This is a genomic window from Pseudomonas sp. P129 (assembly GCF_020312195.1).
In the GTDB taxonomy this organism is placed as follows: domain Bacteria; phylum Pseudomonadota; class Gammaproteobacteria; order Pseudomonadales; family Pseudomonadaceae; genus Aquipseudomonas; species Aquipseudomonas fragariae.
In genome coordinates this window covers 57,429-171,112 of the sequence record NZ_JAGPYS010000009.1, presented here as the reverse complement: position 1 = coordinate 171,112, position 113,684 = coordinate 57,429, and the positions used below count along the sequence as shown (strand labels likewise).

The following is a 113,684-nucleotide window of genomic DNA, read 5'->3' as shown; positions in this document are numbered from 1 at the left end:
AACTCAAGGCAGGCTCGACCATGGACAGCACAGAAGGCACTCAAACGGCACGCGCCCTGCGCACTGAAGACGACCCGCGCTGGGACATCCTGGTCAATCGGCGTTCACACGCCGGCGCTGACTTCGTTTATGGCGTGCTGACCACCGGCATCTATTGCAAGCCGTGCAGCCCGACCCGGCTGCCGCGTCCGGAAAACGTGGTGTTTTTTGATAGTGCGCACGACGCCGAGGCCGCCGGGTTTCGCCCATCCCTGCGCAATGCCGGCGACTCAAACGCGCTGCAACGCAAGCACGCAGAAGTCGTTGCCCAGGCCTGCAGACTGATCGATGCCGCCGATTCGATGCTCAATCTGACCGCGCTTGCGGAGCAGGTCGGGATCAGCGGTTTTCATTTCCACCGCATTTTCAAAAGACTGACCGGGCTGACGCCCAGGGCCTACAGTGTCGCCTCGTTACGTTCGCGGGTGAAAGTCCAGCTCTCACAGGACCTAAGCATTACCCGTGCGTTGTACGAGGCGGGCTACAACGCCAACAGTCGTTTCTATGAGGCTTCGCAGAACATGCTCGGCATGAAACCTTCCGAATACCGCGCGGGCGGCGCCAATGTCGATATCAGGTTCGCTCTGGGGGAAAGTTCGCTGGGTTCGATTCTGGTGGCCACCAGCAGCAAGGGCATCTGTGCGATTTCGCTCGGTGATGACCCGCATGCGCTGATCGAAGCTTTCCAGGACCAGTTTCCCAACGCCAACCTGATCGGTGCAGACGCCGCGTTCGAACAACTGGTTGCCGAGGTCGTGGGTTTTGTCGAATCACCTGCGACCGGCCTGGCGCTGCCACTGGATATCCGCGGCACGGTGTTTCAGGAGCGGGTCTGGCAGGCGCTTAGGGACATTCCTGCCGGATCGACGGCCACCTATACACAGATCGCGACGCAGATAGGACTGCCTGGTGCAGTCCGTGCGGTGGCCAACGCCTGCGGTGCGAACAAGCTCGCGGTGGCGATTCCCTGCCACCGCGTGGTGCGCAGCGATGGATCGTTGTCGGGCTACCGCTGGGGCGTCGAGCGCAAGCGCAAGCTGCTTGAAATCGAAGCGGCCGAAGGGGCAGGGCTGTTTTCAGGGCGTTGAGCAGCAGCCCATTTTCTGCAGAATCCGATAGGCCAGTTTCACCCGCTCCTCGTTCGGGTAGTTTTTGTTGGCGAGGATGGCAATCCCCAACTGCTGCTCCGGAATGAACGCCACATAGCCGCCGAAACCGTTGGTTGATCCGGTTTTGTTGACCCAGACCGAAGATTGCGCTGCCTGCGGCGGTTCGATCATTTCGGCTTTGACCGTGTTGAGCATGGCGCTGGCATTGCCCTCAAGCAGCGTCTCCAGACGAACCGGCAGCGGATACTGCTCCCAGATCAGGTCCTGAGTCATGCCGCCGACCTTGAAATAGCCGGTCCGGGTATCGCGCAGGGCTTTTTGCAGCGCGGCGTCGTTTTGACCGAGGTCGATGTTCGCTTCGACGAAGCGTAGCAAGTCGCTGCTGCTCGATTTCACCCCGTAGGCTTCAGCCGCCAGCGGACCTGGATTGACCCTGACCGGCTCGTCGAGTTTGTTGTAGCCCTGCGCATACAGCGCCTGTTTTTCATCGGGCACGTTGATATAGGTGTTACTCAGACCCAGCGCCGGAAACAGCCGCTGCTGCAGGGCCTGTTCATACGGCAGCTGCATGCTGCGCGCCGCAACCATGCCGAGCAGGCCCACACTGGGGTTGGCGTAGGTGCGATGGGTGCCGGATAGATATTCGGGCTGCCAGGCCTTGAAATATTCCATCAACTGACGGGTGTTCTGCACTTTGTCCGGCACCTGAAGCGGGAAGCCGCCAGCCGTGTGGGTGCCCAGATGGAAAACCGGCACCTTGCCCAGCCGCGTGGTCTGCAACTGCGGAATATAGCTGTCGATGCTTTGCGTCAGCGACAGCTGCCCATTGGCCTGCGCCCAGGTAGCGAGGGTGGCGGTGAAGGTCTTGCTGATCGAGCCAAGTTCAAACAGCGTATCGCGGGTCACTGGCTGGCCGGTGGCTTTTGAGGCGACGCCATAGGTGTAGAACTGCTGTTTGCCCTGGCGAGTGACGGCAATCGACAGGCCCGCGATATGATTTTCCTGCATCACTTTACTGGCTTCTGCCTGCACGAATGCGTCGACAGACGCTGTGTCGTCGCCGGCAACAGCCAGCGCACTGACCAGCAGAAGTCCTGTGCAGAGCAGCGCTCCATTCCATTGCATCGGTTTACTCCTTGTTGTTTTGGGGCATGGGCCGATCATCAGAGAGCTTTCCTGGAAGCCCCACCGTGGTGGTCGGTCGTCAAAGGTTTGCGTAATATGCCCCCTTTTTTGCGCTTCCTCCATGGAGCGCCGCTCAGGTAACCCATGAAAACGATTCGTATACGTGCCGAAGTCCTGGCAGGCCTCACCACATCTTTTGCATTGGTGCCCGAGTGCATCGCCTTTGCGCTGGTGGCCCATCTCAATCCGCTGATGGGACTCTACGGTGCGTTCATCATCTGTACGCTGACCGCGCTGTTCGGCGGGCGCCCGGGCATGGTGTCCGGTGCGGCCGGTTCCATGGCGGTGGTGATCGTCGCGCTGGTGGTTCAGCAGGGCGTGCAGTATTTGCTGGCGACCGTATTGCTGGGCGGTCTGATCATGATCCTGTTCGGCTTGCTGCGGCTCGGCAAACTGGTGCGGCTGGTGCCGTATCCGGTGATGCTGGGCTTCGTCAACGGCCTGGCGATCGTCATTGCGATGGCGCAACTTGAGCACTTCAAGGTCGGTGAATCGTGGCTCAGCGGTACGCCGCTGTACGTCATGCTCGGGCTGGTGGCGCTGACCATGGCGATTGTCTACCTGTTGCCACGCCTGACCCGCATTGCGCCGCCAGCGCTGGTGGCCATCCTCAGCGTCGGGCTGGCGGTGTACCTGCTCGGCCTGCCGACCCGCACGTTAGGCGACATGGCGCACATTGCCGGTGGCTTGCCGGTATTCGCCATGCCGGACATTCCGTGGAATCTTGAGACCCTGCGCATCATTGCCCCGTACGCCATTCTGATGGCGCTGGTCGGTCTGCTGGAAACCCTGCTGACCCTGAACCTGACCGACGAAATCACCGAAACCCGTGGTTATCCGGATCGCGAATGTGTAGCACTGGGCGCTGCCAACGTGGTGTCCGGTGCCTTCGGCGGCATGGGCGGCTGCGCGATGATCGGCCAGACCGTGATCAACCTCAGTTCTGGCGGCCGCGGTCGGCTGTCGGGCGTGGTCGCCGGCTTGATGATCCTGATGTTCGTGCTGTTTCTCTCGCCGCTGATCGAGCGCATTCCACTGGCGGCACTGGTCGGAGTGATGTTCGTGGTCGCCCAGCAGACCTTCGCCTGGGCCTCGTTGCGTGTGTTGCGCAAGGTGCCGGTCAACGATGTACTGGCGATCATTGCCGTGACCGTGGTCACGGTGCTGACCGATCTGGCCACCGCAGTGCTGTTCGGGATTATTATCGCGGCGATCAATTTCGCCTGGCAGCAGGCTCGCGAGCTGTACGCCGACAGCCATGTCGAAGCGGATGGCAGCAAGGTCTACCACCTGCATGGCACGCTGTTCTTCGCCTCGACCACACCGTTTCTCGACCAGTTCAACCCGGCCGAAGACCCGACTCAGGTGACTCTGGATTGCCGCCACCTGAGCTTTGTCGACTACTCGGCCATCGCTGCGCTCAAGACCCTGCGCGAGCGTTACGCCAAAGCGGGCAAGCATCTGCGTGTGGTCCACCTGTCCGAGCGCTGCAAGCGACTGCTCAAGCGTGCCGGCGTGCAGCATGCCTGAGTTGAGTTGATGAGTTGCGTTGCGCGACGCAGCCTCGTATAGGCTGGATGTCTTTTCTCCGATAGCGAAGGGTGTGTACCTGATGGATGCCGTCTCTCCTCTGCAGGCCTACGAACGTGCCGTCCAGCGTGGTTTTCAACCCGACCAGGCGCAATTGCAGGCCGCCCGGCAGTTGCAGGCGTGTTACGAGGGGCTTGCCGACGCTCGCGGTCGGGCACGCGGCGTTTATCTGTGGGGACCGGTCGGGCGTGGCAAGACCTGGCTGATGGACCGCTTTTTCGAGAGCCTGAGCGTACCGGCCCGGCGTCAGCATTTTCATCACTTCATGCGTTGGGTGCACAAACGCATGTTCGAGTTGATGGGCACTTCCCAACCCCTGACTGTGGTCGCCAGGGAGCTGGCGCGTGACGTGCGGGTGATGTGTTTCGACGAGCTGTTCGTCACCGATATCGGCGACGCAGTGATCCTCGGCGGGCTGCTGCAGGTGATGTTCGAAGAGGGTGTGGTGCTGGTCTGCACGTCCAACCAGCCACCGGAGCAGTTATACAGCCACGGCCATAATCGCGAGCGCTTCCTGCCAGCGGTTGCGGCCATTCTCAAGTACATGGATGTCGTGGCGGTCGACGGCGGCGAGGATCACCGGCTGCACCCCGGGCAACTGCATCAGCGTTACTGGATTGCCGAAGCCGGTCGACCCAGCGCCTTGCAGGGCATCTTCGACGCGTTGAGCGCGGATCAGCCGGTTCACGATTCGCAGGTCATGCTCGGTTATCGCAGCATCAACGTGGTTCAGCATTCCGACACGGCCGTGTGGTGCCGCTATCGCGACCTTTGCGAACAGCCGCTGGCGGCCATGGATTTCATCGCCTTGTGCGATCGCTTTTCGGTGATTCTGCTCAGCGAGGTGCCGCTGCTGGGGGCCGCACAGCGCGAAGCGAAAATTGCCCGCGGCACCGAGGATGGCGTCGAGCAGGTGACCGCAGGCGATCGCGAGCTGCCGCAGTTGTCGCCCAACGATGATGGCGTGCGCCGTTTCATCGCGCTGGTCGACGAGTGCTATGACCGGCGCATTCCGCTGTATGTCGAAGCGCCGGTGCCGATGGACGAGCTGTACACCGAGGGCTACCTGTCGTTTGCCTTCCGGCGCACCCTCAGTCGACTTCAGGAAATGCAGCTGGAGCGTTTCACCGAGTCCTGACGCTCAGCTCGCGTCCCGGCGGCGCTGGGCCAGCATATGCTTGGCGCCTTCGATCATCAGGACCACCACGGCCAGCCAGATCGGCAGGTACGTCAGCCATTCATCGCGACTGATGCTTTCGCCCAGCAGCAGGGCGACGCCGACCAGCAGGATCGGCTCGACATAACTGAGCAGCCCGAACAGGCTGAACGGCAGCAGGCGGCTGGCAAGAATGTAACTGACCAGCGCCGAGGCACTGATCACCCCGAGCAGCGGAATCAGCAGGTACAACAGCGGTGCCTGCTGAATGGCCTGCGGATGGCCGTGGGCGATGAACCACAGGCCGATGGGCAGCATCAGCAGCATGTCGAACCAGAGCCCGCCGAGGTGATCGGTCTTGAGCTTGCGACGCAGCACGAAGTACAGCGGATAGCCGCCCGCGACCAGCAGGGTCTCCCAGGAGAAACTGCCCAGCCGCCACAGCTCATGCCCCACGCCGATCATGGCAAACACCGCAGCGACTTTCTGCAGGTAGGAGAGGTGCTCGCCATACACCACGCGGCCGGTGAGAATCATGCTCAGCGGCAGCAGGAAATAGCCCAGCGATACCTCCAGACTGCGCCCGTGCAGCGGTGCCCACATGAAGATCAGCAGCTGCGCACCGAGCAGCACCGAAGACAGCAGCAGGGCGAAGATCAGCAGCGGTTGCTGCCTGAGCCGGACAGCCACTTCGCGGACTCGCCGCCAGTCACCGCTGACCAGCATGAACAGCGTCGCGCATGGCACGGTGAGCAGCATGCGCCAGCCAAAGATTTCTTCACCGTCGAGCGGGGTCATCAGTGACGTATAGAAATACATGACCCCGAACAGCGTAGACGCCAGGACCGACAGCACCACACCTTTGTACACAACGGCCTCCGCAACAGCTGATTCGACAGATTACGCACCTGTCTGGTGCGCGTGCTCGCCAGTCTACTGGCCTGAGGTGCAAAAAGCTGCAAATCAGACGTCCCCCGCACGGCGATGGAACGAGCCTCCTTTAAGTGCATCAGAGGTTTTGGCTAATCGATCAGCTTTGTTAGGCTGTCGCGCTGGTCGGTGTGACCGTACTCGGCAAATTACAAGGAGCATGCATGACCTCTTTCAGCACCGCAGCCCAGGATGCCAAGGCTCGGGCGGAACAGTCTTCGACGCGTATCGCGTTTTTCATTGCCGGTTTCAGCGTGGCCTCGTGGGCGCCGCTGGTGCCTTACGTCAAACAGCGGATGGGCCTTGATGAGGGCACACTCGGGCTCTTGTTGTTGTGCCTGGGGGTGGGCTCGATCATTTCGATGCCGCTGGCGGGCGCACTGGCGGCGCGGTTTGGCTGTCGGCGCCTGCTGGTGTGTTCGACGCTGTTGATCTGCCTGTGCCTGCCGCTGCTGGCGACGATTTCCAGTCTGCCGTTATTGATAGCCACGCTGTTTCTGTTTGGTGCGAGCATGGGCGGAGTGGATTGCACGGCCAACGTGCAGGCGGTGATTGTCGAGCGCGCCAGCGGCAAGACGATGATGTCGGGTTTTCACGGCCTGTTCAGCCTCGGCGGGATTGTCGGTGCGGCGGGTGTCGCCGGCCTGCTCAGCCTGGGTATCTCGCCTTTTGCTGCGATGCTGATTGTGGTGGTGCTGACCCTGGCCGCGCTGGCGAAAGCGGCGCCAAATCTATTGCCCTATGGCAGTCCGTCCGATGGACCGGCCTTTGCGATTCCGCGTGGCGTGGTGCTGTTTATCGGCCTGCTGTGCTTCACCGTATTCCTGGCCGAAGGCGCGATGCTCGACTGGAGCGCGGTATTCCTGACCTCGTTGCGGGGGGTCGAGCCTTCCTATGCCGGGCTGGGTTATGCGGTATTCGCCGCGACCATGACCCTGGGACGGCTGTTTGGCGATGCAGTGGTAAAACGGGTCGGCTCCACTCGAGTGATCATTCTCGGCGGACTGTGTGCCGCGGCGGGCCTGGCCGTCGCGACATTGATCCCGTTCTGGCAGGCTGCGCTGCTGGGGTATGCACTGGTGGGGGCGGGTTGCTCGAACATCGTGCCGGTCTGCTACAGCGCAGCCGGTCGGCAGAAGACCATGCCTGAAAGCGTGGCCATCCCGGCCATTACCACAGTCGGCTACGCCGGGATTCTGATCGGTCCTGCGGCAATCGGTTTCATCGCCCATGTCAGCAGCCTTGAACTGGCGTTCATGATCGTCGCCGTGATGCTGGTAGGCGTGGCGATCGGCGGCAGCAAGCTCAGGACCTGATCGGTATTACAACCTGCGCGCCATCCCCGACACCCGGATCGAGCTTCCCGGTTGCTGCGGGATTTCGGCGCGCAGGCGCGATGGGCTGCCCATGTCCTCGCCCTGAATAATGTCTATCAAACCGCCATGCGGCCAGCCGATATCGCGCAGATAGCCGCCCAGTGCTGCTGTGGCCGCACCGGTGGCCGGGTCCTCGTAGACGCCGCCGAACGCAAACGGGTTGCGGGTGTGGAACAACTGATCGGTCTCGGCCCACGCCAGCAGAATCGTTGCCCAGCCTTCACGAACCATCAGGTCGTGACCCGCCTGCTGGTCGTAGCGCATGGCCTTGAGCCTGGCCCGGCTGTTCAGCGCCAGCAGCAGATGCCCGGCACCGCCATTGATATGCGCGGGGGTAATGCGCTCATCCAGATCGGCATGGCTATAGCCGAACAGCGCCAGGGCTTCTTCCAGCACCGGCGTACTGATCGGCTTACTGAAGGTAGGCGGCGATTGCAGCGCCGCCGACGTCAGCGAGCCCTGCGCGTGGCCCTCGACGGTAATCTGCGCCTGATTGAGTGTCAGCTGAAACACGCCATCGCCTTGCTGTGCCGCCAGCGCTGCGCCCAGGGCGATGGTCGCGTGCCCGCAAAAAGGTACTTCTGCCAGCGGCGAGAAATACCGCACCCGCCAGCCGCCTTCGACAGGCGCAGCGAACGCCGTTTCGGAAAAGCCGATGTCGGCGGCAATCTGCTGCATGACAGCATCATCGGGCAACGCATCGCCAATCCACACACCTGCCGGGTTGCCACCGCGATCGCCATCGCTGAACGCCGCCAGTTTGAGTACTTCAGTTGTCATCGAAGGGTGTCCTTGCCTGGGTCAGTGGGGGACAGTGTGCAATGACGAGGATTTGATTATCCAGTGAGAACATTTGATGCACCGTATGCATGTGCGTGATGCATCACACCTCGCACCTTGCCAGACGTCGCTGCACCAGGCGCTCACGGAGTGTGTCGTAGGCCCAGTTGAACAGCAGGGTGTAAGGCAGAAACATCAGCAGCAGACCGATGTCCAGCCAGAACGCTTCCATCAGGCTGATCGTCAGCCACCAGGCGGCCAGCGGCACCACGGCCAGAATCAGTCCGGCTTCGAAACCCGTTGCGTGCAGGACGCGGACCGTCAGGCTCATGGAAAATCCGTAGCGCTTGCGCAGGCGGTCGAACAGCGTGTTGTAGGTCATGTTCCACAGCATGGCGATGGTCGAGATCATCACCGTCATGGCGCCCATCATCGCCAGTGACTGGTTCATCAGCCAGGCCAGCAGTGGTGCGACCAGAATCACGCCGCCGACCTCGAACAGCGCGGCATGCAGTGCCCGCTCACGCAGGGTTTTGCTGGCGACGCCGGGGTGCTGGTCAATGTGCGGTTGGCTGTTACTCATAACTACGCTGCCCTTGGTGCTGGTTGATGGCAGCATTATCATCGGTGTTTGCGTTAAGCTGAAAATCAATACCATCGGTTAAACCGATTTGAGAGTGCCATGAGTTATTCACCCGAAGCCCTGGAAGCCTTCGCCCAGATTGCTGCCCTGGGTTCGTTCAGCGCCGCCGCACGCCGGCTGGGCAAGAGTCAATCGACCATCAGTGAAGCGATCGCCCGCCTGGAAATCGATCTGGGCCTGGAGCTGTTCGATCGCTCTTCCAGGCAACCGGTCCTGACCGAAGCGGGGAGGGTCATGCTGGGCCGTGTCGATGATCTGCTGTGCGCCTCGGACCGGCTGCGTCGCGCGGCTGCGCGGCTTGCGGCAGGCGTCGAGCCACGGCTGACGCTGGTGCTGTCGGATGCCAACCAGTTTGCCGATTTCGAACGGCTGATGACCGAGCTCGATCAACGCTTTCCAGAGCTGGAGATGGAATGCGTGTTCGCCGAGCATGGCGACGCCATCAGCCTGGTGCAGTCGGGGAGGGCCTCACTGGGGCTGCTGTCGGCACAAGCCAGCTATCCACCGGAAATCGGTCACGCGACCATCGATGAAAGTGCCGATTTCGGGCTGTTCGTGTCGCACAAACATCCACTGGCCGCGCTGGAACGGGTCGATTACCAACAGCTGGCCCGCTATCGCGCCTTGCGCCTCAATACGCTGATCGAGCACAGCATCCCCACTGACGACCTGCCCACCAGCGGCCATCGGCATTGGTCGGCACCCAATTACCTGCTGTTGATGGACATGGCTGCGTTCGGGTTTGGCTGGTCGGCATTGCCGCGCTGGCTGGTGTCGCGATACTCGGGCGGACTGCTGAAAGAACTGCAAGTCTCAGGCTGGCCACGGCGCTCGGCGGTGGACGTCATCTGGTCGTTCCAGCGCAGTCTGGGGCCTGCGGGGGCGTGGCTGCTGGAGTCGCTGGTACCGTTTGCGGGGGAGTGAGGCGGGTTTGCGCAATTTCCTGTACGCCACAAGCCCTTCCAAACCTCGCGACTGGACCAGAATCCCGCTATAAAGAGTGCCTGCAGCCCGACAGCAGAAGGAATAAGGCATGGCTTTCGATTGGCACTCCGACCTCATCACGCGCGACACGCCGGTGGATGACACCTATCGGAATACGCAGAACGTCAGGCGCTTCATGACCTTGCAGTGCGGGCCGTCGTTCAGGTTCGATCGGCCATTCATGGCGTGGATCAACAATGGCGAGCCCAAGAACATGGGGCAAGTCGCAGACCAATGGCTGCGCCTGCATGCCGCAGCCTCAACATCGAACTGACATCGCTGCGGCGATGGGAGCGGTCCTGCAGGGTAAGTTTCTGTGCTGGTGAAGGCTGCTCACCAAATCGTCTCTCGCTCTGGTCTGGCGAGAACCGACAATTTACGAGCTCAAAACGCCATTATTTTTTGCATGCGAGTGGTTTTTCTCGTAGCGTGCTCGTGCCGCCCCGCATGACGGGAAAGCGGCGCAACCAATGCCTCAGGTGCCGCCGCTTTGACCCCGACAGATTTACAGCATCTCCAGAGCCGGCTAGCGGCTCTGGAGCAGGAAAACGCTTCGCTTAAAGAGAGCCTGAGCGTCACGGGGCGGGAGGCCGAATACGCCCTGGCGCAATCCCGGGAGCGTTATCGTTTTCTGTTCAACGCCATGGATGAAGGCTTTTGCATCATTGAATTCTTTGACGGGCCGCACGGTCCTCTGAGCGATTACATTCACGTTGAAGCCAACCCGGCCTACGAGTACCACGCCGGCATTTCCAACGTGGTGGGCAAGAAGCTGCGTGAGATGGTTCGCGAGGAGGCCGATGGCTGGGTGGAGTTTTACGGCGACGTGTTGCGGACCGGCAAGCCGATCCGTTTTGAACGCGAACTGGTGGCCACCGGGCGCTATCTGGCCTTGACCGCTTTTCGCATCGAGCCGGCCAGCCGTCGGCAGGTCGCTGTGCTGTTTCAAGACATCACTGAACGCAAGCGCGCTGAACTGGCGCTCAAGCAGCTGAACGAGACACTGGAGGCGCGCATTGTCGAAGCCGTGGCCGAGCGCAATGTGCTGGCCGATGTCGTCAACGGCACCAATGCGATCATTCATGTTGTCGACTGCAATTTTCGCTGGATGGCCATCAATGGCGCGGCACTGCGCGAGTTCGAGCGCCTGTTCGGCATCCGGCCGCAAGTGGGTGACAGTATGCTCGACCTGCTCGACGACCGGCCGCAGAGCAAGGCTGATCTTGAAAGGCGCTGGACGCGCGCATTAGCGGGCGAAGAGTTCGCCGAAAGCGTCAGCTTCAGCGACTCGAACGATCCGGCCAGCCATTTTGAAATACGTTACAGCACGCTGCGCAATGCTCAGGGGCAGGCCATTGGCGCTTACCTGTTTGCCTACGATGTCAGCGAACGGCTGCGCGAGCAGGAGCGCCTGAGCCAGGCTGAAGAAGCCTTGCGCCAGTCCCAGAAAATGGAAGCCGTAGGCCAGTTGACTGGCGGTATCGCCCACGACTTCAACAACCTGTTGACCGGCATCACGGGCTCGCTGGAACTGCTCAAGACACGGGTGAGCCAGGGCCGTTTCAATGAACTGGATCGCTACCTAGGGGCTGCGCAGGATGCCTCCAAACGTGCGGCGTCACTGACTCATCGATTGCTGGCGTTTTCGCGCCGGCAAACCCTGGACCCCAAACCGGTCGACATCAACCGCCTGGTGATCGGCATGGAAGAGCTGATTCGGCGCACGGTCGGGCCGCACATCACTCTGGAAGTCGTGACCTCGGTCGGGTTGTGGTCAACCTTCATCGACGCGCCGCAACTGGAAAATGCCTTGTTGAACCTGTGCATCAACGCCAGGGACGCCATGCCGCGAGGCGGGCGGATCACCATCGAGACGGCCAACCGATGGATTGACGAGCGCGGTTCGCAAGGCCGCGACCTGATCCCCGGGCAGTACCTGTCGCTGTGTGTCAGCGACACCGGTACAGGCATGTCGCCCGAGGTCATCAATCGGGCATTCGACCCTTTCTTCACCACCAAGCCACTGGGGCAGGGTACGGGGCTGGGCTTATCGATGGTGTACGGTTTCGTGCGCCAGTCCGGCGGGCAGGTGCGCATCTATTCCGAGCCTGGTCAGGGCACGAACATGTGCCTGTACCTGCCGCGTCATTACCTCGGGGCGCCAGAAGAGATCGAGGCTGCAGATGCCTGTGGATCGGCGCCTGCACAGACCGAGCGCACGGTAATGATTGTTGACGATGAGCCGACCATCCGCATGCTGGTGGCTGAAGTGCTGGAGGATCAGGGCTACATTCCGATCGAGGCGGGCGAAGGTGCATCCGCGCTCAAGGTGCTGGAGTCCGATGCGCGTATCGACCTGCTGGTGACTGACGTCGGGTTGCCGGGTGGCATGAATGGCCGGCAATTGGCCGATGCTGCGCGCATCATTCGACCCGACCTCAAAGTGCTGTTCATCACCGGGTACGCAGAGAACGCCATCATTGGCAACGGCCATCTGGATCCGGGCATGTGGGTGCTCACCAAACCCTTCACCATGGAAGCGTTTGCCAGCCGCATCTACGAAATGATCGAGCGCGAAGACTGATTCCAGCAGCCGTCAGCGGGTGGGCGGCGCCTGGAATTCACCTTTGGACAAGCCTTCCACGTCATTGCCCATGCTGTCACGAATGCTCAGGTCTGCGCCCTTGTCGGTCAGTTCCTTTAGCACTTCAGTGCGTTTGAACAAGGCGGCGTACATGGCGGCGGTCTGTCCGGCATTGTTGGTGAGGTTCGCACCACAATCTGCCTGCACCAGACGCTTGGCGATGCTCAGTTCACCCTTGAAAATCGCACCCATCAGCGCCGTATTGCCGCGATTGTCCTTGGCGCAGGGGTCTGCTCCGGCGTCTATCAGGCGTATCACCGAGTCTTCATGGCCGTGATAGGCCGCCAGAATCAGGCCGGTATAGCCTTGTTCGTCACGGATATTGAGGTCGTAATGAGCTTCGATAAAGGTGTCCAGCATCGGGTTGTTGCCTTCACGGGAGGCGTCGAAAAACAGCGTGCGCAGCTGGCTGGCAGTCTGTTCGGCGCTCAGCTCTGAAGGCGCTGGAGTGGGAGTGGGTGTCGGTGGTGTGGCGTTTGCGGCTGCGGAAAACAGCAGCAAGCCATAGATCAGATGCTTCATGGAGCGTTCTCCTGACGGGAACCGTCCCGGCGACAGAGCACCGGGACGGGGTATCAGATCATCAGTCCTTGAGGCTTGCAGCCAGGGACTTGACCTTGCTCAGATCGCCTTTGGCGACTTCGGCTACCCGAGTGCCGTAGTCAGGATCTGCCTTGTACAGGTACGACAGCATGATGTTCTTGCTTTCAGTGTCGGTGTCGGCCAGCGACTCGCCAAAGCTCTGCACCAGGTCAGTCTTCTCTTTCGCGCTGTAGGAGCGATACAGATCACCCGCCTGCTTGAAGTTCTGCTCACGCGTGATCTTCGCCTGCTGGGTAGTGCCGCTGAGCGGCAGCTGGCTGTAACGCGCCTTGTCATCCGCTGGACGCGGTTCCAGACGGCTCGGCTCATAGTTGACGCCGCTGGTGGTGTGGCCGGTATTCAGCGCACCGTCCTGATTGCCGTTGTTGACCGCAACCTTGGGCTGGTTGACGGGCAGGCTCAGGCCATTGGCGCCAAGGCGATACATCTGGGTGTCAGCGTAGGAGAACACACGGCCCTGCAACAGGCGGTCCTCGGAAGGTTCGATACCTGGAACCAGGTTGGCCGGGGCCATGGCGACCTGCTCGGTTTCCTGGAAGAAGTTATCGACGTTCTTGTTCAAGACCATCTGCCCGATCTTCTTCTCGGGAACGTCCGGCCAGATCTTGGTGGCGTCCAGTGGATCGAAGTCGAATTTCGCCAGCTCTTCAGGTTTGAGGACCTGAACGTACAAATCCCATTTCGGGAAGTCACCCTTTTTGATCGCGCCGACCAGATCGTTGGTCAGGTGGCTGTAATCCTTGGACTGGACCTGAGCGACTTCCTTGGGATCAAGGTTCTTGAGGCCCTGCAGGGATTTCCAGTGGAACTTCACGTAGTGCACTTCGCCCTTGGCGTTGACCAGTTTGTAGGCGTGTACACCGTTGCCGTCCATGAAGCGATAGCCCGCTGGGGTGCCCTCGTTCGAATACAACAGGGTCAGCGTACGGGTGGCTTCCGGTACGTGGGAGAAGAAGTCGAAGCGACGCGAATCGTTGTCCAGATTGGTACGCGGGTCAGGTTTGAACGCGTGGACCATGTCCGGGAACTTGATGGCGTCACGGATGAAGAAGGTCGGGAAGTTGTTGCCCACCAGGTCCCAGTTGCCGTCAGCCGTGTAGAACTTGGTGGCGAAGCCATGCGGGTCGCGCAGGGTTTCAGGCGAGTGATTGCCGTGAACCACGGAGGAGAAGCGTACGAATACCGGGGTCTTCTCACCGGATTTGAACACGGTCGCCTTGCTCAGGTCGCTGATGTCGGCCGAGGCCGTGAACTCGCCTTTGACGCCGGTGCCACGGGCATGCACGACGCGTTCAGGAATGCGTTCGCGATCAAAGCGCTGCAGCTTTTGCAGCAGTTGCACGTCTTGCAGCAGGACAGGCCCTTGGGCGCCTGCGGTCTGAGAGTTCTGATTGTCGCCGACGACGGCGCCATTGTCGCGGGTCAGGGTGTCAGCGGCATAAACGGTCGGAACAGTAATCAGACCGGCTGCAGTTAAACACACCATGTGTCTGGACCAGTTTAATAACGGCATTTTGAATCCCTCATATTTTTAGTAGGCCGGGTTATCTTAGGCGCGTGAGGGAAACACAGTGATTATAAAAATGTATCGGGGCGATTGAGATAAATACTCGGGCAAAAGGTAGACCCGGTAAAGAATGTTTGTACCCGTTGATATGGTGCACTGAGGGCACGTTCATATGCGGTGGATCAAGTTATATTTTCCTGCCTTTGCTAGTTATGCATCTCATTGAAAATATTTGATTTTTATTACATGTCGGCAGTCATTAAACACGCTGTTTTTCTCCGTGTTCAGGTCAATGTGAATCATTATCAGCTTTATTGTCTGGTAGCACTACAGATGGCCGTGATGTGCGCTGGTACGATCGTACTGATACTTGTGGCCATCTTGTCAGTAGGTGGCTATTTGATATTCTTTTTCCAGGTCATCGTATAAGTTGTAACTAGGCTCTGTACGAAAAGTCGGCGAGCGAAGGTCAGGCGAGGCAAAAACAGGCGAGGAAGCGGAGTCTACGTGTTGTAAATGAGCATTCCGAGCCTGTTTTTAACGAAGCATCACCGAGCGCAGCCACTTTTCGTACAGAGCCTAAGGTGCCGCGCTGCAGAATGCTGGCAATATGACAATATCGGCCTTGAATGCCTCGACGCGCTATCATGTGGCCACATTCTGTACAGACACACCTCTTTAATGGAGCCCCTTGTCCCATGCCAACGATCATGCTGCTACACACCCCGCCGCCGGAATTCATCCGTAGCCAGATCCAGCAGATGGTCGTCGATTACGTGACTGACATCAGCCTGGTAGCCATCGCGCCGAGCAACCCGCTGTACAACCTTTACCAGTACGGCGTGGGGTACGAGGTGCATCTGTACCTGAATGCCATGGACGGTTCGCAGCAGCTGGCCGTGGAGCTGATCGTCGCGCTGGACGACGAGGACCCTGAAACCGTATTGGGTTTTTTGCTGTACCTGCCTGTGCAGGATGATCCGCAGGCCTGCGCCGTAGCTTACATGGCGGTGCGCGACAGCCACCGCCGTCAGGGCATCGCACGCTCGATGCTGGAGAAAATGACCAGTCGCTATCCGCACGCAGAGCTGTATTGCGTGGTCGGCAAAGTCGCGTATTTCGAGGCGATGGGTTTTCAGGTGCTGGGTGCGCGTGGTCCGCAGGTCATCATGAACACGCGTGATCACGGTACTGACGGCTTGCTTGCGGTCATGGATATCGCGCCGATCTACAACTCGGTGGAAGTGCGGCAGATCCACGCTTATTTGCTCAAACAGCATGGCAACAGCGCGATGGTCGATGCGGAGAAGCAACGCGACCGCCATCTGGACCGCATGGCCCTTGAAGCGAGAACATTCGCCGAGCAACGTCTAGGCAATGATGGCCTGGCAGACGGCGTGTCGCAAACGTTGCGGCTGCACTGATTAAAGAAGAGCGTGCGAACGAGGCAGGACCGATAGAGGGCATTAGTTGCACACGTGCGACTTGTCAAAGCCCTTTTTATCAAAAAGCGAGGAGGCCGTGGAACGATCCAAATGAGGTGAAGTCATTATGACATCATCGCTGTTTGATCAACTCATTCCGGCACTGACACCACTCCTCATTCAGCAACAGGTAAGCCCCATGAACGTCCTGCGTCAGTCCAAGTTTTCCACCAAGCTGCTCTCTGCTTTCATCATTTGTGCATTGATTACGCTGGCCGTCGGCGCTCTGGGAATGGTGGGCGTGACCCGCCTGGCCAACGCCCTTGAGCTGACCTTCTCCAACAACCTTGTATCGGTCAGCAACACCAATGAAGCGCTGACCAGCTTCACCGCTCACAACCGCGGGTTGTACCGTTTGCTGGATGCGCAGGATGGCGGTGTCTCCGAAACGGACAAGGATCGAGTTCGTCAGGCGTTGAGTGATGACCTGGCCCGTGCGCAAAAAGTGTTCGCGATCTACCGCGCCACGCCTCTGGAAGATGACGAGCGCGCCGCCGGTGACCAGCTGGAACTGATGCTGCCCGCTTACATTTCCGGCTCTCAACAGGTTGTCGACCTGATGAAGGCGGGTAATTACGAGGCTGCCCGGACCCAGTTGAACAGCCTGTCCTCGGAAAGCTTTACCAAGGTGCGCAGTTACATGCGCGTCATGATCGACTCCAACAATCGTCAGATCAAGGAAGGCGCAGCCGCTGCTGCCGACCTGAAGGCCAGTTCGGTATTGATGCTGGAGATTGGTGTGGTGATCGCGTTTCTGGTGGCGATCATGCTGGGCGTGCTGATTACCCGCATGATCACCCGTCCTTTGGCTGTTGCAGTCGCCAGTGCTCAGCGCATTGCGGGCGGTGACCTGACTCAGCCTATTGTTTCTACCAGTGGCGATGAGGCCGGACAACTGTTGAACGCGCTGTCCGATATGCAGGGCGGTCTGAAAAACACCATTCAACAGATTGCCAGTGCCTCGGACCAGCTGGCTTCCGCTGCCGAAGAGCTGAGCGCCGTCACCGATGAAAGCACCCGCGGGCTGACTCGCCAGAACGACGAAATCCAGCAGGCGGCAACAGCCGTCAATCAGATGACTGCCGCAGTGGAAGAAGTGGCGCGCAACGCGGTGTCCACCTCCGAAGCGTCGAAGTCCGCTACAGACGATGCCGTCGATGGCCGTGGTCAGGTCGATCACACGGTCAAGGGCATCACCACCATGGTCCACGAGATCACCGCATCCACTGGCGCTGTCTCCGAGCTGGCCGGGCATGTGCGGGAAATCAGCAAGGTGCTTGACGTGATTCGCAGTATCGCCGAGCAGACCAATCTGCTGGCCTTGAACGCCGCCATTGAAGCTGCACGTGCTGGCGAGCAGGGCCGTGGTTTTGCGGTGGTGGCTGACGAGGTTCGGGCCCTGGCGCACCGTACCCAGGCATCGACAGTGGAAATCGAAGGCATGATCAGCACCGTGCAGTCAGGTGCCGACGGCGCGGTTGCGGCGATGGGCAAGAGCCTGTCGCTGGCCACCAACACGCAGGAACTGGCCCTGCGTGCGGGCGCGGCGCTGGAGAAAATCACCTTGGGTGTAGCCACCATCAACGAGCGCAATCTGGTCATTGCTTCCGCCTCGGAAGAGCAGGCCCAAGTGGCCCGCGAGGTAGACCGCAACCTGATCAATATTCAGGACCTGTCGACCCAGAGCGCTGCCGGTGCCAACCAGACCAGCGCGTCCAGTCAGGAACTGTCGCGACTGGCCACTTCGTTCAACTCACTGGTTGCCAACTTCAAGCTGTAAGTCGTCCTCACGAGGCATTGTCTGGCGCACGTCTGGGCCCGATCGGTTGTTAAATTCCGGTCAGGCATAAAAAAGGCGTTGCGCCCGACCGGGTCATTTCGCGCATCATAGGCGGACTCAGCCCGAGAGAGACTTTTCATGCCTGTCATTCATTACCTTCTGCGCCTGTCGCTCCCGCGAGTGTCGATATCCTTTCTGGCCTTGTTGTGCTCTGGCGTGTTTGCCAGTGCTGCGCTGGCCGGCGACGAAACGCAATTGATCGAATCCCTCAATGCCTATCGCGGCCAGGCGCAGCGCTGCGGCGAGCAGGTGTCCATGGAACTGCCGCCGCTGACCAGCGACGCGCGTCTGGTGCTGCCGGCCAGTGGCAATCTGGACCTGCAACAGGCGCTGACCCGTGCTTCCTATCCGATGGTCACTGTCCAGGCGATAAGCCTGTCCGGTCCGAACAATGCAGACGCTGCACTCAAGGCGGTGCTGGAGAGTTTCTGCCGCGTGGTGCTGGACCCGCAATTCGTCGACATCGGGGTCAGCCGCGAAGGGCGAGACTGGCGTATCGTGCTGGCGCGCTCGCTGGTCGCGTCGCGTCTTGGCGATTGGCAGGCAGAGGGGCAAAAGATTCTGGGCATGATCAACAATGCCCGCACTCAGGCACGCCAGTGCGGCACACAATCCTTCGCCGCTACCACGCCGCTGGCCTGGAACCTGGTGCTGGGGACCGCTGCGCAACGTCATTCCCAGGCGATGGCCAATCAAAACTTTTTTGACCACAAGGATCGCGACGGCCGCACGCCTGGCGACCGCGCCGAACTGGCCGGGTATGTGGGTCAGCAGGTGGGCGAGAACATTGCCGCCGGCCAGGACAGTGCGCGCAAGGTCGTGGATGGCTGGCTGCTGAGCCCGGGCCACTGCGCCAACCTGATGAATCCGGATTTCCGCGAGCTGGGCGCAGCCTACGCAATGGACCCCAAAAGTGACGCAGGAATTTACTGGACGGCAATGTTCGGCACGCAGCAGTAGCGTCTGGCGCTGCGCTGGTAACCTGGAATCAGAAGCGGAATGCCTGACGGCCGATCAGCAACCATTGGCCGTTCTGCTTTTGCCAGATTTGGAAGTTCTCGATTTCAGTCGGCACAAGCTTGCCGCTGTTCACCGCCTGAGCCGAAAAGTGATTGCGCACCAGTGCCACGTCGCCGGACAGGGTGATCTTTTGATTGAGCATCTTCAGGTCATTGAAGGCGCTCTTGCCGGTTTCGATGTCCGCAATGAATGCCTTCTTGTCCTGGATAGTACCGCTGGAGTGACCATACGTGAGGTTGTCGGCGGTCAGCGCATCGAGTTGCGCTATGTCCTTGTGCCACATGGCTTGTGTCAGTTTGTCTACGGCATTGGCGACATCGGTCTCGTCGGAAGGCGAGGCCGCGACGTAACCGGTGAACAGGCACAGAAACCCCATCAGCAGTGTCAGCTTTTTCATGTTCATCCCTTTTCTTGTGATTATTGAAGGTGAGCGAAACCGGCTCAGATGACAGAATTCATCTGTCGTCGTACAACTTAGATCAGGGAAGGCCATTCGACAAGGGGAGATGCCGGGAAGCGAGCTTCCCGGCAGAGGGGCTTAAACGCGGAATTGCTTGGTGAGACGGTTCAGGCTTGAAGCCAGGGTCGACAGTTCGGCAGTGGCGATGGCCGTCTGATTGGAGCCCTCGGATGTCTGGCTGGACAGATCACGAATGCTGACCAGGCTTCTGTCGACTTCTCGAGCGACCTGAGCCTGCTCTTCGGCGGCGGTGGCGATCATCAGGTTGCGTTCATTGATCTGGCTGATGGATTCGGTGATTTCCAGCAGCGCCTTGCCAGCGCCATTGGCCATCTCCAGTGTCTTGTGGGCCTGAACGCTGGTCTGCTCCATTGCGCTGACAGCATTGCCGGTGCCGGTCTGGATCGAGTCGACCATCTGTTCGATTTCACGGGTTGATTGCTGGGTGCGATGCGCCAGCGCCCTGACCTCGTCCGCCACCACCGCAAAACCCCGCCCGGCTTCACCTGCACGAGCCGCTTCGATGGCTGCGTTGAGTGCCAGCAGGTTGGTCTGTTCCGCGATGGCACGGATCACATCCAGCACCTTACTGATATCCGTCGCCATGACGGCCAGGCCTTGTACCTCAGTGGAGGTGATCTGCACCTTGGAGACCATCAGGTTGATCGCCGTGACGGTCTCATCGACCTGCGCGCGCCCAGCCATGGCTGCAGTGCTGGATTGCGAGGTCACCTCAGATGCCGATGCGGCGTTACTGGCCACTTCCTCTACTGCCGCGCTCATCTCGTTGACGGCGGTGGCTGCCATTTCGATCTCGTTGGTCTGGCGCAGAATGGTGCGCGAGGCGTCTTCGGTGACGGCATGCATTTCCTCGGAAGTCGCAGCCAGCTGGGTGGAGGAGTCGCCGATCAGGGTCAGGGCATTGCGCAGGTTGGACTGCATGGTGGCGAGTGCGGCAATCAGTTTCGCCGCCTCGTCAGTGCCATGTTGCGGGATGTCCTGGCTCAGATCATTGGTGGCAATGCGTTGCGCGATACTCAACGAATCGCCAATCGGGCCAGTCAGACTGCGGGTGTACATCCAGGCGAGGAGCAGCGTGGTGATGACGCCTACGGTGATGAAAATGCCCACCATCCACAGCGTCTGCTGATAGGCAGCGTTAGCGGCAGCGCCGGCTTTCTCGGCTTTGGCGTCGTTGACGCCAATGAGTTTCTTCAGCCCGGTTTCAACCTGATCGGCCGCGCTTTTCATTTCGCCATTGGAAGTTGCCACTGCAGCTTCCAGATTGCCGGCGGCTACCGAGGCGAGGTAGCGATCCTGTGCCACCTGATACCCGGCCTGTGCCTGGGACAATTCGTCGAAGGCCTGGCGCCCTTGCGGAGTCACGATCAATTTGCCGAGCGTGTCAAAATAGCCGGCGATCAGCGAGCGCGACTGCTGGATATCGCTGAGCGCCTTGGTCTTTCGATCCTGCGGCTCAATCGGATTGCGCACACGGGCGTTGTTGCCGCGGATACTGACAAACTCCCGATCGATCGATGCGAGCTGTTTCACGCTCGGAAGCACATTGGTCTCGATGAATTTTTCCGCCGCATTGAGCTCGGCTGCCTGACGCAGGGCAAGCAAGCCCAAGGCAATGATCATCAGGCAGAACACGCCGAAACAAAGCGTCGAGCGCGCGGCCAGGTTGAGTTTTCGCAGGATCATGAGTATTTCTCCGAGAGGGTAGACAGCTATCGCCCTCATTCGGATTAACTTGGCTGCAAAAGAGTAACAAGGTGTGTCAGAAGGGTTGCAATTACGGTTCTTATCAGTACCGGCTGGTTCTGTTATGCAGACTCAACGTTTCTCCATACCCAACATGAAGGTATCCACTGCGCGTTCGACCATGGCGCGAATTTCTTCGATGCTCAGCGGCATGGGCGCCTGTTGGTAAAGGCGAATGTCGGTCTCGGCAGTCAACAGCGAGGTCAGCTGCAACGAGGCGATGTGCGGATCGGTTTCACGCAACTGGCCTTTTCGCATCGCCAGAGTCATGAGCGAGGTAACTGTCTGCAGGCACTGGCTGGGGCCGGACTCGTAGAACATCATGCCGATGTCCGAGTGCCCGGACTCGGCCACTACCATGCGATACACGGCCAATGCCTTGTCATCATTGATAAGCACCATCAGCATGCGTTCCCCGAAGCGCGTGAACAGGGCCCGCAAATCGATCGGTTTGTCATCCTGGATCGCCAGCTCTGAAACCGCGTCGGCCAGATGGGCAGTTGCAAGCCTGTTGACCACAGCGATGAACAGTTCTTCCTTGGAGGGAAAGTAACTATAGATCGTTGCCTTGGAGCCACCCATTCGTTTGGTGACTTCATTCATCGAGGCACGCTCGTAGCCCATTTCGAGGAAGACACTTGCTGCGGCATCAATGATGGCTTCGCGGCGAGCTTCAGTACGGACCTTCATTCATATCCTCAATTCTCCAGTGAGCAGATCGTGTACAAAATTCCCTAGACTGGAACTGAACCGTTCGGTACGATTTCAGTCGACTCCGTGGAGCTTACTGGAAAAGCAGGCGTAGATAAATGCCGATGGACTGCACCCGGCCATTCGTTGCCCGAATCCATTCAAAGATGGAGTGAACAGTTCTATGACCATTATCGACTTCAACAAATCCGTCAAACGCGCTTTTCGTGGTAAAACGGTAGCCGCTCCTCATCTTGAAAAAGTGCTGACCGTGATTCTGAAGACCGACGCGCCTGTGCTCATGGGGATATGCAGCGACGGACTGCGTAGCAACAGCAATGTAGTGGGCGGGGAGTTTTACGGCGAAAACTTCAGCGGCTCGGTACTCTCCGGCGGCAGCAATACGCTGGTTGAGTTGTCATCCGAGCTTGCCTTTCTCGAAACCCGTTTCACGCTGGTCACCCAGTTGGGCGAAATGATCAACGTTGAAAGCAGGGGTGCTCTGCTCGTTGACGAAACGGGCCAGCACGAACTTCAGAACGGGCTATGGCCAATCAGCGAAGGCCATTACCAGTGCACTTGCACACCACGCTTTCAGGTCGCTCTGGGCCCTAACGAGTGGCTGGAGAAGAGCGCATTCATCGGCAGGTTCGAATACCTGTATGGCAATGAAGCGCTGATCAGTTTTTACCGAATGAAGTTCTGATTCATCCGTTTGATTGCCCACGGAGCAAGCCCGCGCAGGCCTGCTTCGTGGCAACCTCTTAGAACGTGACGCTGGCGCTCAGGCGTGCGGTGCGTGGTTCACCCACATTGACCTGCAACGGGCTGTCGGTACTGGACGGGTAGTACTGCTTGTCGAACAGGTTATCCACGTTCAATTGAAGGCGGGTTTTATAACCTGCCATTGGCACATCCCAGCGCAGGAACGCATCAGCCACGGTGTAGCTGCTCATGTAGAACGTGTTTGCGTTGTCACCCGCCCTATCGCCGACATAGCGCGCGCCACCACCGGCATGCCATTCGCCCAGACCGGACGGGACTTGCAGGTGATGGGTGAGATACAGGCTGGCGGTATGTTTCGGTGCCTGACTCAAACGGTTGCCCTCGTTTTTGGGGTCATCAAGCACTTCGGTATGTGTGTAGGCATAAGTGCCGATCATGTCCCAGCGCTCGGCAATTCGACCGGTCACGTCCAGCTCGATGCCTTGTGAACCTACCTTGCCTGCGGCTTCGCTGACACCGGTCACGCCGGTAGGAGTAACGACGTTTTTCTTCTCGATGTCGAACACCGCCAGGTTGAAGTCGAGTTCCGGTGCCAGAGCATATTTGGCGCCGACTTCGTAGCTGCGGCCTTCTTCCGGGTCGAAGGTGGTGCCGTCATCGTTGACGTCATCATTGGGGACGAAAGAGCGGCTGTAGTTGCCGTACAACGACAGGTCCTCATTGACCTTGAATACCAGGCCCGCCATCGGCAGGAATATATCGTCATTTTTGTTCAGATTAGTGTTGCGGCTGGCGCCGAGGCCTTGGGCGATGTGCTGGTCATAATGCTGATAGCGGCCGCCCAGGACCAGAATCCAGCGGTCATCAAGATGCCAGTTGTCCTTGAGGTAGATGGACGATGAGGTCAGTTGATTGCTCAGGTTGCTGGTGGTCGTACTGACAACACTGGGCTCCGCCAGGCTGCCGTAGCTGGGCGAAAAGATATTGAAGCCACCCTGTACGCCATTGCGGTAAGTCTTGCCGCGGTACTTGTCGGAATCCTCCTGCTCGGCACCGATCAGCAGATCATGTTGCTGGCCAAACACCTCCTGCTTGCCGATGAAGTCCCAGCTGGCATAACGCGTTTCATAATCGTAATGGCCGCCATTGGCCTGGCGTCGCAGCACGCCGCTGCTGGACAGCGTGCTCGGCTGGGCAATCGAGAGGCTGTAGCGGTCGTTGTTCCAGCCGTAGGTCAGGCGGGCTTTCCAGTCATCGCTGAGCTGGTACTCGAAGCGTGCGGTAGCGGTTTCGCTGATGCCGACCGTATTTGCCCATTTTTCGTCCAGGCGCTTGTCGTAGCTGATATCGGCCGGATGACCGCCGGTGAACACCGTGCCACGATCGAACGGGCTGACGTAATCGTTGTACTCGTAAGCCAGCGTCAGGCTGGCGCGCTCCCCGGTCCAGGACAGCGACGGCGCGACCAGCGTGTGCTGGTCAACGCCATAGTTACGCCAGTAGTCCTCGCTCTGACGCTCGGCCACCAGGCGGTAGGCCAGCCCCGAGTCACCCAGCGGGCCGGTGGTGTCGATGCCGAAGCTGCCGCCGCCTTCGCTGTACGCCGAGCCACTGAGCGTGGTGCTTTGCACGTATTGCGGCTGTTTGCTGATCACATTGATCACGCCACCCGGCTCCATCGCCCCGTACAGCAGCGAGGCCGGGCCTTTGAGCACTTCAACGCGTTCGGTAGTGGCACCGAAATTTTTCGACACCACCGAGCGCACGCCGTCACGCAGCACCGAGCCATCATCGTTGGTGCCAAAGCCGCGCTTGACCAGCGAGTCCTTGGTATTGCCAAGGGTATTGCCCTGGCTGACACCACTGACAAACTTCATGGCATCGTCCAGCGAGCGCACGTTGTAGTCGGCGATGGTTTGCGGTGTCACCACGTTGACCGACTGCGCTTCTTCCTTGAGCGGTACGTCACTCTTGCTCGCAGTGCTGGCGCTTTTGGCGCTGTAGCCTTCCTGCGCTTCGGTCGCGGTTGCCGACACCTGCGTAGCGGGCAGCGTTGCGGTTTCGGCAGCATGCACTGCGCCGCCGGAGAACATCGCCAGAGAAAGCGCGGACAGCAGAAAAGAGCCGGGACGGCGAGGGCATTGGAAGGAAGTGCTCAAGGGAGATGCTCTGCTAGGACGTTAATAGCAATAATTGTAATTTGATATTAATTCTCATGTAAATAAATGATTGAGGCGCCCGATGGTTTCGGTCGCCTCGGCAGACAGCTCAGGACTGAGCCGTTACGTTGGCATCGATCCGCTTGCCCATGCTGATAATGAGCTCAGGCGTATAGCCCAGGGTTTTATAGAAGGCCTGCACGCTTTCATTGAAGGTATGGATCTGCAGGTTGATCTTCACGCAGCCGAGATCCGCAAGCGACTTTTCTGCGTGCCTGACCAGCCGGGTGCCTAGGCCGTTGCCGCGCTGTTGCGGATCGACGGCGACCGAATACAGCCAGCCGCGATGCCCGTCATAGCCGGCAAGGAGTGTGCCGACCACCTCGTCATCCGCGAGAGCAACGAAGAACAAATGGTCGTCGACAGCCAGTTTCTTGTCGATCGACAGGTCTGGGCGATTGTGTGGCATGTCGTCATTGAAGACGGTCTTCCACAGCTGGATGACCGCCAGGCGGTGATGCGGGTCTGAATACTCGACAATACAGTTCATTGCGGGGTCCTTAGGCCATGAATCCGAAGACTACTGCCACGCACCCGGCGCTGTCTAACCGGCGTTCTTTGAGTACTTGCCCTGTTTTGTCACCTGAGGCAGTGATGCCGGTTTATCGAACAGGGCACGAATGGCCCGGCTGTAAGCGGGCTGTCCGAGCTGCATGCTGTTGTTATGCGTACCGCCAGGCACCAATAACAGTTTCTTCGGCTCCCGCGCGGCTGCAAACAACTGTTCGCTGAAGCGTGCCGGTACATAGCGATCCTCGGTGCCGTGCACGATCAGCACCGGCATATGGATGTCTGCAATCTTGTCCAGCGAGTCGAACTTCTGCGACAGCAGCCAACGCACCGGCAACGATGTGTTGGCAAGCGCGGTGGCCACATCGGCGAGGTTGGTGAACGTGGATTCGATGATCAGCCCGCGGGCCTGAATGGGTGCATTGTCCTTTTCAGCGTCTTCGCCCAGCTCGGCAGCCAGATCCACTGCCACCGCACCGCCCAGAGAGTGTCCATAAATCAGCCTGCGCTGCGGGTCGGGTTGCAATTGCTTCAGGCGTTCCCAGGCGATGCGTGCGTCTTCATATACAGACCTTTCCGAAGGCAGTTGGCCCATGCTTTGCCCGAAACCCCGGTAATCGATCGCCAGTATCGAGTAGCCCTGTGCCTTGAGTTGCTGGATACGGAACAGCTGGCCGGTGAGGTTCCATCGTGATCCATGCAGGTACAACACCGCCGGGGCGTTCTTGTCCGCAGCGGGCCACCACCATGCGTGGATATTCTGCGAGGTACCGAATGCCGGTGTACTGAGTTCGATTTCCTGCACATCTGCCGGCAGACCGCTGTACCAGCTGGCGGTACCGGGCTCGATGCGAAACACCAGTTCGCGCTCCTTGTGTTCAAGCACTGCACAGCCGACGGGCAGGCCAAGAATGATGGCTATCATGCAAACCCATCTGAGCGGACGGGCTTTGAAGCGGGCCAGTGGCGAAATCGACATAAAAGGAATAGTCCGGTCAACAAAGTGAAATAAATGCAGAATCTGCATTCGGGATGCAAGACCCGCCGACGAATACCGGGTTACAGGATATTGCGTACTTGCGCCTACTGACAGGCTGAACGGGAACGCGATGTTCGAGTAAAACCCATCGCTTCAACACCTTGCGCAAGGTGGCTCAAAGGCGGGGTCAACAGCGCTGCTCATTAGCACGTTTTGCTATTGAGGTAGCCCTTTTCGATAGCTGCGGATTATGCTGTGTCAGCGAGGGCGCTGTGTTTTTGTCACCTTCCGTCGCCCGCTGCACCAATCTGCTAGCTGTATACCCGCGCTTTCTTCAATTTCTTCAAGAGGTTACCGCCTATGTTCACTCACCGTCCCCTGGAAGAAAAAGACGTCCCTCTCATCTGCGAGCTGCCGCAGAATGCCGATGAGCTGTTCTACATGTTCCCCAGGGCAACGTACCCGTTGACTGCCTCACAACTCAGTGAAGCGCTTCAAACGCGTCATGACTCGACCGTCATCGAAATGGACGGTGAGGTGGTAGGCTTTGCCAATTTCTCTCACTGCACCTTTCGCGGCCGCTGTTCGCTGGGCAACGTCATCATCGCACCGAAGGCCCGGTCCAGAGGGGTAGGGCGCTTCATGATCACCACCATGATGGGGATCGCGTTCGACAAGCACGAAGCGAGCGAAATGATCGCGTCATGCTTCAACCACAACGTGCCAGGCTTGCTGTTTTATCCGCGGATGGGGTTTCGTCCGTTCCACATTGAAGAAAAGCGCGATAAGCGCGGCGAGCGTGTTGCGCTGATTCATCTGCGGCTGTCCGGCAAGGACCTGGAACATACACAAGAGTAAGTTTTCAAGTGGGCACGCGCGATTCTTTTCAACAGGGCGTGCGTGCCGTGTCGAGCCGCTTGCGTTCCAGGCGTTGACCGTTCGTCAGTCTTTATTCTCTTGCTTCGCGCGCCTTTTATCCGCTGTGATTCACGCCGGGTGCCATTTTGTTGAAGATCATGACGGTGAATCGTTTTTTCTGTGGATACCCTCAATAAGAAACAGCGTTAAAAGGGCGCGGGATATTCAGTTATGGAAGTTGCCTGAAGTGCAGGGCACCGTGTATAACGGGTTTAAGCATCACGTAAGTGGCGACAGATAATTGGCGGGCTGGCGCGTGCCGTTTTTAAAAAGTCATCAACAATAAAAAATTATCAAAATTTTGTCACTGCCGGGACATGCTTACACACATAAGGAGATAAAGAAATGATCGCGAGTGGACTGTCCGAGTTAGAACTCAGGAGCATTGTGGAACGTGCGTTTCTGCCGTTGCGTTGCACCTGTACGATTGCCAACGAGCAGATGAATGTGCAGATAAGCGACCCGGTATCGGGGCGCACCCAGCGTCAGAAGAGCCTGCCGCTCAGCCGTATCAATACGGTTCGGGACATCTCTGCGCTGGTGGCCGAGCTGCGTGAAGAGCCGGTGACGACTCGAGTAGCGAAAGCGTACTACAGCGCTGCCTGATACGGCTGCACCCCGCTGATGCCGCGGCATCACGTTACAGGGCCCTGATCATCGCTGATCGGGGCCTTGTCATTTTTATGGGCGCTGTGGCGGCCTCATTCAGCGCCCGGAACGGGGCACGTCTGGTCTTCATGACCGCGAAACTTCTGGTGGCGCACAACCGCTTTGAGCTCGTCAAATTAACAGCGTCGAAAGCATGCTGTTTTTAGCGCAGACGATAAAAAATAAGTTGAACGCATTGAGCGCGTTAATGTCATCGAACACTATCTTTTTGAAGTGGCCTTCAAGGATTAAAAGATGCAAGGTCATTCAAATCATCAGGTTATACAGCGACACTGAGCGATGGCGGCCTCCGGCAGCCCGTTTGACACTCCCGCGTTTCTTTGCAACTATCCAGTTGCCGACTTATTTTGTAACGCATTGTCACTCTTTGCAGGTTGATAAAAGCGCTGTCTTAAAAAGGGCGGTAGCATGACGCATCCCTTCTGGCAGGTCTGAAACTTCAAACTGTACCTGCAGTATTGTAATTTTTTGTGAAGACCACCTTTTCTAACCATGGCGTCTCCTCAGCGCCGTGAATGAGCGCGTGTGTATTCTGCTGCGTATGTTTCGCCTCGAATCGTGCATGGACGCTGGTTCGCCTTATCAGCCAGGTATTCGATCATCCAGAACTTCTGGACTGCACCAACGTATGAAAATGACGATGGAGCATCATTATGTTTGATAACTGTATGGAAACAGCCTGCGGTTGCGTGGTGGGCGGTGCCGGGCTGGCAGGCATGGGTTTTTTGTTCAACGCCCTGAAGAGCGGCGCGATGCCCGGGCTTGCTGCGAAAGGACTGATTGTCATTGATGCAAGTGACCGGCCCGGGGCGGGTGCGCTGGGAGACTACCGGATCACTGCCAACTCGGTAGGCGATGTATTCATCGATTGCCTTCGCGATCCTGCATTGCGCGAGGTGTTCGAGACCCTCGAATACTCGGCAGCCTACTGGCGCATCAAGGCGCAGGCACAGAGCGCGCCGCAACTGTCGGATGTGGGCGTGCTCATGGCCGAGGCAGCCAGGCTGGTGCTGGACCACATCGTGCAACGTTATGGCGTAGAAGTATGGTCCGGCACCCGCCTTGATGAAGTCATTTGCGAGGGCGACGAGTTCTGTCTGCGCGTTGACAGTGTGCATGGCAAAAGACGCGTGCGCTGCCAGGCGCTGGTACTCAACCTGGGCGGGCGACAGGATCCACAACACTTGATTGATGATCTTGCCCGACAAGGCCTGGCGCTGCCGGAGCACTGCACTGTCCAGAGCGCCGACCGCTTGCTACGCATGAACGCGGTGCAGTTGCGCGAAGTGTTTGCCCCGGCGCTGGCCGGTGACGGGCGCATAACCATCGTCGGGGGATCTCACAGCGCGTTCTCGACGCTGGAGAATCTGGCGGATGCACTGGAGTTTGCCGGCCTGCAGGAACTGACACTGGTTCATCGCAGCAGTATCAGGCTGTTTTACGAAAGTGCCGAGCTGGCACAGGCGGCCGGTTACGCATTCGACTCGCAGTGTGATGTCTGCCCGGTTTCAGGTCGGGTCAACCGTTCCGGAGGTTTGCGTTACCGTGCGCTGGAGATCGGACGCGAGGCGCTGCAAAGCGGCCGCGTAGGCAAAACCGGCGTGCGCGTGCAGATGTTGCAGACACTGGGCGGACGCTCCGATGAACATGAGCAGGCCCGACTGGCCCTGGCCGACTCGACTGTAATCGTGCAGTGCTCTGGCTATCAGCCCGTGTTGCCGAGACTGTGGGATGCCGATGGCAACCCCGTCAGTTTGCGCGAGGCCAAGGGTGGTCTCGACTCGGACGCTGGCGGCTGTCCAGTCGATCAGCACGGTCGTCGAATGAGGGGGCTGCATCTTTTCGGCCTGGGCGCCGGGCTGGGCGTCGACCCGCAATTAGGCAGCGAACCCGCCTTCGACGGCCGGATATACGGCGTCTGGCAGTTTCATCATGATGCCAGCCGAGCGGTACTGGAGGCGGTCACGCGCAGACTCGCTCATCAGCCTGTAGCTGCCGAGACGTTCATTTCGGACGGATTCATGCAGGCGGTGTTAGGCCTTCAAGCCGGTTAAGCGGGTGCAGCAGAGAAGCGCAGAATGGCGGCCATAAAAAACGGCGTCCCAGGGACGCCGTATGGCCGGTCTGCCAATAAACGGCAAATCAGCATTGAATAAGGGGGAGTGCGAGAATTATTGTGGGTCCTGGTTGGGAGCCAGTTCTGCCTGGATACGTTTGTAGATTTCTTCACGATGCACTGAAACATTTTTGGGTGCATTGATGCCCAGGCGGACTTGAAGCCCTTGAACGCCAAGAATCGTGACGGTGATCTCGTCACCGATGTTTATGCTTTCGCCTACTTTGCGAGTGAGTATCAACATAATCTTTTCCTTGATGGCCTCTTGAAAACGCCTCTCTCAAGAGGCTGGCGTTTGCCTTTGCGTGGTGATTGTTGCCGAGTGCATCCAAATGCATCCGTCTTATGACGTCGCACAGGTGAATTAAATTCCCTCGGTTCATTTTCTTGTCATCGAGATTTGCATCCCGGATACGACGAGTGCGCCAATTCTGCCCGTTTCGACGTGAAAATGCCCGTATTTACTGGCGTCATATAAAAAGTAACGTGAACCGCTGCACCGTTTCAGGTCGTCATCCTCTCGGTCGACGGCGCTGCTCAAGCCATTTCGATATGAGTACAAGCGTAGGCATGACTGCACCAGATTGCCCGTGCTTTCTGAAAATTCAAATGAAAGTGGTGAGCGAGTGTGTAGGAAGGGACTGCGGATCACCTTCGTGTCCACGCTGATGCGGGGTATTGCGGGGGGACTGGAGTGGGGTGATGCACAGGTGTGAGGCGGGGCCAGGCCTTCGCGGGCTTCAGCTCCCGCGAAGGCTTGGCCGGGGTTTACACCGCCATTGACAACAGCATGATGAAGATCAGGCCGACGACCGAGAGGATGGTCTCCATCACCGTCCAGGTCTTGAAGGTCTCGGCAACGGTCATGTTGAAGTACTGCTTCACCAGCCAGAACCCGGCGTCATTGACGTGCGACAGGATCAACGAGCCGGCGCCGGTTGCCAGCACCAGCAGCTCGCGATTGACCCCTGGAATCAGGCCGACCACCGGCGCTACGATGCCAGCACCGGTAATGGTTGCCACCGTCGCCGAACCTGTTGCGACGCGGATGACCGCCGCAACCAGCCAGGCCAGCATGATCGGGTTGATCTGCGCCTGCACGGCCATGTGCCCGATCACGTCACCTACGCCACTGGCGACCAGCATCTGCTTGAAGCCACCGCCTGCGCCGACAATCAGCACGATTGCCGCCACCGGGGCCAGACTCTGGTCCAGCAGCTTCATGATCTTGCTGCGGTCGAAACCACGCGCGGCACCAAAGGTGTAGAACGCCAGCAACAGCGCGGCAAGCAGGGCGGTGATCGGGTGACCGATCAGGTCCATCCAGATGCGGAACATGTTGTTTTCCGGCAACACCACGTCGGCAAAGGTCTTGAGCAGCATCAGGAAGACCGGCAGCAGGATGGTCACCAGCGTGATGCCGAAGCCTGGCAGGTTTTCAGTGCTCGACTCCTTGGCGATCTGATCCATCAGTTCCTTGGACGGTGTGCCGGGGATGCTTTTGGAAATCCAGTTACCGAAGATCGGGCCAGCGATGATGGCCGTCGGCAGCGCAACGATCAGTCCGTAGAAAATGGTTTTGCCGATGTCAGCCCCGAAGATGCCGATGGCCAGCAACGGACCTGGATGCGGAGGAACCAGACCGTGTACGGCCGACAGGCCTGCCAGCAGCGGAATGCCGATCTTGACGATGGGCACGCCGGTGCGCCGCGCGACGATGAACACCAGCGGGATCAGCAGGACAAAACCGATCTCGAAGAACAGCGGGATGCCCACCAGAAAGGCAGAGAACATCATTGCCCAGTGCACTTTCTGTTTGCCGAAGGTGCGTATCAGCGTTTGCGCAATCTGGTCCGCGCCGCCCGAGTCGGCCATCAGCTTGCCGAGCATGGTGCCCAGGCCGAGGATGATACCAACGAAGCCCAGTACGCCGCCGAAGCCGTCCTGGAAGGATTTCATGACTTTTTCCACCGGCATTCCCGAGGTCAGGCCAAGAAAGCCTGCCGCCAGGGTCAACGCGACGAAAGGGTGCACCTTGAAGGTGGTGATCAGCAGCACCAGGCCGACGATGGTCACCAACGCATCGACGAGCAGGAACGTCTCATGGGTCATACCGAACATGGGTGTCTCTCCGGTTTATTGTTTTAAGGAACTGTTAACAGCGCCGACTTCAATCGTGTGTGCGCAAGACAGCGCTGTCTTTTGCACTCATGCCTGTGTCAGGCGTGAGAGCCTTTCCACCATGCTGCGGCTTGTTTGCCGATGACATCGATAGGCTGGGAGGCGTCCACGATCAATGTCAGCGGTTCGCCATAAGGCGGTTCGAGGGTCGCGAACTGGCTGTCCACCAGGCTGGCGGGCATGAAGTGCCCAGGCCGGTGCGAGCAACGTTCGGCGGCGAGTTCCTTGCTGAGTTCCAGAAATACAAAACCCAGGCCAGGCACCGCATCACGCAGGCGCTGGCGATAGATGAGCTTGAGCGAGGAGCAGGTCAGGACCGGGTGTTCACCCTTGGCGAGGGCGGCAGCCATCTCTTCGCCCAGGCGGGTCAGCCAGCCGGCACGGTCTTCGTCGTTGAGGGGGGTTCCGGCGCTCATCTTTTCGATGTTGGCCGGTGGATGGAACGCATCGCCTTCGATCAGGCGGCCGCCGCTGTTCAGCGCGATCTCGGCACCCACGGCGCTCTTGCCGCAGCCAGACACACCCATCACCACAAGGGCGGAAATAGCAGTATTCGCAGTTGTCACAGTAGGCACCTCATCTGGAGACAGCGCTGTCTTCTTGCGGGTGGACATGAGTCTCAGCCCGGGCTGTTCCAGTTATTTGTCGTTGTTTTGGGCTCATCAATAAGCATGGGAGGCTGTTCTCCGCGGGACCCGAACCGGGCAACCCCTGTGAAACCAGCGATAAAGCATTGTCACGTTCCATGAGACAGCGCTACCTTATGGGGCATTCGACACATTTGGCAACCCCTATGTTAGTTGGCAACGCATGATACGCATTGGTTCCCGCTCGACCGGCCGGCCCACGCTCAATGAGGTGGCGAAGCTGGCTGGCGTCTCTCCGATCACCGCTTCGCGTGCGTTGCGCGGGATCAGCACCGTAGCGCCTGAACTCGTCGAAAAGGTCCGCGCTGCGGCGCAGAGCATGGGTTATGTAGCCAACCCGGCAGCCAGGGCGCTGGCTTCTTCCTGCAGTCAGACCGTCGTGGTGCTGGTGCCATCGCTTTCCAACCAGCTGTTCATCGAGACGCTGGAAGCCATTCAGGACGTGTTGCGCGTGCGTGGCCTGGACGTGCTGATCGGCAACTACCATTACTCGCCCGAAGAGGAAGAGAAGCTGCTGCGCAACCATCTGGTCAATCGCCCGCGCGGTATTCTGCTGACCGGTTTCGACCACACGGCAGCGTCCCGCCAGATGCTTGAAACCAGTGGTATACCCTGCGTGCACATGATGGAACTCGACACCCGCCTGGGCGCTTATTGCGTCGGATTCTCGCAACAACAGGCCGGCGCTGAAGCCGCGCATCACCTGCTCGGGCGTGGCCGCCGTCGGCTGGCGTACATGGCCGCCCAGCTCGACCCTCGGGTACTGCAACGTGGCGAAGGGTTCCGTCGAGTGCTGGAAAGCGCGGGGCTGTTCGACCCGGCGCTGCAGGTCTCGACCCGCCAGGCCTCCTCGATCGGTCTGGGCGGGGAGTTGTTCGCGCGTCTGCTTGACCAGCATCCGGATGTCGACGGGGTGTTCTTCTGTAACGACGACCTGGCGCAGGGCGCTGCACTTGAGGCCTTGCGCCTGGGCGTCGCGATTCCCGAACGGGTCTCTCTGGTGGGTTTCAACGACCTGCCGGGGTCCGCGCACATGGTGCCGCGCCTGACCTCGATACGCACGCCCAGGGAAGCAGTCGGGCAGCGTGCGGCTCAGGTATTGCTGGGCCTGCTTGACGGGGTCTCCCAGCATCCGCAGGTGGATCTCGGGTTTGAGCTGGTGGTGCGGGAAAGCTCTTGAGTCTTTTCCCCGGCTAACCCTGGCGAGCTTCCCCGGTTCATTGCGCTGACCAATGGTAAGGGCGCTCTGCGGGCTCGATGCCTCCGGGCTGGAGTGCCCGACCGTGCTGTCCTGCACTGTCGGGGATACCCTCATTCGAGCGGTTGCGGCCCATTTCGACTGTTATTTCTGACAGTACCCATCCCCCCGTGTTGAGTATTCAATGACCTTACGTTTTTGGCTCGGAGCGGCATAAGTGTCTTGGCCGCATCGTTGGATGACGGGGATATATCTTCTTATCTATTCCCCGTTCTGGCGGTCTTACAAGACCTATTGAAAGGTGAGAGAAATGCAAAAAAAAGCATCTCAGAACGTTAGAGCCTTGACGCATATCGTCGACCCCGTCGGTTCAGGTGTCCCCCTGGACATCGCGTGGTTGACCGGCATTATCCCGCTGGGCTTTGTACCCGCAGAGATCGCTATCAGCCCCGATGAAACCACGTTGTATGTCGCTCATGAAAGCGGCCGGGAAGTCAGTGTGGTCGACATCGCCAGCGCCAGCGTGACGGGGGCCATCAAGCGGGCAGGGGCGGGCGCGATTACCCTGAGTCCCGATGGCAAGAGGCTTTACACCATCGGCCAGAAAAGGTGCTACGTGGTCGATACGCGCATGCGCGAAGTGATCAGGATACTTCCGGCAGCCAACGTCAACAGGATCCTGTGCAGTGCCGATGGCCGTTTTATCTGCCTTTCCTTTCAGAACGCGCTCGGCGGGCTGATTCGCCTGATCGAGACCGAGAATTACACGGTCGAAAACGAGTTCGATCTGGGCGCCCTGACCAACGCGTCGCTGGCCCTCGGGATCAGCCCGTTGAACGACAGGTTTTACGCGACCATGCTGGTTGACCGGACCGCGCCTACCGATGTTCTTGCGATCAGCAAGGTCGATTACCTGCAACATGACATCCCCGGGTTTTCCGACCCGCGTTCGATGGCCTTCAGTTCCGATGGCGCCTGGTTGTATGTCGGCGGCATCGACGAGGTCTACATCATCGATGCCGCGACCAATAAAACCTTCTATCGGGAAAGGATCGGCACGCAGGGCTACCCGGTGAAAGTCATCGGGGTGACGCCGGATGACCGCTATGTGTACGCGATCTATACCTGTAATTACGATGTCTACCGGATCGACACGGTGAAGGGGATCGCCACCTGCATCGCTTACTTTCCGTCAGTAGGTGGCGCGGTCCTCAACAAGACCGGCACGTATATCTACTCCTCCCATCCGGACATGAGCTGGATTTCGATCTACCGGCTATAAAGACTCCAGCAGTGGCCTGGCTTGCGTGGTACCAGCCGGGTCGACCGGTCAGTCGGCGTCAAGCGCTGCGACACCGGCCCTGGCGATCTGCGCATCCTGTTCGGCCTTCACGCCTGAAACCCCCAGCGCACCGATGACCTGGCCGTCGACGATGACCGGCACACCGCCTTCCAGCGACGTCAGCAGCGGAGCACTCAGGAATGCAGTGCGCCCGCCATTGACCATCTCTTCGTACCCCTTGGATTCACGTTTGCCGAGTGCCGAGGTACGCGCCTTTTCAATCGCGATGTAGCTGCTGATGGCGGCGGCGTCGTCCAGTCTCTCGAATGCCAGCAAATGGCCGCCGTCATCAACGACGGCGATGGACACGGCCCAGCCATTGGCCTGCGCCTCTTCACGTGCGGCGCCGAGCATCAGGCTGACTTCGGTCTGGGTCAGGACGGCTTTGATCTTCATGGGGTTCTCCGGAGCAGTGATTATTGAATAGGGTTCAGTGTGATTCAGGCGTGCCAAGTGCCGCGTCGATCAGTTCGATCCAGTGCCGCACGGGCGTTCGGCCGGCGCTGGCCAGATGGGTCTGGCAGCCGATATTGGCGGTGGCGATGACCTGCGGCTTGCCGCTCTCCAGCGCATTCATGCGGTTGTCGCGCAACTGGCGGGCGATGGCAGGCTGGGTGATGGAGTAGGTGCCTGCAGAGCCGCAGCATAAATGACCGTTCGCCACTGTGGTCAGATTGAAGCCTAGACGAGTCAGGACGCGCTCGACTTCGCCGCCGAGTTTTTGCGCGTGTTGCAGCGTACACGGGCAGTGAAACGCCAGGCGCGTCTCGGCCTTTATGCCGAGGGTTTCCAGGGGCTCGTCGCGCAGCAGTTCGACCAGATCCTTTGTTCGCGCGCTGATCTGCTCGGCCTTGTCGGCGTAGCCTGGATCATGGCGCAGCAGGTGGCCGTAGTCCTTGACGAAGGCTCCGCAGCCACTGGCCGTCTGGATCAGGCTTTCAGCACCGCCCTGTAGCGCAGGCCACCACGCATCGATGTTGCGCCGCGCCCGGTCCAGCCCGGCCTGCTGTGCGTTGAGGTGATAATCCACGGCGCCGCAGCAACCCGCTTGGCTGACCGCCGTAATGCCGATGCCCAGACGATCCAGCACCCGCGCCGTGGCGCTGTTGGTGTTGGGCGACAGGCCCGGCTGAACGCAACCTTCCAGCAGCAGCACCTGGCGCGCATGACCGGTGTGCGGGCGAAGGCCGGCAGGGTGTACCGTCGTCGGCAGCTTGCTGGCCAGGGGCTGTGGCAGCAACGGCCTGAACTTCAGGCCCATGCCGGTCAGGGATTTGAACAGTCCGGGGTGGGGGATGACCCGACGCAAGCCTTCACGCAGCATGCGTTCGGCGATTGGCCGCGGGGCCAGATCTTCAACCGCCGCGCGGCCGATGTCTAGCAGGTTGTGGTAATCCACGCCGGACGGGCAGGTGGTTTCGCAGTTGCGACAGCTCAGGCAGCGGTCCAGATGCAGACGGGTTTTCCCGGTGACCGGCTGACCTTCGAGCACCTGCTTGATCAGGTAGATCCTGCCGCGTGGACCGTCCAGCTCATCCCCCAGCAATTGATAGGTCGGACAGGTGGCGTTGCAGAAACCGCAATGCACACAACTGCGCAGGATACGTTCGGCTTCTTCGGCGCGCGGCAGGGTTCTGGCGTGTTCACTCAATGTGGTCTGCATGTTTCAAAGCTCCGCGTACAGTCGGCCGGGGTTGAAAATCCCCTGAGGGTCGAGTCGGGTCTTGAGTGCCTGATGGTAGCGCAGCACAGGTGCGGCCAACGGTTCGAAGGGGCTGTCGACGACGCCCTGGCTGTAGCAGGTCGCATGGCCGCCAACCGCCATGGTGATCGCTCTAATGGTTTGTCCGTCCGCGTCCGACTTGAGCCAGCGTTGCGCGCCACCCCAGTCGATCAGTTGCTCGCCCGGCAGATCCGGCAGGCGGCTGTCGGCAGGTACACAGAGCCGCCACAGGGGCCGCGGGTCATCGAAGAAGGGCAGGCGATGCGCATTCAACTGCTGCCAGTAGGCGGCATCGAGCAGCTCGCCGCCGAGCCGGTCCCGGGCTGCTGCCACTGAACCTTCACCACCTTCCAGGCGCAGGCGTAGTACGTGGCCATCGTGGCTGGCTGCGCGGATCGGTATCGGTTGCTGACCCCACTCGGCAAGGCGCGCCAGGGCCAGCGTGCTGTCCATTTCCAGCGCGATACTGCTGCACAGACGTGGTTTTGGCAGCACTTTGAGCGACACCTCGGTCAGCAGCCCCAGGCAGCCGAAACTGCCTGCCATCAGGCGCGAAACGTCGTAGCCTGCGACGTTCTTCATGACTTCTCCGCCGAAACGCAGGTGCTTGCCAAGACCGGTGATGACCCGTGTGCCCAGCACGAAATCACGCACCGACCCGCTCCACGGGCGGCGCGGTCCCGAAAGCCCCGCAGCGACCATACCGCCGAGCGTCGCAGCGCCAAAGTCTGGCGGTTCGCAAGGCAGCATCTGGCCTGCGGCGTCCAGTGTCTGGATCAGCTCGCTCAATGGCGTGCCGGCGCGCGCAGTAATCACCAGCTCTGTCGGGTCATAAGTGACGATGCCCCGGTGCTCGCGGGTATCGAGTACTTCGCCAGCGGTTTCACGACCGAGAGAAGCCTTGCTGTTGCCGCCCTGAAGACGTAACGGCGTGTTGTCGCGCAGCGCCTGTTCGACCCGCTCGAGCAGTGCCTGGCTGACATCGTTGTCCATCGTGCTCATCAGAAGCGCTCCAGGTCGGGGAACGGCAATTGCCCGGCGTGGATGTGCATGGCACCAAATTCCGCGCAACGGTGCAGGGTCGGGATGTTCTTGCCAGGGTTGAGCAGACCGCTGGCGTCGAATGCCGCCTTGATGGCATGGAAGAAGGTCAGCTCGTCGCTATTGAACTGGGCGCACATCTGATTGATCTTCTCGCGACCGACACCGTGCTCGCCGGTGATGCTGCCGCCAACCTTGACGCACAGCTCAAGGATTTTGCCGCCCAGTGCCTCGGCGCGCTCCAGCTCACCCGGTTGATTGGCGTCGAACAGGATCAGCGGGTGCATGTTGCCGTCACCGGCATGAAACACGTTGGCGACACGCAAGCCGTATTGCCCGGATAACTCCCTGATGCTGCGCAATACGCCCGGCAGCTCACGGCGCGGGATGGTCCCGTCCATGCAGTAGTAATCCGGCGACAGGCGACCCACGGCCGGGAAAGCGTTTTTGCGCCCGGCCCAGAAGCGGACCCGTTCGGCCTCGTCTTTCGCCTGGCGCACGTCGGTGGCGCCCGCCAGTGTCAAGACCTCGCTGACCCGTTCGCAGTCAGCGTGCACATCGGCTTCGACGCCGTCCAGTTCGCAGAGCAGGATGGCTTCGGCATCGACCGGGTAGCCTGCGTGAATGAAATCCTCGGCGGCACGAATCGCCAGATTGTCCATCATCTCCAGCCCGCCGGGGATGATGCCCGCCGCAATGATATCGGCCACTGCACGTCCGGCCTTTTCCACGGAATCGAACGCTGCCAGCAGTACTTTGGCCACTTGCGGTCTGGGCAACAGCTTGACGGTGACTTCGGTAATGACGCCGAGCATGCCTTCGGAGCCGGTGAACAGTGCCAGCAGGTCGAAGCCCGGCGAGTCCAGCGTGTCGCTGCCCAGCGTCATGGGCTCGCCTTCCACCGTCAGGATTTCGACCTTGAGCAGGTTATGCACGGTCAGCCCGTACTTGAGGCAATGCACGCCGCCGGCATTTTCCGCCACATTGCCGCCGATGGAGCAGGCGATTTGCGAGGACGGGTCGGGCGCGTAATACAGGCCGTGGGGCGCTGCCGCCTGGGAAATGGCCAGGTTGCGCACGCCGGGCTGAACTCGCGCCAGGCGCGCCGAAGGGTCGATCTCGAGGATCTGATTGAAGCGCGCCATGACCAGCAGCACGCCTTTTTCCAGCGGCAGCGCGCCACCCGACAGCCCGGTGCCCGCCCCACGAGCGACCACCGGTACGCGCCGTGCGTGGCACAGCCTGAGCAGCGTCTGGACTTCTTCCACATGACGCGGCAACGCCACCAGCATCGGTGTGGTGCGATAGGCTGACAACCCGTCGCACTCATAAGGCCGCAGCTCTTCGGGGCGATGCAGGATGTCCAGGTCGGGCAACTGCTGTTGCAGCGCCTGCAACAGTTGCTGCTTGTCGACGGCAGGCAGCACGCCGTCGATGCGTTCGTCGTACAGAATGTTCATCAAGCCACCCTGGGTTGTTATTGTCGGGTTAATGCATCCTAGCTCATTCGCTGCGAGGCTTGAGTTGACAGCGAGGGTCCGATCACGCAATTTACGCATTACGTAATGGGTTTACGAAAATAAAAACACCGCATCCATGCGATATTTACCTGCTACCCCTGTTGTACGCAGCGCATCGTTACCGCGTCGACCTGACTGCATTCGTGCGTATTCAGCGGGTCGAGCATCTGGCCCGGCAGCCCTCGGTCTTTTACCAGGCACACCCTGATGCACAATCGGACAAGCCGGAGTAGGCTGCCCTCATGAAGATTCTTGGTCTGCAACTGATATTCGGTGATTTTCTCGCACGCAGCGTGCGAGGGATTCCGTGTGCGCCGCCCGCAGGACAGTGATTGCCAGGGTTACTCACTCTCACTTTCCTGCAAGGAGCCAGTCATGGCTGATCTTTACGAAAATCCAATGGGCCTGATGGGCTTTGAATTCATCGAATTCGCATCACCGACGCCCAATAGCCTTGAGCCCGTGTTTCAGATGATGGGCTTCACCAAAGTCGCGACCCACCGCTCCAAGGACGTGTCCCTGTATCGTCAGGGCGCGATCAACCTGATTCTCAACAACGAGCCGCACAGCCTGGCATCGTACTTTGCCGCCGAGCATGGTCCTTCGGTATGCGGCATGGCGTTCCGCGTGAAAGATGCGCAGAAGGCCTATAGCCGGGCGCTTGAACTGGGCGCCCAACCGCTGGAAATCGCTACCGGGCCCATGGAGTTGCGCCTGCCCGCCATCAAGGGCATCGGTGGCGCGCCGCTTTACCTGATCGATCGCTTCGGCGAGGGCACGTCGATCTACGACATCGATTTCAACTTCATCGAGGGCGTTGACCGCCACCCGGTCGGTGCCGGTCTGAAATTCATCGACCACCTGACCCACAACGTGTACCGCGGGCGCATGGCGTATTGGGCCGGTTTCTATGAAAAGCTGTTCAATTTCCGCGAGCTGCGTTACTTCGACATCAAGGGCGAATACACCGGCCTGACCTCCAAAGCCATGACCGCCCCGGACGGCATGATCCGCATTCCGCTCAACGAGGAATCGTCCAAGGGCGCGGGGCAGATCGAAGAGTTCCTGATGCAGTTCAATGGCGAAGGCATTCAGCATGTAGCCTTCTTTACCGATGACCTGATCAAGACCTGGGACGCGCTGAAAGCCACCGGCATGCGCTTCATGACTGCGCCGCCGGATACCTACTACGAGATGCTGCAAGGCCGCCTGCCCGACCACGGTGAGCCGGAGGCCGAGCTCAAGTCACGCGGGATTCTGCTCGATGGTTCTTCCGAAGGCGGCGAGCGTCGTTTGCTGTTGCAGATATTCTCCGCAACGCTGATGGGCCCGGTATTTTTCGAATTCATTCAGCGCAAGGGCGATGACGGGTTTGGCGAGGGCAACTTCAAGGCACTGTTCGAATCCATCGAACGCGACCAGATCCAGCGTGGTGTACTGACGCCGGACTGAGTGATCACCAGAGGCGTCCATATTGCGCGATCAGACGAGCCTGCCCAGGCTCGTTCTGAGTCAGTTGTGCTTGAGCACGTCAGCGTGCCAATTGTGAGAAGAGATATAACGCTTGGTGAATTCATGCGCCGGCATGGGGCGACCATACAGATAGCCCTGGCCTTCGTCGCACACATAATGGCGCATCAGACTTTCCTGCTCACGGGTTTCTATGCCTTCTGCCGTGACCTGAAGATTGAAGCCGTTTGCCAGCCTGACGACGGCCTCGACGATGACTTCGTCTTTTTTGCTGCGCTCCACGCCACTCACGAATGAGCGGTCGATCTTCAGTCGTGTCACCGGATAGTCTTTCAGCAGGCTCAGGGACGCATAGCCGGTACCGAAATCATCGAATGCGATGCCCACACCCAATGAGCGAAGGTGGCGCAGCGGTTCCATAATGCGCTGTTCGTTTCGCAGGATGATGTTTTCCGTGATTTCCAGTTCGAGTGAGTGTGCCGGCAAGGAAAAGTCTTCAAGCGCGCTTTCAACCATTTCGGCAAAGTCCCGCATGCGAAACTGCGCGGCGAACAGGTTGACGCCGATGCGGAATTCCTCGCAGCCGGTATTTCGCCATTGCGCTGCCTGCTCACAGGCTGAACGCAGTATCCATTCGCCCACCGGCACCGCAAGAAGACTGGCTTCCAGTGCCGGTAGAAAAACCGCAGGGGACACGACACCCAGTGTCGGATGGTTCCAGCGTATAAGGGCTTCGGCTCCGGTGATACGACCATCCGCAAGTCGTACCTGAGGTTGGTAGTACAGCTCGAACTCTTTGTTGGCCCACGCCTGACGCATCGATGAGCTGAGCGCGCCTCTTCTTGACGCGGTCTGTCGATGCTCGGAGGTGAAGGTGCGTACCAGGGAGCGGCCGTCAGACTTGGCCTGGTAGAGCGCCAGATCCGCATTGCCGAGCATTTGCTCCTCATCGTAGTCGGAGCCACACCTTACGGAGACGCCGATGCTGGCGCCGATATAGATTGAATTGTCTTCAAATTCTATCGGCTCCTCGATGACCGCGATGAGCTCCAGGCCCAGCTTGATCGCCTTGTCGGGGTCTGCCGTTTCGGACAGGAACACGACAAATTCATCGCCGCCCAGACGCGAGACCATATGGCAGGCCGGTACGTGTTCGCGAAGACGGTGAGAGGTCACCTTGAGCACAAAATCACCCGCAGCGTGGCCCAACGTGTCGTTGACGTCCTTGAACCCGTCCAGATCGATCAGCAGGATGGCTGCTGAAAGCTGAGCATCGCACGCCTCCTTGATCCGCCTCTTGAGCGTCGATCGATTGGCAAGCCCGGTCAGGTGATCGTATTCGGCCGCATGCTTGAGTAATTTGTCCGCCTCGACACGCTGGGTGATGTCACGAATGATCGCTCCGAATTGTGGCTCGCCGGCAGACGTCCATTGTGAGAGCGAGAGCTCGATGGGGATGGTATGACCGTCGCGATGGATGGCCGTCAGGTTGATGGATTTTCCGATGATGGAGGCCGGACCGCCTGCAGCCACCCTCGACAGACCGGCATGGTGCCTGGAGCGCATTTCGGGCGGAATAATGATGTCGAGAGGCTTTCCCATGGCGTCCTCGGATCGATGCCCGAAAATGAGCTCGGCCGAATTGTTCCATGAGATGATCCGGTTTTTGCTGTCCGAGCAGATGATCGCGTCGGGTGAAGTCGAGGTGATATTCATGAAGCGGGTGTGGCTGTCTTCATTCTCCAGTTCGAGCCGACGCAACTCCATTCTTTCGATGACCATGACTGCCAGGTCCTGAAGAACCCGCTGATCTCGCTCCGAGAAAGTCTCCCTGGGTTTATTGTCGATCAGGCACAGGCTGCCCAGCACATGACCGCTGGCGGTTATCAGCGGCGCCCCGGCATAAAAGCGAATATAGGGAGCGCCGACCACCAGAGCGTTTGAGCTGAACCTCTCATCCTGCAAGGCATCCGGTACCAGAAAAACGTTACGGCCCATGAGCGCGAAATTGCAGAATGAGACGTCGCGGCCCGTTTCGCAGACATCGAGGCCAACGCGTGCCTTGAAGAATTGCCGGTCGCGATGAACCAGAGAAATCAGCACAATGGGCACATCGAAAATCCGCGATGCCATTTGCACGATCTGATCGTATTCGTGCTCAGGTGGGGTATCCATCAACGAAAAGGCATTCAAGATACGAATACGTTCTTCGTCATCATCGCCGACCGGGTAAGTGTTCATTTGAGGCCATCGCTATAAGCTGATCGGGCCTGAAACACGCAGCGATCGATGGGCAACGCCGCTGTGCCGGCACCGTTGAAAGCACCCTGCCAACACGCGCCTGCGCCACGCCGGAAAAACAACGTTCGATACATTGGCATTGGAGCACCTCTCACAGTAGCGTATCGGCAGCTGTTTTCGGACAGCTCAGAAGCTGTATCGTCAAAAAACCGGATACCTGTAACAACTTCTTGAGCAACTAGCCAGGCGGGCATCGATCCAACTAAGGCCAGCGTTACCTGATGCAACAAGATGTTCAGGTTAAGTGTCGCAAAGGTATGGAAACTGCATAGAAGGTTTCACTGCCAATTTGATGACAATCCTATGAAGCCGCTTTCCTTTATTTCGACGAGGCTTACACCTTCGGCGCTCAGCAAAGCGTTGATCGGCTTTATTGCCCTGGTCTGTCTATCGTTGATCATGGCCACCGCTTGGCAGATGAACCAGTCCAAGCTCGAGCGCTTGGCCACCGCCAGGATTGCGGTGTCCAATATCGTGCTTGCTGCTGAGCAACAGGCTCAGGACACCCTGCAACAGGCTGACAACACGCTGCGAGACCTTGCCGAGCGTGTTGAGCAGGATGGCGCCGCAGGCGAGCAGCAAAGCCGCTTGACCAGGCTGATGGCTCAAGACCTGGTAAACGTCAAAGGGCTTCAGGGGCTGTTCATCTACGATGCCCAGGGCAACTGGGTCGCCAATTCCTTTGCCAAGGGCGTGCAGACCAGAAACAACGAAGACCGCGCCTACTTCATTTATCACCGCGACAACCCTGACCCGTCCATTCATATAGGTTCCATTGTCGAAAGCCGCAATACGGGGGACATGATCATCCCGGTCAGTCGGCGTATCAATGCGGCGGATGGCAGTTTTGCAGGCGTTGCCCTGGCCACGGTGCCGGTGACTTATTTCCAGGCGTTTTTCCAGCGCATGGATGTAGACGACAAGGGCGTGATCTTCCTCGCTCTGAACAATGGCGACCTGCTGGCGCGTAGGCCCACATTAACCGCACTGATGACCACCAATGTGGCCAAGGGCGATATCTTCACTCGCTATCTGCCGTACAGCGACAGCGGCACCGCAGTGATCAACTCCGTGGTGGATGGGGTGGAAAGGATCTATGCCTATCGGCGTGTGTCAGGATTGCCCATCGTCGCCGCTGCCGGTATCTCCAGTCAGCATGTGTTCGCGCCCTGGTGGGCCTATGCACAGCGCTCCATGACCATCACCGGCATCATTATCCTGGCGCTGGTTTTTCTGGGCGTCCTGCTGTATCGGCAAATCCAGCAGTTGATCACTGCGGAGGGGGAACTGAACATTGCCAGGAACGACCTGGAGATCATCGCTCACACGGACAGCCTGACGCACCTGGCCAATCGACGCTGCTTCGATACGGCCTTGCAGCAGGAGTGGGGGCGGGCTAGCCGGAATGATGCAACCATCGCAATTATTTTGCTGGATATCGACTGGTTCAAACAATACAACGACACCTACGGCCATCTGCAGGGTGACGACTGCCTGAGGCAAGTGGCGGGGCTGATTGGCAACAGCCTCGACCGGTCTGGGGATATGGCTGCACGTTACGGCGGCGAAGAGTTTGTCATTCTGTTGCCTGAAACCGACCTGGCAGGGGCGCTGAAACTTGCGGAAAAAATCAGATCATCCATTGAAGCCAGTTGTATAGAGCACTCGTCCAGCCCGCTGGGCAGGCTGAGCATCAGCTCGGGCGTGGTGGCGATCAACGCAGCAGAGAAGAAGGATGCGCACACCGCTGCGCTGAAGGAAGCGGATCGACTTCTTTACCTGGCCAAAACCAAAGGGCGTAACCGCGTCGAAGGTCGCTCGATTCAAGGGTGGCAAGCAGATAGCCATTTTGCCAGGGTATCCAGCGCTTCCCCCTGATTCAGTCTGACGGACGGCTACCGCCCATGCGCTCGCTGATCGCCACCGCCGTTTGCAAAAGCCGCGTGGCCGCCAGATCCTGTGTCGCGTCGTTCAACACCGACCCCGGCCCGACCACGGTGATCACGCCCACCAGCTTGTCACCCATGGCGAACAGCGGTGAGGAGGCTGCGTTGATACCCGGCATCAGCAAGCCCTGAATCTGGTGCACGCCGGCGGTACGAATCTGCTCGACATGCTGCTCGACCTCACGCACCTGTGCGGCGCTCAGCAACGGCACTTCCTGCTCGCGAAGCGCAGCGGTTTCGCGCCCGTTCAGAAAGCTGTCGAACACCAAACCGGTGGACGAGCCAAGCAGCGGCAGCACCGAGCCGATCTGCGTGACCAGCGTCACCGCACCCATCGAGGGTTCGACATACACCACGGTCGGCCCCTTGTTGCCCCATACCGCCAGAAAGCAGGTCTGATTCAGCTCATCGCGCAGGCTGGCCAGCCAGGGGGCCGACACCTTGAGGACATCCAGCTTGCCGAGCGAGGCCAGCCCCACCTGCAACGCCTCGCGCCCCAGCCCGTAGTGATTGTTGACAGCATCCTGTTCGGCAAAGCCACTGGCAATCAGCGCCTGCAGATAACGATGAACCTTGCTGGCGGGCATGCCCAGGTGTTCGGCCAGTCTCGAAAGGGACGTGGCAGGGGCGAGTTCGGCAAGTGCCTTGAGCACGCCCAGCCCGACTTCAGCGGCCTGGACCTTCTGCTGGCGTCCGCCTGCGGGGCTTTCGGTTTCCTGGGTCATGGGGGTGCTGTGCGCCGATCGGGAAAGGCAGCTTTATAGCTTGACCGGCTGGCAAACTCAAATTACGTTATGCGTAATCGCTTTACGTAAAATAATGTTTCGTCCTGTCTCTGCCCGACCCCATGACAACAAGAGGTCCAGATGGCTATCCACTCCAGTTCCGACGCATTGGTTTATCAGTCGGGCTTTGGCAACCAGTTCAGCAGCGAGGCGCTGCCCGACGCGCTGCCCGTTGGCCAGAATTCGCCGCAAAAGCATCCTCTGGGTCTGTATGCCGAGCAGTTTTCGGGCACCGCATTTACGGTCGCGCGCAGCGAAGCCCGACGTACCTGGCTGTATCGGATCAAGCCATCGGCAGCCCATTCGCGTTACCAGCGCATGGATCGGCAGATGGCCGGTCAGGAGCCGGGGCCGATCAACCCCAACCGGTTGCGCTGGAATGCCTTCGATATCCCCGCGGCACCGACCGATTTCATTGACGGTCTCATCCCCCTCGCCAGCACCTCGGCGGCAGAGCAGGCCGAGGGTGTCAGCGTTTACCTGTACACCGCCAACACCTCCATGCAGCGAGCGTTCTTTAGCGCGGATGGCGAATGGCTGGTGGTGCCCCAGCAGGGCCGGCTCAGAATCGTTACCGAACTGGGCCTGCTGGACATCGAGCCCCTGGAAATCGCCGTCTTGCCGCGAGGTTTGAAGTTCAGCGTGCACCTGCTCGACAGCAGCGCCCGTGGTTACCTCTGCGAGAATCACGGCTGCGCCTTGCGCCTCCCGGAACTGGGCCCGATCGGCAGCAACGGGCTGGCCAACTCACGTGATTTTCTGACCCCGGTTGCCTGGTTTGAAGACAGTCGCCAGCCGATGCAACTGGTGCAGAAGTTCCTCGGTGAGCTGTGGTCGACGCAACTGGAGCACTCACCCTTTGACGTGGTGGGCTGGCACGGCAACAACGTTCCGTACAAGTACGACCTGCGGCGTTTCAACACGATCGGTACGGTCAGCTACGATCACCCGGACCCATCGATTTTCACCGTGCTGACCTCACCGGGGGCTATTCATGGCCAGGCTAATATCGATTTCGTGATCTTCCCGCCGCGCTGGATGGTGGCGGAAAACACCTTCCGTCCGCCGTGGTTCCACCGCAACCTGATGAACGAATTCATGGGCCTGATCGACGGCGCGTACGACGCCAAGGCCGAAGGCTTCATGCCCGGTGGCGCTTCGCTGCACAACTGCATGAGTGCGCACGGCCCGGATAATGTCACCGCCGAAAAGGCCATTGCTGCCGAGCTGAAACCGCACAGGATCGACAACACCATGGCCTTCATGTTCGAAACCGGCAAGGTATTGCGCCCCAGTCGTCACGCGCTCGACTGTCCGCAACTGCAAACCGATTACGATGCCTGCTGGAAGGATATGGCCAGGACGTTCACCCAGGAGCCACGCTGATGACTACCGCGCTCAATCGTCGTAGCTGGGTCGAATCTGCCAACGGGCATGCCGATTTCCCGCTGCAGAACCTGCCGTTGGGCGTGTTCAGCCATGGCCAGACCTGCCCGCGTGGCGGAGTGGCCATAGGCGACAGGATTTTCGATCTGCGCGCAGCAACAGAGGCCGGGGTGTTTCAGGGACCGGCCGCCGATGTTGCCGAGGTTGCCAGCCGCGACCAGCTCAATGATTTTCTTGCACTGGGTGCCGCTGCCCGCCAGGCATTGCGCGCCGCCTTGTTGCAGTTGCTCGATGAAGACAGCCCGCAGCGCGACAGGCTGCAGGGCGTTGCCGGTTTGTTGTTGCCGATGAGTGAGTGCACGTTGCACATGCCCGCTCGGGTGGGTGATTACTCGGACTTCTACGTCGGTATTCATCACGCGCTGAATGTCGGCAAGCTGTTCCGCCCGGACAACCCGCTGCTGCCCAACTACAAATACGTGCCGATCGGCTATCACGGCAGAGCGTCGACCTTGTGTCCCTCGGGTACGGCTGTGCGGCGCCCCAGCGGACAAACCCTGGCGGCAGGTCAGAACGCTCCTGCTTTCGGTCCCTGCCAACGCCTGGATTACGAACTGGAACTGGGGGTCTGGATCGGGCCGGGGAATGCCCAGGGCGAGTCCATCGGGATCGATCGGGCCGCCGAGCATATTGCCGGGTTCTGCCTGCTCAACGATTGGTCGGCGCGTGACATACAGGCATGGGAATACCAGCCGTTGGGACCGTTTCTGTCCAAGAGTTTTGCCACGACGATTTCGCCCTGGGTGGTGACTGCCGAAGCGCTTGAACCGTTTCGTCGTGCCCAACCGCCACGTCCGGACGGCGATCCGCAACCGCTGTCGTATCTGCTCGATGACCACGATCAGCAGGGCGGGGCGCTGGATATCGAGCTGGAAGTGCTATTGCGGACTGCACAGATGAAAGCCGACGGCCTGGCGCCTCACAGGCTGGGTCTGAGCAACTCGCTGAACATGTACTGGACAGTGGCGCAGATGGTTGCGCATCACAGCGTTAACGGCTGCAAATTGCAGCCGGGTGACCTGCTCGGCACCGGTACGTTGTCCGGCCCCCAGGAAGGTCAGTACGGCAGCCTGCTGGAGATGACCGCAGGCGGCAAACAACCGGTCACATTACCCAATGGCGAAGTGCGCATGTTCCTGCAAAGTGGCGACGAGGTGTTTCTGCGTGCCCGTTGTCATCGCGAAGGGCACATCTCGATTGGCTTCGGTGAGTGCCGGGGCGTTGTGCTGGACTGACCGCTTCAGCGTCAGCGGGTTATTTCGTACCAGCCGAGAAACATGTCCAGCGTCGATTCGACCACCGTGTGCTGCTCCTCGGGGGTAAGCAATGCAGCACTGAACGTCACCTGCGGCCAGAACGCGAACGACTTGAGCAATGCATGCATTTGCGTCGCGGCAAAGGCCGGGTCAACCGGCTTCAGGCGGCCGTCCTTCTGCGCGGCGCGAATCCAGGCACTGAAGGTTTCTTCTCGTTCATTGATACGCGCCATCCACACCTGAGCCCGTTCGGGTGAGTGAATGGTGGCGCCGACCACCACGCGGGCCAGGTCGATAAAGTGGCTGTTGGTCAGATTGCGCATCTTGCCCCACAGCAATTCCCGCAACTGCTCGCGCAGCCCGATTTGCGGGCGAAAAACCACCTCAGCCTGCGGCGGGGCGCAGCTCCAGAGGCGCTGCAGCATCTCGGCGAACAGTTCTTCCTTGCTGGGGAAATGGTTATAGACCGTACGCTTGGAAACCTTGGCCCGCGCGGCGATCCGGTCCATGCTGGTGATCTCGAAGCCACGATCGCCGAATTCGGCAATAGCCGCCTGGACGATGGATTCGCGTTTCTGATCGGTAAGGCGCATGGGTTCGGTCATTAGGTTCGCTTCAAACGTGCGTTTAGAGAAAATTACACTCAGCAGTTTACTTGTCGCCAAGGATCATGCAAGCTTAAAACTACACCGTGTAGTGTAAAACACTGTTACATATTTTCCCTCGGACATCCTGCAACAGGATCACGTACGAAGAATGCACGGCTGGAGCCTCAACCTGCCCCCAGGAGTCAGCGAACCATGGCCTCGACACATCAGAAAAAGTACGCTTCTTCACTGCCTGTCTTGTCCCGCCACGCAGGGCGATACCGCAATCATGCGGCCATGAAGCCGTCGAGTCTGCTGCGCACGCTCGGGATTTTCTGGGATCAGGTGTTCAACAAGCCCAAGGACACACGCCCGGCAGGCGACATTCCGGTACAGCCGCTGTCGCGTCAACAGTTGCTGGCAGCGCCGAACAACACTGTTTACCGCCTGGGGCATTCGACCGTTCTGCTCAAACTGCGCGACCAGTTCTGGCTGACCGACCCCGTGTTTGCCGAGCGTGCCTCGCCCGTGCAGTGGGCTGGCCCGCAGCGCTTTCATCAGCCGCCGATCAGCCTCGAAGAGTTGCCGCCGATCAAGGCGGTGATTCTTTCGCACAACCATTACGATCACCTCGATCGCATGGCCATCAAGGCGCTGACCGAAAAGACCGAGCACTTTCTGGCGCCGCTTGGCGTGGGCGATACGTTGATCGAGTGGGGCGTGCCTGCGCACAAGGTGCGTCAGCTGGACTGGTGGCAGTCGACCGAGGTGGCGGGCATCGAGTTCGTCGCCACGCCCTCGCAGCATTTCTCGGGGCGTACGCTGCTCGACAGCAACCGCACCTTGTGGGCGTCCTGGGTGATGATCGATGGCGATCAACGGATCTTCTTCAGTGGCGACAGCGGTTACTTCGATGGTTTCAAAACCATTGGCGAGCAATACGGACCATTTGACCTGACCCTGATGGAAACCGGCGCCTACAACGTCGAGTGGCCCGATGTGCACATGCAGCCCGAGCAGACGCTGCAGGCGCACCTGGACCTGCGCGGTCGCTGGTTGCTGCCGATCCACAACGGCACCTTCGACCTGTCGATGCATGCCTGGCACGAACCGTTCGATCGCATTCTGGCCCTGGCCTGGGAGCAGAATGTCTCGATCGCCACGCCGATGATGGGCCAGCCGTTCTATGTGCAATACCCGTGTCGCGGTCTGACCTGGTGGCTGGGCGTGGATGAGGTGGTTGAGCCTGAAACCGCACAGACCGAGGGTGCAGAATCCTGCGGCTGCCGTCGGCAGAATGCCTGAAATCTGCCTGTGGCATGGGTGAACTGATTTTTAGATAGCACGGCCCAGATTTTGATTTGTCACCTGAGCACGCGCCCGGCCTAATCATGACCATCAATAGCGATGGTGACGGTATGCAGATGCGTGGCTCGGCGGTTCAGAATATGGGGTTGATGATCAGTGTCCTGTTGGTGGCGCTGAACCTGCGCCCGTCGATGGCCGCGGTCGGTCCATTGCTGGTGGCGATTCGTCTGGACGTCCCGCTGGGTTTCGGGACGGCGTCGTTGCTGACCATGCTGCCGGTCATGGCCATGGGACTGGCCATGTTTTTCGGCATGGGCATTGCTCGTTACCTGGGTTCGTATCGCAGCATCATGCTTTCACTGGCGCTTATCGGTCTGGCAACCCTGGCGCGTCTGTTTCTCGATTCTGCTGCCGAACTGATTTTCAGCGCTGTGCTGGCGGGTCTGGGTATTGCCTTGATTCAGGCGCTGATGCCCGCGTTGATCAAATCGCGCTTCAAGGCCGACGTCTCCTTGTACATGGGGCTGTACGTGACCGCGATTATGGGCGGGGCCGCGCTGGCCGCCTCATTCAGCCCTCTGCTAATGAGCAGCAGTGGCAGTTGGCGCGTCGGCCTGGCGGTCTGGTCGCTACTGGCTCTTCTGGCAATGTGCTTCTGGTTTGCCCAGCGGCACGTGTTGCAGTCCGACGCGTCAATCGCTGCAGGGCACCGGCAGACCTTCTTCCACATGCCTCGGGCCTGGATGCTGGGGATTTTCTTCGGTCTTGGCACTGCGTCCTATACCTGTGTGTTGGCCTGGCTGGCGCCCTATTATCTGGAAAACGGCTGGGGTGAGCAGGGTGCAGGGTTACTGCTGGGCTTTCTGACCCTGATGGAGGTCGTATCGGGTCTGCTGGTTCCGGCGCTGGCCAACCGCAGTCGCGATAAGCGCGTGGCGCTGGTTGTGCTGCTGATATTGATGATGACCGGCTTTGCCGGGCTGATTTTGATGCCGCAGCAGTTGGGCCTGCTGTGGGCATGCCTGCTGGGCTTGGGGATTGGCGGTCTTTTTCCGATGAGCCTGATCGTGTCCATGGATCATTGCGATGATCCGCAGCAGGCGGGCAGCCTGACGGCATTCGTGCAGGGCGTGGGTTATCTGATCGCCAGCCTGTCGCCGCTGCTTGCCGGAGTGATTCGTGACCTGACGGGCAGCTTTGCGGGTGCATGGTGGTCACTGATGGCGTTGGTCGTGATCATGCTGTTGATGGTGGTGCGACTCGACCCTCGACGTTATGCTGATCATCTGCGCGACGCACTCGGCGAACCTGTCATCACTGGCAGACAGGCTGAATGATTGCATTTTGATGCTATCTTGTGCGCGTTGACCTGACCGCCCGGTCATAGCGCCAGCGAGATGCCTTGATGCTTAACAGTAATGCCCTGAGAAAGCTGGACATGCAGGACCTCATGGTCTTTGTCTCGGTGTATGAGCAGCGCAACCTGACCCTGGTCGCGGAAGCGTTGCATGTCAGCCAGTCGACGGTCAGTTACTGCCTGAAAAAGCTGCGTGCCAACTTCGAGGACGATCTGTTCATCTGCACCCGCAACGGCATGCGTCCGACCCGCAAGGCGTTGGCCATGCATGACCATGTGCAGCAGATTCTCCGCTCGGTCAACCTGTGTCATGACGGTCTCGATCTGTTCGACCCGACTCGCGCACAGACCACCTTTACGGTCTGCGCGCCTGAGTATTTCGAGCTGCTGGTATTGCCGCATTTGCTGCGTGACTTCGTTGCAGCCGGCTTCTCGGTGACGGTCAATGTGCAAAAGCTGGAGAAGCAGTTGCCTGCCGAGCAATTGAACGACGGTCTGTTTGACCTCGCCCTGTGCTTCGGGCCTGGCTTTCACCGAGTCCCGGACAGCCTGATTTCGCAGGTGTTGATGGAGGATGATCTGGTTTGCATCATGGACTCCCGGTTCGCGCCGGTCAGCGCCCTGATCGACCTGCAAACCTTCATCCGGCACCGTCATGTCTACCCGACGCCTTGGACGTCCGACACCAACATGGTGGATGGCTGGCTGCAGCGCCAGGGGCTTGAGCGCCACATCGTCGCGCGCGCCAACAGCTACCGGGCGGCATTGCAATTGCTGGAAGGCACCGATTTCATTCTGGTTCTGCCACGCCGTATTCAGACGCTGCTGGGCAATGAGCCGTGGATTTGCGTATTCGAACTGCCACCTGACTTGCCCGGCTTCAGTCTGGACATGCTGTGGAGCGCCCAGGCGGATCGAGACGAAGCCAGTGGCTGGCTGCGTGAACAAGTCGTGAAGGTGTGTGCCGAGCGCGGCTTGCTCTGACGCGGCGTCAGTTGCCTGACTTGTCTTTCTGCGGGTCGGGAGAGGTGGCAGGTCGGGCCTGTTCACCCTGCTGATTGAGCTGTTTGTTCTTCTCGCCCACTTTGCCGGCGTTTTCCGGCTTGTGATCGAGGTCTTCGCGTTTGGATTCATCAGCCATGACCGTATTCCTTATTGTCGAGGGGTGTGGTTATTGGTCAGTGTGGCGTGTGCAAGATTCGATTTAAATGACGCGCGGTCCGTTGCCCGATGCTGATCGCGTCGGACGCCGAACCGCACACATCGATCAGCTCAGCAGCGTGATCAGGTCTTTGGCTGCCTGCGCCGAACTGGCCGGGTTCTGCCCGGTTACCAGCTTGCCATCGGTCAATACGTAAACGCCCCAGTCGTCGCCCTTGGAGTAGTCACCGCCCAGTTGCTTGAGCGTGTCTTCGACCAGAAAAGGTACGACATTGGTCAGGCCGACCGCTTCTTCTTCACTGTTGGTGAAGCCTGTGACGCGGCGGCCCTTGACCAGTGGCTGGCCGTCCGCTGCTTTGACGTGACGCAATACGCCAGGTGCATGGCAGACCATTGCGTGTGGCTTGTCTGCCTTGGCAAATGCCTCGATCAGAGCGATGGAGTGCTTGTCTTCAGCCAGGTCCCACAGCGGGCCGTGACCGCCCGGGTAGAACACGGCATCGAAATCGGCAGCATTGACGCCAGACAGAAGGCCGGTGTTAGCGAGTGCTTTCTGCGCATCTGCATCTTTGGAGAAACGCTTGGTGTCTTCGGTCTGCGCGTCGGGCTCATCGCTCTTCGGGTCCAGCGGTGGTTGACCGCCTTTCGGAGAAACCAGCGTAACGTCGGCACCGGCCTCTTTGAACGCGTAATACGGCGCGACGAACTCTTCGAGCCAGAAACCGGTTTTCTTGCCGGTGTCGCCCAGTTGGTCATGGGATGTCAAAACCATCAGGATTTTCATGTGCATGCTCGTCTTCGAAGGGTTGAGAGGGTGTAGACAGGCGAAAACCTCAAGTGTTGTGAGAATTTTTTACCACCGAAACGAGCAGGGCCGGATGTCGACGTAATGGCTTGCGTCGACACCCGGCCCTGTTTCAGCGCGGCGTTGAAAAATCGTCAGATAACGATCATTGCTCCTTGCTCAGGTCCACCAGCGGCTCTTTGCGCACTTCAGTTTCGCGACCGTCCTGAATGTGCTTGACCTGCCCAAGGGCTTTGTCGACCGCGCCTTTGTCAGCCAGCAGGCTGTAGCTGATCTGGAACTGACGTTGCTCTTTCGGGGCAATGGTTGGCACCAGATTCAGCGGGCGCTGGAAGCGGCGGTTATAGGAGAAGCTGGTCCCCGGTTCCAGTCCGGTGACGTAGCCCTGGCCTTTGGTGTCGGTGTTTTTCCACAGCGAGAACACCGGCAACTGCCTGGTATTGAAACCGACCGACACGCCCAGGCTGCCAGCCTTGTTGTGCAGTACGGTCAGCGTGTCACCCTTGGCATCACCGTAAGGCACGATGTTGTAGACCGTCTCGTCGTAATCCGGCGTCGGCGCGCGGTAGGTCTGCCAGTCGCCGAGATCACCCTTGGCTTTGTCGTTGAACGGCGAAACCTGCTTGACCGGCGCTTCGAAACGCGCCCCTTGCTCCAGGAACGGCGTGCTGAAATTGCTGTGGTACAGCGCCTGGTATTCTTTCGGATAATCGCCATTGTTGGTCAGCGTATCGTTGAGCGAAAAGCTCGTGCTGCCTGGCTCGGTGACCAGTTCGGTCTGCACCGAGAAGTCGACCTTCTTGAACGCCTGCTCCTTCAATTCACCCTTGAGGCGGATCGCGTACGGCGGTTTTTCGTCGATCTGCAGTGTCACCTTGCTCGCCGGAATGTTCGCTGCACGGCCGTGCAGGGTCAGCAGCTCGCCGTTGTCCATCCCCGGATGGCCCACCCACTCGTAGCCGCAGCGGGTTACCAGCTCGTTGAAACCTTCCAGCCAGCCCAATCCGCCGCGGCCATTGAGCTCGATGAAGGCCGGATTGACCACGTCCTTGACCGGCGAATCCCAGCCCATACGCACATCGCCGACTGATGCCTGCAGCACGTTCATGCCGCGGGTCGGGACGACCGACAGCTTCATCGTACCGTTGTCGATATCGATGATGCTCACGCCTTCCTGACGACCGCCATGCAGCGTACGCATCGTGACAGTGAACGGCTTGTCGGTCTTGACGCCCAGTTGCTGACTGGTGATCTGCTGATTCTGCGCAGCCTTGTCGGTGTCGAGCAGCACGTAATCCCAGGCAAACACACTGGAAGCGGCTGTAAGGGCGCCGAGGCCTACGAGCAGAGGAAGGGATTTCATGGTGGTGGTCCTTCTGTAATTATTGGAATTATGGTGTTGCCTATCGTCTGAGTGGCCATTTAACGCCGAGTTAAACGATTCAGCAATGGGCTGAGCCCAGGCAAAGCGCTTTTCAGTCTCAATGGCACTGACGACATAGAGTGCAACGTTACTCTGGCCCCATCAAAGTAACTCGCCGAGGGGCGAAAAGGTGACCTGGGTTGAGCCCCAATTCACTTGATCTCGCAGAACCGCCGTGTGACGCAGAGCGTCACGAACTGCATTCCCACGCGGAGCGTGAGGAACGNATCCGGGGGTAGCCTGGCAGGACGCCAGGCTAGCCGCACCGGGCCATGGAAGGCCCGTTGCGGCGACCCCCGGATCAGTGACAGGACGAAGGAACCCGACGAAGTCGGGCCGGAAACCGGAGCGGGGACTTTGCTCACTTTGGTCCCTCAAAGTGAGTCGCCGAGGGGCGAAAAGGTGACTTGAGTCGAACTCTAATCTAGCTAATGTCACGGAACCGCCGTGTGACGCGGAGCATCACGAAAGGCATTACCATGCGGAACATGAGGTGCCCTGGCCAAACGCAATCTGGAACATTGAGCACCGGTCATTGAAAGTCTGGTGACTGACCCCGAACCTGATCGAGCCCAGGCTGCCCGGCTGCCGCCTCACCCAGCAACCGCTCGATCTGCGCATGCTCCCAGCCACTGAGCAAACTCACCGGATCAGTGCGCAGCCAGCTTTCGAACGAGCCCTCCCGACCCAACGGACAGCGACATGCCCGACAGCGGGTCGGGCTGCCTTCAGTGATTTCCAGCGACAGCAGCCAGCCATCGATCTCGACCTGTTGTAGCCCGGAACCGGAGGGTGTACCGATAAGTTTCAGCGACCGTGTACCCATCGCAGCATCCCGCAGTTGCTGATACACCTCACGAGTCGTCAGAGCTTTCACAGGCGTCACCCAAATCCATTTTGCTGAGTAAAGCACGATTCCGAATCGTGCCGGTTAAAGCAGACGTGCGGGTCACATGTGTTTCAAAAAGTCGATGGCGCACCAAACAGGCTTTCGATCTCGGACCGGGTCTGGTTGATCGCGCCCAACTGACGGATCAGCTCGGCCTGCCTGCTGCCACGCACGCCCGCGGTGGTCATCAGCGCATCGCGCACATAGGTGTAGACACCGCTGACACCGAACGGCGTGATGTAGCGAACATGCTCGCTGAGGCCTTGGGTGATCGCCTTGAAGTGTTCACTGGCGTAATAGGTCCTGCGCGTCCAGGCCGATTCGAACACCAACTCCATCATGACGATATTCAAGCGCGACTTTTCGACCTCATGATTAACATCCGGCGCAGGCGGTGCAGGCTTGGCGTTATCGTAAGGTTGCGCGAGGTGCAGGCGCAGTTTCAGCACCGCATCGGAACTGGCCATGTCACGGGCGAGCTGCTCAATGGCCTTGCGGGCCGCAGGCAGGTCATCGCTGGCCAGATGAAAGTGCAGATGCATCTTGTCCTGTGTGGCGGTTTCGTTGGGAATCGGGTCAGGCAGACGATCCACCAGTGTGCTGGAGCCATCCGGCACGTCATAGGCGATGGTTTCTTCGAACATGTTCTGCTCGTCGGAGAACAGCAGGGCGCTGGCATCCTTGAATTGTTTCTGCGCTTCGGCGGACAGAAAGCCGATCTCCACGCCACCGTCCAGCACGTAGCCCGGCAATGCCGTAACGCCTTCGATGACCGGCCACAGGTGGCCGTCCTTTTCCCGCGTCAGGTGATGCTGAACATACCAGCCCAGGCCTTCAAGCCTGGCGCACAGCGGGCCATGAACGTCGCGCCAGTAGGTCGCGAACAGCTCATGGGGAACGCCCGTCCTGCGCAGCACGGTGGTGTAGGAATTGATGACGATGTTTTCGTCGCGAGCTGCGTGGTTGCCGGAAAAGTTACTGGCGGAAAATGCTGAGGTGGGCATGAAGGCTCTCTGTCATGAAGATATTCTTCTCAGGCGCCGTGTCGCAGAGGTAAGTTCAAGGGAACTTACCGGCGGACACATCCTTGTGCTGCGATGCAGGGCGAGACGAACAGGTAACCCCGATAGGCGCCGGCCAGCGTACGTACTGACACGACCGACCACATCAGTGCCAGCAGCGCGACGAGCCACGTGCCAAAGACATCGAAGAAGCCCAGATGCAGGGTAGCACCGAGTTTGAGCGTCGCCAGCGCATACACCCCGAGCGGGAAGGTGAATGCCCACCAGCCCAGATTGAAGCCGATACCCTGTTTCACGTAGCGCAGCGTAATCAACACGGCCAGCGCCATCCACCACAGACCCAGCCCCCAGAACAGCATACCGACCACCACACCGATGCCGACGGCCACCGTGCCGATGGATGCCAGGCCGTGGGCGGCAAAGATCGCCGGGGCGTCGCTGCCCATCACCAGCATGCCCAGCGCGCCCGTACCGATGGGACCGAGTGCCAGCCAGCTGGACGCCGCCATGCTTTCGTGGGGCAGTTTGTGCAGCGCCAGGCGCAACAGCAGAATCACCAGAATGCTCAGCGCCACAGGCACCGAATAGGCCCACAGTACGTAGCTGGTGATCAGCACCGTGAACTGCGAGTCAGCGGCTGCAAGATGCGTCGTCAGCGATCCCCCGCAGGCCGCTGCAACTTCTGCCGCCACCACCGGTAACAACCAGACAGCGGTCATCTTCTCGATGCTGTGCTCCTGACGGGTGAACATCATGAAAGGGATCAGCACCCCACACGCCATGGCCATCGCCACGTCCAGCCACCACAAGGCTTCGGCAACCGGGACAATGGCACTGCCCCAGCGTGCCGGCCCGAACACCAGCAAGCCGTTGATGATGGTGGCCAGGCCCATGGGGATGGTGCCGAAGAACATCGACACGGTGGAGTGCCCGAAGACCTGACGTGCCTCATCGAAAAACAGCAACCAGCGGCTGGCGTACATCACGCTGAACAGCGTGAACAGGGCGATATTCAGGAACCACAACGCTTCGCCCACCGCGCGCAGCGGGACGGGGCCACCCGGCAGTTGAGCCAGCGCCAGCGACAGAATCCCGGTGCCCATGGTCACGGCGAACCAGTTGGGGGTGAATTGTCGAATCGCCTCCAGCGGGCTGGTCAGTGCGGCGAGGGGGGCGTTGCCCTTGATGAGGATTGCGAGCCTGCTCATGACAGTCTCCTGCTGGTGATTTCGGGACGTGCCATCAGTCTACGGATCGACAGTCAATCTTCTAAACGGGTAATCTCTCTCATCGCTACCTGTTTATCAGGTAGATCTATTCGGCGAGAGAAGGCGCTCTTGAGAATCAACCTGCGGCAATTACAGATTTTTTGCGCGATCACCCGTTGTGGCAGCACCACCAGCGCAGGCAGCGCTCTGGCGCTGTCCCAGTCAGCCACCAGCGCGGCATTGAACGAGCTGGAAAGCGCGTTGGGTACGCGTTTGTTCGACCGCGTGGGCAAGCGGCTGGTGCTCAATGACAGTGGGCAGGCACTGCTGCCGCGTGCCATGAAGATGCTGGAAAACGCCCAGCAGATCGAGGACAGTTTTCTGTTGCCCGACGCGGCGTTGAATGCTCGCCTGCGTATCGGCAGTAGCAGCACCATCGGCAATTACGTTGTGCCACAGATCGTCGGGGCACTGCGCGGCTCGACGCCTCAATTGCGCATCGATGTGGACATCGGCAACAGCGCGCTGATTGCTCGCAAGGTCGCGCAGTTTGAAATCGACATGGGGCTGATCGAGGCACCCTGTCATCTGCCGGAATTGATCGCCGAGCCATGGCTGGTGGATGAAATGGTCATCGTTGCCGGTTGCGCCCATCCGCTGGCCGGGCAGGAACACGTGTCACTGGGCGAACTGCAGAGCGCGGAGTGGCTGCTGCGTGAGCAGGGTTCGGGAACGCGCGAAGAGGTCGAACACTTGCTGCTCAGGCATTTGCATGACCTGCAGGACATGCGTCAGGTAGGCAGCTCGGAAGCAATCATGCGCACCCTCGCGCAAGGCATCGGCATCAGTTGCCTGTCCCGTCGTGTGGTCGCCGACCTGCTGGCCAGCGGGCAGTTGCGCACGCTCGCCAGCCCGCTGCCGCCGCTCAATCGCCGGTTCTTCATGATCAGGCACCGCGACAAGTTCATCTCGCCGAGCCTGGAACGCTTCAGGGAAGCCTGCCGCCAGGCGGCCGATCAGGCCGATACGTTGCGCCACGGTTTGAGCCATAACGCCAGCCCGACCAGCAGCAGCGCGCCGTAAACGCAGCTCAAGCCCAGTTGCAGCCAGGTGTCGTGCAATGGATGCAGCGACAGGGCGGCGATAGCCATCAGCAGGCTGGCCAGCAACCAGTGGCTGCGCCACGGCAAGACATCCAGCAATGACTGGCGGCGCATCAGCAGCACGCCAGTGACCAGTGCGCCGCCCAGCGCGGCTAGGGCAATGCCGGTCAGGCCGAAGGCAAAAGGCAGCGCGCCGAGCAGCAGCGCATTGCACAGGCTGCCGATCAGCTCACAGTTGAGCGGCAGGCGTGTGTCACCGCCGGCGTAGGCATAGCGCGCCAGCAAGGCATTCCAGGCACCGAACATCAGCGGTGCGGCAAACCAGGCCAGCAGTTCCGGCAGCGGCCCGCCCTGGGTCTGATTGGGCAGCAACAGTGTCACCAGAGCGCCAGCCGCGCCGATCAGACCGGCCACCGCCGGCAAGGTCAGCAAGGTCGCGCTGCCCAGTCCGCGCTTGAGCAGCGACAGGCGCTGATCGCCGGCACTGCCGCTCATCAGCCCGAGCAGCACCTGATTCAGGCTCATCAAGGCAATCAGCGGCAGGTTGATCAGTTTGCGCGCCAGGTTGACCCAGGTCACCGCGCCTTCGCCGAGCAGCGAGGCCACCATACGCTCCAGCAGAGCGAGACCCTGGCTGGCCAGGTTGCTGCTCAGCAGCGGGCCGATGCGCTGCAACAGCTCACGCATTGCGCCGGCTTCCGATTGCCACTGCCAGGGCCGCCAGCCAGAACGATACAGGGCTGGCAGCAATACACCCGGCATCAGCACGCTACCCAGTACGCATGCGCTGGCCAGCCCGGTCGACGTCGAGGCATGGCTGAACGTGGCGAGGTAGATGACCGGCGGCAGGTTGAACAGCAGCGAGCCGAGCCCGGCCAGCACGAAGCGCGAGCGAGCCTGCAGCGGTACGCAAAACAGCGCATGCAGCATGAAGCCCGGTGCGCACCAGGCCAGCCAGCGCAGGCCGCTGGCAGCCTGCGCATAGCCGTCGGCATCCAGCCCCGGACCGATCAGGCGCACCAGCCCACCGGCGCTCAACAGCAGAACGACGCTCACTGCCAGCCCGGTCAGTAACAGACGCGGTGCCATGCCTCCCAGCCAGCGCTGTTGCCGTTCAGCGGTACGCTGCTGATAAAGGGGCAGGGCGGCGGCGCTGAGCAAGCCCGCCGCCAGTGACATGCGCAGCGCCTCGGGCAGGAACATCGAAACCAGAAACGCGTCGCTCTGGCCTCCGGCACCCCAGGCCGCCACCAACAGCCATTCGCGGGCAAATCCGGCAGCCAGACCGGTGAGGGTGGCCAGTGTCAGCCAAAGTGTCGAACCCAGCATCGTCTGTGCTTCTGATCAGTGAAACAAGGTGAACAGGCCTTTGCCGCCCACCTTGTAGTTGAGGCCGCGAGCACGCTCGCCCTTGATTTCCGCATTCGGGCCACTGACGATGGCATAGGGCGGAACCGGTTTGGAGACCACGCTGTTACCGCCCACCACTGCACCTTCGCCGATGTCTGCCCCGAACGAAAGCAGCGCGCGGCTGCAGATCCATGCATAGTCGCCGATGAACACCGGCCCGCCTACTGCCCAGAATTCGGGTTCGTTGAGATCGTGGCCGCCAGCGATGATCAGCACATGCGAAGCGATGGTGACGTGATCGCCGATCACCAGCCCGCCGCGCGCGTCAAGCTGGCAATGCCAGCCCACCGTGCTGTCATTTCCGATGCGCAGGCTGTCGACGCCGAGCACCTCGGTGTTGCGCCAGACCGTCGAGCCCTTGCCGATCTTCGCGCCGCCGATGCGCAACCACAGCAGGCGCAGGGTGTGGCTGGGGACCTTGCAGATCAGGATGTTGTAAGCCTGCTCCCAGGTCCGCAACATGCGGTCGCGCAGGGTCGGCCAGTTGATCCCGTACAGCGGGATAAGCGCGCCTTTGGTTTCGATGGCCAGCAGCTTGTAGAAGCGTCGCGCCAGCGGGTGTTCGATTCTGGGCTCGATATTGAGGTAGCAGATGAACGACAGGGTGCGATCCTTGATACGTGTTTCAAAGCACACTTCGTTGTCCAGCATCCACTGGTAGGCGGCTTCCAGCTCGTCGAGCGGCACCGCCATCTTGCGCGCGTAATCGGGCAGTGCCTCTCTGAGATTATGAGAATGCATCATGCGGTGTTTCATGAGGAGGCTCCCGGCTCGGGTGAGGCGTCAAGGTGTCTGGATGGGGTGTCGGTCCTGGCGCGCAGGCGTCTGGTTTCGTGCAGGCTGATGCCGACCAATAGCCAGAACAATGCGACCAGCACACTGGTGAAACTGAAGTAATGGTCGAACAGACCGCTGAACAGCGCAGCCAGCACACCGGTCGTACAGCCCAGCGCAATGGCGTTTTCGCGAGTCAGCACGACCCGCCCGCTTCCGGGGCGCACTTCCTTCCACCAACTGACGGTGATGGCGATGAACAGCAGCATGCCGGGTATGCCAATCTTGTAAATGTAGTTCAGCCACAGGTTGGAAATGCCGAACTCTGTATAGCCCAGTACCGGTGGGTCGGTCTTGAAACCGATGCCGAACGGGAACGTGGCAACTGCATCGGGGAAATGGCTGTATTCCAGAAAGCGAATCGCGGTGCTGGCGTCGTCATCGCTGAACAGCCCCATCAGGCGGTCTTGCAGAGGCGGGTAGAACATCAGCACAAGAATCCCGGCCACCAATCCGCCCATCAGCAACCGCCCCAAGTGCGGAATGCGTCGCCGTGCCATCAGCAGCATCATCGCGATCAGGCTCAACAGTGCACCGCGTGAGCCGGTCAGCAACAGGCCGACCGCGCCCAGTGCGGCCACCGTCAGGCCCAGCTTGCGAGCCGCGCCGCTGCGCGTCATGCCGAAGCAGAAGGCCAGCGGCAGCAGCATCGCCAGCGCCCCCCCCGCCACGTTGGGGTGCATCCACGGTGAGCCCATGCGACTGGCGAGCGAAAGCAGGCTCTGGCTCAATACGTCGGCACCGCTGTAGCCCAGGCTGCCGAGGATTGGGATGATTGCCGTAGCCGAGCCTTTGGTGACGTAGACCGCAATCGACAGCACCAGCAGCAGCAGCGTCCCGCCGAGCAGCGCACTGACCGCGTCTTCCAGCGTCTTGAGGTCGGTCAGCAGGCGCGGCACCAGAAACAGGATCGACAGGTTGAACAGCCAGCGTATCCAGTTGATCGGGCCGTTGCCCTCGGCGACGACGGTTAACTGGCCGACCAGAAACGGGAACGCACTGAACAGCATCAATGCCACCAGCAGCCGTTCGGGGCGCAGCATGCTGGGCAAACGCTGGCGTTCCTGGAAGACTCCATGCAGCAGGTAGCTGGCCCAGGTCAGCATGATCAGCGCTTCGGACACCGTGGTACGAATGCCGATTTGAACCGTCGAGTAGGGCAGGAAGGTTCCGATCAGGCAGAACAGCAGCAGCCCGCGTACCGGCCGACGCATGATCGTGGCAACCGCCACGATACCGATCGCTGCCGCCACCACCAAAGGCGCGGGCAGCATCCAGATCATCACGCCGAATAGCAGGCTGAACAACAGCCCCAGAGGCAAGGCCAGTGGCATCAGCGCAATTCCTCCAGCGCCGCGTGCACGCGCTCGCAAAAGGCTTTCAACTGATAGCGCTGCGTCCATTCTGTGGCAATTGCCGGATCTTCTTCGGGGGCCTGCGACAGGGTGCCCATCAACCTGATCAGATTGCCGCTATCGAGCGGTGAAAAGCGCGGGCTGTCGGGCGGGGCGACTTCATCCAGCGACGAGCCCGTGGCCACCGCAACCGGTGTGCCGCTGTTCAGCGCTTCAATCACCGGCAGCCCGAAGCCTTCGCTTGTGGAGGGTTGCCAGAGCCGTTCGGCATTTTTGTAGACGGCGTGCAGTTCGGCGTCGCTCAGGCCGCTGAGCACATGCAGACCCGGTAACTGGCGCTGGGCCTCGGTCAGCGGATCGTCGCCACCGACCAGTACCAGTTCCGGGGTATCGACGAATTGCATGCGCGCGGTCTGCCAGGCATCCACGAACCATTTGATGTTCTTGCGCGGTTCCCGCGTGCCCACGCACAGCCAGTAACGCAGCGGCAGGTGCAGTTGCGCGATGTCGGCCGGCTCACCCTTGAACGCCTCCACCAGCAGCGGTATGACGCGCAGTTTGGCCTTGAACCTGGGGAACATACGAGCAGCTTCGTTTGCCGTGAATTGCGAAGGCACCCAGATCTGGTCGGCAACCTTCAGCGACCAGGCAATCGACAGGTAGTCGGTCATCCGGTAGATCCTGGCTTTGAGTCGCGAACCGTGACTGTTGTGCTGCGTGAGCTGAAACAGATCGTGCAGTTGCAATACGTAGCGCATATCCGCCGGTTTGCGCCCCAGCGGCAGGCCCATGTTGATATTGGCCACGTAGACCTGGATACCGGCGTCGCGCAGGGCTGCAGGCAGGAACTGGCCTTCGAAGCGCAGGCGATCCGGCAGCCGATGCACCGAATTCAGAGGTGCGGCCCAACGTGGGGCGTGCATCAGGCGGCGTACCGGATGATCGTAGGGGGCCACGCCGAACAGCTGCAATTGCACATCCGGGTGTTCACGAAAGGCCTGTTCCAGTGCCAGATTCTGGCGACCGATGCCGCTGATGGGATAACCGGCTGCCGCGCGGTAGTCGAGTCCTATACGCATGAGCGCAATCCTTGCTTGGAGAACGAAAAGCGGGTGTAGATCACTTCCAGCTGAGCGGCCGAAACAGACCAGTCGTGCCGCGCGCGAACATAAACGCGGCCGGCTTCGCCAATCTGCTCGAGCTGCAGCGGTTTGTCAGTGTATTCAGCGATCAGCGTCGCCAGCCCGGAGGCATCCTCGCTGCCCAGGTAATGTTCGCCATGCCGCACCGTCAGCCCGGAAACACCCTGCGCGGTGGTCACCACCGGCAGGCCGGCAGCCATGGCTTCCAGCGTCTTGAGCTTGGAGCCGCCACCCTGGCGCAGAGGCGCGAAGAACATCGAGGCAGTGGCTTGCAAGGCACGCAGGTCAGGTACGAAACCCAGCCATTCAATGCGTGGGTCAGGCCAGCGCTCGCGCCAGGCCTGAGGCATACCGAAGCCGCCGATGGCAAACCGTACATGGGGTGCCTGAGCCCAGACCTGCGGCATGATCTCGTCCAGCGCCCATTCGATGGCGTCGACATTGGGGCCGTATTCATAGTTGCCGATGAACAGCAGGCGATGGCTGTGACGGTCCGCATGGACGCTGGCGTAGTAATCGCAGTCGACACTGTTGACAACATAGGACGTGGCCCTGCCGCTCAGGCGCGAAAGTACCTTGGCATCGTCCTCGGTGACCGCGATCAACTCGCCGGTCTGGCGAAACACGCGGGTTTCCCAGCGCCGGTAGCGCCAGCGGTCATAGACCGCGAAGGCATTGGCCCAGCGCGGCAGACGGTCGTAGCTGGCGGCACCCAGGTCCGATTCGACATTGTGCTCGGTCAGCACGAAGGGCTTGCCAGAGCGCTTGAGCGCGCGCTCGAAGGGCTGAAAGGCATAAGTGTGCTGCAACTGGATAATGTCCCAGTCCTCCTTCAGCAACTGCTCGAAGGCTTTTTCCAGTTGTGGCGCGTAGCCGTTCACGCTGGCCAGCATCGGTGGCGCTGCAAAGGCCACAGCCAGCAGCGTACGCAGGCTGAGCAGCGGGCGGCGTTCGATCACGATCAGGCGTTCCAGCCAAGGCTCCAGTGCCGCGCGCGCGTCGTCGTCCAGCGGGTTCTTGGACTGCACCAGCAGCGTGATGCGATGACCGCGCCCAGCCAGGTTGCGCAACAAATGGTATTCCCGGGTCTTGCCACCACTGGTGGTGGGCCAGGGCAGGTAGGGGAGTGTCCACAGGATTCGCATGGCTCAGGGCTTCCATTCCAGAATTTGCAGAGTCGGCTTCAGCAGCAGGGTGACGCCCTGGCTGCCGGACAGCGGGGTACGGCTACCGGTCAAGGGGTCGTGAACCACCGCGTCGGTGATAGCCGGGAAATTCAATGACGTGCCCGCCGCACTCCAGAACATCAGCAAATGCGTGCCGTCTGCACGCGTCCACGGAACGGCATACAGGTCGTCCGGTACGCTGCTCACGGCTGGCGGTTCGGCAGGTTGCAGGCGCGGGCCGGTGATTTTCAGAAAGTTCTGCAGCGCGGTATAGACCGGTTTTGGACTGGCTTGCAGGTCAAGCAGTCCGTAGCCCTGATCGCGGGCCGAGGCGCGCTCGTCCAGATCGCTGAGGTTGAACAGGAAGATGCGCTGGAAATCCATGGCGCTCATCAGCGCCAGACGTCGCAGGGTGTAATCAGCCTGGCCGGAGGTGCCAATCAGGTGCTGCATCTCCACCGGGCCTGCATAGCTCGACCAGCCCCATTCAGTGGCCCACACCTGCTTGACGCCATTGCTGTGCAACAACTGGTTCATGGCATTGGCGCGCACCAGAAAATCGCGATCCGGTGTGGAATCGCCTTCCGGGTACTCGGAATAGGGGTGATAGGCCGCGACGATATTCTGCTGGCCCAGGCCGTTATCGAGCAGGGTCTGCAGCATGTAGCCGGAGGTGCTGTGCATCTGACTGTAATAAGCCATGCCAGCGGTAACGATCGTCTTGTCCGGCAGGGCGGCGCGAATCGCGTTGGCAGTGGTGGTCAACAAGCGGCCATAGGCAGCCGGATCCTCTTTGGGCAGCCAGACGATGTTCGGCTCGTTCCAGATCTGCCAGTTGTTCACTTGCGGATAGCGCTGGGCCAGGGCCGTCATGCGTGCGGCAAACACGTTGAAATCCGTCGGCGGATATTGATCGCGGCCCTTTGCGTCGGCCGGCGCGCTGCTGGCGAAAGGCGCCGACCCGACCAGGTACGCGACAGTGTTGTAATTGTGCGCCTTGATCGCAGTCATGGCGGCGTCCAGTTCGGTCAGGGCGTAGCGATCCTTTTGCGGCTCGATCACTGGCCAGTGAATGGTCAGTCTTACCCAGTTCAGGCCCAGTTCGTCCAGACGGCTCATCTGCTGCTGATAGATGTCCGGAGCAAAATACTGAAACTGTACGTTGACGCCCAGAAAGTCCGCCCAGACCACTTCACGCGGAGCCTTGAGGACCGTTGACGCCTGCGCGGCACAGCTCAGCGTTGCGCCGAGCAGTATGCGGGTGACGAGTTGCCCGAATCTGGATGGACGCTGCATGTCACTTCTCCTGGCAGGCCTGGCGAAATACATCCTGAAAATGTTCTGCGGTATGGCTCCAGACCCTGGCCTTGCCCATCTGCGCGGCGTTGTCGGCCCATAGCCTGACCAGATCCGGTGTTGCGCAGGCACGCGCCAGGGCTCGTGCCAGCCCCTCGACATCGCCTTGCGGGTAGATCGTGCCGTTGCCATGCGAGACCTCTTCGGCAAACGAGCGTGCATCCGAAGTGATTACGCCTCTGCCACAGGCCACCGCCCACGACAGCGCGCCACTGGTGCCGCGCAGCTTGCCGAGAATCTTCAGTTTGCTCGATTCGCGATAGGGCAGAACCATGACGTGGTGGGCCTGGATCACCTGCGGGATCTGCTCGGCAGGCAGGTCCAGTTGCCAGTCGATCAGGTCGACAAGGCCCAGTTGGCGGATGCGCAGTCGCAGTTGTTCCAGATAACTGCCGGATGGGCCGAAGGCCATTTCCGGCTCGCTGCCGCCGGCCAGGGTCAGGCGCACGCTCGAGCGCAGTGCAGGCTGAGCAATGAATACGCTGGACAGCGCATCGAGCAGGTCTTCGATACCCTTGCCGCGATAAATGAAGCCGAAATACAGCAGGCGCAGAGGGTTCAATGGCGGCAACGGCGCGGGGGCGATGTCGAGGTTGCCGTGATTGATGACGGCCATCTGCGCCGCTGTCAGACCCATGCGCTGGCGCAGGCTCTGGCTGCCCGCCTGGGTCAGGGTCACCAGACGGGTCATGTGCCGCGCCAGTTGCCGTTCTTCATGCAGGCACAGCGGATCGGCCAGTACCGTGGCGATCTCCGGCAGCGGCGAGCGCATGCCGCTGACCACCGACAACGGCCAGGGCAGTTTCTCGCGCCGCCAGACCAGCCGCTCGGGATCGTGCACGGTCGCGGTCAATGGCAGCCTCGGGAAGCGCCGACGCAGCGCGCGCAGCGCTTGAAACTCCGCCAGTCGCCCGCCGCCCAGTTCGGCGTGGACCAGATCGATGCCGCTCCAGTCCGTTTCAGCCACGCGCTGTTCTGCAGCGCGTGGATCGTTGCCGACGCCTTGCAGCGGTGTACTGATCTGCAGACCCAGGCCTTCAAGCGCATGCCGCAGATGTCCGGCGTAATCGGCGATGCCGTTCTGTTCGGGTGGCAGCGGCGCAAGCAACGCTATTCGCATCAGCCTCGGCTCCCGATCCGCTTGAGAAAACTCAGGACCTTTTCAGGCACTTCGAAGCGACGACGGTTGATGATGATGCCGTCGACTTTCTTGAACGCGGTGTTGAGGTTGTTCAGCGTGTCTTCCAGCATCGGCACCGTGGTGTCCTGGGCGCGAACCACCAGCACGATCAGGTCAGCCTTGCGCAACAGCACGAAGGCATCCTGATTCGCCGACAGCGCCGAAGCGTTGATCAGCACAATTTCGCCTGGAATGGCCGGACTGCGGCCTTCGGTGCGTACCCGATGGCCCTGTTCGATCAGCAGCGCGCTCAAGCGCGCGATCACGAACGACACGCCGGCCCCGTACTTGACCGAAGTAAAACCGATGGTCAGCCCGCGCTCTTCTACCTGGTCCAGCGGCAGAATGCCGTACACCCGATGCAGGTTCGAGGTGAGGGCAGCACTGCGTTCCTGGGCACGTTCCAGGTCGGGGAGGCTGGTCCAGACCGGAACACCGAAGCTGCTTTCGATCTTGTCGCCGTCATGAATGCGCTGGTCCAGCAGGTAGAAGAAGTACAGTGCCACGGCACCGACCACGACGCTCAGCGGGAACGCCAGAAACAGCATCATCAGGCTTTTCGGGAATACCCGGCTGGGGTTGAAGGTCGCCTCCTCGATGGTCGCGATATTACTGATCTGGCTGTTGTCCAGTTCACGGTCGATACGCGATTTTTCAAGGCTGTTTTTGTACAGTGCATAGCTTTTTTCTGCCGCATCCAGCTCGTTCTGCAGGCGTGACAGTTCCGGCTCCAGATTCAGTGCCTGCTGGCGGTCGCGTTCCAGTTGCGCGATTTGCTCGTTCTGCTGGATGAACTGGGTTTGCAGGCGCGCGTAGCTGGTCTGCTGGTCGGCGTACACGTTCTGCATGCGGTTGTAGATCGGGTTGGGCGTGATGCTTTCGGAACGCTGTACGGTGGCGTCCTGTTCCTTGAGCAGCTTTTTGAGGTTACTGACTTCCGCGTTGATGGCCCGAATCGGTGGCGCCTCGTCCTTGAATGAGCGAAGCATTTCCTGACGCTCCACTTCCTTGCCGTTGATGCGATTCTGCAAGTCCTGGCGATTGGGGTTGAGGGCCAGTTCGCGGCCTGCCGAGACGGTCTTTGGCTGCTCTGCCAGTTGTTTCTTCAGCAGGTCCAGACCTGCCTTGGTCGAGGCAATCGAGCGGGTGGTGTTGTTGCGCTCGGTGCGCAGATCGTTGAGCGCCTGCGAGGTGTCGGCCAGACGCTGGGAAATACTTACCGCGCTCAACTGGTTCAGGTAGTTCTGAATTTGCTTCTTGTACTCGATGATGTTCGCACCGGTCGTCTTCACTTCCGCTTCGTAGAACGCGTACAGGCTGACCCGGCCCAGTGTCTTGGTGCGCTGCGTCTGGTACTCGGTGATCCAGGTCCTGAGCACGGTCTGCGCGACTTCCGGGTCGCTCCAGGTAAACCTCAGCTCCATCACCGATGAGCCAGGCTCATGGCTGACCTTGAAGTTTTTCTCCAGATCCTCGGCCAGACGTTCGGCCTGGGAGCGGTGTTCCACCAGCCCGATGAACTGCAGAACGCTGCGCACGCCGTTGACGAGCGCTCCGACGACGGTCTTGATGCCGTTCTTCACCGAGGCCAGAACGCCGGTTTCAGGCGGCACCATGGACAGCTCGGCGAGGTATTTCTCGGACACGGCACGCATGATCGGCCGCCCGCTGAGCATGCGCTCCTCGTCGAGCAGCGGATCGCGCAGGCCGCTCGGTATCACGATGGCCTGTCGGTCGGACAACTCGATTGGCACAGTGCTGCTGTCGCGGCCGGGCTTGACCAGCAACAGGGCGGTGGACTCATAGCGGTTAGGGAGCAGAAACGCGCCCAGAAGAATGATGACGAACGTCGCCAGCACGGTAATCCTGACTTCGCGCAGGAAGATGAACAGCAGGCGCAGCAAGTCGCGGAATGAGCGGATGTTGATCATGTCTGTTTCCCTGACAATTAATTGTTGTTGCGCAGCTCGTAGTTCAGGCCCAGGCCGATCGACTTCGCGAAGGGGATCAACTGGTTGAAATACAGGGATACGCCGTCAACCTTGTTGCCGACCGATGATTTGGGAACGAACACGATATCGCCGCGTTTCAACAGGACCGGGGCGGTAGGGCCACCGGCGCCGCCCGCCCAGAGGAATTTGCTGTAATCGAAGAAGTAGGTCTTGTAGAGCCCGTTTTCTTCCTGACGCAGCAGCGCGACCTGACCGGCATCGGCATCGAGCGCCACGCCGCCCGCGCCGACAATCGCCTGGTCGAGGTTGGTGGCGACGTTGACCGGCAGGGTGACCGAGTTGCGCACCGCGCCACCGACAAACACCGTGTTACCCGGTGACTGGGAAATGTTGATGGTTAGCGCGGTCTCGCGGTAGACGCTCTGCAGTTTGCTTTCCAGCAGGTCGTTCAACTGTTGAAGGGTCAGGCCCGCAGCCTTGACGGTGCCGATATAAGGGTAGGAAAAGGTGCCGTCGTTGAGCACCTGAAACAGGGTCAGTTCATAGATGGAGTTGGCGGTAAACGCCGAAATCGACGGCGCCTCGCCACTGTTGCGCACGATGCGCAGCGTATCGCCGGGGCGGATTCGCTCCGGCGGCAGCGGCTTGCCAGCCAGTGCGCGGCCCGCAGCCTGGCCGGCCTCGATTTGCGCACGGTCATCGGGCAGGCCCACCCTGGAAGGGGTATTGCACGCACTCAACAGCAATAAGCTGGCGATCAGCATCATGCTTTTCATTGTTCCTGAACTCCTGTCATGCACAAATACGGCTCCCTCGCGGGTAATAAATTCATGTTGGCGGGTCATGCCTGTTCCGGGTGCTGTCGATTGCGTGCCGCTTGAATCAGGCGGCGCTCGTTGCTGCGCCGATCAGCTCTTCACGGCCTTGTCAGGTACACGTCCATAAATGTCGGTAAAACGCACAATGTCGTCTTCGCCCAGGTACTCGCCGCTCTGCACTTCGATCATCACCAGATCGATGACGCCGGGGTTGACCAGACGATGCGTGTGGCCCGGCTTGATGAAGGTCGACTCGTTGGTATCGAGCATGAACTCACGCTCGCCATTGGTGACACGGGCCATGCCGCTGACCACGATCCAGTGTTCGCTGCGGTGATGGTGCATCTGCAGCGACAGGGACGCCTGCGGGCGAACCACGATGCGCTTGATCTTGAAACGCTTGCCTTCTTCGAGGACGGTGTAGGTGCCCCAGGGGCGTGTAACGGTGCGGTGCAGGCGATAGGCATCATGGCCCTGACGCTTGAGCTCCTGAGCGATGATCTTGACGTCCTGGCTGCGGCCGCCGTCGGCGATCAGCAAGGCGTCGGGGGTGTCGATGATGATCAGATTGTCCAGGCCGATCGCGCCCACCAGACGCTTGGGGGAATCGATGTAGCAATTGCTGACGTCGTGCAGCACCGTCTCGCCATTGCAGTAGTTGCCTTGCGCATCGACCGGAGACAGTTCACGCACCGCCTGCCATGAGCCGATATCACTCCAGCCAAGCCGGCAAGGCACCACGGCGACTTTGTCGGAGCGTTCCATCAGCGCGTAGTCGATGGAAATGTCCGGTGTCAGGGCAAACGACTCACTGTCCAGCTCGACCTGCAGCTCACGGTTGCCTTCCTTGCGCGGGCTCGATTCCAGGCACGCGCTGACGGCGCTCAGGACGTCCGGCGCATGCGTGCGCAACTCGCGAAGCACGGCGTCGGCGCGCATGCAGAACATGCCGGCATTCCAGAAATGCTGACCACTGTCCAGATAGCCCTGGGCAGTGATCGCGTCCGGTTTTTCGACAAAACGGGCGACCTGACAGGCGTCGGCATTGAGTGCCGGGCCTTTCTCGATGTAGCCAAAACCGGTTTCCGGCGCGGTCGGCAGGATGCCGAACGTCACCAGCCAGCCCTCTGCGGCCAGCTTCTGTGCAGCCGTCACTGCTCTGGAGAATTCCGCCACGTCGGTAATCAGGTGATCGGCAGGCAACACCAGCAGTTGCGCCTCATCGCCATACAGCTGGCTGACATGCAGTGCCGCAGCGGCAACCGCAGCTGCCGTATTACGGCCGAAAGGCTCAAGGATGAAATCCAGGCGTGCGTTGCCCTTGTTCAACTGGCGGTAGTCGTCCACCGTGCGGAAATACACTTCCCGGTTGGTCACCGTCAGCAGACGCTCGACGCCGGGCAGGCCGACTGCACGCAGAAAGGTCTTCTGCAGCAGGCTCTGGCCATCTGGCAGGCGCATGAACGGCTTGGGCATGGCTTCACGCGAAACCGGCCACAGGCGTGTGCCGGAGCCTCCGGCAATGATGCAGGGAATGAGCGTGCTCATCAGTAAGCCTCACGGGTGAATAGCACTGCAGGCACAGTGCGCATAAGGATGTAGAGGTCGAACCAGACGGACCAGTTTTCTATGTACTCAAGGTCGAACTCGACGCGTTTTTCGATTTTTTCAACGGTGTCGGTTTCACCCCGATAGCCGTTGATCTGCGCCAGCCCGGTAATGCCTGGTTTGACGCGATGCCGCGAGGTGTATTCCTTCACTGCCTGCTCGAACAGAATCCCGGCAGCCTTGGTCGCCGTGGCATGCGGGCGCGGCCCGACCATCGACATGCTGCCCGCTACCACGTTGAACAGCTGTGGCAGTTCATCCAGGCTGGTCTTGCGAATGAAGCGTCCGACCCGGGTGATTCTGGCGTCGCCGCGGGTGGTTTGCCGCTCGGCCGTCGCATCGGCCTGGTGCTGATGCATGGAGCGGAACTTGAACACTTCGATCAGGCGATTGTTGTACCCATAGCGCTTCTGACGGAAAAACACCGGGCCTGGCGAATCGAGCTTGATCGCCAGTGCAACCAGCAGCATCAAGGGGGACAGCGCCAGCAATGCCAGCGATGACAGCACGATGTCTTCAGCGCGTTTGATGAACGGCGACCAGCCACTGAGCGGCAGGTCCGAGGCATTGAACATCGGCAGCCGGGCGACTTCGGTGATGCGGTTGTGAGTGTGCCGAAAGGCGATCATGTCCGGGACCAGCAACACGTTGACCGGTAGCCTGCGCAATTCGCGAATGATGTAGTCCATGCGGTTTTCTGCCGTCCAAGGCAGGGCGACCAGCACCTGAGTCACTTTCTCTTCACGGATCAGCCGTTCCAGGTCGTTGGTATTGCCCAGCAGTGGCAGGTTGGCGACGGTCTTGGGCATGCGCCCGATACGGTCGTCGATAAAGCCGGTCACCCCCGAACGAATGTCCTGATGTTCAAGCAGGTATTCGGCCAGACGCTGGCCGTTTTCCGTCGCGCCGAGGATCACGGCATGCTGCAGGAAGACGCCCTTGCGCATCTGATGTTTGAACAGCATCAGCAACAGCAGGCGAATGATGCCGAACAGCGCAAGGCTGGTCAGGTACCAGATCAGCAGTTCTTCGGGGGGAAGGTAGCCGAACAGGCCCATCGCCTGCTGCATGAACAGCAACAGTCCGAAGGCGGCAGTCCAGGCCAGCGCCATTGCGCCCATGCGCAGATCGTTGCTGAACAGTGCTTCGGAATAGACGCCCATGGCCTGAAACACCAGCAGCCCGACAAAGCCGAAAAACAGCAGCATGGCCATGTAGCTCTTCTGTGTTTCCGGGCTGCCATCCTTGATCAGCAGCATGATCAGGAGGCCCGGCAAAATGCAGGCGATACCGTGAGCCAGGCGGATGCCAAAAAGAAAGTATTCGACCAGGCTGGTGCGGGTCAGCGAAAGACTGTCAACGGGCTGCAACCTCATAGAAATCCCTTACTCCCTGTATGCATCTGAATTCTGCTGATCCTGGATGTCTTTCTATTGTCTGCCTGCAACACCCGAAAGGCGTTTCTACGTGGACAGTGTCCAAGCGTAGCCAGCTACGCGTCGTGCGTATGAGGAATCCGGATCGTCTTTTGTAGATATCACTTTATATATGTCGTCCCTTAGCGGATTTTATTTAAGCCTTTTCAATCATTTGTGAAGGAAATTTCCCTCAAGTGAGGGTAATGCTGTCAGTAAAGCTCATGAAACGAATAGCGACAGGGCAAAAGTGCTTCAGCCTTGATGCAGGCGTTGATCCTGACAGCCCGTTGCGTGGTTTTCCCCAGTGCCGGCAGGGGTAGACGAGCTGTTGCGGGGGTGAAAAATTTTTCCGAAATGGATGGGCTTTTTCCGACTGCCCGGGGTCACAGTCATGCGTCGTGCGAAATGTAGGCGGGCGCCGATTACACAAAGAGCATCGCTCGCAGGCTTCAATTCGTAGGGTTCGGCAGAGGAGGTGTCATGACACAACGCAGGGCAATGCTCATTCTTCACGGTAAACAGGCGCTCAATGAAGACGTGCGTGACGCGGTGGCAGACAAGCGCAAGCAGGGCTGGGAACTGGACGTGCGACTCACCTGGGAAGCTGGCGATGCCCAGCGCCTGGTCAGCGAAGCCCTGGCGGCCGGCCATCGGCACATCGTCGCAGGTGGTGGCGACGGCACCTTGCGCGATATCGCCGAAGCCCTGGCACTGGCCGAAACCAGTGCCAGCCTGACTATTCTGCCGCTGGGGACTGCCAACGATTTTGCCCGTGCGGCCGGCGTGCCGCTGGAGGTCTCCAAAGCCCTGCAACTGATGGACGTGGCCCCGCGTGCCGTCGATCTAGGTGAGGTCGGCGGCAAGCTGTTCCTCAACATGGCGACCGGCGGGTTTGGCAGCCAGGTCACGGCGAACACGTCCGAGGACCTGAAGAAGGTGCTGGGGGGGGCCGCCTATCTGTTTACCGGCCTGACCCGATTCAGCGAGCTGCATTCGGCGCATGGCGAGCTCACCGGGCCGGACTTCCACTGGCGCGGCGATCTGCTTGCCCTGGGTATCGGCAATGGTCGGCAGGCGGGCGGTGGACACGAGCTGTGCCCGACCGCACTGGCCGACGATGGTCTGCTCGACATCAGTATCCTGCCGGCGCCTCAGGAAGTGGTCGGCACGCTGAGGAGCCTTCTGGAGGGTGGGCTGGGTATCGACAATATGTTCATTCGTGCGCGTTTGCCGTGGGTAGAACTCAAGTCCACCCAGGGTCTGGATATCAATCTGGACGGTGAGCCGCTGTCGGGCGAGGACCTGCGTTTCGAGGCCCGGCCAGGCGCGCTTCACGTGCACCTGCCAGCGGACTCGCCGTTACTGGGCGGCGCACCGAAGCTCAATCGTCCAGACTGATAATCCGTTCGCGAACGCAGAACAGCACCAACCCGGCCACGTCAAATATCTGCAGGCGCTTCATGACCTGGGCGCGGTGAGTCTCGATGGTCTTGACGCTCAGTCCCAGGCCATCGGCGATCTCGCGTGTGGACTTGCCGCGCACGATCAGGCGCAGGATTTCAAGTTGCCGAGCGGTCAGGTGATACCGTTCCTTTGCCGACCGGGCCCTGTCAGATCGCTTGCCACGCAGGGCGCGCTCGATGACGGTGTGGGCAATGGCCGGGCTCAGGTAGCGCTCGTTGCCACGCAGCGCCCCCAGTGCCTGTTCGAGTTCCGCAGCCGTAGTGTCCTTGAGCAGGTAGCCCTGCGCGCCAATGTCGAGCGCACGCATGATCATGTCCGGATCGTTCTGCATCGACAGGATCAACACCTTGCAGTGCGGTTGCACCTTCAACAGCTGCTCGAGTGCATCCAGGCCGTCGACACTTTTCATGCAGATGTCGAACAGGATGATGTCGGGCTTGAGCTGCTGCGCAAGACCCGCCAGCTGCGCGCCGTCAGCCGTTTCGCCCAGGATGGTGTATCCAGGCATGTCTGCAACCAGCGCTCGCACGCCGGCTCTGATAAGGGAGTGGTCGTCGACCAGTAACAGATTGCAGGTCATTGTGATTTCTTGTGCAAATGGGGCCGCTCAAGCGCGTGTGCAGTCTCCGGTCATGCTTGAAGACGATGTTAGCGGCAGTGAAGACAATGAACGGAAAATGCTGACGTGACAACGCTGCCTCAATGACATCGCGATGCGATGCTCAACGGCCGGGCGTTATCGAGTGTTATTGGCGGGTCGCATCTTTCGGCGAGGCCGATTGCGCGTAGACGCTGGCCAGTTTTTCCAGCAGCTCGAGCTGTTCGTGGTCGTCCATCGTCAACTCGCCGGTGTGCGGATCGAGAAGTTCGACTTGCCAGTACATCAGTGTCAGGCAGTTCTTGACTGCCAGCACGGCTTCCTGGGAAAGCTCGCTGGCCTGGCTGCCGGTTTTCAACAGTTGACACAACTGGCGGGAAAAATCGGCAATGCACGGCACAGGAACGGCTTCTGCCTCCTGCGCCAGCTTGCGCAGGGTTGTCAGCAGGCAGCCGGTAGCGTCCTCATCGTTGGGGATCAGCTCCAGATGCGAAAGACATTCTTCCGACTTGTGCAAAAGTGCCTGAGACAGGTTCAGGAACTCGTCGTGCTTGTGCTGCCAATCGTTGTGGCTCAGCATCCTTTGTCTCCACTGATCATGGATAGCGAACTTCCGCCCGCGGCGAATGGCTGACAGTTAATGTCGATTTCAAACAAAAGTATGTAGGGCGTTTCTGAATGTTGCCAGCGTCGCTCGATTGCAAGGATTGGGACGCGGACACAAATCGGATGCCATTCATTTAGTGAGAATGCCGTCACAATAGTGGCAATTAGATGTCGATCATATCAGGTTATCCCTGATTGACTTTTCGCAGGTCTTTGATTCGGCTTTGGCCGCAAAGGGCCACCGAGGCATTTCCGGTGCTGGTTTGTGGCTGGATTTACGTGTCTTGAAAGCGACACCAGTAAAGCATGATGCTAAAATGACATCAATGCTTGAGAGTGGCCGTTCATCGCCATTAAGGTCCGGCTGATTTCAGCCGATACAGGCTCAACAGAATCAACGCGACCATCGCTTCAGGAGCTAATAATGGCAGGCATTCTCGACACAGTAGATCAGCGCACACAACTGGTGGGCGAGAATCGCCTGGAAATCCTCATGTTTCGCCTTGCCGGTCGGCAGTTGTTTGCGATCAACGTGTTCAAGGTCCAGGAAGTATTGCAGCTACCCAAGCTGACCCTCATGCCGCAACGTCACTCGTTTGTGTGTGGCGTGGTCAACCTGCGCGGCCAGACCCTTCCGGTCATCGACCTCTCCCAGGCCATCGGCATGCGTCCGCTGGTGCCGGGTCCAGGCAGCACGATCATCGTCACCGAATATAACCGATCGGTTCAGGCGTTCCTGGTTGGCGGCGTCGACCGCATCGTCAACATGAACTGGGATGCCATCATGCCGCCGCCGGTCAGCGCCGGTCGTCAGCATTACCTGACCGCGATCAGCAAGGTCGATGATCAACTGGTAGAAATCATCGACGTTGAAAAAGTACTCGCCGAGATCGTGCCTTACAACGCCAAGGTGTCCCGCGAGAAGCTTGAAGACCCGGTGCTGGAAAATGCCCGTGGCCGCGAAGTGTTGCTGGTCGACGACTCCAAGGTCGCGCTGGCGCAGCTGCGCGACACGCTGTCTCAGTTGGGCCTCAAGCTGCACGTCGCCAGCGATGGCCTCAAGGCGCTGAACATGCTCAAGGCCTGGGCGGATGCAGGCGAGAACGTGCATGAGAAGCTGCTGATGGTGTTCACCGATGCGGAAATGCCGGAAATGGACGGCTATCGTCTGACCACCGAGATTCGTAACGATGCACGCCTGCGCGGTCTGTACATCGTCCTGCATACCTCGTTGTCCGGCAGCTTCAACGAATCGATGGTCAAGAAGGTCGGCTGTGACAACTTCCTCTCCAAGTTCCAGCCCGACAAGCTGGTCGAGGTCGTACGCGAACGTCTTCTGATGATTGTCTGACACCGCGCTCGATTCTACATCGCGAGTGCCGCCGGCTCCGGCATCGGATAAGCTTTGCTGTCTGCAGCAAAGCATATCCAGCCCTCAAAGGAATCGGCGCCCATGTTACGTCTCAGCTCGCTCTATCGTTTCCCGCTCAAATCCTGCAAGGCCGAGTCGATGCAGCGTGCATCGTTCGATGCGTTGGGGTTGGCGGGTGATCGACGCTGGATGCTGGTTGACGCCGGCAATGGCCGATTCTTCACTCAGCGTGCGCTGCCGCACATGTCCCAACTGTCGGTGTTGTGGAACGCCAGCGGCGGTGTAACGCTTTCGGCACCCGGCTTCGAGCCTCTGGATGTCGCGGTTCCGCCGGATATCGACTTGAACCTGCGGGGTGTGACCGTCTGGCGTGACTCGTTGCAGGTGCCGGACGCGGGCGATGAGGCAGCCGAATGGGTCAGCCGGTTTATCGGCAAGCCCACACGTATGGTCTATCTGCCGGCAGAGCGTGCACGCTGGATCCCTGGCGGCTATCAGACGGTCAACGATCGGGTGAGCTTTGCCGATGGTTTTCCATTGCTGCTGATCGGCCAGGGCTCGCTCGATGACCTGTCAGCGCGCATGGGCAGGCCGATGGAAATGCTGCGCTTCAGACCCAATCTGGTGATCGAAGGGGCCGAGGCCTTTGCCGAGGATGGCTGGAAACGCATCCGCATCGGCGATATCGAGTTCCAACTGCTCACGCCTTGCGCGCGCTGCATCCTCACCACCGTCGACCCGGCAACCGGCGAGCGCAGTGCAGATCGCGAACCGTTCGCCACGCTCAAGACTTATCGGGAAGTGGAAGGCAACGTGCTGTTCGGTCAGAACGTGGTCAACGAGGGTTTGGGCGAGCTTGAAGTGGGGATGTCAGTCGAAGTGCTGGAGTAGGGGCGGGCACCGCCGTTGTCTGGCAGGAGTGCTGTACGCAGCACTCCTGCCGACCGGTCACTGGTCGTCGAAAAACCGCTCGTGCCAGTCCACCAGAGGCTGCGGCGAGTTGAGTTTCTGGCCGTAGATCACCGAGTACGACAATACGTTCTGCACGTACTGACGGGTTTCATCGAACGGAATGCTCTCTACCCAGACATCGAAGGCCAGATGGTTGGCACCTTTGAGCCATTGGCGCACGCGCCCGGGACCTGCGTTGTAGGCCGCTGAAGCGAGCACCCGATTACCGTTGAACTGCGCATGCACCGAGCTCAGGTAGGCGGCGCCCAGCTGGATGTTGGTGTCCGGATCCAGCACCTGCTGAGGCGAGGCCAGCGGGATGCTGTATTTGCGCGCAGTCTCCTTGGCGGTGGCAGGCATCAGTTGCATCAGCCCGCTGGCGCCGACGCCCGAGCGGGCATCGTCCATGAAGGCGCTTTCCTGGCGCGTGATGGCGAACACCCAGCTCGAATGCAGGCCGCGCACCTTGGCTTCGCGCACCAGCGTGTCGCGGTGCGCCATCGGGAAGCGAATATCCAGATCGTCCCAGTATTGCGCCTGGCTGATGGTACGGATTGCCGGGAAATACCATTGCATGTCATAGGCCAGCTTGGCCTGGGCAACCATCTCGTCACGATTGAACAGGCGGCTCACGTGATACCACTCGCGTCGGCCGTTGACGATCTCGCCGCGATCGTGAAACTCCAGTGCGCGACGCACGCCCGGCGTGTTGCGTACCTTGTTGATCAGTGCCTGGCTCAGCACCAGCGGCTTGTTGTTGAGCTGGTAGGGGCTTTGAGTGCGGTCGGCAGCCAGAAACCCGTAGAAATCACGCTCCTTGGCGACATCCTTGTACAGTGCGGCAATCAGCGGGCTGTTGGGTTGTGCCAGTTCCAGAGAGCGCGCTTCCCAGTAACGCCAGCGATTGGTCGCTGCCAGATCCTTGGGCAGTCGGCGCGCCAGCTCGTAGGCGTCTTCCCAGCGACCCAGGCGCAGCAGCAGGCGCAGGCGCCATTCGGTCACGGTGTCGTCACGCAATTCAGGGTCGTATCTGGTCATGACCTCCAGTGCGCGGTCGTCATAACGACGTGCCAGGGTCAGGCCGATTTCCTTGGCAATCTCGACCTGCTCTTCGCGGGAGAAATGCATGGTCGCGGCATAGCCATCGAGCATCGACAGGGCTTTCTGCGGGTCCTGCTTGGCGAGCCGGCGCAGGCCGAGACCGACCACATCGGACATCGCCTCGTCTACCGGGGCAAATTGCGACGGGTTGCTGACCATCTCCGGTTTCTGCGCGACCGCCAGCAGCAGACGGCCTTGCGGTGCCAGCGAGTTGAGGCTGTCCACCAGCGTGCTGGCCAGACTGTAATTGCGCGTCTGTGCCGCCAGCTTGGCGCGCTGCCAGCGCTTCTGTTCGGTCAACTGGCCGGCGGCCGCCCACTGGGCAAAGAAACCGTCACAGGCAGCGGGTAAAGTCTTGCCGGTCATCCACAGCTTTTCGGCACTGGCGAAGCCTTCGGCGCGCTTGTTGCTGTTCAGCTGATACTGCCCGTACAGGCAGTCCAGCTCGACGAACTTCATCTTCGGGTCGTAATACTTGACGAAGGTTTGCCAGTCGCCACGCTCGGCCAGCCAGCGCAACCAGCGCAGCTTCATCCAGTTGGCTTGCGGCAGGTCGCCGTGCTCGGCAAGAAACTTCTCGATTTCGGGATTGCTTGCCGTTTTCAGGCGTGCCGTCAGTTCGTCGTATTCGAGGTAAGGCTCCAGCGGATAGTCGGCCAGGGCCGTGGCGTACATCTGGTAGGGGCCGGAATCGCCTTTGGCCAGTGCGCGCTTTGCTTCGTCGTAATACTTGCGTTGTTGGTTGAGGTCTACCGCATGAGCAGTCTGGACGGCGGTGGCGGAGAGGAGCAGGCACGATAAAAGGCTGAACAAACGACTGCGCATGAGACTTCCGAGCAGATGAGTCGGTGAAAAGTATTGCTAGCTTAGCCTTTTGCCAGCTCTTGGTGAAAGCATTGCCGACGAGCTTGTCTCATATGGAAATAATTGGCGGTCATAAAGTCTTGTCGAGGCGCGGGGCGGTGCCACGAATGCCGACATCTGCCTGCTATCTCAGGTAGAATGCGCGCCCGGTTTTTGGAGAAGCTCATGACCCTGCTCAAATTCAGCGATGTGTCCCTTGCTTTCGGCGCCATGCCGTTATTGGACAAGGTGTCCTGGCAGATCGCCCGTGGCGAGCGGGTGTGCATCATCGGCCGTAACGGCACAGGCAAATCCAGCATGTTGAAGCTGGTAAAAGGCGTTCAGAAGCCTGATGAAGGGGCTGTGTGGCGTGCGCCCGGCCTCAAGATCGGTGAATTGCCGCAGGAATTGCCGGTAGCCGACGGACGGACGGTGTTCGACGTGGTTGCCGAAGGTCTGGATGGCGTCGGTGCCTTGCTGGCCGAGTACCACCACCTTGCGCAGAACTGCGTCACCGAGGAAGACCTGAACAAGCTGATGCATGTTCAGCAGGACCTCGAAGCCCGTGATGGCTGGCGCCTGCAGCAACTGGTCGAGAGCACCCTCAGCCGCTTGCAGCTGCCTGCCGACAAAACCCTGGCCGAACTGTCCGGTGGCTGGCGTCGCCGTGTTCTGCTGGCGCAGGCTCTGGTGTCCGAGCCGGACCTGCTGTTGCTCGATGAGCCGACCAACCACCTGGATATCGGCGCCATCGCCTGGCTTGAAGAAGCCCTCAAGGATTTCCAGGGTGCAGTGCTGTTCATCACGCACGACCGGGCATTCCTGCAAAACCTTGCGACCCGCATCCTTGAGCTGGACCGCGGCGGCCTGATCGACTGGGACGGCGACTACGCCAGTTTCCTGGTCCACAAGGAAGCTGCGCTGGCCGCCGAAGAGACCGCCAACGCACTGTTCGACAAGCGTCTGGCCCAGGAAGAAGTCTGGATCCGTCAGGGCATCAAGGCGCGTCGTACCCGTAACGAAGGTCGCGTGCGTGCGCTCAAGGAGCTGCGTGTAGAGCGCAGCGAGCGTCGTGAGCGTACCGGCAAGGCCAACATTCAGCTCGACACTGCCGAGAAATCCGGCAAGCAGGTCATGGTCCTCGATAACGTCAGCTTCGCCCACCCTGGCGGGCCGACCCTGATCAAGGATTTCTCCATGGTCCTGCAGCGCGAGGACCGTATCGGTCTGCTCGGCGCCAACGGTACCGGCAAGACCACGCTGCTCAAGCTGATGCTCGACAACCTGCAGCCGACCGGCGGCAAGGTTGAAGTCGGTACGCGTCTGGACGTCGCCTATTTTGACCAGTTGCGTCACCAGCTCGATCTGGAAAAGACCGTGATCGACAACGTTGCCGAGGGACGTGATTTCATCGATATCGACGGCCAGAGCCGTCATGTGCTGAGCTACCTCGGCGACTTCCTGTTCAGCCCGCAACGTGCCCGCACGCCGGTCAAGGCGCTGTCCGGTGGCGAGCGTGCCCGTCTGTTGCTGGCCAAGCTGTTCAGCAAGCCAGCCAACCTGCTGGTGCTCGACGAACCCACCAACGACCTGGACGTCGAAACCCTGGAGCTGCTCGAAGAGGTTCTGCTGACCTTCAAGGGCACCGTGCTGATGGTCAGTCACGACCGGGCATTCCTCGACAACGTCGTCACCAGTACCTTGGTGTTCGAAGGTGAGGGCAAGGTTCGCGAGTACGTGGGTGGTTATCAGGACTGGCTGCGTCAGGGCGGTTCGCCGCGTCTGCTGGGCGTCGCCGACACCAAGTCGGGCAAGGCCGAACTGGCCAGCGCTGTGGTGCAGGCCGCACCGGTCGCTGCGCAGGACATGCCGGTGGCGAAGAAGAAGCTCAGCTACAAGCTTCAGCGCGAACTGGAGGCGTTGCCTGCGCAGATCGATGAAGTCGAAGGCAAGATGGCCGCGCTGAACGCGGAAATGGCTGAGCCGGGCTTCTACCAGCGCTCGTCCGAGCAGACTGCAGCGGTGCTGGCGCAGCTGGAAAACCTGCAGGCCGAGCTGGACAAGCTGCTGGAGCGTTGGGCCGAACTGGACGAGTGATCGTCCGGCGCGTTCCTGAGATGCAAAAAAAGCCCGGGTTAACCGGGCTTTTCGCTGTAGCGGGTCAGCTTACTCGGGCTTCTTGAGGCTCACTGCAAGCACATCACAGGGTGCGCCGTGCAGAACGTCGTTGGCAGTCGAGCCGAGCAGCAGAGCCAGGCCGTGGCGGCCATGGCTGCCGACAACGATCAGATCGCATGCTTCGCTCTTGGCCAGCTTGTGGATTTCCTGGCGTGGCTGACCGAACACCATGTGGCTTTCGCTGTGTTCCAGTTGCGGATACTTGAGCTTCAGCTTGCCGAGCTTCTCCCTGGCCTGATCGATCTGTTGCTGTTGCAGCTGTGAAAGGTCCATCGGCACGTCGCCGCCGAACGCCATCGCGATAGGTTCGACGATGTGCACGACCGACAATTTTGCCTCGCTGGCCTTGGCCAGCAGGCTGGCGCGACGGATGACCGGGTCACACTCATCGGTGAGGTCGATGGCAACCAGAATGTGTTTGTATGGCATGAGGGTGTCCTCCGGGAGAATTGCAGTGATGGGAGTATGGCTCTTTCGTTGGCATCTGGGCAGGCCCATGTGCAAGTCATTGTTTTCAAGAGTGTTGTAAAGAGCCTGAAATCGGCTGGGGGCAAGAAATATGACGGTCTGGATAGTCCTGTCAATCATTGGTGTGATGCTGAGTCCGCTGGTGTGGTTACGCCCCTCGCGCCAGCAGAGCGGCAGGATGGCGTTGCGCATGCAGGCGCGGCGTCTGGGTATGGGCATGCAACTGACACCGCAGGAGTGGCCGCACTGGTTGAGTAAAGAGCCGCCCAGCCCTTGTGCGCAGTACCATCGTCCGCGTCGGGGCTCGCATGCAGATGCCTGGGTGTACTGGCAAAGCGAGCCGGGCGAGTGGCGCAATCGCTGGCGCGAACCTTGCGAAGACGCGAAGCTGCTGCCTTACCTGCAAACATTGCCCGTGGATGCCTACAAGGTCGAGGCTGACGGGCAGCTGGTTGCGGTGTACTGGGCGGAGCGGGGCGAGGCAGAAGTGTTACAGCGTATTGATGCGGTGCTCAAGGCGCTGGCCTGACCCTGAATCGCAGGCATTAAAAAGCCCGATAACAACATCGGGCCGGGGTTGGCCAGGCAGGCCGATAATTCGTCGCGTGCCGACAGGCTTTCGCCGCCATGTCGGCTTTCGCTGTTGCGCACCCGCAAATCAGCTGCATTGCGAGCCTCTTGTGGCGCAGTGCTGCGACTCTAGACCTTTTGCTCCTTTTTGTCGCGATTCCTGCAAATATTTTTTGCGCGTGCCCTCGTGCGGTGCGTTCCTGGCTGATTTTTCCCTGTACCTATCGAATGTCACGCGGCATGGCTATCGTCATGCAGATGCCCGCCAGGCCTTACGTGGCGGCGTATTACAGCGTGCCCCATGCGGCAGCTGCAGGACATTCGAATGGCCACTATCATTACCGCGAATGATGGAGGATCGCAGGTCTTCGCGGGCATTATGGGGCCTGCGCATGCTCCTGTTAAAACGCGGATTTTCAGACGTTTTGTCGAATTGACAATCCTGTGGTTATGCCTGATGGTGTGCGTACCCAAATCAAACGGGCGTATGAAATGAGCGTTTGGTCGTCAGAGGGCTCTGACAGAATCCCGACTACCACGTCGCGGCGGTAAGCGTGTGATTTGGCGTGTTCATCGACGGCGACGTCGTAGCCCCGTCGGACATTGAGGTTCGGCGGGTATTGTTCAGCTTCCATATTGTGGAGATCAGTTGATGATTTACGAAGGTAAAGCCATCACGGTTAAGGCTCTTGAAAGTGGCATCGTCGAATTGAATTTCGACCTCAAGGGTGAGTCCGTCAACAAGTTCAACCGTCTCACCCTCAATGAGTTCCGCCAGGCAGTCGATGCGGTCAAGGCCGACGCATCGGTCAAGGGCGTGATTGTCACCAGTGGCAAAGATTCATTCATTGTCGGCGCCGATATCACCGAATTCGTCGACAACTTCAAGTTGCCGGAAGCTGAGCTGGTCGCCGGCAATCTGGAAGCGAACAGGATTTTCAGTGATTTCGAAGACCTGAACGTGCCGACTGTCGTGGCAATCAACGGTATCGCGCTGGGCGGCGGTCTGGAAATGTGCCTGGCCGCAGACTATCGAGTCATGGCCAGCAGCGCTCGTGTCGGTCTGCCCGAGGTCAAGCTTGGCCTGTACCCGGGTTTCGGCGGCACAGTCCGTCTGCCACGCATTATCGGTGCCGACAACGCGATCGAGTGGATTGCCTCGGGCAAGGAAAACGCCGCGGAAGACGCTTTGAAGGTCGGTGCCGTCGATGCCGTGGTAGCGCCTGAAAAATTGCAGGCCGCCGCCCTTGATCTGATCCAGCGCGCCATTTCCGGCGAGTTCGATTACAAGGCCAAGCGTCAGCCGAAGCTGGACAAGCTCAAGCTCAATGCCATCGAACAGATGATGGCATTCGAAACCGCCAAGGGCTTCGTTGCAGGTCAGGCCGGCCCGAACTATCCGGCCCCGGTCGAAGCCATCAAGACCATCCAGAAAGCCGCCAACTTCGGTCGTGACAAGGCGCTGGAGATCGAAGCCGCCGGTTTCGTGAAAATGGCCAAGACCCCTGCTGCGCAGAGTCTGATCGGCCTGTTCCTGAACGATCAGGAGCTGAAAAAGAAAGCCAGGGGCTACGACAAGATTGCCAAGGACGTGAAGCAGGCGGCCGTACTGGGCGCCGGGATCATGGGCGGCGGCATTGCCTATCAGTCGGCAGTCAAAGGTACGCCGATCCTGATGAAGGATATTCGCGAAGAAGCCATTCAACTGGGTCTGAACGAAGCGTCCAAACTGCTGGGTGGTCGCCTGGAGAAAGGTCGTCTGACCGCGGCGAAGATGGCCGAAGCGCTTAACGCCATTCGTCCTACGCTGTCCTACGGCGATTTCGGCAATGTCGATCTGGTCGTCGAAGCTGTCGTCGAGAACCCCAAGGTCAAGCAGGCGGTACTGGCCGAAGTCGAAGCCAACGTGGGTGAAAACACCATTCTGGCGTCCAACACCTCGACCATCTCGATCAGCCTGCTGGCCCAGGCCCTCAAGCGCCCGGAAAACTTCGTCGGCATGCACTTCTTCAACCCGGTACACATGATGCCGCTGGTGGAAGTGATCCGTGGCGAGAAATCCAGTGAAGAAGCGGTCGCGACGACCGTTGCCTACGCCAAGAAAATGGGCAAGAACCCGATCGTGGTCAACGACTGCCCGGGCTTTCTGGTCAACCGTGTGCTGTTCCCGTATTTCGGTGGTTTCGCCAGACTGGTCAGTGCGGGCGTGGATTTCGTGCGCATCGACAAGGTCATGGAAAAATTCGGCTGGCCGATGGGCCCTGCCTACCTGATGGACGTGGTCGGTATCGACACCGGCCACCATGGTCGTGATGTCATGGCCGAAGGTTTCCCTGATCGCATGAAAGATGATCGCCGCTCTGCGATCGATGCCCTGTACGACGCCAAGCGCCTCGGGCAGAAGAACGGCAAGGGTTTCTACGCCTACGAAACGGACAAGAAGGGCAAGCCCAAAAAGGTCAATGACCCGGCCGTGCTGGACGTGCTCAAGCCGATTGTCTACGAGCAGCGCGAAGTCAGCGATGAAGACATCGTCAACTGGATGATGATCCCGCTGTGCCTGGAAACGGTCCGCTGCCTGGAAGACGGCATTGTCGAAACCGCTGCCGAGGCTGACATGGGCCTGATCTACGGTATCGGTTTCCCTCCGTTCCGTGGCGGCGCGCTGCGCTACATCGATTCCATCGGTGTTGCCGAATTCGTTGCCCTGGCTGACCAATACGCCGAACTGGGTGCCCTGTATCAACCGACTGCGAAGCTGCGTGAGATGGCCGCCAACGGCCAGAGCTTCTTCGGTCAAGCGTCTTCCGAGGAATGAACCAATGAGCCTTAATCCAAGAGACGTCGTGATTGTCGACTTCGGTCGCACCCCGATGGGCCGCTCCAAGGGCGGCATGCACCGCAACACCCGCGCCGAAGATATGTCCGCGCACCTGATCAGCAAATTGCTCGAGCGCAACAACAAGGTCGACCCGGCTGAAGTCGAGGACGTGATCTGGGGCTGCGTCAACCAGACCCTGGAACAGGGGTGGAACATCGCGCGCATGGCGTCATTGCTGACCCAGATCCCGCACACCTCGGCTGCCCAGACGGTCAGTCGTCTTTGTGGATCGTCCATGAGCGCACTGCACACGGCTGCTCAGGCAATCATGACCAATAACGGTGATGTGTTCGTCATCGGCGGTGTCGAGCACATGGGCCATGTCAGCATGATGCATGGCGTTGACCCGAACCCGCACATGTCCCTGCACGCCGCCAAGGCCTCCGGCATGATGGGCCTGACCGCGGAAATGCTCGGCAAAATGCACGGCATCACCCGCGAGCAGCAGGATGCCTTCGGTCTGCGTTCCCACCAGTTGGCGCACAAGGCAACGCTGGAAGGCAAGTTCAAGGACGAGATCATCCCGATGCAGGGCTATGACGAGAACGGTTTCCTCAAGGTCTTCGACTACGATGAAACCATCCGCCCGGACACCACCCTAGAAAGTCTGGCGGCACTCAAGCCTGCCTTCAATCCCAAAGGTGGTACCGTAACTGCTGGTACGTCCTCGCAGATCACTGACGGTGCGTCGTGCATGATCGTCATGTCGGCCCAGCGTGCCCAGGACCTCGGCATCCAGCCGATGGCGGTGATCCGTTCGATGGCGGTGGCCGGCGTCGACCCCGCAATCATGGGCTATGGTCCTGTTCCAGCGACCCAGAAAGCACTCAAGCGCGCCGGCCTGAGTATTGCCGATATCGACTTCTTCGAGCTCAACGAAGCGTTCGCTGCACAGGCCTTGCCGGTGTTGAAAGATTTGAAAGTGCTCGACAAGATGAACGAGAAGGTTAACCTGCACGGCGGCGCCATCGCCCTGGGGCATCCTTTCGGGTGTTCCGGTGCACGCATCTCCGGCACTTTGCTCAACGTCATGAAGCAAAATGGCGGCACCTTCGGCGTGTCGACCATGTGTATTGGTCTGGGTCAGGGCATCGCGACCGTTTTCGAACGCGTCTGATTCCCGAGTGTGATGCGAGCCGGGGCTTGGTGCCCCGGCTTTTGTTTTTTGAAAAAATGGTTTCAGGCAAATTTTTTGGACGTGTTACAAGGGGACCGCAACATGCAACTGCAACCAGGGCTCTATCGCCATTACAAGGGCCCGCACTACCGGGTTTTCAGCGTTGCAAAACATTCCGAAACCGAAGAGGAAGTCGTGTTTTATCAGGCTTTGTACGGCGATTTCGGCATGTGGGTACGTCCCTTGGGCATGTTTCTGGAGTCGGTCGAGGTTGACGGCGAGCACGTCCCGCGCTTTGCTCTGATAGAGGCTGAACCCAGCCTGTTTTCCCGAACGTGAGAGGCGATTGCACAACAGGCTGTGCTTGACCTCACCTTGTAGCCACTATATATAGCGTGGCCTTTACAAGCTCCTCACTGTCTTTCATCTAGTATTCAGGAATTTTCTGATCCATGGGCAAATCGCTGGTCATCGTGGAATCCCCGGCTAAGGCCAAGACCATCAACAAGTATTTGGGCAACCAGTACGTGGTGAAGTCGAGTATCGGCCATATCCGAGACCTGCCCACCAGCGGTTCGGCGAGTGCCGCCAAAGATCCTGCCGCCAAGCGTGGCAAGGCTGCTGCGGGCGAAGGCCCGGTACTGACGCCGAAAGAAAAGGCGCAACGCCAGCTGGTCTCGCGCATGGGAGTCGATCCGGAACACGGCTGGAAAGCCAAGTACGAGATCCTCCCCGGCAAGGAAAAGGTCATCGAAGAGCTGCGCAAGCTCGCCAAGGATGCCGACATCATCTATCTCGCGACGGACTTGGACCGCGAAGGGGAAGCCATTGCCTGGCACCTGCGCGAAGCCATCGGGGGGGATGACAGCCGCTACAAGCGCGTGGTGTTCAACGAGATCACCAAGAAAGCCATTCAGGAAGCGTTTTCCAAGCCAGGCGAACTGGATATTGCCCGGGTCAACGCCCAGCAGGCGCGTCGCTTCCTCGACCGCGTCGTCGGCTACATGGTCTCGCCGCTGCTCTGGCAGAAAGTTGCCCGTGGCTTGTCCGCCGGGCGTGTGCAGTCGGTCGCAGTAAAACTGGTGGTCGAGCGCGAACGTGAAATCCGTGCGTTCAACCCAGAAGAGTATTGGGAGATCCACGCCGATCTGGGCACCGCCAAGGACGCCAATGTGCGTTTCGAAGTGGCGCGTGAAAACGGCGAAGCATTCAAGCCGCTGAATGAAACCCAGGCCATGGCCGCCCTTGAAAAGCTCAAGGCGTCCAGCTACAGCATCGTCAAGCGTGAAGACAAGCCGACCAGCAGCAAGCCATCGGCGCCGTTCATTACCTCGACCCTGCAGCAGGCAGCGAGCAACCGCCTGGGCTTCGGCGTGAAGAAGACCATGATGATGGCTCAGCGCTTGTACGAAGCGGGCTACATCACCTACATGCGTACCGACTCGACCAACCTGTCGGCTGACGCAGTGAGCATGGCGCGTGACTACATCGGAACCGAATTCGGCAAGAAGTACCTGCCGGAGTCGCCCAACGTCTACAGCAGCAAGGAAGGCGCGCAAGAGGCGCACGAAGCGATTCGTCCTTCCGACGTCAACACTCACCCGAGCAAACTGACCGGGATGGAGCGTGACGCCGAGCGTCTTTACGAGTTGATCTGGCGCCAGTTCGTGGCCTGCCAGATGCTGCCTGCGCAATACCTGTCGACCACCGTCACGGTCGCCGCGAGCGATTTCGAGCTGCGCGCCAAGGGCCGCATCCTCAAGTTCGACGGTTACACCCGTGCACTGCCGCAGATGGCCAAGCCGGGCGATGACGATGTTCTGCCGGACATGGCGCAGGGCGAAACGCTGAAACTGAACAAGCTCGACCCAAGCCAGCACTTCACCAAGCCGCCTGCGCGTTACTCGGAAGCGAGCCTGGTCAAGGAGATGGAAAAGCGTGGCATCGGCCGCCCGTCGACCTACGCTGCGATCATCTCGACCATTCAGGACCGTGGCTACGTGGCGTTGCATAACCGCCGCTTCTACTCGGAAAAGATGGGCGACATCGTCACTGGACGTCTGTCCGAAAGCTTTTCCAACCTGATGGACTATGGCTTCACCGCCGGGATGGAAGAGAACCTCGACGACGTGGCTCAGGGTGAGCGTGACTGGAAGAACGTGCTGGACGAGTTCTACGGCGATTTCCGTAAAAAACTCGAGGTGGCCGAGGCCGCTGATGGCGGCATGCGCGCCAACCAGCCGGTGATGACGGATATCCCGTGCAAGGTGTGCGGCCGTCCAATGCAGATCCGTACTGCCTCGACGGGCGTTTTCCTGGGTTGCTCCGGCTACAGCCTGCCACCCAAGGAACGCTGCAAGGCGACCGTCAATCTGACCCCCGGCGACGAAATTGCCGACGATGATGAGGGTGAGTCCGAGTCGCGGGTTCTGCGCGGCAAGCATCGCTGCCCGATCTGCAGCACGGCGATGGACGCCTACCTGCTGGACGAGAAGCACAAGATGCATATCTGCGGCAACAACCCCGATTGCACCGGTTACGAGATCGAGGAAGGCACTTATCGCATCAAAGGCTATGAAGGTCCGAGCCTGGAATGTGACAAGTGCGGCAGCGAGATGCAGCTCAAGACCGGCCGTTTCGGCAAGTTTTTCGGCTGCACCAATCCGGACTGCAAGAACACCCGTAAACTGCTGAAAAGCGGCGACGCGGCGCCGCCGAAGATGGACCCGGTGAAAATGCCGGAGCTCAAGTGCGACAAGGTTGACGATACTTACATCCTGCGTGACGGGGCTTCGGGTCTGTTCCTGGCCGCCAGCCAGTTCCCGAAGAATCGCGAAACCCGCGCGCCGCTGGTCATCGAAATCGCCCCGCACAAGGACGAAATCGATCCCAAGTATCACTTCCTTTGCGAAGCGCCGAAGAAGGATCCGGACGGTCGTCCAGCCGTGATCCGCTACAGTCGCAAGACCAAAGAGCAATACGTCCAGACCGAAGTAGAAGGCAAGCCTACCGGCTGGCGTGCGTTCTACGACGGCAGCGCCTGGAAGGTTGAAGACAAGCGTTGATCGCAAATGTCCGGCTCAAGGGAGTCGGGCGCTGTTTTCGACAGGCATCCGCCTGTTTCGCCGGACTGTCCAGGCGTCACAGGCTATGCTGTTTTCTATCCCATCGTTGTGGAGAGTGTCGCCGTGGCTCATGAGCTCTATACCCGTACCAACCAGAAAATCTATTTCGCAGGGCTCTCGCTCGAAGCGTTGGGCAGGGCGGAGAAGGGGCAGGCGGTGAACTCTCCTGCGTTGTTGCAGGCAGAGCGTGAGTCCGCGCTGTTTCATCTGTATGGTGCGCTGCTGGGCCTGTGCCACGAGATCGCTGGCTACTACCGTTTGCCGCAGGCCGGCGCGCGTCGTGCGGAAGAATTGTTGACGCAGGAAGTGCTGAACGCCATCGCCATTCCCGAAATGGCCGAGCTGGTAGAACTCGCCCAGAATCGCCAGACATGGCTTGCGCAACTACTGGCGGCCTACAACGCATTGTATGAGCCACCGCGTGCGCCGAAAAAGCTCAAGGGTGATGTCACGCAGCCGATGATACAGGCAGTGAACCTGGACGCCGAGCCGGAGTCTGAACTCTCACGTGAAGAGCTCGAAAATTGGCGTCAACAACTCAAAGGGTTGGCCATCCGTTTTCGTGAAGGCCTGAGCGAGTGCTGAAAACCAATGAAGTAAGGGCTGGCAGGCTGTTACAATGCCGGCTTATCGCGGAGTAACTGTACCAATGCCTACCTCTTTCCTGGAAATTGTCGAACTGCCTGACGGACGTATCGAGCTGCGTCGTGCCGATGACGAGGGTTCTCTGGTAACGCTTGATTTCTCTGCGGATGCCAAAGCGTTCATGCAAGGTCAGCATGTCGAAGTCGCCAAAGCCATGTTGAGTGTGGGTGTGCAGATGGCAGGCCGCCTGGCTGAAGGCGAAATCGAAAAGGACGATGTACCCCACGTTCTGCACTGATCGACGACCGGGCCTCAGCCCAGCCGGATGTTCAGGCTCTGTGCTTCCCCGATTTTTGCTGCACTGATCAATTGCTGACGCGCTATGGCGCCCAGCGGGTTGATCCAGCTCACCACCGTATGACTACGGCCCAGTCGAAGTGCTTCGCGCGTCAGCTCCAGTACGCTTTGTATGCCGCGTGGCTGCAGCAGCAGAATCCGCTCCCTGTTGAGTCCCGCGTCGCGCAGCCATGTCTGCGTCAGGCTGGATGGCGGGGCGATCAGTGTGAGCCAGCGCGCATCCAGTTCCTCGCTCAGCTCCCGAAGGATGGGTGCCAGCAGGTTGAGGCAGTTCCCGGCGGCGCCGCGCAATGACAGCTCACTGAAGGGCTCTGGCTCATCGCCCCAAGGCGTTTCGACTGCATTTGTGAGCAGCGGGGCGATGGGCTGGGCCAGAAACGCCTCGAACAGCGGCAATTGCGAATGCGGTGCTTGATGGAACTGCATAACGTCTCCTTAGCGGCGAATGATGCCGACGCTCAAACCTTCGATCACCAGTTCCTGATCCTTGAGATCGACCTCGATGGGTGCGAAATCAGGGTTTTCCGCCAGCAGCCAGACCTTGCTGCCTTCACGCTTGAAACGCTTGACGGTCACTTCATCGCCTATCCGGGCAACCACGATCTGGCCGTTGCGAGCCTCACGCGTGGTGTGCACGGCGAGCAGATCACCGTCCAGAATGCCGACGTCCTTCATGCTCATGCCATGAACGCGCAACAGGTAGTTGGCGCTGGGGTGGAAGAAGGAGGGGTTGATGTTGCAGGACTCTTCGATGTGTTGCTGCGCCAGGATCGGTGCACCTGCTGCAACGCGGCCGATGACGGGCAGGCTGCTGTCGTCCTGCCGCGCTTCGAAGCCGGGGATGCGAATGCCGCGTGAAGCACCCGGAGTCATTTCGATAGCGCCTTTGCGGGCCAGGGCCTTGAGGTGCTCTTCCGCAGCGTTGGGCGATTTGAAGCCCAGCTCCTGAGCGATCTCCGCACGTGTCGGCGGGAACCCGTTGTCTTCCAGGCAGCGTTTGATGAAACCCAGGATTTCAGCCTGGCGTGGCGTCAGTTTGATCATGAGGGGCGCTCTGGCTTTTTATACAGTGACTGGGATTATATACAGTGAAGGCGCGTTGGCAATCATCCATTTCATTTTCGCCGCCAGGCGGTGTTCAACCCGGTCGGAGCCTCTGGTCAAAAACCTCGGCAATGCCTGTCTTTTGTCATTTAACATCCTTTACCGTGACTGTTCGGCCACAAAATGAACGGTCCGGCTTGACAATCGAGGCGTTTGATACGTATGTTTCAAACGTTCGTTTGTTAGGCAGAGAGCCATGGCCCAGTCGGAAACCGTTGAACGCATTCTTGATGCTGCAGAGCAGTTGTTCGCAGAGAAAGGCTTTGCCGAAACGTCCTTGCGTCTTATCACCAGCAAGGCGTCGGTCAATCTGGCTGCGGTGAATTATCACTTCGGCTCGAAGAAGGCGTTGATTCAGGCCGTGTTCTCGCGTTTTCTGGGACCGTTCTGCATCAGTCTCGATCGCGAACTGGAACGCCGCCAGGCGAAACCCGAACACAAGCCAAGCCTTGAGGAACTGCTGGAGATTCTCGTCGAGCAGGCGCTTGTGGTGCAGCCGCGCAGCGGTAACGACCTGTCGATCTTCATGCGCCTGCTGGGGCTTGCCTTCAGTCAGAGCCAGGGCCACCTGCGGCGCTACCTCGAAGACATGTATGGCAAGGTGTTCCGTCGCTACATGACGCTGGTCAACGAAGCCGCGCCGCGCATTCCGCCCATCGAGCTGTTCTGGCGCGTGCACTTCATGCTCGGCGCTGCGGCGTTCAGCATGTCCGGGATCAAGGCCCTGCGCGCCATTGCCGAGACCGATTTCGGCGTCAATACCTCCATCGAGCAGGTCATGCGCCTGATGGTGCCTTTTCTGGCCGCCGGCATGCGCGCCGACACCGGCGTCAGCGATCCTGCGATGATCGCCGCCCAGCTCAGGCCGCGGACCAAGAGCAGCACCAGTACACCTGCGGTCGCCAAGGCCTGAAGCCTCTGCCTTGAATCAACCTCTGCCCTGAATCAGGCTGTACTGGCGTGTCGCATTGCGTCGGGCTTCAGGATCAAGCACCATGCCCGGATTGTGAACGAGCACTGGTGTGTAAGGGTTTTTCTATGAGTTCTGGCCTGCAAGGCTCCCTGATGGTCGATGTCGCCGGCACCTGGCTGACCAGCGAAGACCGTCAGTTTTTGCGTCAGCCCGAAGTGGGCGGTTTGATCATCTTTGCCCGAAACATCGAGCATCCCCGTCAGGTTCGTGAATTGAGCGCCGCGATTCGTGCCGTGCGCCCGGACCTGCTGCTGGCCGTCGATCAGGAGGGCGGCAGGGTACAGCGCCTGCGTGAGGGCTTCGTACGCCTGCCGCCGATGCGCGCCATCGCCGACAAGCCTGACGCCGAGCTTCTGGCTGAACACTGTGGCTGGCTGATGGCGACCGAAGTGCTGGCGGTCGGACTGGACCTGAGCTTCGCCCCGGTGCTGGACCTCGACTACCAGCGCAGCGCTGTGGTCGGCACGCGTTCGTTCGAAGGCGATCCGCAGCGCGCGGCGTTGCTGGCAGGGGCGTTCATTCGTGGGATGAACGCCGCCGGTATGGCTGCCACCGGCAAGCATTTTCCCGGTCACGGCTGGGCTGAAGCCGATTCTCATGTGGCTATCCCGAATGACGAGCGCAGCCTGGAAGAGATCCGCGCCAATGATCTGGTGCCGTTTGCACGCCTGAGTCAGCAGCTGGCTGCAGTGATGCCGGCGCATGTCATCTACCCGAAAGTCGATTCGCAGCCCGCTGGCTTTTCAAGGCGCTGGCTGCAGGACATTCTGCGCGACGAACTGCAATTTGACGGTGTTATTTTCAGTGACGACCTGTCGATGGCCGGCGCTCATGTCGTCGGGGATGCGGCTAGCCGTATCGAGGCAGCGCTGACAGCCGGATGCGACATGGGCCTGGTGTGCAACGACCGCGCGGCCGCAGAGCTTGCGCTGGGCGCTGCGCAGCGCCTGAAGGTCAAGCCTTCGCCACGTATCGCCCGTATGCGCGGTCAGGCGTCGGCCAGTACCGACTATCGGCAACACCCGCGCTGGCAGGCCGCGCTCCAGGCTCTGCGCGCTGCTCAACTGATCGATTAAGGATTTGCGATGACTGTTTACGCGATTATTGGCGGTACTGGCCTGACCCAGCTCGAAGGCCTGAACATTCGGCAATCCCTGCCGATGAAAACGCCTTATGGCGCACCTTCCGGCGAAATCCAGATCGGCGACTATGCCGGTCGCGAAGTGATGTTTCTGGCGCGCCACGGCCACCCGCACCGCTTGCCGCCGCATCAGGTCAACTACCGGGCCAATATCTGGGCGCTCAAGCAGGCCGGTGCCGAAGCGATTCTTGCGGTCAACGCAGTTGGTGGCATTCATCCGGCCATGGGCACCGGGCATTTCTGTGTGCCGCATGATCTGGTCGACTACACCAGCGGTCGCCAGCACACATTTTTTGCCGATGACCTGGAAGAGGTCACGCACATCGACTTCAGTTATCCGTACAGCGAGCCACTGCGTGCCCTGCTGATTGCGGCGCTGGCTACTGAAGGATGCGCGTTCTCTGATCGGGGCGTTTATGCCTGTACCCAGGGACCGCGTCTGGAGACCGTTGCCGAAATCATTCGCCTGGAGCGTGATGGTTGCGACATCGTCGGCATGACTGGCATGCCCGAAGCCGCGCTGGCGCGTGAGCTGGAGCTTGAATACGCCTGCCTGGCGCTGGTGGTCAATCCGGCAGCGGGCAAGTCGACCACCGTCATTACCATGGCGGAAATCGAACAGGCCTTGCGCGACGGAATGGGCAAGGTGAAAGCCACGCTTGCCCGGGTTCTGTCAGCGTCCTGAATTACAGCATGCGCTTGAGGGTATTGTCCTTGCGCACCAGATGGTGCCAGAGCGCAGCGATCACATGCAGACCGATGACATAGTAGAAGATCGAGCCCAGCAACTTGTGCAGGTCTTCGAACGTCTCGGCCAGGTGGTCCGAGGTGGCCAGCGGCCAAGGAATCTGCAGGTCGGTGAGGGGGATGGGCAGCGCGCCTTTTTCCACCATCACCGTCAGCAGTCCCAGTAAAGGCTGGGCAAGCAGAAACGCATACAGCGCGTAATGGGTCAGGGTCGCGACAATGCGCAACGCCCCCTCAAGTGGCGGTGTGATGCCGGGCGGACGATGGCGTCGACGCTCGGCGACACGGAAAAACGCCATGATCAGAATCAGAATGCCGACCCAGTAGTGACTCTGCACAACCAGCAAGCGGTATTCAGAGCCCTTGCCGAACTGAGTGCGGCTCAGAATCAGGGTGTAGGCGAGCACGATCAGAATGGCCATGACCCAGTGCAGCCATCTGGCCCGGGCGGTGTAGCGTTGAGAAGTCGATACATCCACGGTTTGATTCCTTGTCTCTTTTTTTTGCAGGTCTGGTAGACAGCTTAGGCTGTCGATCGGGCGCCTGCGTTTCATGTTGGCCTGAGTTTTTCGCGTGCATCTCCGGCCATTGAATATGGCAAATACACAGCACGTGAGAGACGCGACGGAACCTGTGCCCACGGGTGGCTTCATATGCCGTGAATATTCACCCGGGAGCAAGTCTTGACCAGTGCCAATCCGCCTGTCGGCCCAGCAACACCTGTGTCCGCCAGTGTTTCATTGAATGTACTGACCATGAACATGCACATGGGCTTTGGCATTTTCAATCGCCGCTTCATTCTGCCGGAGTTGCGTGAAGCTGTGCGCACTGTATCGGCCGATATTGTGTTTCTTCAGGAAGTGCACGGCGAACAGCAGAGCCACGCGCGCAGGGTCAAGGACTGGCCGACGATTTCGCAGTACGAGTTTCTGGCCGACAGCATGTGGAATGATTTTGCCTACGGCCGCAATGCGGTGTATCCGGATGGCGATCATGGCAACGCGTTGCTGTCCAAATACCCGATCATCCAGCATGAAAACCTCGACATTTCCATTCATGGCACCGAGCAGCGCGGGTTGTTGCACTGCATTCTCGACGTGCCACATGCGGGCCGGGTACATGCGATCTGTGTGCACCTGGGGTTGCGTGAAAGCCATCGGCGCCAACAGCTCAAACTGCTTAACGAACTGATGGCACGTATTCCCGAGGGCGAGCCGGTGATCGTTGCCGGTGACTTCAATGACTGGCGCCAGCGCGCCGATGCGTCGCTGCAGGGCAGTGGGCTGCATGAGGTTTTCGTCGAGCGCTTCGGGGCGCCAGCCAAAAGCTTTCCGGCCCGTTGGCCCTTGCTCTGCCTGGACCGGATCTATGTCCGCAATGCGACGTCGCACCGGCCGAAAGTGTTGTCCAGCCGACCGTGGTCGCACCTTTCCGATCATGCACCGCTGGCGGTGGAGTTGACCTTATGAGCAATACGACAGGGCAGTGGCGCGACGGCAACTCGGTAGAGTTGCTGATCAATGGCGAGGATTTCTACGCCCGCGTATTCGAATGCATACGTGCCGCGCGCAAAGAAGTGCTGATCGAGACCTTCATCATTTTTGAAGACCGGATCGGCGAGAGCCTGCAACAGGCGTTGCTCGAAGCCGCCGCGAATGGCGCGAAGGTGGTCGTCACGGTGGATGACTATGGCACCTCGGACCTGAGTTCGACGTTTGTCAAAACCATGATCGACGCCGGTATCCAGATTCAGCTGTTCGATCCGCGCCCGCGGTTCATGGGCATGCGCACCAATCTGTTTCGCCGTCTGCACCGCAAGGTGGTGGTGATCGATGGAGAACTGGGCTTTATCGGCGGCATCAACTACAGCGTTGATCATATGACCGACACCGGTCTGACGGCCAAACAGGACTACGCCGTTCTGGTGCGCGGGCCGATTGTTGGCGACATTCACCACAGCGCGTTGAATATGCTCAGCAAGGTCGTTCGTGACAAATTGCCGCCCATTGCACTCAAGCTGGACCGCGCCGGTGACGCCAGCATGCTGCTCGCCGAGCGCGACAATGACGAGCACAGCACCGATATCGAAGAGCAGTACCTGGAGGCGATTCGCGCTGCTAAGCAACGCATCACCCTGGCCAATGCGTATTTTTACCCCAGCTACCGCTTTCTGCGTGAGCTGCGCAACGCCTCACGGCGGGGCGTCAAGGTCACCCTGATCCTGCAAGGCCAGCCCGACATGCCGTTCGTGCGGGTCTGCTCGCGACTGACCTACACCTACCTGCTGCGCGATGGCGTGGCCATTCACGAATACAAGCAACGTGCATTGCACGGCAAGGTCGCGCTGATCGACCAGGACTGGTCCACCGTGGGTTCCAGCAATCTCGACCCGCTGAGCCTCGCGCTGAACCTGGAAGCCAACCTGTTCATTCGTGATCGCACCCTCAATGAGCATCTGCAAAATCATCTGATGGAGCTTGCCGCGGCGCACAGCAAACAGATGAGCCTCAAGGGGGCGGCGCGTGGTCAGTGGTGGCGTGCGCCGATGATCGTATTGAGTTTCTTTTTCCTGCGTCGTTTCCCGGCCATTGCCGGTTTGTTTCCGGTTCACGGTGTGCGCCTCAAGCCCCTGCGTGCCGGTGATGTAGTGCCTGAAGCGAAGGTGATCGAACAGCAGCAGAACAACCATCCGATGGATCAGGAGAAAACCCTATGACCCAAGCCACGCAGGCAGCGCCGCACAGTGCGCAGGGAACCAGGTGGAAGTGGGCAAAGCGGGCGTTCAATCTGTTTTTCTTCATCGCCGTCCCGGTTCTGCTGTTTATGCTGGTCAAGAAGCTTGACTGGCAAGAAGTGAAACAGGCGTTGGCGTCCTACAAGGCCAGCACCCTGGCTATCGCGGCGGTGGTGGCCTTTGCCAGCTACGCGACCTACTGCGGCTTTGACGTGTTGGCGCGTTATTACACCCGGCACACATTGGCGATCAAGCAGATCGTGCCGGTAACGTTTGTCTGCTACGCGTTCAACCTCAATCTCAGTTCCTGGGTGGGCGGCATTGCCTTGCGTTACCGCTTGTATTCGCGACTGGGGCTGGACGTTTCGACCATCACGCGCATTCTCAGCCTGAGCCTGATCACCAACTGGCTGGGCTATATGCTGCTGGCCGGTTTTGTGTTTTCGATGCGCTTTCTGGAATTGCCTGAGGAGTGGTCGATCGGCACCACAACCCTGCAACTGATCGGCTTCGGGCTGTTGGCGGTGTGTTTTGCCTATCTGTTGGCCTGCCGGTTTTCGAAGAAACGCTCATGGACCATCCGCGATCAGGAATTCAATCTGCCGTCGATGAAGCAGGCCCTGATGCAGGCCAGTCTGGGCGCACTGAACTGGTCGTTGATGGCGGCGGTGATTTACACCCTGCTGCCGGACAAGGCGTTTTATCCGGCGATTCTCGGTGTGTTGCTGATCAGCAGCATCGCCGGAGTGATCACTCATATTCCAGCGGGCCTCGGCGTGCTCGAGACCGTGTTCATCACCTTGCTGGCGCACCAGTTCTCCAAGGGCAGCCTGCTCGCAGCGTTGATCGGCTACCGCGCGATCTACTTCCTGCTGCCGCTGCTGCTGGCACTGGTGGTGTATCTGGTGCTGGAAAAACGCGCGAAGAAGATGGGCGAGAAGAACCAGCAGCGCATGGGCGAGGAAGCCAAGTCCTGAGGGCTCGGCCCTCAATCATCAAAGCCGACCTGCTCGTGTATTTCGTCGACCTTGAGTTCCAGGCGATAGGCCACGGCGATGAACAGTGCCTGGCACAGGCATAGCGTGGCGCTCAGCGAGCGGAAGGCGAACGAGCTGCCCTCGTTGACCAGCAACACCGAGTTGGCGCGCTTGGCCAGCGGCGACAGGTTGCTGTCAGTGATGATCAGCGTCTTGGCCTGATGGTGCTGGGCGATGCGCAGGCAGTGCTGGGTCTCCTTGCCATAGGGCGTGAAGCTGATGGCAATCACCAGATCATTGGCGCGCACACTGCGCATTTGCTCGCGATAGCTGCCGCCCAGGCCTGAGATCAGGTGAATGCGCTTGTTGGTGTGTTGCAGGTTGTAGACCAGATAATCAGCCACCGCGAATGAACGGCGCACACCCACCACATAGATGTTGTCGGCGTTGACCACCAGGTCCACGGCCTTTTCGAATTCATCGTCATCCAGCTCGACACTCAGGCGTTCCAGGCCGGAGAGGGTGGCGCTGACGCATTCGCGTGCCAGATCGCCTGCGTTGGCTTTCTGTGACTTATTGGCGATCAGGCTGCGGATACGCTGCTGGTAATTCTGCACCGGCGTGGTCTTGTGCGTATAAGCCTCGCGAAACAGCGCCTGCATCTCGCTGAAGCCACTGAACCCGAAGCGCTGGGAAAATCGCACGATGGCCGAGGGGTGGACTTCGCACTCGCGGGCGATGTCGCTGATCCGGTCAACCATGATCCGGTCGCTCTGCTGGCTCATATAGCTGGCAATCCGTTTGAGCTGGCGTGGCAGGCCTTCGTATTCATCAGTGATCAGCCGCAACAAGCCTTCGGCACTGTTCGGCGGCATGTCGACGCTCGTCCCGGGCAGAGTGGGCTGATCGGCGCTGGTCATATTCACATCCTTTCTGCTTGTTCTTTTTCAGGGCAACGGCGTGCAGGGCAATGCCGTTGCGGGCCTGACGGTGGAGGCTGCCTTGCGGCAGGAACGACGACTATATCCTACCCGCGTGCGCAGTGTGCCAGCACTTGAGTGGTGGTATGGAAAAAATATTCCACTAAAAATAATTATAGAAAAAATATTGATTGATGTGCCTTGACGTTTTACGCTGCATTCACAAAGCAGCGTGTACACATGATGCAAGCGCTGCAGGCTGATAAAAATAACAGGAGCCACCATGGGCCAGACACGCTTTGCCACTGGGCGTCAGTTGGATCTGATTTGCCTCGGACGCCTGGGCGTCGACCTTTATGCGCAGCAAGTGGGGGCGCGGCTGGAAGACGTTTCCAGTTTCGCCAAGTACCTGGGCGGCTCGTCGGCCAATATTGCCTTCGGCACCGCCAGGCTCGGGCTCAGGTCGGCCATGCTGAGCAGGGTCGGCGATGATCATATGGGCCGCTTTCTGGTCGAATCCCTGGCCCGCGAAGGCTGTGATGTCAGTGCGATCAAGCGCGACCCCGAGCGCCTGACGGCGATGGTGCTGCTGGGGCTGAAGGATCGTGAAACCTTCCCCTTGGTGTTCTACCGTGAAAACTGCGCTGACATGGCCCTGCGCGCCGAGGATATCGACGAACAGCAGATTGCATCCAGCAAGGCGCTGCTGATCACCGGCACGCATTTCTCCACTGATCAGGTGTTCAAGGCCAGCAGCCAGGCGCTCGACTATGCCGAGAAGCATGACGTCAAACGCGTGCTGGACATCGACTACCGCCCGGTGCTCTGGGGGCTGGCAGGCAAGGCCGATGGCGAGACCCGGTTCGTTGCCGATCAGAAGGTCAGTCAGCATGTACAACGCATCCTGCCGCGTTTCGACCTGATCGTCGGCACCGAAGAAGAATTCCAGATTGCCGGCGGTGCCACCGATTTGCTCGCGGCCCTGCGCAGGGTGCGTGAACTGACGGCCGCAACGCTGGTGGTCAAGCTCGGTCCGCAAGGCTGCACGGTGATTCACGGGGCTATTCCTGCGCGGCTGGAAGAGGGCGCTATCTACCCCGGCGTGCAGGTCGAAGTGCTCAACGTGCTCGGTGCGGGCGATGCGTTCATGTCCGGTTTTCTCAGCGGCTGGCTCAAGGAGGCCAGTGACGAACGCTGCTGCCAGCTGGCCAATGCCTGTGGCGGGCTGGTGGTGTCGCGTCACGCTTGCGCGCCCGCGATGCCGACCCCGGCCGAGCTCGATTACCTGTTCAACAGCCCGCAACCCATCACCCGTCCTGATCAGGATGTCGCCCTGCAACGGCTGCATCAGGTCAGCGTGCCGCGCAAGCAGTGGCGGCAGTTGTTCATCTTCGCCTTCGATCATCGCGGCCAGTTGGTCGAACTGGCGCAACAGGCCGGGCGTGATCTGGGCAGCATCAGCCAGCTCAAGCAGTTGTTCGTGCAAGCGGTCGAGCGGGTCGAAGCCGACCTGCGCAAGCGCGGTATCGAGGCCGATGTCGGTCTGCTTGCCGACCAGCGCTTCGGTCAGGATTCACTCAACGCCGCAACCGGTCGCGGCTGGTGGGTAGCGCGTCCGGTGGAAGTACAGGGCTCAAGGCCGCTGGCCTTCGAGCACGGTCGCTCCATCGGTAGCAATCTGCTCGCCTGGCCGCAAGAGCAGATCATCAAGTGCCTGGTGCAATATCACCCCGATGACGAGCCGATGCTGCGCCTGGAGCAGGAAGCGCAGATCAAGGCGCTCTACGACGCTTCGAAAGTCAGCGGCCATGAGTTGCTGCTGGAAATCATCCCGCCCAAGGATCACCCGTCGTCTCACCCGGACGTGATGCTTCGCTCGCTGAAGCGCTTGTACAACCTGGGCATCTACCCGGCGTGGTGGAAGATCGAGGCGCAGAGCGCGCAGGTCTGGCAGCAACTGGACGAACTGATCCAGCAACGCGATCCGTATTGCCGCGGTGTGGTACTGCTCGGGCTCAATGCGCCTGTCGAAGACCTCGCCGCCGGCTTTGCCGAAGCACGCCACAGCCGCGTCTGCCAGGGCTTTGCTGTCGGCCGGACAATATTCCGTGAGCCAAGCCGGGCCTGGATGGCCGGAGAAATAGACGATGCGACGCTGATCAGTCGGGTGCAGAGCACCTTCAACTGGTTGATCGAGTCCTGGCGCGAAAGCCGCGCCTGATTGGTTCCGGATTTCGACGCCACAACAACGTCGCGATAACAACAAAAAAGGTGCAGCCATGCCCGTTTCGACTTCCACACCCAGAATCCGCATCGGCATCAATCCGATCTCCTGGAGCAACGATGATTTGCCGGCCCTTGGCGGAGAAACCCCGTTGAGCACGGCGCTCAGCGAAGGCAAAGCCATTGGTTACGAGGGCTTCGAGCTCAACGGCAAGTTTCCGAAAGATGCCAAGGGTGTCGGCGATGTATTGCGGCCCCATGATCTGGCGTTGGTGTCCGGCTGGTACTCCAGCCGTCTGGCGCGGCGTTCGGTGGCCGAGGAAATCGAAGCCATCACCCCACATGTGCAGCTGCTCGCCGAAAATGGCGCTTCGGTGCTGGTGTATGGCGAAGTGGCCGACTCGATTCAGGGGCAGCGTATCCCGCTGGTCGAACGACCGCGTTTTCACACCGATGCCGCCTGGCATGAATACGCCGAAAAACTCACCGAGCTGTCACGTTTTACCCTGTCTCGCGGCGTGCGTCTCGCGTATCACCACCACATGGGCGCTTATGTCGAGTCGCCGCAGGATATCGACCGGCTGATGGCGCTGACCGGTGAGGAAGTCGGCCTGCTGTTCGATTCCGGGCATTGCTACATGGGCGGTGGCGAACCTCTTCAGGTGTTGAGCAAGCACATCCAGCGTATCTGTCATGTGCATTTCAAGGACGTGCGCAAGCCGGTGGTGCAACTGGCGCGCAACAATCTGTGGAGCTTTCCCGACTGCATCATCAACGGCACCTTCACGGTGCCGGGCGATGGCGACATCGACTTCTCGGCGCTGCTCAAGGTGTTGCTGCAGGCCGATTACCGCGGCTGGCTGGTGGTCGAGGCCGAACAGGACCCAGCGGTAGCGCCGAGCTATGTGTACGCCAAAAAGGGCTATGACACGTTGCGCCAACTGCTGGCCGATGCACGATAAGGAGGACTGAAACATGAATCTGCTGACCAAGAGCAAATCCACTGGCCGCGACGTCGTAGCGCTGGCCCCCGGTTCGCTGGAATACGTGAACTTCGCCGCCTACCGCCTGGAGTCCGGAGAAAGCCTGCCGCTGAGCGCAGAAGAAAACGAGCTGTGCGTGGTCCTGCTGACCGGGCACGCCAGCGTCAGTGGTGAAGCGCCGGGGCAGGGCGCTTTCAACTGGGAAAACATCGGCGACCGGCAATCGGTGTTTGAAGAAAAATCGCCATTCGCGGTCTACCTGCCGCCGCATAGCCAGGCGCAGTTTGTCGCGCGGGGCGCGGTGCAGCTTGCCGTATGCACGGCGCCGGGCGATGCCGGCAAACATTTTCCGGCACGCTTGATCATGCCGGGCAGCATGAAGCGCAGCGTACGCGGCAAGGGCGCCAATACCCGTTATGTGTGCGACATATTGCCGGACAGCGAAGCGGCGCATTCGCTGCTGGTGGTCGAGGTGCGTACACCTTCCGGGCATTCCTCCAGTTACCCGCCGCACAAGCATGACCGGGACAACCTGCCGCACGAGAGCTTCCTCGAAGAAACCTACTACCACCAGGTCAACCCGCCGCAGGGCTTCGTTTTTCAACGGGTCTACACCGACGACCGCAGCATCGATCAGGCCATGGCCGTGGAAAACAATGACCTGGTGACCGTGCCCAAGGGCTACCACCCGGTCTCCGTCCCCTATGGCTATGAATCCTGGTACCTGAATGTAATGGCCGGCCCGACGCGCGCCTGGCAGTTCCACAACGATCCGCAGCACAGTTGGCTGCTGGATCTCTGATTTCCCATTTTTGTTCTGGAGGCATGAGATGAACGAGTCACCGGTGATCGGCCACTACATCAACGGACACCTGAACAATGGCGAGGGTGAGCGTTACAGCGAGGTCTTCAACCCGGCGATCGGCACGGTCCAGGCGCGCGTTGCGCTGGCCAGCGTGAAGACCGTGGATGAAGCGGTTGCGGCGGCCAAAGCTGCGTTTCCGGCCTGGGCCGAGCAGTCCTCGTTGCGCCGGGCGCGGGTGATGTTCAAGTTCAAGGAGCTGCTGGACCAGCACCACGATGAACTGGCGCAGATCATTTGCCGCGAGCACGGCAAGGTGTTGTCCGACGCACGCGGCGAGGTGGTGCGCGGTATCGAGATCGTCGAATTTGCCTGCGGTGCGCCCAGCCTGTTGAAGAGCGATTTCAGCGACAACATCGGCGGCGGTATCGATAACTGGAACCTGCGTCAGCCACTGGGCGTCTGCGCCGGGGTCACGCCGTTCAACTTTCCGGTCATGGTGCCCTTGTGGATGATTCCCATGGCGCTGGTGACCGGCAACTGCTTCATCCTCAAACCCTCGGAACGCGATCCGTCGGCCAGCCTGCTGATGGCGCGCCTGCTCAAGGAAGCCGGCCTGCCCGATGGCGTCTTCAATGTGGTGCAGGGCGACAAGGTGGCGGTCGATGCGTTGCTGCAGCACCCTGACATCGAGGCCATTTCCTTCGTCGGCTCGACCCCGATCGCTGAATACATCCATCAGCAAGGCACGGCCCACGGCAAGCGCGTGCAGGCGCTGGGTGGGGCCAAGAACCATATGATCGTGATGCCCGACGCTGATCTGGATCAGGCCGCCGACGCCTTGATCGGGGCGGCCTATGGCTCGGCAGGGGAGCGCTGCATGGCGATTTCGATTGCCGTGGTGGTCGGCGATGTCGGCCAGCGCCTCGTCGACAAGCTGCTACCGCGCATCGACCAGCTCAAGGTCGGCAACGGCATGCAGGCCGATTCGGACATGGGACCGCTGGTCACCGCCGTGCACAAGGCCAAGGTCGAGGGTTTCATCGATCAGGGCGTCAAAGAGGGCGCCAGGCTGCTCGTTGATGGTCGCAACTTCAAGGTGCCGGGTGCCGAGCAGGGCTTTTTCGTTGGCGCGACGCTGTTCGACCACGTCACGCCGCAGATGCAGATCTACAAGGAGGAAATCTTCGGCCCGGTGCTGGGCATTGTGCACGTTGCGGATTTTGCCAGTGCCGTGGCGCTGATCAATGCCCACGAGTTCGGCAATGGCGTGTCGTGCTTCACCAGCGATGGCGGCGTGGCGCGTGCATTCGCTCGCAGCATCAAGGTCGGCATGGTCGGCATCAACGTGCCGATCCCGGTGCCCATGGCCTGGCATTCGTTTGGTGGCTGGAAGCGTTCGCTGTTCGGTGATCATCACGCCTACGGCGAAGAAGGCCTGCGTTTTTACAGCCGCTACAAAAGCGTCATGCAGCGCTGGCCGGACAGCATCGCCAAAGGGCCCGAGTTCAGTATGCCGACCGCCAAATAGTCTTCATCAATGGAATGTTGCGGAGAACAAAAACAATGAACCAACCTCTGCGTTTTGCCCTTAATCGAATGGTTGCGCCGCGCCTGTCTCTGGAAAGTTTCGTCGACCTGGCGGTGAAGCTGGGGGCCGATGCCATCGAGATTCGTAACGACCTCAAGGGCGTCGAGATCGAAAACGGCACTGCCCCCGGGGTCGTTCGTGATCTTTGTGCTGCCAGGGGGGTACAGGTGCTGTCCATCAACGCGCTGTACCCGTTCGATGTCTGGAATGAAGAGCGCGCTGCCCAGGCGACGAAGCTGGCGCAGTACGCCCGCGATTGTGGTGCGCGCGGTCTGGTGCTGTGCCCGCTCAATGACCGCGCCGACCCGCGCAACGGCGCGCAGCGCGCCTCGGGGCTGCGTACCGCATTGACCGCATTGGCCCCCATCCTTCGCGAGCACGGAATTCTCGGCTTGGTCGAACCCCTCGGCTTTGAGGAGTGCTCGCTGAGACTCAAGCGTCAAGCGGTGGATGCGATCAAAGCTGTGGGCGGGCTGGATGTCTACCGGCTGGTTCACGACACCTTTCATCACCATCTGGCCGGCGAGGTCGAGCTGTTCCCGGAGCTGACCGGGCTGGTGCATATCTCCGGCGTCGAGGATGCACAGGCGCCGCTGAACAGCATTCGTGATGGTCATCGCGTGCTGGTCGGCGAAGGCGACATTCTGGGCAATGCGTCGCAGATCGAGCGCTTGCTGGACAGTGGCTATCAGGGGCATCTGTCGTTCGAGCCGTTTGCCGAAAGCGTTCATGCGCTGGACGATATCCCTCAGGCAATAGCGGCAAGCATGACGCATTTGTCACGAGCCGTTTCGCAGCGCCACTGACTTCAGCCTTCAGTCCACCTCAAACCCTGGCCACTTCAAACAAGAACAAGGTGCGAACATGAGTACAACCCGACTGACCATGGCCCAGGCCCTGGTGAAGTTTCTCGATAACCAGTACGTCGAAGTCGATGGCGTACAGAGCAAATTCGTCGCTGGCATCTTCACCATTTTCGGGCATGGCAACGTGCTTGGGATTGGGCAGGCGCTGGAGCAGGACTGCGGCGACCTGGTGGTCCATCAAGGACGTAACGAGCAGGGCATGTGCCATGCCGCTGTCGGTTTTGCCAAACAGCACCTGCGTCGCAAAATCTACGCGTGCAGCTCGTCGGTCGGTCCAGGCGCGGCGAACATGATCACCGCCGCTGCAACGGCCTCGGCCAACCGCATTCCGCTGCTGCTGTTGCCGGGTGATGTCTATGCCAGTCGCCAGCCCGATCCGGTGTTGCAGCAGATCGAGCAGTTTCACGACCTGAGCATCAGCACCAACGATGCGTTCAAGGCGGTGAGCAAATACTGGGACCGTATCAACCGTCCCGAGCAGTTGATGAGCGCTGCGCTCAATGCCATGCGCGTACTGACCGATCCGGCCGATACGGGCGCCGTTACCCTGGCGCTGCCTCAGGATGTGCAGGCTGAAGCCTACGACTACCCGGACAGCTTTCTGCAAAAACGCGTGCACCGTATCGACCGTCGCCCGCCGAGCAAGGCCATGCTCGAAGACGCGTTGCAGCTGCTGACGGGCAAGCGCAAGCCGCTGCTGATCTGTGGCGGCGGGGTGCGTTACTCAGGTGCAGCCGATGCCTTGCAAGCCTTTGCCGAGCGCTTCGATATCCCGTTCGCCGAAACCCAGGCCGGCAAGAGTGCCATCGTTTCGGCGCACCCGTTGAACATGGGCGGCATCGGCGAAACCGGCACGCTGGCAGCCAATCGGCTGGCCAAAGAGGCTGACCTGATCATCGGCGTCGGCACCCGCTACAGCGATTTCACCACCGCGTCGAAATGGCTGTTCCAGAACCCGGATGTGCAGTTTCTCAACCTCAATGTCGGTGCCTTCGATGTGCAGAAACTGGACGGTGTGCAGGTGCTGGCTGATGCGCAGACGGCATTGCAGGCGCTGACCGAAAGCCTCCAGGCCAGCGGTTATCGGGCGGCCTGGGACGATGCGCCGCAGGTAGCGCGTGCCGAACTGGATGCCGAGGTGGATCGCCTGTACGCGGTCGAGTACCAGAACGAGGATTTTGTCCCGGAAATCAACGATCACCTGGACCCTGCGGTGCTGCGCGAGTTTATCGAGCTGACCGATTCGTGCCTGACTCAGAGTGGTGTGTTGGGCATCCTCAACCAGAGCCTGCCTGCCGATGCGGTGATCGTTGCAGCAGCGGGCAGCTTGCCGGGTGATCTGCAGCGCGCCTGGCGCAGTACCGGAGTAGATACCTATCACGTCGAATACGGTTATTCGTGCATGGGTTATGAGGTCAACGCCGCACTGGGCGTGAAGCTTGCGGCGCCGCATCGGGAAGTGTTTGCACTGGTGGGTGACGGCTCTTACATGATGCTTCATTCCGAGCTGGCGACCTCCATCCAGGAGCGGCGCAAGATCAACGTTGTGTTGCTGGACAATATGACCTTCGGCTGCATCAACAACCTGCAGATGGAGCACGGCATGAACAGCTTCGGCACTGAGTTCCGTTTCCGCAATCCGGAAACCGGCAGGCTCGACGGTGACTTCGTGCCGGTGGATTTCGCCATGAGTGCTGCTGCCTATGGCTGCAAGACCTACAAGGTGAGTACGGCCGACCAACTGCGCAACGCACTGGCCGATGCGCAACGTCAGACGGTGTCGACGCTGATCGACATCAAGGTCCTGCCCAAGACCATGATCCACAAATACCTGTCGTGGTGGCGTGTCGGGGTTGCCGAAGTGTCGACCACCGGCACCACCGCTCAGGTGTACGAGAAGCTCAACCGCGAGCTGGCCAAGGCTCGCCAGTACTGATCACTTTTATCGTTCAGCGCTCGTGAACCGTTCACGGGTATATCCAATAACAAAAAAGGAACATGAAAATGGCATTGAAACTCGGCGTGATCGGTACAGGCGCAATTGGTCAGGATCATATCCGGCGCTGCAGCAAGACGCTGGTCGGCAGTCAGGTGGTGGCCGTCACCGACATCAATCTCGAACAGGCAGCGAAGGTGGTGCGCGATCTGGACCTGAGCGCCGAAGTGTATGCCGACGGGCACGCATTGATCGCCGCGCCGGACGTCGAGGCGGTACTGGTCTGTTCCTGGGGCCCCAGTCATGAAGCGTTCGTGCTGGCGGCAATTGCCGCAGGTAAGCCGGTGTTCTGCGAAAAGCCGCTGGCAGTCACTGCCGAAGGCTGCCGGCACATTGTCGAAGCCGAGATCGCCAGTGGCAGGCGTCTGGTTCAGGTGGGGTTCATGCGCCCTTATGATCAGGGCTATCGCGCGCTCAAGGCAGTGATCGACAGTGGCCAGATCGGCGAGCCGCTGATGCTCCACTGCGCGCACCGCAACCCGCGTGTTGGCGAGAATTACAAGACCGACATGGCCATCACCGATACGCTCATTCACGAACTCAACGTGCTGCGCTGGCTGCTCAACGATGACTATGTGTCGGTGCAAGTGGTATTCCCGCGCAAGACCAGCAAGGCCCTGGCGCACATGAAGGACCCGCAGATCGTGATGCTGGAAACGGCCAGAGGCACACGCATCGACGTCGAAGTATTCGTCAACTGCCAGTATGGCTACGACATCCAGTGTGAAGTGGTCGGCGAGAGCGGTATTGCCAAACTGCCGGAGCCCTCTCAGGTCCAGTTGCGCAGCGAAGCGAAGTTGTCCAACGCGATTCTGATGGACTGGAAGGACCGCTTCATTGCTGCCTACGACGTCGAGTTGCAGGACTTCATCGACGGCGTCAAAGCGGGGACCCTCTACGGCCCTTCGGCCTGGGACGGCTATGCCGCTGCCGTGGCCGCCGATGCCTGTGTGCTGGCGCAGAACACGGGAGCAGTCGTGCCGATCACCCTCGCCATGCGTCCGGTGTTCTATAGCTGAGCATCTTGCGGTTAACCAGGACATCTCTTGAACGGAACAAAAGGGAGGCATCATGCGTATTGCACTGGACCCTTACATGTATCGCCATCTGTCACTGGGGGCGATGGTCGATAAAACCGCGGAGCTGGGTTACGACTACATCGAGTTGTCGCCGCGTGAAGATTTCATGCCGTTTTACAAATACCCACGGGTGGATCGGGCGCGGATCAGGGAGTTTCGCAAGGCCTTGAGCGATGCCGGGGTGAAACTCTCCTCGCTGCTGCCGCTGTACCACTGGGCTGCGCCGGATGAAGACCTGCGTATTGCAGCGGTTCGCAACTGGAAACGCGCCATTCAGGTCGCCGTTGAAATGGACTGCGACCTGATGAATACCGAGTTCAGCGGGCAATCCGACCATGCGCTGGTCTGTGAAAACCAATTCATGAAATCCATGGATGAATTGATGCCGCATTTCGAGCGCGAAGGTATAAAGCTCGATATTCAGGCGCATCCCTATGATTTCTGCGAGCGCAACAATGAGTCGGTGGATATCATTCGCGGGCTCGATCGCGACTGGATCAACTACCTGTACGCCGCGCCGCACACTTTTTTCTACGATGATGGCGTTGGCGATGTTGCCTCGATGCTCCGCTACGCTGGCGAAAAACTCACGCATCTGATCATTGCCGACACCTATAATCATCGGGCTTCTTCCAACCTGCGCTACATCGTCAACCCGCCCGGCGTGACGGCGACGGTGCATCAGCACCTGGACATCGGCCAGGGCGAGGTGAACTGGGAAGCATTTTTCTCAACGTTGCGGGATATCAATTTCGACGGTATTGCCACAGTGGCTGTCTTTGCCTGGGAGGAGCGCGCAGATGAATCGAGCCGATTCATGCTGGAGCGGGTCAAAAGCGAGCTGCTTCGTTGATACGGCGGCATCAAATACACGACCGATGGCTGCGGCCATGAGGTTCATGGACTACAGGAGATATCCATGCGTGCAGGGCTGGTGGGCTATGGCAAAGGCGGGCGTTACTTTCATGCGACGCTGATTTCAAGTTTGCCGGGCGCTACGTTTGTGGGGGTGGTGACCCGTTCACCCGAGCGCAAGCAGGAAGTGGCCACAGACCATCCCGGCGTGGCGACCTTCGACACACTGGCCGAGCTGGTTGCGGCCGGGGTTGATGTGGTGGTGATTTCCACACCGCTGGCCTCGCGGCGAGCGTTGATCCTCGAAGCGATAGAACTGGGTGTCGGGGTGGTCAGCGACAAGCCTTTCGCCAGTGATGCAGCGCAGGCGCGCGAGCTGGTGGACGCGGCCGAGCGACGTGGCGTATTGCTTAGCGTTTATCAGAACCGCCGCTGGGATTCGGACTTCCTCACCGTGCGCAAGTTGCTGGACAGTGAGGCGCTGGGCGCGGTCAGCCGGTTCGAGTCCAGCATCGAGCGTTATTCGCCACGTTCTGTCGGCAAGGCCAGCGGTGGTGGCATGCTGCGTGACCTGGGCAGTCATCTGGTGGATCAGGCGCTGGTGCTGTTCGGCCCGGTCGAACGGGTGTATGCCGAGCTGCAATACGCTGCGCCGCAAGACGAACTGGATCACACGTTCTTCGTTTCCCTGAGGCATGCCAGCGGCGTGACTTCACACCTGTCCGGCGGTTGCCTGCAAAACAGTGCAAGGCCGCGTTTCAGGGTCAGTGGAGCGAAGGGCTGTTACAGCGTCGACGGGCTGGACGGCCAGGAAGAGGCCGCCTTTGCCGGGCTGACGCCAAGGTCCGAGGGCGAGCGCTGGGGCGTCGAGGAGCATCGGCGCTGGGGCTGGTTCGAGCAGGGCGAACATCGCGAGCGTGTGCCGTCGGAGCGCGGTTGCTGGCTTGAGTTCTACCGCCAGTTGCAAAGCGCCGTTGACGAACAGGGCGGCAATCCGGTTAATCCACACGATGCGATAGCCGCGGCGCAGGTCATGGATGCCGCGCGCCTGAGCGCTAGAGAAGGGCGCGTTGTGGTGCTGTAGCCATTATGCGCTGCTGCGCACCCAGCCCCCGTTAGCGAAGAGAGCCTGACGCCTGCCGTGCGTCGGGCTTTTTCGCATCTGCGCCTGAACAAAATGAAATGGAATAAAATTCTAAAATCAGTTGAATTGGAAAATATTTTCCAATAGAGTCGTTTTCAGGTTACCGACTATCGAATCACTCGCGTTTTGAAGGTTTTTTCAGATCACGAGAAGCAAGCCAACAAAAACAAAACAAAAGATAGGTACTGTCGATGAAAACCCCTACCTCTGGCGTCACCGCCAAGCGTTCTGCCACCTCGTCATTCTGGATCCGGACCCTGGAACGATTTCTCACCGTCGTCGCCCGGGGCCTGTGCGTGCGCCACAAGGACGCGCAACTGTTCTGCATCCCCGGCGCCACCGGGATCCGCCTGTCACGCTGATTCGCTGCATCCACACAACAACAAGAATTTGGAGACAGATCCTCATGAAGACCAAGATTGCTTTGACCTCATTGGCGATGGCGCTGATGCTGGGCAGCGGTGCAGCGTTGGCCGATATCAAGATCGGTGTGTCCATGTCGCAGTTTGACGACACCTGGCTGACCTACCTGCGTGACGATATGAGTGCCAAGGCCAAGGTCATGTCCACGACCGAGAAAGTGGATCTGCAGTTCGTCGATGCCCGAGCGGACGTCAACAAACAGCTCGATCAGGTCAAGGACCTGATCAACAAGAAAGTCGACGCGCTGATCGTCAATCCGGTCGACACCGCAGCGACTGCGCGGATCACCAAGGAAGCGGTCGCCGCCGGTATCCCGCTGGTCTACGTCAACCGCCGCCCGGACGATCTGAATCTGCCAGCAGGCGTCGCCACCGTGACGTCGGATGACGTGGAAGCCGGTCGACTTCAGGCGCAATACATCGCCGACAAAATGAAAGACAAGGGCGATGTCATGATTCTCCTGGGTGACCTGGCCAACAACTCCACGCAAAACCGCACCAAGGGCGTCAAGGAGGTCTTGGACAAGTACCCGGACATCAAGATAGAAGAGGAGCAGACGGGTACCTACCTGCGCCAGAAGGGCATGGACCTGACCAACGACTGGCTCACTCAAGGGCGCAAATTCAATGCGGTGCTGGCCAACAACGATGAAATGGCCATTGGCGCGGCGATGGCGCTGAAGCAGGCAGGTGTGGAGAAAGGCAGCATTTTGATCGCCGGTGTCGACGGTACCCCGGACGGGCTCAACGCCGTGACCAAAGGTGATCTGGCCGTATCGGTCTATCAGGACGCGAAAGGGCAGGCCGACGGGGCGATCGATGCCGCGGTGAAACTGGCCAGGAAGGAAAAGATCGAGCCCCAGGCGATCATCATTCCCTATCGCCTGATCACCCCTGAAAACGTCGCCACTTTCAAATAACAACGATCGTCAGGCCCGGGAGGGCACGCAAATGCTCTCCCGCAGCCTGCCGCTTGAGGAGTTATGATCATGTTCGGTTCTGCTACTGC

At 59.8% G+C, this 113,684-nt stretch carries 102 protein-coding genes and 2 pseudogenes (1 of these 104 only partly in view); 57 read left to right on the top strand and 47 right to left on the bottom strand.

All coding sequences use genetic code 11. The features are described from left to right. Window positions 1-20: 20 nt before the first annotated feature. The gene (ada, locus tag KBY02_RS20140) at window positions 21-1,127 is read left to right on the top strand and encodes a bifunctional DNA-binding transcriptional regulator/O6-methylguanine-DNA methyltransferase Ada (RefSeq protein ID WP_225650708.1); all 1,107 of its coding nucleotides are present in this window, start codon (window positions 21-23) and stop codon (window positions 1,125-1,127) included. On the opposite strand, the gene ampC is transcribed toward ada, so the two are convergent. Then, the gene (gene ampC, locus KBY02_RS20135) at window positions 1,116-2,273 is read right to left on the bottom strand and encodes a class C beta-lactamase (protein ID WP_225650707.1); all 1,158 of its coding nucleotides are present in this window, start codon (window positions 2,271-2,273) and stop codon (window positions 1,116-1,118) included. The two genes, ada and ampC, sit on opposite strands and share 12 nt — an antisense overlap. A 144-nt stretch (window positions 2,274-2,417) precedes the next feature. On the opposite strand from ampC, the gene KBY02_RS20130 reads away from it, so the two are divergent. Next, window positions 2,418-3,863 (top strand): SulP family inorganic anion transporter, encoded by a 1,446-nt coding sequence (locus KBY02_RS20130; RefSeq protein ID WP_024651404.1) that lies wholly within the window; start codon window positions 2,418-2,420, stop codon window positions 3,861-3,863. 82 nt (window positions 3,864-3,945) lie between these two features. After that, window positions 3,946-5,061, top strand: coding sequence for a cell division protein ZapE (zapE, locus tag KBY02_RS20125; RefSeq protein ID WP_004410979.1), 1,116 nt, complete (start codon window positions 3,946-3,948; stop codon window positions 5,059-5,061). A gap of 3 nt (window positions 5,062-5,064) precedes the next feature. Here zapE and rarD read toward each other — a convergent pair whose 3' ends face one another. Further along, window positions 5,065-5,949 carry an EamA family transporter RarD gene (gene rarD, locus KBY02_RS20120; RefSeq protein ID WP_003403812.1) on the bottom strand — a complete coding sequence of 295 codons (885 nt, stop codon included), beginning with the start codon at window positions 5,947-5,949 and terminating at the stop codon, window positions 5,065-5,067. 224 nt (window positions 5,950-6,173) lie between these two features. Here rarD and KBY02_RS20115 point away from each other — a divergent pair, with 224 nt between their 5' ends. Continuing rightward, window positions 6,174-7,325: an MFS transporter gene (locus KBY02_RS20115; RefSeq protein ID WP_003403811.1), complete on the top strand. Its 1,152-nt coding sequence runs from the start codon at window positions 6,174-6,176 to the stop codon at window positions 7,323-7,325. Between the two features lie 6 nt (window positions 7,326-7,331). Here KBY02_RS20115 and KBY02_RS20110 read toward each other — a convergent pair whose 3' ends face one another. Then, on the bottom strand, window positions 7,332-8,165 hold the full coding sequence (locus KBY02_RS20110) for a PhzF family phenazine biosynthesis protein (protein ID WP_024642582.1): 834 nt from the start codon (window positions 8,163-8,165) through the stop codon (window positions 7,332-7,334). Between the two features lie 103 nt (window positions 8,166-8,268). Further along, a complete protein-coding gene (locus KBY02_RS20105) occupies window positions 8,269-8,748 on the bottom strand; it encodes a multidrug/biocide efflux PACE transporter (protein ID WP_003403809.1) in 480 nt (159 codons plus the stop codon). Window positions 8,749-8,847: 99 nt separating this feature from the next. On the opposite strand from KBY02_RS20105, the gene KBY02_RS20100 reads away from it, so the two are divergent. The 3 genes from KBY02_RS20100 (at window position 8,848) to KBY02_RS20090 (ending at window position 12,376) form a co-directional block, all read left to right on the top strand. Beyond that, window positions 8,848-9,732: a LysR family transcriptional regulator gene (locus KBY02_RS20100; protein ID WP_003403808.1), complete on the top strand. Its 885-nt coding sequence runs from the start codon at window positions 8,848-8,850 to the stop codon at window positions 9,730-9,732. 109 nt (window positions 9,733-9,841) lie between these two features. Beyond that, on the top strand, window positions 9,842-10,066 hold the full coding sequence (locus KBY02_RS20095) for a DUF6434 domain-containing protein (protein ID WP_060408931.1): 225 nt from the start codon (window positions 9,842-9,844) through the stop codon (window positions 10,064-10,066). A 216-nt stretch (window positions 10,067-10,282) separates the two neighbouring features. Next, window positions 10,283-12,376 carry a PAS domain-containing sensor histidine kinase gene (locus KBY02_RS20090; protein ID WP_225650706.1) on the top strand — a complete coding sequence of 698 codons (2,094 nt, stop codon included), beginning with the start codon at window positions 10,283-10,285 and terminating at the stop codon, window positions 12,374-12,376. Between the two features lie 12 nt (window positions 12,377-12,388). On the opposite strand, the gene KBY02_RS20085 is transcribed toward KBY02_RS20090, so the two are convergent. Further along, window positions 12,389-12,958, bottom strand: a complete 570-nt coding sequence (locus tag KBY02_RS20085) for an ankyrin repeat domain-containing protein (RefSeq protein WP_003403801.1) — start codon at window positions 12,956-12,958, stop codon at window positions 12,389-12,391. 61 nt (window positions 12,959-13,019) lie between these two features. Continuing rightward, window positions 13,020-14,525 (bottom strand): catalase KatB, encoded by a 1,506-nt coding sequence (gene katB, locus KBY02_RS20080; RefSeq protein WP_024638661.1) that lies wholly within the window; start codon window positions 14,523-14,525, stop codon window positions 13,020-13,022. Window positions 14,526-15,244: 719 nt separating this feature from the next. On the opposite strand from katB, the gene KBY02_RS20075 reads away from it, so the two are divergent. From KBY02_RS20075 to KBY02_RS20065, 4 genes and pseudogenes are all read left to right on the top strand, one after another. Further along, the gene (locus tag KBY02_RS20075; protein WP_003403793.1) at window positions 15,245-15,970 is read left to right on the top strand and encodes a GNAT family N-acetyltransferase; all 726 of its coding nucleotides are present in this window, start codon (window positions 15,245-15,247) and stop codon (window positions 15,968-15,970) included. Between the two features lie 127 nt (window positions 15,971-16,097). Further along, window positions 16,098-16,952, top strand: a pseudogene (locus tag KBY02_RS26630) (MCP four helix bundle domain-containing protein); the annotation flags it as partial. After that, window positions 16,947-17,810 (top strand): methyl-accepting chemotaxis protein, encoded by an 864-nt coding sequence (locus tag KBY02_RS26625; RefSeq protein ID WP_404944258.1) that lies wholly within the window; start codon window positions 16,947-16,949, stop codon window positions 17,808-17,810. The pseudogene KBY02_RS26630 and the gene KBY02_RS26625, both read left to right, overlap by 6 nt. A gap of 138 nt (window positions 17,811-17,948) precedes the next feature. Continuing rightward, the gene (locus KBY02_RS20065) at window positions 17,949-18,830 is read left to right on the top strand and encodes a CAP domain-containing protein (RefSeq protein WP_024642587.1); all 882 of its coding nucleotides are present in this window, start codon (window positions 17,949-17,951) and stop codon (window positions 18,828-18,830) included. Window positions 18,831-18,858: 28 nt separating this feature from the next. On the opposite strand, the gene KBY02_RS20060 is transcribed toward KBY02_RS20065, so the two are convergent. The 3 genes from KBY02_RS20060 to KBY02_RS20050 all read right to left on the bottom strand — a co-directional run bounded on the left by KBY02_RS20060 (window position 18,859) and on the right by KBY02_RS20050 (window position 21,807). Beyond that, window positions 18,859-19,287, bottom strand: coding sequence for a nuclear transport factor 2 family protein (locus KBY02_RS20060; protein WP_032607810.1), 429 nt, complete (start codon window positions 19,285-19,287; stop codon window positions 18,859-18,861). A 141-nt stretch (window positions 19,288-19,428) separates the two neighbouring features. Beyond that, complete coding sequence (locus KBY02_RS20055; protein ID WP_011268376.1) at window positions 19,429-21,057, bottom strand: methyl-accepting chemotaxis protein; 1,629 nt, start codon at window positions 21,055-21,057, stop codon at window positions 19,429-19,431. A 132-nt stretch (window positions 21,058-21,189) separates the two neighbouring features. Beyond that, complete coding sequence (locus KBY02_RS20050; protein WP_003403787.1) at window positions 21,190-21,807, bottom strand: TetR/AcrR family transcriptional regulator; 618 nt, start codon at window positions 21,805-21,807, stop codon at window positions 21,190-21,192. A gap of 184 nt (window positions 21,808-21,991) precedes the next feature. On the opposite strand from KBY02_RS20050, the gene KBY02_RS20045 reads away from it, so the two are divergent. Further along, window positions 21,992-22,513 (top strand): DUF3237 domain-containing protein, encoded by a 522-nt coding sequence (locus KBY02_RS20045; RefSeq protein ID WP_003403786.1) that lies wholly within the window; start codon window positions 21,992-21,994, stop codon window positions 22,511-22,513. Between the two features lie 58 nt (window positions 22,514-22,571). Here the strand turns inward: KBY02_RS20045 and KBY02_RS20040 are convergent, their stop codons facing one another. The 3 genes from KBY02_RS20040 to KBY02_RS20030 form a co-directional block, all read right to left on the bottom strand. After that, window positions 22,572-24,692, bottom strand: coding sequence for a TonB-dependent siderophore receptor (locus KBY02_RS20040; protein WP_024661110.1), 2,121 nt, complete (start codon window positions 24,690-24,692; stop codon window positions 22,572-22,574). Window positions 24,693-24,801: 109 nt separating this feature from the next. Further along, window positions 24,802-25,242: a GNAT family acetyltransferase gene (locus tag KBY02_RS20035; RefSeq protein ID WP_024642324.1), complete on the bottom strand. Its 441-nt coding sequence runs from the start codon at window positions 25,240-25,242 to the stop codon at window positions 24,802-24,804. Between the two features lie 54 nt (window positions 25,243-25,296). Continuing rightward, a complete protein-coding gene (locus tag KBY02_RS20030; protein ID WP_122320121.1) occupies window positions 25,297-26,241 on the bottom strand; it encodes an alpha/beta hydrolase in 945 nt (314 codons plus the stop codon). 360 nt (window positions 26,242-26,601) lie between these two features. Here KBY02_RS20030 and KBY02_RS20025 point away from each other — a divergent pair, with 360 nt between their 5' ends. From KBY02_RS20025 to KBY02_RS20015, 3 genes are all read left to right on the top strand, one after another. Continuing rightward, on the top strand, window positions 26,602-27,099 hold the full coding sequence (locus KBY02_RS20025; protein ID WP_003403782.1) for a GNAT family N-acetyltransferase: 498 nt from the start codon (window positions 26,602-26,604) through the stop codon (window positions 27,097-27,099). A 405-nt stretch (window positions 27,100-27,504) separates the two neighbouring features. Beyond that, window positions 27,505-27,765 (top strand): DUF1652 domain-containing protein, encoded by a 261-nt coding sequence (locus KBY02_RS20020; protein WP_003403781.1) that lies wholly within the window; start codon window positions 27,505-27,507, stop codon window positions 27,763-27,765. A gap of 716 nt (window positions 27,766-28,481) precedes the next feature. Beyond that, window positions 28,482-29,882: a hypothetical protein gene (locus KBY02_RS20015; RefSeq protein ID WP_024642322.1), complete on the top strand. Its 1,401-nt coding sequence runs from the start codon at window positions 28,482-28,484 to the stop codon at window positions 29,880-29,882. A 117-nt stretch (window positions 29,883-29,999) separates the two neighbouring features. On the opposite strand, the gene csrA is transcribed toward KBY02_RS20015, so the two are convergent. The 3 genes from csrA to KBY02_RS20000 form a co-directional block, all read right to left on the bottom strand. Then, a complete protein-coding gene (gene csrA, locus KBY02_RS20010; RefSeq protein WP_002554157.1) occupies window positions 30,000-30,188 on the bottom strand; it encodes a carbon storage regulator CsrA in 189 nt (62 codons plus the stop codon). Window positions 30,189-30,712: 524 nt separating this feature from the next. After that, window positions 30,713-32,065 (bottom strand): GntP family permease, encoded by a 1,353-nt coding sequence (locus KBY02_RS20005; protein ID WP_011268371.1) that lies wholly within the window; start codon window positions 32,063-32,065, stop codon window positions 30,713-30,715. 98 nt (window positions 32,066-32,163) lie between these two features. Beyond that, on the bottom strand, window positions 32,164-32,652 hold the full coding sequence (locus KBY02_RS20000; RefSeq protein WP_024638672.1) for a gluconokinase: 489 nt from the start codon (window positions 32,650-32,652) through the stop codon (window positions 32,164-32,166). A gap of 283 nt (window positions 32,653-32,935) precedes the next feature. On the opposite strand from KBY02_RS20000, the gene KBY02_RS19995 reads away from it, so the two are divergent. Together KBY02_RS19995 and KBY02_RS19990 are read left to right on the top strand one after the other, a co-directional pair. After that, window positions 32,936-33,952 carry a LacI family DNA-binding transcriptional regulator gene (locus tag KBY02_RS19995; protein ID WP_024661113.1) on the top strand — a complete coding sequence of 339 codons (1,017 nt, stop codon included), beginning with the start codon at window positions 32,936-32,938 and terminating at the stop codon, window positions 33,950-33,952. A gap of 328 nt (window positions 33,953-34,280) precedes the next feature. Further along, entirely contained in the window at window positions 34,281-35,252 is a 972-nt protein-coding gene (locus KBY02_RS19990) for a YncE family protein (RefSeq protein WP_024638673.1), read from the top strand. A 48-nt stretch (window positions 35,253-35,300) separates the two neighbouring features. Here the strand turns inward: KBY02_RS19990 and KBY02_RS19985 are convergent, their stop codons facing one another. Genes KBY02_RS19985 through glcD form a run of 4 tightly spaced genes read right to left on the bottom strand, consistent with a single transcriptional unit; the run spans window position 35,301 to window position 39,536 of the window. Continuing rightward, window positions 35,301-35,708, bottom strand: coding sequence for a heme-binding protein (locus KBY02_RS19985; protein ID WP_003403773.1), 408 nt, complete (start codon window positions 35,706-35,708; stop codon window positions 35,301-35,303). Between the two features lie 34 nt (window positions 35,709-35,742). Further along, on the bottom strand, window positions 35,743-36,975 hold the full coding sequence (glcF, locus tag KBY02_RS19980) for a glycolate oxidase subunit GlcF (protein WP_104684398.1): 1,233 nt from the start codon (window positions 36,973-36,975) through the stop codon (window positions 35,743-35,745). A 3-nt stretch (window positions 36,976-36,978) separates the two neighbouring features. Next, window positions 36,979-38,037: a glycolate oxidase subunit GlcE gene (gene glcE / locus KBY02_RS19975; protein ID WP_103359985.1), complete on the bottom strand. Its 1,059-nt coding sequence runs from the start codon at window positions 38,035-38,037 to the stop codon at window positions 36,979-36,981. Next, window positions 38,037-39,536, bottom strand: a complete 1,500-nt coding sequence (gene glcD / locus KBY02_RS19970; RefSeq protein ID WP_024661114.1) for a glycolate oxidase subunit GlcD — start codon at window positions 39,534-39,536, stop codon at window positions 38,037-38,039. Before glcD ends, glcE begins: the two co-directional genes overlap by 1 nt. A 134-nt stretch (window positions 39,537-39,670) precedes the next feature. On the opposite strand from glcD, the pseudogene KBY02_RS19965 reads away from it, so the two are divergent. Both KBY02_RS19965 and hppD read left to right on the top strand, forming a co-directional pair. Next, a pseudogene (locus tag KBY02_RS19965) lies at window positions 39,671-39,829 on the top strand (maleylacetoacetate isomerase); the annotation flags it as partial. Between the two features lie 142 nt (window positions 39,830-39,971). Next, entirely contained in the window at window positions 39,972-41,048 is a 1,077-nt protein-coding gene (gene hppD, locus KBY02_RS19960) for a 4-hydroxyphenylpyruvate dioxygenase (protein WP_010438666.1), read from the top strand. Between the two features lie 60 nt (window positions 41,049-41,108). Here the strand turns inward: hppD and KBY02_RS19955 are convergent, their stop codons facing one another. After that, on the bottom strand, window positions 41,109-43,307 hold the full coding sequence (locus KBY02_RS19955) for a putative bifunctional diguanylate cyclase/phosphodiesterase (RefSeq protein WP_104684397.1): 2,199 nt from the start codon (window positions 43,305-43,307) through the stop codon (window positions 41,109-41,111). 363 nt (window positions 43,308-43,670) lie between these two features. On the opposite strand from KBY02_RS19955, the gene KBY02_RS19950 reads away from it, so the two are divergent. Then, entirely contained in the window at window positions 43,671-45,245 is a 1,575-nt protein-coding gene (locus KBY02_RS19950) for a sensor domain-containing diguanylate cyclase (RefSeq protein ID WP_024651386.1), read from the top strand. A gap of 1 nt (window position 45,246) precedes the next feature. Here KBY02_RS19950 and KBY02_RS19945 read toward each other — a convergent pair whose 3' ends face one another. Continuing rightward, the gene (locus KBY02_RS19945) at window positions 45,247-46,038 is read right to left on the bottom strand and encodes an IclR family transcriptional regulator (protein WP_003403763.1); all 792 of its coding nucleotides are present in this window, start codon (window positions 46,036-46,038) and stop codon (window positions 45,247-45,249) included. A 141-nt stretch (window positions 46,039-46,179) separates the two neighbouring features. On the opposite strand from KBY02_RS19945, the gene hmgA reads away from it, so the two are divergent. Together hmgA and fahA are read left to right on the top strand one after the other, a co-directional pair. Next, window positions 46,180-47,484, top strand: coding sequence for a homogentisate 1,2-dioxygenase (gene hmgA, locus KBY02_RS19940; RefSeq protein WP_024661116.1), 1,305 nt, complete (start codon window positions 46,180-46,182; stop codon window positions 47,482-47,484). Continuing rightward, the gene (gene fahA, locus KBY02_RS19935; protein ID WP_024661117.1) at window positions 47,484-48,779 is read left to right on the top strand and encodes a fumarylacetoacetase; all 1,296 of its coding nucleotides are present in this window, start codon (window positions 47,484-47,486) and stop codon (window positions 48,777-48,779) included. The genes hmgA and fahA overlap by 1 nt, the downstream gene beginning before the upstream one ends. Window positions 48,780-48,790: 11 nt before the next feature. On the opposite strand, the gene KBY02_RS19930 is transcribed toward fahA, so the two are convergent. Continuing rightward, window positions 48,791-49,405, bottom strand: a complete 615-nt coding sequence (locus tag KBY02_RS19930; RefSeq protein WP_003403760.1) for a TetR/AcrR family transcriptional regulator — start codon at window positions 49,403-49,405, stop codon at window positions 48,791-48,793. 195 nt (window positions 49,406-49,600) lie between these two features. Between KBY02_RS19930 and KBY02_RS19925 the strand changes: the two genes are divergently transcribed. The 3 genes from KBY02_RS19925 to KBY02_RS19915 all read left to right on the top strand — a co-directional run bounded on the left by KBY02_RS19925 (window position 49,601) and on the right by KBY02_RS19915 (window position 53,036). Then, window positions 49,601-50,692 (top strand): MBL fold metallo-hydrolase, encoded by a 1,092-nt coding sequence (locus KBY02_RS19925; RefSeq protein WP_011268359.1) that lies wholly within the window; start codon window positions 49,601-49,603, stop codon window positions 50,690-50,692. Window positions 50,693-50,805: 113 nt separating this feature from the next. After that, window positions 50,806-52,032, top strand: coding sequence for a cyanate transporter (locus tag KBY02_RS19920; RefSeq protein ID WP_024651384.1), 1,227 nt, complete (start codon window positions 50,806-50,808; stop codon window positions 52,030-52,032). A 68-nt stretch (window positions 52,033-52,100) separates the two neighbouring features. Next, window positions 52,101-53,036, top strand: coding sequence for a LysR family transcriptional regulator (locus tag KBY02_RS19915; protein WP_011268357.1), 936 nt, complete (start codon window positions 52,101-52,103; stop codon window positions 53,034-53,036). Between the two features lie 7 nt (window positions 53,037-53,043). Here KBY02_RS19915 and KBY02_RS19910 read toward each other — a convergent pair whose 3' ends face one another. The 6 genes from KBY02_RS19910 to KBY02_RS19885 all read right to left on the bottom strand — a co-directional run bounded on the left by KBY02_RS19910 (window position 53,044) and on the right by KBY02_RS19885 (window position 58,560). Further along, complete coding sequence (locus KBY02_RS19910; RefSeq protein WP_002554136.1) at window positions 53,044-53,193, bottom strand: hypothetical protein; 150 nt, start codon at window positions 53,191-53,193, stop codon at window positions 53,044-53,046. Window positions 53,194-53,319: 126 nt separating this feature from the next. Further along, window positions 53,320-53,997, bottom strand: a complete 678-nt coding sequence (locus tag KBY02_RS19905) for a type 1 glutamine amidotransferase domain-containing protein (RefSeq protein WP_024642312.1) — start codon at window positions 53,995-53,997, stop codon at window positions 53,320-53,322. Between the two features lie 166 nt (window positions 53,998-54,163). After that, window positions 54,164-55,381: an aldose 1-epimerase family protein gene (locus KBY02_RS19900; RefSeq protein WP_024638681.1), complete on the bottom strand. Its 1,218-nt coding sequence runs from the start codon at window positions 55,379-55,381 to the stop codon at window positions 54,164-54,166. A 592-nt stretch (window positions 55,382-55,973) separates the two neighbouring features. Beyond that, window positions 55,974-56,318: a hypothetical protein gene (locus KBY02_RS19895; protein ID WP_104684396.1), complete on the bottom strand. Its 345-nt coding sequence runs from the start codon at window positions 56,316-56,318 to the stop codon at window positions 55,974-55,976. An 83-nt stretch (window positions 56,319-56,401) separates the two neighbouring features. Then, window positions 56,402-57,334, bottom strand: a complete 933-nt coding sequence (locus KBY02_RS19890; RefSeq protein ID WP_104684395.1) for a hypothetical protein — start codon at window positions 57,332-57,334, stop codon at window positions 56,402-56,404. Between the two features lie 65 nt (window positions 57,335-57,399). Continuing rightward, window positions 57,400-58,560: a TDT family transporter gene (locus KBY02_RS19885; RefSeq protein ID WP_104684394.1), complete on the bottom strand. Its 1,161-nt coding sequence runs from the start codon at window positions 58,558-58,560 to the stop codon at window positions 57,400-57,402. 129 nt (window positions 58,561-58,689) lie between these two features. Here KBY02_RS19885 and KBY02_RS19880 point away from each other — a divergent pair, with 129 nt between their 5' ends. After that, window positions 58,690-59,643 carry a LysR family transcriptional regulator gene (locus tag KBY02_RS19880; RefSeq protein WP_024641748.1) on the top strand — a complete coding sequence of 318 codons (954 nt, stop codon included), beginning with the start codon at window positions 58,690-58,692 and terminating at the stop codon, window positions 59,641-59,643. Here KBY02_RS19880 and murJ read toward each other — a convergent pair. The 11 genes from murJ to KBY02_RS19825 all read right to left on the bottom strand — a co-directional run bounded on the left by murJ (window position 59,577) and on the right by KBY02_RS19825 (window position 73,860). After that, window positions 59,577-60,992: a murein biosynthesis integral membrane protein MurJ gene (gene murJ, locus KBY02_RS19875; protein ID WP_096135328.1), complete on the bottom strand. Its 1,416-nt coding sequence runs from the start codon at window positions 60,990-60,992 to the stop codon at window positions 59,577-59,579. The two genes, KBY02_RS19880 and murJ, sit on opposite strands and share 67 nt — an antisense overlap. A gap of 15 nt (window positions 60,993-61,007) precedes the next feature. Beyond that, window positions 61,008-61,829 (bottom strand): acyltransferase, encoded by an 822-nt coding sequence (locus tag KBY02_RS19870; RefSeq protein WP_096135327.1) that lies wholly within the window; start codon window positions 61,827-61,829, stop codon window positions 61,008-61,010. Continuing rightward, window positions 61,826-63,241 carry an O-antigen ligase family protein gene (locus tag KBY02_RS19865; protein ID WP_060406686.1) on the bottom strand — a complete coding sequence of 472 codons (1,416 nt, stop codon included), beginning with the start codon at window positions 63,239-63,241 and terminating at the stop codon, window positions 61,826-61,828. Before KBY02_RS19865 ends, KBY02_RS19870 begins: the two co-directional genes overlap by 4 nt. Further along, window positions 63,241-64,341 carry a glycosyltransferase family 4 protein gene (locus tag KBY02_RS19860; RefSeq protein ID WP_225650705.1) on the bottom strand — a complete coding sequence of 367 codons (1,101 nt, stop codon included), beginning with the start codon at window positions 64,339-64,341 and terminating at the stop codon, window positions 63,241-63,243. Before KBY02_RS19860 ends, KBY02_RS19865 begins: the two co-directional genes overlap by 1 nt. After that, window positions 64,332-65,549 (bottom strand): glycosyltransferase family 4 protein, encoded by a 1,218-nt coding sequence (locus KBY02_RS19855; RefSeq protein ID WP_225650704.1) that lies wholly within the window; start codon window positions 65,547-65,549, stop codon window positions 64,332-64,334. Before KBY02_RS19855 ends, KBY02_RS19860 begins: the two co-directional genes overlap by 10 nt. A gap of 3 nt (window positions 65,550-65,552) precedes the next feature. Next, window positions 65,553-66,866: a cellulase family glycosylhydrolase gene (locus KBY02_RS19850; RefSeq protein WP_011268347.1), complete on the bottom strand. Its 1,314-nt coding sequence runs from the start codon at window positions 66,864-66,866 to the stop codon at window positions 65,553-65,555. A 1-nt stretch (window position 66,867) separates the two neighbouring features. After that, on the bottom strand, window positions 66,868-68,046 hold the full coding sequence (locus KBY02_RS19845) for a glycosyltransferase (RefSeq protein WP_011268346.1): 1,179 nt from the start codon (window positions 68,044-68,046) through the stop codon (window positions 66,868-66,870). Next, window positions 68,046-70,037: a GumC family protein gene (locus KBY02_RS19840; protein ID WP_003403730.1), complete on the bottom strand. Its 1,992-nt coding sequence runs from the start codon at window positions 70,035-70,037 to the stop codon at window positions 68,046-68,048. The genes KBY02_RS19845 and KBY02_RS19840 overlap by 1 nt, the downstream gene beginning before the upstream one ends. 17 nt (window positions 70,038-70,054) lie before the next feature. After that, window positions 70,055-70,834, bottom strand: a complete 780-nt coding sequence (locus tag KBY02_RS19835) for a polysaccharide biosynthesis/export family protein (RefSeq protein ID WP_003403729.1) — start codon at window positions 70,832-70,834, stop codon at window positions 70,055-70,057. A gap of 132 nt (window positions 70,835-70,966) precedes the next feature. Next, on the bottom strand, window positions 70,967-72,424 hold the full coding sequence (locus tag KBY02_RS19830; RefSeq protein WP_225650703.1) for a mannose-1-phosphate guanylyltransferase/mannose-6-phosphate isomerase: 1,458 nt from the start codon (window positions 72,422-72,424) through the stop codon (window positions 70,967-70,969). Next, entirely contained in the window at window positions 72,424-73,860 is a 1,437-nt protein-coding gene (locus KBY02_RS19825; RefSeq protein WP_024641794.1) for an undecaprenyl-phosphate glucose phosphotransferase, read from the bottom strand. Before KBY02_RS19825 ends, KBY02_RS19830 begins: the two co-directional genes overlap by 1 nt. 522 nt (window positions 73,861-74,382) lie before the next feature. On the opposite strand from KBY02_RS19825, the gene yegS reads away from it, so the two are divergent. After that, window positions 74,383-75,300 carry a lipid kinase YegS gene (gene yegS / locus KBY02_RS19820; RefSeq protein WP_011268343.1) on the top strand — a complete coding sequence of 306 codons (918 nt, stop codon included), beginning with the start codon at window positions 74,383-74,385 and terminating at the stop codon, window positions 75,298-75,300. Here the strand turns inward: yegS and KBY02_RS19815 are convergent. Both KBY02_RS19815 and KBY02_RS19810 read right to left on the bottom strand, forming a co-directional pair. Then, window positions 75,284-75,946: a response regulator gene (locus KBY02_RS19815; protein WP_003403720.1), complete on the bottom strand. Its 663-nt coding sequence runs from the start codon at window positions 75,944-75,946 to the stop codon at window positions 75,284-75,286. The two genes, yegS and KBY02_RS19815, sit on opposite strands and share 17 nt — an antisense overlap. 166 nt (window positions 75,947-76,112) lie before the next feature. Further along, entirely contained in the window at window positions 76,113-76,544 is a 432-nt protein-coding gene (locus tag KBY02_RS19810; protein ID WP_096135324.1) for a hypothetical protein, read from the bottom strand. Between the two features lie 450 nt (window positions 76,545-76,994). Between KBY02_RS19810 and KBY02_RS19805 the strand changes: the two genes are divergently transcribed. Both KBY02_RS19805 and KBY02_RS19800 read left to right on the top strand, forming a co-directional pair. After that, the gene (locus tag KBY02_RS19805; RefSeq protein WP_003315817.1) at window positions 76,995-77,921 is read left to right on the top strand and encodes a chemotaxis protein CheV; all 927 of its coding nucleotides are present in this window, start codon (window positions 76,995-76,997) and stop codon (window positions 77,919-77,921) included. A gap of 102 nt (window positions 77,922-78,023) precedes the next feature. Continuing rightward, entirely contained in the window at window positions 78,024-78,833 is an 810-nt protein-coding gene (locus tag KBY02_RS19800) for an MOSC domain-containing protein (RefSeq protein ID WP_003403715.1), read from the top strand. A 57-nt stretch (window positions 78,834-78,890) separates the two neighbouring features. Here the strand turns inward: KBY02_RS19800 and KBY02_RS19795 are convergent, their stop codons facing one another. Then, window positions 78,891-80,819, bottom strand: coding sequence for a transglycosylase SLT domain-containing protein (locus KBY02_RS19795; protein WP_011268340.1), 1,929 nt, complete (start codon window positions 80,817-80,819; stop codon window positions 78,891-78,893). A gap of 204 nt (window positions 80,820-81,023) precedes the next feature. Between KBY02_RS19795 and KBY02_RS19790 the strand changes: the two genes are divergently transcribed. Continuing rightward, window positions 81,024-82,934, top strand: coding sequence for an ATP-binding cassette domain-containing protein (locus KBY02_RS19790; RefSeq protein ID WP_011268339.1), 1,911 nt, complete (start codon window positions 81,024-81,026; stop codon window positions 82,932-82,934). Window positions 82,935-83,003: 69 nt separating this feature from the next. Here KBY02_RS19790 and KBY02_RS19785 read toward each other — a convergent pair whose 3' ends face one another. Then, window positions 83,004-83,444, bottom strand: coding sequence for a universal stress protein (locus tag KBY02_RS19785; RefSeq protein WP_011268338.1), 441 nt, complete (start codon window positions 83,442-83,444; stop codon window positions 83,004-83,006). A 130-nt stretch (window positions 83,445-83,574) separates the two neighbouring features. On the opposite strand from KBY02_RS19785, the gene KBY02_RS19780 reads away from it, so the two are divergent. The 8 genes from KBY02_RS19780 to KBY02_RS19745 all read left to right on the top strand — a co-directional run bounded on the left by KBY02_RS19780 (window position 83,575) and on the right by KBY02_RS19745 (window position 92,059). Next, window positions 83,575-84,012: a hypothetical protein gene (locus tag KBY02_RS19780; protein WP_011268337.1), complete on the top strand. Its 438-nt coding sequence runs from the start codon at window positions 83,575-83,577 to the stop codon at window positions 84,010-84,012. A 366-nt stretch (window positions 84,013-84,378) separates the two neighbouring features. Then, the gene (locus KBY02_RS19775) at window positions 84,379-84,549 is read left to right on the top strand and encodes a hypothetical protein (protein WP_161632396.1); all 171 of its coding nucleotides are present in this window, start codon (window positions 84,379-84,381) and stop codon (window positions 84,547-84,549) included. 156 nt (window positions 84,550-84,705) lie between these two features. Further along, the gene (gene fadB, locus KBY02_RS19770) at window positions 84,706-86,871 is read left to right on the top strand and encodes a fatty acid oxidation complex subunit alpha FadB (RefSeq protein ID WP_032654927.1); all 2,166 of its coding nucleotides are present in this window, start codon (window positions 84,706-84,708) and stop codon (window positions 86,869-86,871) included. A 4-nt stretch (window positions 86,872-86,875) separates the two neighbouring features. Continuing rightward, window positions 86,876-88,051, top strand: a complete 1,176-nt coding sequence (fadA, locus tag KBY02_RS19765) for an acetyl-CoA C-acyltransferase FadA (RefSeq protein ID WP_003370497.1) — start codon at window positions 86,876-86,878, stop codon at window positions 88,049-88,051. 102 nt (window positions 88,052-88,153) lie between these two features. Next, entirely contained in the window at window positions 88,154-88,390 is a 237-nt protein-coding gene (locus tag KBY02_RS19760; RefSeq protein WP_011268333.1) for a DUF1653 domain-containing protein, read from the top strand. Window positions 88,391-88,503: 113 nt separating this feature from the next. Continuing rightward, complete coding sequence (topA, locus tag KBY02_RS19755) at window positions 88,504-91,116, top strand: type I DNA topoisomerase (protein ID WP_225650702.1); 2,613 nt, start codon at window positions 88,504-88,506, stop codon at window positions 91,114-91,116. Between the two features lie 123 nt (window positions 91,117-91,239). Next, entirely contained in the window at window positions 91,240-91,761 is a 522-nt protein-coding gene (locus KBY02_RS19750) for a DUF6586 family protein (protein WP_024638388.1), read from the top strand. Between the two features lie 64 nt (window positions 91,762-91,825). After that, the gene (locus KBY02_RS19745) at window positions 91,826-92,059 is read left to right on the top strand and encodes a hypothetical protein (RefSeq protein WP_003315798.1); all 234 of its coding nucleotides are present in this window, start codon (window positions 91,826-91,828) and stop codon (window positions 92,057-92,059) included. A gap of 14 nt (window positions 92,060-92,073) precedes the next feature. On the opposite strand, the gene sulA is transcribed toward KBY02_RS19745, so the two are convergent. Beyond that, complete coding sequence (sulA, locus tag KBY02_RS19740) at window positions 92,074-92,544, bottom strand: SOS-induced cell division inhibitor SulA (RefSeq protein ID WP_003403697.1); 471 nt, start codon at window positions 92,542-92,544, stop codon at window positions 92,074-92,076. A gap of 9 nt (window positions 92,545-92,553) precedes the next feature. Next, a complete protein-coding gene (lexA, locus tag KBY02_RS19735; protein WP_024661213.1) occupies window positions 92,554-93,162 on the bottom strand; it encodes a transcriptional repressor LexA in 609 nt (202 codons plus the stop codon). Window positions 93,163-93,418: 256 nt separating this feature from the next. Between lexA and psrA the strand changes: the two genes are divergently transcribed. The 3 genes from psrA to KBY02_RS19720 all read left to right on the top strand — a co-directional run bounded on the left by psrA (window position 93,419) and on the right by KBY02_RS19720 (window position 96,021). Further along, a complete protein-coding gene (gene psrA, locus KBY02_RS19730) occupies window positions 93,419-94,135 on the top strand; it encodes a transcriptional regulator PsrA (protein ID WP_003403692.1) in 717 nt (238 codons plus the stop codon). Window positions 94,136-94,260: 125 nt separating this feature from the next. Further along, entirely contained in the window at window positions 94,261-95,271 is a 1,011-nt protein-coding gene (gene nagZ, locus KBY02_RS19725; RefSeq protein WP_024641786.1) for a beta-N-acetylhexosaminidase, read from the top strand. A gap of 9 nt (window positions 95,272-95,280) precedes the next feature. After that, entirely contained in the window at window positions 95,281-96,021 is a 741-nt protein-coding gene (locus KBY02_RS19720) for an S-methyl-5'-thioinosine phosphorylase (protein WP_096135323.1), read from the top strand. 1 nt (window position 96,022) lies between these two features. On the opposite strand, the gene KBY02_RS19715 is transcribed toward KBY02_RS19720, so the two are convergent. After that, on the bottom strand, window positions 96,023-96,562 hold the full coding sequence (locus KBY02_RS19715) for a cytochrome b (RefSeq protein WP_011268328.1): 540 nt from the start codon (window positions 96,560-96,562) through the stop codon (window positions 96,023-96,025). Window positions 96,563-96,766: 204 nt separating this feature from the next. Between KBY02_RS19715 and KBY02_RS19710 the strand changes: the two genes are divergently transcribed. From KBY02_RS19710 to KBY02_RS19700, 3 genes are read left to right on the top strand one after another with little or no spacing between them, the layout of a single operon-like run. Next, window positions 96,767-97,552 (top strand): endonuclease/exonuclease/phosphatase family protein, encoded by a 786-nt coding sequence (locus KBY02_RS19710; RefSeq protein ID WP_011268327.1) that lies wholly within the window; start codon window positions 96,767-96,769, stop codon window positions 97,550-97,552. Then, on the top strand, window positions 97,549-98,799 hold the full coding sequence (clsB, locus tag KBY02_RS19705) for a cardiolipin synthase ClsB (RefSeq protein WP_003403681.1): 1,251 nt from the start codon (window positions 97,549-97,551) through the stop codon (window positions 98,797-98,799). The genes KBY02_RS19710 and clsB overlap by 4 nt, the downstream gene beginning before the upstream one ends. Next, a complete protein-coding gene (locus tag KBY02_RS19700; RefSeq protein ID WP_024650939.1) occupies window positions 98,796-99,794 on the top strand; it encodes a lysylphosphatidylglycerol synthase domain-containing protein in 999 nt (332 codons plus the stop codon). Before clsB ends, KBY02_RS19700 begins: the two co-directional genes overlap by 4 nt. Before the next feature lie 11 nt (window positions 99,795-99,805). Here the strand turns inward: KBY02_RS19700 and KBY02_RS19695 are convergent, their stop codons facing one another. Continuing rightward, the gene (locus KBY02_RS19695) at window positions 99,806-100,714 is read right to left on the bottom strand and encodes a MurR/RpiR family transcriptional regulator (protein WP_003315787.1); all 909 of its coding nucleotides are present in this window, start codon (window positions 100,712-100,714) and stop codon (window positions 99,806-99,808) included. 40 nt (window positions 100,715-100,754) lie between these two features. On the opposite strand from KBY02_RS19695, the gene KBY02_RS19690 reads away from it, so the two are divergent. The 13 genes from KBY02_RS19690 to KBY02_RS19630 form a co-directional block, all read left to right on the top strand. Then, window positions 100,755-100,919 carry a hypothetical protein gene (locus tag KBY02_RS19690; RefSeq protein ID WP_154583728.1) on the top strand — a complete coding sequence of 55 codons (165 nt, stop codon included), beginning with the start codon at window positions 100,755-100,757 and terminating at the stop codon, window positions 100,917-100,919. A 78-nt stretch (window positions 100,920-100,997) separates the two neighbouring features. Further along, on the top strand, window positions 100,998-102,935 hold the full coding sequence (locus KBY02_RS19685) for a bifunctional 5-dehydro-2-deoxygluconokinase/5-dehydro-2-deoxyphosphogluconate aldolase (RefSeq protein ID WP_024638390.1): 1,938 nt from the start codon (window positions 100,998-101,000) through the stop codon (window positions 102,933-102,935). 58 nt (window positions 102,936-102,993) lie between these two features. Then, window positions 102,994-103,899, top strand: coding sequence for a myo-inosose-2 dehydratase (gene iolE / locus KBY02_RS19680; protein WP_003403675.1), 906 nt, complete (start codon window positions 102,994-102,996; stop codon window positions 103,897-103,899). Between the two features lie 13 nt (window positions 103,900-103,912). Next, on the top strand, window positions 103,913-104,722 hold the full coding sequence (iolB, locus tag KBY02_RS19675) for a 5-deoxy-glucuronate isomerase (RefSeq protein ID WP_060400925.1): 810 nt from the start codon (window positions 103,913-103,915) through the stop codon (window positions 104,720-104,722). A 28-nt stretch (window positions 104,723-104,750) separates the two neighbouring features. Beyond that, on the top strand, window positions 104,751-106,253 hold the full coding sequence (locus KBY02_RS19670; RefSeq protein WP_024650940.1) for a CoA-acylating methylmalonate-semialdehyde dehydrogenase: 1,503 nt from the start codon (window positions 104,751-104,753) through the stop codon (window positions 106,251-106,253). Window positions 106,254-106,288: 35 nt separating this feature from the next. Beyond that, on the top strand, window positions 106,289-107,119 hold the full coding sequence (locus KBY02_RS19665; protein WP_024641782.1) for a TIM barrel protein: 831 nt from the start codon (window positions 106,289-106,291) through the stop codon (window positions 107,117-107,119). Between the two features lie 58 nt (window positions 107,120-107,177). Next, window positions 107,178-109,115 carry a 3D-(3,5/4)-trihydroxycyclohexane-1,2-dione acylhydrolase (decyclizing) gene (gene iolD / locus KBY02_RS19660; protein WP_024661209.1) on the top strand — a complete coding sequence of 646 codons (1,938 nt, stop codon included), beginning with the start codon at window positions 107,178-107,180 and terminating at the stop codon, window positions 109,113-109,115. A gap of 68 nt (window positions 109,116-109,183) precedes the next feature. Then, window positions 109,184-110,194 carry a Gfo/Idh/MocA family protein gene (locus KBY02_RS19655; protein ID WP_024650943.1) on the top strand — a complete coding sequence of 337 codons (1,011 nt, stop codon included), beginning with the start codon at window positions 109,184-109,186 and terminating at the stop codon, window positions 110,192-110,194. Between the two features lie 52 nt (window positions 110,195-110,246). Beyond that, window positions 110,247-111,107: a sugar phosphate isomerase/epimerase family protein gene (locus KBY02_RS19650; protein WP_024641779.1), complete on the top strand. Its 861-nt coding sequence runs from the start codon at window positions 110,247-110,249 to the stop codon at window positions 111,105-111,107. A 66-nt stretch (window positions 111,108-111,173) separates the two neighbouring features. Continuing rightward, the gene (locus tag KBY02_RS19645) at window positions 111,174-112,193 is read left to right on the top strand and encodes a Gfo/Idh/MocA family protein (RefSeq protein WP_024641778.1); all 1,020 of its coding nucleotides are present in this window, start codon (window positions 111,174-111,176) and stop codon (window positions 112,191-112,193) included. A 251-nt stretch (window positions 112,194-112,444) separates the two neighbouring features. Further along, a complete protein-coding gene (locus KBY02_RS19640) occupies window positions 112,445-112,615 on the top strand; it encodes a hypothetical protein (RefSeq protein ID WP_003403653.1) in 171 nt (56 codons plus the stop codon). A 44-nt stretch (window positions 112,616-112,659) separates the two neighbouring features. Then, window positions 112,660-113,595: a sugar ABC transporter substrate-binding protein gene (locus KBY02_RS19635; protein ID WP_011268316.1), complete on the top strand. Its 936-nt coding sequence runs from the start codon at window positions 112,660-112,662 to the stop codon at window positions 113,593-113,595. Between the two features lie 69 nt (window positions 113,596-113,664). Further along, window positions 113,665-113,684, top strand: partial view of a sugar ABC transporter ATP-binding protein gene (locus KBY02_RS19630; RefSeq protein ID WP_011268315.1) — the 5' portion only. Its footprint extends 1,558 nt past the window's final position; the window shows 20 of its 1,578 coding nt (coding positions 1-20); its start codon is at window positions 113,665-113,667; its stop codon lies beyond the right edge, outside the window.

Excerpts from the sequence above, each read along its gene's own strand:
- KBY02_RS20110 (WP_024642582.1), bottom strand. The coding sequence starts at position 8,165 with ATGACAACTGAAGTACTCAAACTGGCGGCGTTCAGCGATGGCGATCGC.
- KBY02_RS20050 (WP_003403787.1), bottom strand. The coding sequence starts at position 21,807 with ATGAAGGTCCGTACTGAAGCTCGCCGCGAAGCCATCATTGATGCCGCA.
- hppD (WP_010438666.1), top strand. The coding sequence starts at position 39,972 with ATGGCTGATCTTTACGAAAATCCAATGGGCCTGATGGGCTTTGAATTC.
- KBY02_RS19890 (WP_104684395.1), bottom strand. The coding sequence starts at position 57,334 with ATGCCCACCTCAGCATTTTCCGCCAGTAACTTTTCCGGCAACCACGCA.
- KBY02_RS19720 (WP_096135323.1), top strand. The coding sequence starts at position 95,281 with ATGACTGTTTACGCGATTATTGGCGGTACTGGCCTGACCCAGCTCGAA.
- fadB (WP_032654927.1), top strand. The coding sequence starts at position 84,706 with ATGATTTACGAAGGTAAAGCCATCACGGTTAAGGCTCTTGAAAGTGGC.
- KBY02_RS19805 (WP_003315817.1), top strand. The coding sequence starts at position 76,995 with ATGGCAGGCATTCTCGACACAGTAGATCAGCGCACACAACTGGTGGGC.
- KBY02_RS19900 (WP_024638681.1), bottom strand. The coding sequence starts at position 55,381 with ATGAAATCCCTTCCTCTGCTCGTAGGCCTCGGCGCCCTTACAGCCGCT.
- KBY02_RS19670 (WP_024650940.1), top strand. The coding sequence starts at position 104,751 with ATGAACGAGTCACCGGTGATCGGCCACTACATCAACGGACACCTGAAC.
- murJ (WP_096135328.1), bottom strand. The coding sequence starts at position 60,992 with ATGCTGGGTTCGACACTTTGGCTGACACTGGCCACCCTCACCGGTCTG.
- KBY02_RS20045 (WP_003403786.1), top strand. The coding sequence starts at position 21,992 with ATGACCATTATCGACTTCAACAAATCCGTCAAACGCGCTTTTCGTGGT.
- KBY02_RS19920 (WP_024651384.1), top strand. The coding sequence starts at position 50,806 with ATGCAGATGCGTGGCTCGGCGGTTCAGAATATGGGGTTGATGATCAGT.
- KBY02_RS19785 (WP_011268338.1), bottom strand. The coding sequence starts at position 83,444 with ATGCCATACAAACACATTCTGGTTGCCATCGACCTCACCGATGAGTGT.
- KBY02_RS19835 (WP_003403729.1), bottom strand. The coding sequence starts at position 70,834 with ATGAAAAGCATGATGCTGATCGCCAGCTTATTGCTGTTGAGTGCGTGC.
- KBY02_RS19925 (WP_011268359.1), top strand. The coding sequence starts at position 49,601 with ATGGCCTCGACACATCAGAAAAAGTACGCTTCTTCACTGCCTGTCTTG.
- KBY02_RS20060 (WP_032607810.1), bottom strand. The coding sequence starts at position 19,287 with ATGAAAAAGCTGACACTGCTGATGGGGTTTCTGTGCCTGTTCACCGGT.
- KBY02_RS19915 (WP_011268357.1), top strand. The coding sequence starts at position 52,101 with ATGCTTAACAGTAATGCCCTGAGAAAGCTGGACATGCAGGACCTCATG.
- KBY02_RS19760 (WP_011268333.1), top strand. The coding sequence starts at position 88,154 with ATGCAACTGCAACCAGGGCTCTATCGCCATTACAAGGGCCCGCACTAC.
- KBY02_RS19850 (WP_011268347.1), bottom strand. The coding sequence starts at position 66,866 with ATGCAGCGTCCATCCAGATTCGGGCAACTCGTCACCCGCATACTGCTC.
- glcD (WP_024661114.1), bottom strand. The coding sequence starts at position 39,536 with ATGAACATTCTGTACGACGAACGCATCGACGGCGTGCTGCCTGCCGTC.
- KBY02_RS19700 (WP_024650939.1), top strand. The coding sequence starts at position 98,796 with ATGACCCAAGCCACGCAGGCAGCGCCGCACAGTGCGCAGGGAACCAGG.
- KBY02_RS20020 (WP_003403781.1), top strand. The coding sequence starts at position 27,505 with ATGATCGCGAGTGGACTGTCCGAGTTAGAACTCAGGAGCATTGTGGAA.
- KBY02_RS20115 (WP_003403811.1), top strand. The coding sequence starts at position 6,174 with ATGACCTCTTTCAGCACCGCAGCCCAGGATGCCAAGGCTCGGGCGGAA.
- KBY02_RS19855 (WP_225650704.1), bottom strand. The coding sequence starts at position 65,549 with ATGCGAATCCTGTGGACACTCCCCTACCTGCCCTGGCCCACCACCAGT.
- KBY02_RS20055 (WP_011268376.1), bottom strand. The coding sequence starts at position 21,057 with ATGATCCTGCGAAAACTCAACCTGGCCGCGCGCTCGACGCTTTGTTTC.
- KBY02_RS19910 (WP_002554136.1), bottom strand. The coding sequence starts at position 53,193 with ATGGCTGATGAATCCAAACGCGAAGACCTCGATCACAAGCCGGAAAAC.
- iolE (WP_003403675.1), top strand. The coding sequence starts at position 102,994 with ATGCCCGTTTCGACTTCCACACCCAGAATCCGCATCGGCATCAATCCG.
- clsB (WP_003403681.1), top strand. The coding sequence starts at position 97,549 with ATGAGCAATACGACAGGGCAGTGGCGCGACGGCAACTCGGTAGAGTTG.
- KBY02_RS20035 (WP_024642324.1), bottom strand. The coding sequence starts at position 25,242 with ATGAACTGTATTGTCGAGTATTCAGACCCGCATCACCGCCTGGCGGTC.
- KBY02_RS20000 (WP_024638672.1), bottom strand. The coding sequence starts at position 32,652 with ATGGGTGTGTCTGGCTGCGGCAAGAGCGCCGTGGGTGCCGAGATCGCG.
- KBY02_RS26625 (WP_404944258.1), top strand. The coding sequence starts at position 16,947 with ATGCAGGGCGGTCTGAAAAACACCATTCAACAGATTGCCAGTGCCTCG.
- KBY02_RS20100 (WP_003403808.1), top strand. The coding sequence starts at position 8,848 with ATGAGTTATTCACCCGAAGCCCTGGAAGCCTTCGCCCAGATTGCTGCC.
- KBY02_RS19640 (WP_003403653.1), top strand. The coding sequence starts at position 112,445 with ATGAAAACCCCTACCTCTGGCGTCACCGCCAAGCGTTCTGCCACCTCG.
- glcE (WP_103359985.1), bottom strand. The coding sequence starts at position 38,037 with ATGAGCACGATGGACAACGATGTCAGCCAGGCACTGCTCGAGCGGGTC.
- KBY02_RS19645 (WP_024641778.1), top strand. The coding sequence starts at position 111,174 with ATGCGTGCAGGGCTGGTGGGCTATGGCAAAGGCGGGCGTTACTTTCAT.
- ampC (WP_225650707.1), bottom strand. The coding sequence starts at position 2,273 with ATGCAATGGAATGGAGCGCTGCTCTGCACAGGACTTCTGCTGGTCAGT.
- KBY02_RS19635 (WP_011268316.1), top strand. The coding sequence starts at position 112,660 with ATGAAGACCAAGATTGCTTTGACCTCATTGGCGATGGCGCTGATGCTG.
- KBY02_RS19815 (WP_003403720.1), bottom strand. The coding sequence starts at position 75,946 with ATGACCTGCAATCTGTTACTGGTCGACGACCACTCCCTTATCAGAGCC.
- fadA (WP_003370497.1), top strand. The coding sequence starts at position 86,876 with ATGAGCCTTAATCCAAGAGACGTCGTGATTGTCGACTTCGGTCGCACC.
- KBY02_RS19810 (WP_096135324.1), bottom strand. The coding sequence starts at position 76,544 with ATGCTGAGCCACAACGATTGGCAGCACAAGCACGACGAGTTCCTGAAC.
- KBY02_RS19830 (WP_225650703.1), bottom strand. The coding sequence starts at position 72,424 with ATGAGCACGCTCATTCCCTGCATCATTGCCGGAGGCTCCGGCACACGC.
- KBY02_RS20015 (WP_024642322.1), top strand. The coding sequence starts at position 28,482 with ATGTTTGATAACTGTATGGAAACAGCCTGCGGTTGCGTGGTGGGCGGT.
- KBY02_RS19860 (WP_225650705.1), bottom strand. The coding sequence starts at position 64,341 with ATGCGTATAGGACTCGACTACCGCGCGGCAGCCGGTTATCCCATCAGC.
- KBY02_RS19695 (WP_003315787.1), bottom strand. The coding sequence starts at position 100,714 with ATGACCAGCGCCGATCAGCCCACTCTGCCCGGGACGAGCGTCGACATG.
- KBY02_RS19985 (WP_003403773.1), bottom strand. The coding sequence starts at position 35,708 with ATGAAGATCAAAGCCGTCCTGACCCAGACCGAAGTCAGCCTGATGCTC.
- yegS (WP_011268343.1), top strand. The coding sequence starts at position 74,383 with ATGACACAACGCAGGGCAATGCTCATTCTTCACGGTAAACAGGCGCTC.
- KBY02_RS19945 (WP_003403763.1), bottom strand. The coding sequence starts at position 46,038 with ATGACCCAGGAAACCGAAAGCCCCGCAGGCGGACGCCAGCAGAAGGTC.
- KBY02_RS19870 (WP_096135327.1), bottom strand. The coding sequence starts at position 61,829 with ATGAAACACCGCATGATGCATTCTCATAATCTCAGAGAGGCACTGCCC.
- KBY02_RS19905 (WP_024642312.1), bottom strand. The coding sequence starts at position 53,997 with ATGAAAATCCTGATGGTTTTGACATCCCATGACCAACTGGGCGACACC.
- csrA (WP_002554157.1), bottom strand. The coding sequence starts at position 30,188 with ATGTTGATACTCACTCGCAAAGTAGGCGAAAGCATAAACATCGGTGAC.
- KBY02_RS19930 (WP_003403760.1), bottom strand. The coding sequence starts at position 49,405 with ATGACCGAACCCATGCGCCTTACCGATCAGAAACGCGAATCCATCGTC.
- glcF (WP_104684398.1), bottom strand. The coding sequence starts at position 36,975 with ATGCAGACCACATTGAGTGAACACGCCAGAACCCTGCCGCGCGCCGAA.
- KBY02_RS19775 (WP_161632396.1), top strand. The coding sequence starts at position 84,379 with ATGGCCACTATCATTACCGCGAATGATGGAGGATCGCAGGTCTTCGCG.
- KBY02_RS19665 (WP_024641782.1), top strand. The coding sequence starts at position 106,289 with ATGAACCAACCTCTGCGTTTTGCCCTTAATCGAATGGTTGCGCCGCGC.
- KBY02_RS19780 (WP_011268337.1), top strand. The coding sequence starts at position 83,575 with ATGACGGTCTGGATAGTCCTGTCAATCATTGGTGTGATGCTGAGTCCG.
- katB (WP_024638661.1), bottom strand. The coding sequence starts at position 14,525 with ATGGTGTGTTTAACTGCAGCCGGTCTGATTACTGTTCCGACCGTTTAT.
- ada (WP_225650708.1), top strand. The coding sequence starts at position 21 with ATGGACAGCACAGAAGGCACTCAAACGGCACGCGCCCTGCGCACTGAA.
- nagZ (WP_024641786.1), top strand. The coding sequence starts at position 94,261 with ATGAGTTCTGGCCTGCAAGGCTCCCTGATGGTCGATGTCGCCGGCACC.
- hmgA (WP_024661116.1), top strand. The coding sequence starts at position 46,180 with ATGGCTATCCACTCCAGTTCCGACGCATTGGTTTATCAGTCGGGCTTT.
- KBY02_RS20005 (WP_011268371.1), bottom strand. The coding sequence starts at position 32,065 with ATGTTCGGTATGACCCATGAGACGTTCCTGCTCGTCGATGCGTTGGTG.
- psrA (WP_003403692.1), top strand. The coding sequence starts at position 93,419 with ATGGCCCAGTCGGAAACCGTTGAACGCATTCTTGATGCTGCAGAGCAG.
- iolB (WP_060400925.1), top strand. The coding sequence starts at position 103,913 with ATGAATCTGCTGACCAAGAGCAAATCCACTGGCCGCGACGTCGTAGCG.
- KBY02_RS19990 (WP_024638673.1), top strand. The coding sequence starts at position 34,281 with ATGCAAAAAAAAGCATCTCAGAACGTTAGAGCCTTGACGCATATCGTC.
- KBY02_RS20085 (WP_003403801.1), bottom strand. The coding sequence starts at position 12,958 with ATGAAGCATCTGATCTATGGCTTGCTGCTGTTTTCCGCAGCCGCAAAC.
- KBY02_RS19650 (WP_024641779.1), top strand. The coding sequence starts at position 110,247 with ATGCGTATTGCACTGGACCCTTACATGTATCGCCATCTGTCACTGGGG.
- zapE (WP_004410979.1), top strand. The coding sequence starts at position 3,946 with ATGGATGCCGTCTCTCCTCTGCAGGCCTACGAACGTGCCGTCCAGCGT.
- iolD (WP_024661209.1), top strand. The coding sequence starts at position 107,178 with ATGAGTACAACCCGACTGACCATGGCCCAGGCCCTGGTGAAGTTTCTC.
- sulA (WP_003403697.1), bottom strand. The coding sequence starts at position 92,544 with ATGCAGTTCCATCAAGCACCGCATTCGCAATTGCCGCTGTTCGAGGCG.
- KBY02_RS19865 (WP_060406686.1), bottom strand. The coding sequence starts at position 63,241 with ATGCCACTGGCCTTGCCTCTGGGGCTGTTGTTCAGCCTGCTATTCGGC.
- KBY02_RS19795 (WP_011268340.1), bottom strand. The coding sequence starts at position 80,819 with ATGCGCAGTCGTTTGTTCAGCCTTTTATCGTGCCTGCTCCTCTCCGCC.
- KBY02_RS19840 (WP_003403730.1), bottom strand. The coding sequence starts at position 70,037 with ATGATCAACATCCGCTCATTCCGCGACTTGCTGCGCCTGCTGTTCATC.
- fahA (WP_024661117.1), top strand. The coding sequence starts at position 47,484 with ATGACTACCGCGCTCAATCGTCGTAGCTGGGTCGAATCTGCCAACGGG.
- KBY02_RS19800 (WP_003403715.1), top strand. The coding sequence starts at position 78,024 with ATGTTACGTCTCAGCTCGCTCTATCGTTTCCCGCTCAAATCCTGCAAG.
- KBY02_RS20105 (WP_003403809.1), bottom strand. The coding sequence starts at position 8,748 with ATGAGTAACAGCCAACCGCACATTGACCAGCACCCCGGCGTCGCCAGC.
- KBY02_RS19745 (WP_003315798.1), top strand. The coding sequence starts at position 91,826 with ATGCCTACCTCTTTCCTGGAAATTGTCGAACTGCCTGACGGACGTATC.
- KBY02_RS19950 (WP_024651386.1), top strand. The coding sequence starts at position 43,671 with ATGAAGCCGCTTTCCTTTATTTCGACGAGGCTTACACCTTCGGCGCTC.
- KBY02_RS20095 (WP_060408931.1), top strand. The coding sequence starts at position 9,842 with ATGGCTTTCGATTGGCACTCCGACCTCATCACGCGCGACACGCCGGTG.
- KBY02_RS20130 (WP_024651404.1), top strand. The coding sequence starts at position 2,418 with ATGAAAACGATTCGTATACGTGCCGAAGTCCTGGCAGGCCTCACCACA.
- KBY02_RS19995 (WP_024661113.1), top strand. The coding sequence starts at position 32,936 with ATGATACGCATTGGTTCCCGCTCGACCGGCCGGCCCACGCTCAATGAG.
- topA (WP_225650702.1), top strand. The coding sequence starts at position 88,504 with ATGGGCAAATCGCTGGTCATCGTGGAATCCCCGGCTAAGGCCAAGACC.
- KBY02_RS20030 (WP_122320121.1), bottom strand. The coding sequence starts at position 26,241 with ATGTCGATTTCGCCACTGGCCCGCTTCAAAGCCCGTCCGCTCAGATGG.
- KBY02_RS19685 (WP_024638390.1), top strand. The coding sequence starts at position 100,998 with ATGGGCCAGACACGCTTTGCCACTGGGCGTCAGTTGGATCTGATTTGC.
- KBY02_RS19885 (WP_104684394.1), bottom strand. The coding sequence starts at position 58,560 with ATGAGCAGGCTCGCAATCCTCATCAAGGGCAACGCCCCCCTCGCCGCA.
- KBY02_RS19825 (WP_024641794.1), bottom strand. The coding sequence starts at position 73,860 with ATGAGGTTGCAGCCCGTTGACAGTCTTTCGCTGACCCGCACCAGCCTG.
- KBY02_RS19955 (WP_104684397.1), bottom strand. The coding sequence starts at position 43,307 with ATGAACACTTACCCGGTCGGCGATGATGACGAAGAACGTATTCGTATC.
- lexA (WP_024661213.1), bottom strand. The coding sequence starts at position 93,162 with ATGATCAAACTGACGCCACGCCAGGCTGAAATCCTGGGTTTCATCAAA.
- KBY02_RS20065 (WP_024642587.1), top strand. The coding sequence starts at position 17,949 with ATGCCTGTCATTCATTACCTTCTGCGCCTGTCGCTCCCGCGAGTGTCG.
- KBY02_RS19845 (WP_011268346.1), bottom strand. The coding sequence starts at position 68,046 with ATGCGAATAGCGTTGCTTGCGCCGCTGCCACCCGAACAGAACGGCATC.
- KBY02_RS19655 (WP_024650943.1), top strand. The coding sequence starts at position 109,184 with ATGGCATTGAAACTCGGCGTGATCGGTACAGGCGCAATTGGTCAGGAT.
- KBY02_RS20075 (WP_003403793.1), top strand. The coding sequence starts at position 15,245 with ATGCCAACGATCATGCTGCTACACACCCCGCCGCCGGAATTCATCCGT.
- KBY02_RS19790 (WP_011268339.1), top strand. The coding sequence starts at position 81,024 with ATGACCCTGCTCAAATTCAGCGATGTGTCCCTTGCTTTCGGCGCCATG.
- KBY02_RS20025 (WP_003403782.1), top strand. The coding sequence starts at position 26,602 with ATGTTCACTCACCGTCCCCTGGAAGAAAAAGACGTCCCTCTCATCTGC.